Here is a 115,343-nt window from a genome sequence, read left to right on the forward strand (position 1 = left end):
GGGTGTGGGGGGGGGGGGGGGCAGAACAAGAAGATGTCATGTGTGCGATGGCCGCAGTGGAACGAGTCAGCCGGTTGCCAACTGGCGCTTAACTTTGAGCAAGCCCAAACCAAGCCAATGCCAGCGCTGTTGATCGTTTGGAGGGGCGTAGCCATGTCGCCGATCAGTTACGTATTTGCCAAATAGAAAAACGAAGCCCCGGAGGTTCGCAGCTCCAGGGCTTCTATTTTCGCCCCATCCCTTAATGTTGGCGAACGTGGACAGTACGATACCAGCAGCTGTTGGATTTATCTCTACGACCATCGATAAAAGCGTTCGATTAGCGAAGCGCCATGCGAGTAGTTGAAACTCCTACGCCTTTTCGACCTTCTGATTTTTATCCCGTCGTTTTCATTATCTGCGAGGGGTGACGCTCAAAGTGGTAATTTACAAAACAAGAGCTTGTCGCCGGGTTGTAAGGCCAGGACAGGACACGGGCACCTGCGCCGACTCAGGCAGCAACGCCTCCACCTGACCTGCCAGCAATCGCTGCCCGGCCAGACGTGACATGACCCGTTCTACAATCTCCATTCGTGCCACGGCAGCGTCACGTAAGCCTTGTATTGACTGTAGAGCCTCATCGGACTGCGCTAGACCGTTTCGCGCCGATACGCTCAGGTGATCGATCCCACCACGGGCGTCATCGGCCGTACGCTCCAAACTTTGGGCAATCTGGTGTATCTGTGCGCTGGAATCAGCGACACGCTTGGAGAGGTTACGCACTTCATCCGCCACCACGGCAAAGCCGCGACCATGCTCACCCGCACGAGCTGCTTCGATTGCGGCATTGAGGGCCAGCAAGTTGGTTTGCCGGGCGATGTCTTGGATGCTGCCGACCAACCCTCTGATTTGCACCGACTGCCCACCCAGTTCACCGAATGCTTGAGCCAGTTTCTCCATGGACTGATCAAGCTCGCAGAAGATAGTGGCTGAGGCCTGGATGCTCTGCGTACTGGCATTAACCTTACCACCTGCTTCACGGGCCAACTGGTTGGCAAAATTCATGTCTTTCTCAGTCTCTCCGATTGCCAGGCTCAACTCGGCCACGTTACTACGCAAGAGCGGATCAACCGTCGATGGCTCAGGCGGAGGTTTGCCGTCAAATTCGATTGGGGTCTCTATTGGTTGAAGTCTGGTTTCTACCGGCACTTCGACCCGTACCTCGACCCTGTGCACTGTTTCGAAGTGATACAGCCAGCCCGCCGTGACAAGAGCCAGCACGATGATCGGCAGATAGAAGTTAGAGCGCTCGGGATACAAACCTATGGTAAGACAGCCCATTACTGCGCCGCATTGCACCATAGCGGCCACGCGAGTGCGCTTCGTAAGTCTCAGCATCATGATTCCCCGCCGGCATGCCTGTAGGGCCTGTCGGCTCGTTCCATTATTGTTATAGGTACGACCCGCGACAGTCATTCAAGGCAAGCCGCGCAGGCGTAGATAATTGCACCCTGGATCTGTAAAAGGTCGCAGGGGCTATTCATGCTAGCGGGAGCTTTAAAACCGGGACTATCTGATTTGTGCAGACCTTTATCCGTTTTGTTCAAGCCAGATGATTCTTTATGCCTCTATACAGCTTTAGAGAGACATAAGGGCGTCGCGGATGATTTCCATCTCCGGCCACAAACGGAAGGCATCATCGCGCTCATACACGAAGATAAGCCCATAGCGTTTTGTCTTTTTCTCCATCCATGGATAGGCCCCAAAAAGACCAATACTCGAGTTCCGGTTGCACACACCATTGGCATCCCAAGTCTCACACCAACTGCCAAGGCTGTAGTGGGCATGGGGTATTGAGTATCGGATTCGATTGGCCCGAATCTAATGTGCATCAGCTCGCGATTGCCTTTACCAGCGATAACAGTGAAGCCGCCTGCTCCCTTCTTGGCCATCTTCTGAGCTGCCTCCATCGCCAATCTTGGAAGCGCACTGCCGACATCGATAAGGTAGGAGAGTTCCGGAGCTGGATTTGTCTCATTCACAGTGCTTTTCTCGCTCATACATTGGCCTGACTGCCTGAACCACTCTCAGGAAAAAAAACCTTAGCCTCCAATGCGTACCGGGTGAAAGCGTGCGCGCAGATTCAATATTTTACCTGATACCCATCGATGCAGACGTGAAAATCACGTCCGATAAATCGGCCATGGTAACAACGATTGTGAGCCTAACCGCCTAACCTTAGTTTCAAGCTGGCGTGTTTTCCATTGAATAAAAAAAGGCCCGCGCGTGGGCGGGCCAAAAAATTTCACCAATGGAGTGATGAACTGGAGATAAACCTGCATAAAGGGCGAGAGCCGCACCTCATGCATTCATCACCGCCACCTTACTCGCAATTTCGATCTATAGACTATTGATTTCATTGATAATGTGAATCAAAAATAGGACTTATATGCGAGGTGCTTTCAATAGTATTTATCGTCCCGCTGCAACGGGTGGGACTCCTAAACACATAATCGCCCCCGCCAATAACCCAATTTGATTTGTGGTTATCACGACATTTGCAGCCTCCTGCCATCACGAAAGTCAAGAACACTGCTATTGGGAGTAACCGATGCTCAACCCTAAACAAGTCGCGATCGCGTGCGCGCTTATCTCGACAAGCGCACCCTATGCGTTCGCCAGCGACCAGTCAGAAGCTAAAGGATTCGTTGAAGACAGTGACCTGAAATTGTTATTGCGTAATGCGTACTTCAATCGCGATTACAAAAACCACACCAATGATGCCAAGGTGTGGGGCCAAGGTTTCATTGGTACGTTTCAGTCTGGATTCACCCAAGGAACCGTCGGTGTCGGTGTCGACGTTTATGGCTTGTTGGGTGTCAAACTCGACAGCGGTCGCGGTCGCAACTACACGGCATTTTTCGATGCTGACAGCGATGGACATCCGGTCGATGACCTTTCGGAGGCCGGGGCCGCACTTAAACTGCGTGTCTCCAATACCGTATTGCGCTACGGCAACCAGTTCCCGTCAATGCCGGTGCTGGCGTATGACGACTCGCGACTATTGCCTCAAGCCTTTACCGGCACGCTGGTCACCAGTAAGGAAATTGAAGGTCTGGAATTGAACGTCGGACGGTTTACCGCAGATAGTCCGATGGGCGATCCGGCACGTGATCCGAATCATCTGAAGAGTATCGATGTGATTGGAGGTACCTACAGCGCGACCGACGCCCTGAGCGTCGCGGCGTACCACTCCGATGTGAAGGACACCTACAAGAAGTACTACGGCAACGTGAATTATACGGTGCCATTTTCCGACTCTCAGGCGCTGAACCTCGACTTCAACATCTACCGTACCGACTACGCCAATAGCTCTCAGGCGACATTGGATTTTGGTGGCGATGGCGTCAACGACACGAACACCATCTGGAGCCTGGCGGCGAAATACAGCGTCGGTTCGCATGCTTTTATCGTCGCCCATCAGCGTAACAGTGGCGATGCCGGTTATGCCTACGACTATGGGGACGGTGGTAGTGCCATTTACGTCGCTAACTCCTACTACTCCGACTTCAATCTGAAAGACGAAGAGTCGTGGCAACTGAGCTACGAACTGGATTTTGCAGGGTTCGGTATGCCCGGGCTCACGTACAAAACCGCCTATGTGCGTGGCAGCAATATCGATGCGGGAGGTGAGCAGGATGGTACAGAGCGTGAATTCTTCAACCAGGTCAAATACATGGTTCAGGAAGGCACACTCAAGGATCTGTCATTCAAACTGCGTAACTCGATTTACCGGGCAGATCGCGATGTCGGCCCTAATTTGAACGAAGTCAGGGCGTTCATCGAATACCCACTAGACCTTCTTTGAAGCAGTGCGCCGCGTGTAGCGGCGCATCTTAGTATTAATTGTGGCCTTAGTTTGAAATAGAAATTAAATTGGTATAAGTGGTGGTGTGCTATCGGATGCTTAATTTAGCGCCGTTAGCAATTGGTTTCACTGAAATTTATTTGCGGGGAAGACTCAGTGCTCAGCAAAAAAAATCAACTGAAAGCCCTCTTTCAAGCGGCTGAGTCTGCTACCTGCAACGATTTTTCAATTAGTTCGCCGACAGGAGATATGAAAGGGCCAGTGAAAAGTTTAACCATCTGCATTACATCTGCACCCACATTACTTAAAACGCCTGCCCATTCTTCAGTAAGTGATTTCAGCGCAAGCTCATATGCTTCAAGACCTTCATCCGTTAACTGGAGCACTATCAATCGTCTGTCTGGTCGATCACGCCGACGCTGCACATACCCGCACCTTTCGAGCTTTTCCATTATTAAAGAAGCCTTAGTTGGCATGATATTCAAATAACGACTGCATCGACTCGCAGAATTAATAGCTCCATTTGCCATGCCATCTAGAGCTCGAAACTCCAGAGCGGTCAGACTGTGTCCTGCTACAGCTTTTTCTATCCAGTCCGCCATAGCCTTGTTTACGCCATCAAGGACATTGAATGCGGCGATGAGATGCGTTCCCACACAATCCTCCCAATAATTTTCTATAAGCATGACCGAATGGTGAGCTCGGGACTATTACAGATATAAATTCGGTGCTTGATGCCTTCACCGGCATCAGGCATGGGAACTGTAACAGCCTCCTTGGGAATCGATCATATCTAGATGCAATACACTCTATTCACAATTTGAATGGTAGATATGGCTACAAATTGTTGACCGAGGATTACGTTTAGCCTATAAATACTGACAGTTTCTATAGCCGAACTGAAAACCTCAGTATTCCGTCCGAGCATCTATGATCACCAAGACTGACCAGCCAAAACCTGTCAAATCGCGCAGCCGATCTTCAATTGGTGCAGTACGCAGCCCTCAGAGTACAGAGGCCATTCTCGAGGCTGCTGCAGCGATCCTTGAGGAGCGCGGCTACCAAGCATTCACGATGGATGCGCTGGTGGAACGAGCAGGATCAAGCAAGCCGACGATCTACCGCTGGTGGAAGAGTAAGAGTGCGCTGCTTAGAGATGTGTATGAGCGTACCGCGCTGACCTTTGTGACACAGCCAAACACTGGTGATTTGGAGAAGGATCTGATCGTCCACCTCCGTTCGCTATGGAACTGGTGGCGTACATCAAGCGCAGGCGAAACATTGCGCAGTTTGATTACCGAAATCCAGCATGAGTCAACAGCGCTTGAGGAGTTCAGGAAAGAATTTCTTCCACGTCGCGAGCGTACGTTACGAAAGATTTTTGCTCGAGCGGTGGAGTCGGGAGAGATCCCCGAAGGCGTTGCCGTAGACACCGCAGTCTCGATGCTTACCGGCATGTCCTGGCTTCACCTTGTCACGGCAGATCTCGAAAATCTCGACGACATCAACAGCGCTGTTGGCATCATCGTGAATGGCTTAAGGCCAAGATAAAATGACTTAAAGCCGCTTCGGCGGCTTTTTTAACGAGCTTAACGACACTGACAGTGTTTATTAGCATCCTTACCCGAAATCCTCTCCCTGACTTATTTTCATCACACGCTTCAGAGAAAATTTTAATGAGAAGTTCACCGATTCAGGGCGTAAAAAACAGACAGCCCATCACAACGCTGATGAGGAGCGCCTCGGTAGCAGTGGCGCTAGTGATGCTATCTGGATGCTCGTTCAGTGACCTGAAACCTCAGTCGGAAATGTTACAGCCTTCCGAGATCAACGAGACGTTGGCTAACAGCGGAATTAAGCTCTCCGAGGCTGCTTGGCCGACCGACAACTGGTGGAGCAGTTTCAAAGATCCACAACTTGACGAGTTGGTAAACGAAGCCCTGAGCAACAGTCCCACACTCCGAGCAGCCGCAGCGCGTGTCCACCAAGCTAGCGCGCTGGAAGCAATACAAGGCGCTCAGTTGCTCCCTGACGTCAGTGCTGCCATGAGTGTCACTCGCGAACGGTTCAGCTCCAATGGTACGACCCCTGCGCCGGCCAAAGGTACATGGCAAAACGTGCACCAAGGGACGTTGAATGTCGGCTACGAGTTGGACTTTTGGGGTAAGAACCGGTCTTCAGTAGAGGCAGCAGTAGGCAGGCGGCGGGCATTGGAAGTCGATGAGCGCGCAGCGTCACTCATCCTCTCCTCTTCCATCGTACAAACGTATATCGCCTTGCAAAATGTCTATGAGCAAATCGACGTCGCGCAAGCTCTGCTGAATCAGCAAGAGCAGATTGAGGATCTCACCAAAAAGCGTTTCGCCGCTGAGCTCGGCACAGAGATAGACATCAAGCAGTCACAGGCGTCGTTGCCTGCTAGTAGAGCGAATATCGCAGCACTCAAAGAATCCATTGAACTCAACCAAAACAAACTCGCCTCATTGTTAGGTAAAGGCCCTGACCGCGGGCGCACGATCACCCGACCGCAACTTCAAGCAAGTGACATGGTTGTGATGCCGTCGAATATCCCAGCTGAACTGATCGGCCATCGTCCGGATGTTGTGGCCCAACGCTGGCGAGTCGAGGCCTCTGGCCATGAGATCGAAGTTGCGAAGGCACGCTTCTATCCGAATGTGAACCTGACTGCGTTCATTGGATTGCAGAGCCTGGCTTTCGACACCTTCAACGATCACAGCAGCCGTATTTTAGGAATCGCTCCAGCGATAAGCCTGCCTATTTTCGAAGGAGGCCGCTTGCGAGGCAACCTGGATGCACAAGATGCGGCATACGACCTGGCTGTTGAAAACTACAACCAGACGGTTGTCGATGCACTACGAGATATAGCCGACCAATTGTCGTCACTTCGCTGGTTGAAGGAGCGGTTGGCTCAGCAGAACGAGGCAGTGGCAACTGCCGTTGCCGCAGCAGATCTCGTTAATCAGCGCTACGCCGCTGGCCTTGCTACCTATCTACAAGTACTGGCTACGCAGAATGCGACGCTTGTTGAAAAACGCCAATTGGTCGACTTGCAGTCCAGAGCGATTTCTTTACAAGCCAACCTGAGCAGGGCTTTGGGTGGAGGGTACCGCCCTGAAATGTCCGTAACTGCCAATACCAACTCTACCGTAGCTAATAAATCATGACATCTAACACGCCCTCTACCCCTAATACCGCACCACAAACAGCTCGCAACTTACCGCGACTCCTTTTGATTCTCGCCATAGCACTCATAGTCGCTGTGCTGGGAGGCTGGTACGTGGTTAGGCTTGGAACGGAAACCACCGATGATGCTTATGTCGACGGCAATATCGTTCAGGTAACCTCACAGGTCAGCGGTACGGTGACCGTCATCAGTGTCGACAATACGGATCACGTTGACGCTAATTCACTTCTTGTCACACTGAATGCGGTGGACGCGGAGATTCAGTATGAGCGGGCAAAGTCCAACCTTGCGCGGGCTGTTCGCCAGGCACGTACCCAGTATTATCAGGTGCAGCAGTTGGAGGCTGAGGTAAACCAACGTCAAAACGATGTGCGCAAGGCACAAGACGACGTTCGCCGCCGCAATCAACTTGCCTCCAGTGGTGCAGTCTCTCGTGAAGAGATCAGCCATGCTGAAGAGGTTCTCAAGAATGCTGTCGTGGGCCTGGATGGCACTCGGCATGCCTTGGCCGTTCGCCTTGCCATGGTGGACAACACAACGCTTCGAACCCACCCTGACGTTCTCGTTGCAGCAAGTAATTTGCGTGATGCCTACATCTCTTTGCACCGTACCCAGATCTACTCCCCTACCTCAGGGTTGGTAACCAAACGCAACGTTCAAGTTGGGCAGCGGATCAGTCCAGGCGTCGCACTAATGTCGGTCGTACCCGTAGATCAAGTTTGGGTGAACGCCAACTTCAAGGAGTCGCAACTCGAACATTTACGTATAGGACAATCTGTCCACTTAAGCGCCGATGCTTACAGTCGGAATGTAGATTTCCACGGAACGATCATCGGGCTGGATGCTGGCACGGGAAGCGCGTTCTCTCTGATGCCCGCGCAAAATGCTACCGGCAACTGGATCAAAGTTACCCAGCGCGTGCCTGTACGAATTGCACTGAGGCCTGAAGAGGTAGCAAAGAACCCATTACGCCTCGGCCTGTCCATGCGAGTCTCAGTGGACACCAGTGATACCAGTGGCCCTATTCTCAACACTCAAACACCAATACATCCTGCGTATAGCACTGATATTTTTGATAACGAACTTAGAGATGCCAACGACATCGTTGAGAGCGTGATCAGTGCTAACGCTGATCGTCTTAGCTCCAAAGATCTGAATCTGTAACGGGGCAGACCATGTATAGAAAGAACGCCGCCTTGTTACTAACAGTGGGACTGCTTTGCGCTTTGGAGTACTTGCAGGCAGGCATGATTGCATTTGCCTCGGCGCCGATCCGTGGGGAAATCGACGCGAGTCCAGAAGAGTTCACGCTTGTCGCCGCGCTGTACGCCTGCATAGCCGTTGTGGTCATTTCCAAGCAACGCTGGCTAGTCGAGCGATTAGGCTGGCGCAACTTCATGCTGGGTTCTATCAGCATTTACGTATTGGGTGCATTCGTGTGTGGTGTGGGGAGTGACCTAAGTACTTTCACTGTCGGTCGTGTGATCATGGCATTGGGCGGCGCATCGTTCATGACATCCGCGCGTTTGATGGTAAATCTGCTTCCGGCCGGCCCGGGGCGTTTTGTCGGGGTCAAGGTGTTTGCCACCGGGCTCGCTGGCGGGACAGCTTCAGCCCCATTCATCTCATCACTGGTGGTGGTTGAAGATACGTGGCACGCCATTTTCTGGGTATTGATCGTGGGAGCTGTGATCGCGGCTTTTCTGTGTACCCGTTTTCTACCCAATGCCCTCGCTCCGGAAGATGAAAGAACGCCCTCCAGCCCGGCAAATATTCTGTTGTTGTCCGTTAGCAGTTTTTTCCTTCTTTACATCCTGCAACGCTCCTACTACGACTTTTACAATGAAACATTCATTCTCATCGCATTTGCACTGCTGGCTGCGCTGGGTGTCTACACCTTCTTTCACACCGAACACGGCAAAAGGGAGCCCTTTCTCAAGGTTAAAGACCTGATGCAACATCGCTACATGCTAGGGGTGGCCCTCTTCTGCTTCACGTACATACTGCTTGGTAGCAACAACTACATCCTGCCGTATTTTCTGCAGACTGGGCTGGGCTACTCGTGGGACACAATCGGTACGTTTCAGGCTTTCGGGCTGGCGGGGGCGCTGATCACATGGGGCATTATGTCCGTTGTCATTCCAAAATTCCCCGCTCCGAAGAAGTTCTTTGTAGCCGGGTTTGCAGCGCTGATCGGCTTCGGCTGGTTATTCTCATCCCTCACGCCCAGCGCCAATATGTGGTCAAACATCCTTCCTGCACTTGTGCTCAACGGTTGCTTTGTGATGCTGGTGCTTGCAACCGCCGCCATGCAGACATTCCGTGATGTAACCCATAACGACACACTGTTCGCGCACGCCTACCAAATTAAAAGCATGATGGGACAGATTGCGATGGCAATGGGTACGACTATCGCCACCTTGTTTCTGCAATGGCGCACTACCACCCAGTACAACAACCTGAATGGGCATTTCAGTTCAGCTGATCCCGTTTATATGGAGCACACACAGCATCTGATTGATGCGTTGGCACCGCAGGTAGGTGAAAGCCACGCTGGCCAAATAGCTATTTCGATGCTCGCCCAGAACCTGCATCAGCAATCGACTCTGGTCGCCAGCGCGGAGTATTTCTGGGCGGTGATTGCTGTCGCAGGCGTGGCGCTGATCGTTTCGATAACACAAAAGGCGTTCAAATAGAATCGTGTGTGGATGATCGAACAACATCTCCTGACCAAAAAACTCGAGGCGATAGGCATAGTGAGGTTGGATAAACCTCCCCATGCCTACCTGGTTCTTCAGACCTTCTCATTCTCTCAGCGCTAAAAATCACACCTCGAAAATACATTCCTCAGTGCGAAAAAAACAATGTAAGCGGCCTGACATGAGAGCTGCGAGGTGCCTATCTGAATCAGAGAGGGGTCGTAAATTTAATCCAAAAGGCCTCCCCTTCTGGGCGATTGCGGACATCGCTTTCCTTCTGCCACTTGGCAGTCACAAACCAACCGGCTTGGTTAGAGTATTTTACTGACGGGCCAATTGCGACGGCGCGCCCTTTTCTGCCTTCCAACTCCTGCCCGTCCTGATTGTCATTTGTGGTTTGGTGATATACGTAGCCACCGACTCCTACCACCCAACCATTCCCCAACCCCCACCCAAAAGAGTAGTCAGCATGTAATTCCTGACCTGAACGATAATCCGTGGCTGGGTTACGAGCGTTGAAGTCATACATCACTTTAAGGTCACCGTTGAGACCCGATGGATCAACGTATGTAAACGCCGCTATCGGCTCGATCGCCCAATAGTTACGACCAAGATTCGCCAGATCGTCGCGATCGTACTTCCCAGTAGGGGCGAAAACATCAAACGCATATATGGCGTGGAATTTATCGCTGTAGTGATAGCCCAGCGCCGGGCCAAAAATAATATCTCCCAACCCCGTCTTTCGCTGGTGCTCATCAGCGACGTATACCCTGAGGTCAATCAGTGGAACGTTCATGTGAAAAGCTAACGCCCCGCTGAGAAGTTTCTGTTCGGTAACCCAGATCAACCTGGGAGCGATCACATCCGCACTCAAATGAAAGTCATCAATCGCTCGCTTTCCTCGATTGTCTAGGAGCCGGTCAGCGCGATAACTCTCTGCAAAAATCTGCCCGTAGAAGCCGGGCGGGGGCATGGCGCCTGTCATGTAGTTCTCCGCCCCCATGGGGTACGACGAACCGCCACCCTCAGTGGCCTGTACGACAGGTAAAACAACTGTCAGTGCAGCCCCGACGATCACGCGTTGGACATTCTTATAAAAATTAACTGATGTATCGGTTTTTTTATTATTCATTTTCGCGACCATGAGTGAATTGACTACGCGCCAAACTCGACTTGGCTGAGTTAGAGCGAAGCGCGCGATCTTTTAAGGGGGGCTTGAAGTCGGATACAGAAGTAACAGGTTACGTTCGAAACAGTCCTGAACAGGACGGGTGATTTGCGCGCATGGTTCGGCTCTTTTGTATTTGTTATAGAGCCGGGGTTACCGCGCTGCGGTACCCCGGTGGTAGCAAGCTATAAACAGTCTTTCGAGAAAACTGCCACGGGAGGATCAATCGAAAGTTTACATTTGAATCATTAGGATTGATCGATCACCAGGCTTGATCTCAGAACGGATAAGGCTGGTCGGATGGCTCTACAGTGACCCATTTGACCTCGGTGAACTCATCGATTACAGCGCTGCCATCGAACCGACCGTAACCACTGTTTTTCATGCCACCATATGGAGCTTGAGGCTCATTCTGAACAGTCGCTCCGTTGATGTGGACGCAGCCGGCATCCAGTCGACTGGCGAGTTCCAGTGCGCGACTGACATCACGACTGAAAATCGAGGAAGACAGACCGTAGGCGGTATCGTTAGCGACCTCCAGAGCCTGTTCTGCTCCCCTTACCCGAACGACTGTTGTTACCGGCCCAAAGGTCTCTTCATGGTAGATTTCCATCGAAGAGGTCACCTTATCGACAAGCGTGGCACTCATAAGCGCGCTGGTACCCAAGCCACCAGCCACAATTTGTGCTCCTTTGCCGACAGCGTCGTCCAACATCTGGTTGATGCGCTGAAGCGATCCTTGAGAGATCATCGGCCCGATGACGCATGAAGGCGAAGTAGAGGGTTCGCCTGCTTCCAGACCACGTACTCGTTCAGCAAACTTCGCAACGAACGCATCAGCCACTGCTTCGTCGACAACGAATCGTTCGGTCGACATGCATATCTGCCCTTGGTAAAGGAAAGCGCCGAAGACTGCAGCATTTACAGCTCCATCCAGATCCGCATCATCTAGCACTACAAAAGGCGCCTTGCCGCCTAGTTCCAGCAAGCAACGCTTGAGATGTTTGGCGCTGGTTTGCCCGATCATCCGACCAACTTTGGTTGAACCGGTAAAATTGACTCGGCGAACCGTATCGTGGGCGATGAGTGCCTCGGTGACGTCTGCCGCATCCTCTGGCGCCGAAATGATGAAGTTGAGCACCCCAGGTGGAAAACCTGCCTCATAGAACGCTTCAGCGAGAAGCTGATGAGTGCGAGGACTGTTTTCCGAACCTTTGAAGATAACTGTGTTGCCGCAAGCCAATGGATAAGCGATTGCCCGAGTGCCAAGGATGACTGGCCCGTTCCAAGGCACGATACTCAACACCGTGCCAATCGGCTGCCTCAGTGTCATCGACAATGTATTGGGCTTATCCGTCGGGATAGTTTCACCCTTGATCTGGGTGGTGAGCGCGGCAGCTTCTCGCAGGAGGTTGGCAGATGCACCAACGTTAAACTGAGACCATAGTTGCGAGGCGCCAATTTCTTCTGCCATGACACTACAGAATTGTTCCATCTTACTCATCAGAACATCCGCAGCGGCCAACAGAAGACGCCGACGTTCCGTTGGGCCGACCTTCGACCATGATTTGAAAGCCTGCTGAGATGACGCCGCAGCACGAATAGCATCCTCGACGGTACAAGCAGCGCCCACTGTAATGACTCGGGAGCTGATTGGATCGACCCGGTTGTAAGTCTTACCGCCGACAGCATCCTGTTTGACGTTGTCGATAACCAGTTGAACATTCATCTGTCGTACCTTGATTTGATCGAAAGAATTGTCAGGCATGATCCGCGGAAGACGGCATACGCAAGATTGGTTTGATCGTCACGCCCCGCTCGCTGTCCGCCATGGCTTCGTTGACTTGGTCGAAGGAGTAGAAACGGCAAAGCTTGTCGAATGGGAACCGCCCTTGCATATACAGATCGACGAGAATCGGGATGAATGCATTGGCGACGACATCTCCTTGGACGATCCCCATGATCCGCTTACCCGGAATCATCACGTCGTTGATGTTGAACGCGACCTCTGTCCCGACCTTGGTCGCACCAACGATGCCGCATGTGCCAAGAGTGGTCACTGCATCAATGGCTTGCCGAAGAACCTCAGCACGGCCAGAACATTCGAGGCTGTAATTGACACCGCCTCCGGTGATTGCCTGAATACGTTTGACCGGATCCTCTTCGCGGCTGTTAATCACATGCGTTGCACCCAACTCAAGAGCCAACTCCAAACGACTAGGCGTGATATCCACCGCGATGATGGTCGTAGCGCCGGCAATCTTCGCTGCCATGACCGCGGCTAGCCCAACTGCTCCAGCCCCAAAAGCAGCGAAGCTGGAACCTGCTTCAACCTTCAGGGCTTTGAGTACAGAGCCCGCACCCGTCTGTATGCCGCAACCCAATGGCCCGAGCAGTTCAAGCGGCGCATCTTTTGGAACCTTAACCACATTGCGCTCGTTAGCGATGACGTATGTTGAAAACGATGATTGTCCGAAAAAGTGGTCATGAATCGGGGTGTCATCGACGCAACTGCAGGTTGAGGTACTGCCATCAATACGTCCTCCACCGAAGTTCAGCGGATGCATGTGTGAACAATGCGCCGGATGACCGGTTTCGCAAGTCAAACAGAGTCCGCAAGACATATACGTCATTACTACGTGATCACCTGGAGCCACTGTTGTGACTGCATAGCCCACCGACTCAACAACCCCTGATCCCTCATGGCCGAGGATGATGGGAAGCGGTGTTGGAAAAAGCTGATCACGTACTACCATGTCGGTATGGCAGACACCGGACGCCACAACCCTTACACGAACTTCGGTGGGTCTTGGAGCGCCTAATTGGGCGCTCTCGATTTTCAGTTCGGCGCCTGGCGCGCGCAAAACAGCTACTTTCACATCGATGGCTTTAACGTCGCTTTGGGACATTTGTGTCTCCTCGTAAACCGTTTTTAGATACTCGATCTAGGTTCAAAGCTTGTATCAAGCCCCTTGGAGGGCACGTGGCCGTTTGCTGCGTCGCTCTGATTCCGGACTGGCTGCGGGACGCAATTGGAAGTCGAACTCCATCTCTGCGTAGCGCCCCAGCACACCACGCTCTTTGGACTGATGCGCGTCATCAATGAAACGAACTTCACCTATCAACCCCTCTCTGGTTGCGTAGGCAAAGTCATCCCAAAGGTAGGCATCGTTTGAGAGGTTGATCTGGGTGGTCAGATGATCGTGACCAGGTGCGGAAATGAAAAAATGGATATGGGCGGGACGTTGACCGTGACGACCAAGTTGGTCGAGACACTCCTGTGTCGGGCCTGAAGGGTCGCAACCGTAACCAGAGGGCACGATGCTTTGTGCTCTATATCGTCCGTCCGAATCAGTCACAACGCGGCGGCGGAGGTTGTATTTAGATTGAGTCGTATCGAAGTGAGAGTAATTGCCTTTGGTGTCAGCCTGCCAGAGATCGACGAGTGCTCCGGCGATTGGTTTGCCGTCCAAGTCAATTACGCGTCCACCCAGAAACAACGGTGTCGCCAGACCGTCCTCGGAGCCATCATCCATGCGAGCGAAACCTTCGCTGAGAGGGGCCTCGGCGACATACAAAGGCCCTTCAATGGTGCGGGGAGTTCCACCAACTTTGCCGATGCTCTTTTCCTTTGCATCACGTAACAGGTCAAGGAAGTGTTCCACCCCAAGTCCTGCAACCAGGAGCCCAGCTTCGTTCTTCGCTCCTAGGCGATTGAGATACTCAACACCCGCCCAGAACTCGTCGTCGCTGATTTCCAGCTCCTCGATGAGCTTGACGCTTTCCTGCAGGATGCGAAGCACAATGTTTTTATGACGATCACTGCCTCGAGCGTTTCCAAAACCGGCCGCATCGCGCAGGAGGTTTTGAATATCACTGGTATGGGAAATAGTTACGGTCATGATTTAGCCTTTTCTTATTGGTGAGAAAGTCATTCGTCCCGGACGCACCGGATCAACTGACCTTTCTTTGTGCTGCCTCTGTCCAGCCTAGTTGGGCGCGCGACGCCTCCAAATCGGCATGCATGTCGTGATTCCAAAGCCAGTCGAAACGACTGGCTAACGTGCTGGAAAGAACGTCTTCGTTTGCACCGACTTTAGGGTCGCGCAGTTCGTATAGTTCGCCCGCTTCCCAAGAGGTGCGCTGAACTCGGCAGGCGCGAGGTCTACGAACAGCGTCATAGGCCTTGAGAATAGTGCTAGCGTCGGCTTCACAAGCACGAGGGTCGCCCAATAGGCGTGCAAGCAACCATGCATCTTCCAAGCCCTGACCTGCACCTGCGCCTTGGTGAGGAAGCATGGCGTGAGCGGCATCCCCAATCAGCGCGACTCGACCATGGACATAACCAGGTAACTCAGCAAGATCGTGTAGTGCCCACAAAGTCGGAGCCGGGATGCACTCGAGAAGAATCCGCGCGGCGTCACCCCAATCCGAGAATGCATCGAGCATCTCTGCCTGTGTCGTAGGTTTCACCCATGGTGCGTCTGCGGGCCAGGTAGGATTGGGTTTGCTGCGATCAGAAACGAATGCCACCACGTTGATCAGTCTTCCCTGCTTAACGGGGAAAGTCAGAATATGGGTATCTAGTCCCAAGTACATTTGAGGTACGTTGACCAGATGCTCATCCACACCTTGAGCACGGTAGGCAGCACGCAGTTTTTCGCTATCAATCATGCCCCGGTAAGCGCTGGTGCCACTGAAGCGAGGGGCTACTAGCGGCGCACCAAGCCCCTTCAGAACGTGGTCACGAATGGATGACTTAATACCGTCGGCAGCGATGAGCACGTCACACTCGTGGTGCGTTCCGTCCGTAAACGTTACTTTCGTGCGCCGTCCCAGTTGTTCGACGCTGACAGCACGTTTATTAAACTGGGCGATGCCGGCGGGGAGTTGTTGAGCAAGGACATCCAGAAAGTCAGCTCGATGTACCGACGACTGTCCTACACCTTCGGCAATGCTCGATCCAAGATAGCCAGCGTCTTTCCCGCGTCGCCATTCGAACCAGATATCTTGCCAAGGCTCTTGCGTGCGGTCGGCAATTTGATGATATGCAGACCCGATTCCCAACCCTTCAATAGCGCGGACAGCATTAGCTCCAAAGGAAACGCCGGCACCTACCTCTCCAAAGGCAGGAGCAGACTCAAATAGTTGCACGCTGAGGTGGGTGTGACGACACAAATCCAAAGCCAAAGCCACACCGGCAATTCCTCCACCGACGATAGCGATTTGCAAAGCAGAATTCAGACTGTTCATGGGGCAAAACCTAATGTTGTTTTTGTATGCCCCGATAATGACTACACCTTGCACTATTGATAAATAGTCTGAATAACATAGACTGTATCACCAATCTGAATATCCTCCACGTCACGCACCTTTGCGAGAGAACAGCCATGCACTTACGTGAGATCGATCTGAATCTGCTGGTGATATTTCACCAACTCCTAATCGACCGAAGCGTTTCAGTGGCTGCTGAGAGTCTTGGGCTTACCCAGCCTGCAGTGAGTAATGCACTAAAACGTCTGCGTACCACCCTGAATGACGAGCTGTTCGTGCGAACGAATCAAGGCATGGAGCCAACGCCCCATGCAGCTCAACTGGCAGAACCGGTTTATCAAGCGATTGGCATCTTGCATGGCGCGTTAAATCGTCACGACGACTTCGATCCAGCAACGAGTCAAAAACGATTTGTCGTCGCGATGACCGACATTGGAGAGATTTACTTCATGCCTCGGTTAATCGACAACCTGCTCAAGCTCGCTCCAGGCGTTTCGGTCAGCACACTGCGCAGCTATGCAGGACTGTCCGATGGCTTAGCCAGCGGAGAAGTGGACTTGGCAGTCGGCCTCTTGCCAGACCTGCAAGCGGGCTTTTACCAAAGACGTCTCTTTCACCATCGCTACGTTTGCTTGTGCCGTAAAGATCATCCAATCACCCAGCACCCCATGACACGGGAGCGCTTTTGCGAGTACGGGCATATCAGGATTGTTGCCGCGAGCACTGGGCATGGCGAGATAGACACGCACATGCATCGAGCAGGCTTGCACCGAAAAATCCGACTAGAAGTCCCACACTTCGTCGCCGTGGGCCATATCCTGCAGAACACAGACCTTATCGCAACAGTACCGGAACGTTTCGCCAGCAGTTGCACAGGCCCATTTGGATTGACAACAATGCCATTACCCCTGCCCCTCCCCGAGATAGCCATAAATCTGTTCTGGCATGCGAAGTTCAACCGTGATCCGGCAAACAAGTGGTTTCGGCAGCTAATGTTTGATCTCTTCAGTGATTAAATCTTGGAGGTCTAACTGTGCCACCAAAGCGCAGCATCACTGCCAATGCCCGTAGTCGGGAACCTTCAAAAACGTAGGTTTCTCTTGGAGAAACGCCAGCTTACGCAGCACCTTTGCGGCCAAAGCGACGTGGATGAGAACCGCCTGTACGCCACCTATTCGCTGCCGTTTTTCTAGGCCGTGTAATGTCAAACGCCGAGGTACTGCGTACGTCGGCGTAGCACTCCAATCCCAAAACTAACCATCCTCCGAGCTTGAAATGGGACTCACTGGGACATTTCCAATCCGAAGTGAGTGCCCCCCCTGCGCTGGTTGATCATATCCAAGCCACCATGATTTTGTGGGGCGCAACAGGCTGAGATAGCGAGAGGAATACGTCAGAGCTGACAGAATATGAGCATGAATACCTCTGCTTCAATTGAGCCGCCCTGCTTCACCCAACTCAATCAGCGTATCAATCAGACACCGAACCTTGGGCCGCAAATGCGCTGTCTTTGGCCATAACGCATAAACGTTTAACGGCTCTGGCTCGAACGCTTCAAGCACACTGACCAGCGCACCCGTCTCAAGGTGCTTGCGAACCACACACAGCGGCATTTGGCATAGTCCTAGCCCGGCCAAGGCCACATCGATCATAGCCTGACCATCTCCAATCTGATGGGTTGCGGGCGGGACAACACGCTGCCCATGACCGTCCACCATAACTCGCCAACCCAGTGGTTGGCCCCGCCGATAGGTAACGATGGAGGCATGATTGTCTACATCCGCCAACGTCTGCGGCGTGCCTCTTGATTTCAAGTAAGCCGGGGCTGCACAAATGATTAGGCGTTGGGACGACAGCGGACGCGCAATAAGACCCTGCTGGTTGCCCGGATCGCCGAAACGAATTACCAGGTCAACGCCTTCTTCCACCGGATCAATCAGGTGGTCATTAAACGTCAGCGTGAACGACAGTCCTGGAAAGCGCTGACCTATCTCCATCATCACTGGCAGGATCAACTGCCGACCCAGCGCTACAGGCATGTCGACCCGCAATTGCCCTGAAGGCTCGTGAGCCTTGGACATCAGGCAATTCTCCACGTCGCGGATTTCGTCTAGCGCCCCACTGCAGGCCGCTAGATAGGCCTCGCCATCAGCAGTCAGCGAAAGTCTGCGCGTGGTGCGGTGAAAGAGCATCACCCCCAAGCGTTGCTCCAAGCGGGCGATGGCCTTCCCCACTGCCGACTTGGAAACCTCGAGCCGTTCGGCCGCCTCCGTAAAACTGACGGCGCGGGCGGTGGTCACGAACGTGTGAATGCCAGAGAAGGTATCAGCTGATGACATGGACAAAACTCATTAAGGACTGAAAGGCGACAGTTTTGCGATCTAAAGCCTGTTTATCGCACATGAACTCTACTTTAGCATTGCCGGCTATTCGTACTCCCCTTTTTTCTAATATGCAGAACCCATGAAACTCATCAAAAATCGCCCAATCGCCCTCGCGGCTACGCTGACTGCCGTCGCCATCGGTTATCACCTTCAAAGTCTCCATGGTGAAAACGTCGCCATGGCAAACGAAGCCATCACTGAGTCGCGGCCGGAGGTGGACATTGCTTCCCCTATGTCAGAGCAGATCAACGAATTCCAGATCTATTCGGGAAAACTCGAGGCAATTGATGCCGTCGATGTGCGCCCTCTAGTGTCTGGCAGCATCACCGGCGTTCATTTTAAGGATGGAGCCCAGGTCAAACGCGGTGATCCACTATTTACCATTGACACCCGCTTGTACCAGGCAGCCGTAGACCAAGCGCAGGCCGACGTAGCTGGGGCCAGAGCACGGAATGCCTATTCCAAAACCGATGCGTCACGCGCCAAACGCTTGTTAGGTCAGAACGCCATTGCTCAGCGGGATCTGGACGTGGCTCTGCAACTGGAGCAGACCACTTCAGCTGAGCTTAAGGGGGCCGTGGCCCGCTTGGAGACCGCACAAGTGAACCTGGACTACTGCCATGTCGTCGCGCCTGTGAGTGGCAGGGTTTCCCGTGCTGAATTAACCCTCGGAAACGTCGTGGCGGCAGGTGCAGACGCGCCCGTGCTGACCCGAATCGTCTCCATCTCACCGATCTACGCGGCCTTTGAAGTCGACGAGCAAACCTATGTTCGCTTCCTTGGACAGCGTCACGAACAGCCGGTGAAGGTAGCGCTGGGCCTCGCCCGCGAAACCGATTTCGGACGTCACGGTGTGGTGGACTCGATAGACAACCAGCTCAACGTTAAATCCGGCACGATCCGGGTACGTGCGCGCTTCGATAATTCCCAAGGATTGCTTGTACCAGGCATGTATGCCCACGTGAAGGTTAGTGCAGGTCAACGCCGTCAGGCTCTTCTGATCAACGAGGCGGCGATCGGTACTGATCAAGATCGCAAGTATGTGATGGTCGTCGACACTAGCGGCCGCGTGCATTACCGCGAAGTCAAACTGGGCGACCTGTATGACGGACTGCGCATCGTCGATAGCGGACTCAGCGCCCAAGATCGAATCATCGTCAATGGCATGCAGCGTGTACATGCGGACGATGAAGTGAGCCCACACGAAGTTGCCATGGATACCCGGCCCGGTGCCTTGGCTGTGCAACGCTAACAACCGCTCACTCTAACCCGGCTTCGCCCATACCCGATGCGCAACTCCAGCGCATCGCCGCTCCCCTATTGCCGAAGAAAACCTAGCGATGAAGTTCTCCCGTTTTTTCATTGATCGCCCCATTTTCGCGGCCGTACTATCGGTCGTCATACTACTGATGGGTACGATTGCTGCGTTCAAGTTACCCATTGCCGAGTACCCGGAAGTGGTTCCTCCGCAAGTGCTCGTTCATGCCGAGTTCCCCGGCGCCAACCCCAAGGTAATTGCCGAAACAGTCGCCGCGCCGATTGAAGAAAAAATCAATGGCGTGGAAAAGATGTTGTACATGCAGTCTCAATCCAACAGCGATGGCCAGATGACGACTACTGTCACCTTCCAGCTGGGCATGGATCCCAACCTCGCTCAGCAGTTGGTGCAGAACCGAGTCTCCCAAGCTTTGACACGGCTGCCCGAAGCCGTGCAGAAACTTGGCGTTACCACGATCAAGGCATCCAGCACCATGACCTTGGCAGTAACCCTGTATTCCCCCAACGACCAATACGATGTGGATTACCTACATAACTACGGGCTCATCCATGTCCGTGATCGCCTGGCCCGGATCCAGGGTGTAGGCGATGTGCAGCTTAAAGGCGGCGGCGACTATTCAATGCGTATCTGGCTCGACCCACGCAAATTGGCCGAGCAGCAAATGTCGGCAACTGATGTGGTCGGCGCTATCCAGGCACAGAACGCCCAAGTGTCCGCCGGGATGGTGGGCGCCACGCCTAGTGCTCCCAACGTCGAGATGCAGCTAGACATCAACGTGAAGGGTCGACTGCAGACGCCAGAAGAGTTCGAAGCCATCGTGGTCAAGACCAACGCCGACGGCGGCGTGACCTACCTGCGCGACGTGGCGCGGGTCGCGCTAGGCGCGGCAGACTATACCCAGAGTACGCACCTTGATACCAAGGTCTCGATGACGATCTGGGTATTCCAGCAGCCTGGCGCGAACGCGTTACAGATTGCCGATGACGTGCGTCGTGAGATGCTGGATATCGGCAAAGATATGCCGAAGGGCGTCAGCTACGGCTTCAACTATGATCCGACACGGTTTGTGTCCGCCAGTATTGAGGCGGTCGTTCATACCTTGCTTGAAGCAATTGCCTTGGTCGTACTGGTTGTCATCCTGTTCCTGCAAAACTGGCGCGCTTCGCTAATCCCTTTGCTAGCCGTGCCGGTGGCTATTGTCGGCACGTTTTCACTGATGTTGGCATTTGGGTTCTCGATCAATGCCTTGTCCTTGTTCGGCATGGTGCTGGCTATTGGTATCGTCGTAGACGACGCCATCGTGGTCGTAGAGAACGTGGAGCGCAACCTGGAGCACGGTTTGAGCCCCAAGGAAGCGACCTATAAAGCAATGGACGAGGTCAGCGGCCCTATCGTTGCCATTGGACTAACGCTGGTTGCAGTATTTGTACCGCTGGCGTTCATGTCGGGACTGACGGGCCAGTTTTACCAACAGTTCGCCATGACGATCGCGATCTCGACCATCATTTCTGCGTTCAACTCCCTGACACTATCACCTGCCCTGGCCGCTTTACTGCTTCGCAGTCCACACGCCCCCAAAGACCGCCTGACACGTGGAATGGATCTGGTGCTAGGCAGGTTTTTTAACGCATTCAACCGTTTGTTCAATCGGGGATCGGAAGCTTATGGACACGGTGTAGGTCGTACCCTCAGGCACAAGGGCGCGATGATGATCTGCTACGCATTGCTTCTAGGACTGGCTGCGCTGATGGGCAATCTCGTACCCGGTGGGTTCGTGCCTGCACAGGACAAGCAATACCTGATCGCAGTGGCTCAATTGCCCAATGGCGCCACCTTGGCGCGCTCCGACGAAGTATCACAAGAAATGGGGCGCATGGCCCTGAAGGAGCCTGGGATAGGCTTTACCGTTGCTCATGCTGGATTGTCGATCAACGGATTTACCTCGTCATCCAGCTCCGTGGTGATGTTCCTGCCCCTCACCTCTTTCGATGAGCGTTATGGCCACGGTGCCGACCTTAGCGCTGACGCTATTGCGCAGTCGTTGAACAAAAAGTTCACCCAGATCAAAGAAGCTAAGATTTCCGTGTTTTCACCGCCCCCTGTTCTCGGTCTTGGCACCCTGGGTGGCTTCAAGCTTCAGCTTGAAGACCGAGGATCACTAGGATACCAAGCCTTGCATGACGCCACCGAAGCCTTCATAGCAGCAGCAGCGAAGGCGCCTGAGTTGGGGCCTCTGTTCAGTAGTTACGACATCAACATTCCGCAACTCGACGTGGAAGTTGACAGGGTCAAAGCTCAACAGCTCGGCGTACCAGTCGATGAAGTATTTAGCACCCTGCAGATTTACCTGGGCTCACTGTACGTCAACGACTTCAACCGGTTTGGACGCGTCTATCAGGTACGGGTTCAGGCAGATGCTCAATATCGCGCGTTCGCCCAGGACATCGGACAGTTGAAAGTCCGAAGCCGCACTGGGGAGATGGTGCCGCTCGACACTCTTCTCCATGTCAAAACCACGTATGGCCCGGAGATGGTGGTTCGCTACAACGGCTTTACGGCTGCCGACCTCAACGGTGGGCCTGCGCCAGGTTACTCAAACAACCAAGCTCAGGCGGCCATTGAACGCATCGCCGAGGAAACCCTGCCACCCGGCATCAAGTTTGAATGGACTGACCTTGCGTATCAGCAGCAGTTGGCTGGCAACGCTGCGATGATGGTGTTCCCGATTTGCGTGCTACTGGTGTTTCTGGTGCTTGCCGCTCAGTACGAAAGCCTGACCTTGCCACTGGCGGTGATCATGATCGTCCCTATGAGCTTGCTGTCAGCGCTGCTGGGCGTATGGCTGACCGATGGCGACAACAACATTTTCACTCAGATAGGCCTGGTCGTACTGGTTGGCCTATCGGCCAAAAACGCCATTCTGATTGTCGAATTCGCTCGCGAGCTCGAAATGCAAGGTCGCAGCATTGCCAAAGCCGCCATCGAGGCCAGCCGTTTGCGACTGCGGCCAATCCTGATGACTTCGATGGCCTTCATCATGGGCGTAATACCTATGGTCGTCGCGACAGGCCCCGGATCCGAGATGCGCCACGCCATTGGTGTCAGCGTGTTCTTCGGCATGCTTGGCGTAACGTTTTTCGCATTGCTGCTTACCCCGCTTTTCTACGTATTGTTGCGCAAGCTATCGGGCGGGAAATCGCTGCGTGCTGAGCATCATCGCACCGCAGATATCGAGGCCTGACCCCATATGAACTTCTCTGAAACTAAGCTCTGGGCCAGCCTGCCTCTGGCCACTTCGACTCTAGTCTTGCTGTCGGCTTGCCATTCAATGGCACCCGAATACGCTGTTCCTGTCGACTCATCACCGACGCATTTCAAAGAGCAGAACCTGACGCCTAAGGCCGGCTGGAAAACTGCACAGCCGGCCGACCACTATCCCCGTGGTGAGTGGTGGCAAGTCTTTGGCGACCCGCTTCTCAATGACTTTGAAACCCGCGCCCTGAGTGCAAACCTAGGCTTGAAGCAGGCGTTGGCTAGGGTTCAGGAGGCACGCGCTTACCATCAAGGTATTGAAGCTCGCAGGCTACCAAGCGTAGACACTGGCTTCGGCCCCTCCCGCGAGCGCAACTCACAATCTTCGAGTGATAATGCACAACCGGCAACGACCTACTGGCGGGCTCAGCTAAACGTCGCATACGAGGCTGACTTGTTCGGTCGTGTCAGTGACGCTATCAAAGCCTCCGGTGCTGAGGCGGAGCAAAGCGCCGCACTTTACCAATCTGTAATGCTGGCGCTGCAAGCTGACGTGGCAGTCAACTACTACCAGCTCAGGAGCCTAGATGCGCAGCTCAAGGTCTACGACGACACACTGAAGCTACGCCAGGATGCGCTCAGCTTCGCTCGGAGTCGTGCAGAAATCGGACAGGACAATCAACTAGATTTGATGCGGGCACAAACCGAGCTGTCCAGCACACAAGCTGATTCGCTAGCGCTGAAACGCGCTCGCGCGGCGAGTGAACATAGTCTGGCAGTGTTGCTAGGGCAGGCTCCGGCAACGTTCGATTTTCCGGCGAAACCGATTGAAGCGTTTACTCTGGAAATCCCAGAGGGTCTGCCCTCCGCCTTGCTTGAGCGCCGCCCCGACATTGCCGCGGCGGAACGAGCAATGGCCGCAGCCAACTCGCGGATCGGGGTAGCCAAATCGGCCTACTTCCCCTCACTGACACTGACGGGTACCGCAGGATTTGAGGGCAACACCGTAGGTGAACTGTTTCAAGGTTCAAGCAAAGCTTTTTTGCTAGGGCCACTCACAGGCACCATGCTCCATCTGCCGCTATTTGATGGTGGTAAGCGCAAGGCTGACCTTAAAAACGCACGAGCTGTCTATGAGGAACAGGTCGCTCACTACCGCCAGACCGTGCTCGATGCGTTACGTGAAGTCGAAGACAATCTGGCCAACATACGCCTGTTGCAGCAGCAAGCGCAGGCACAAACGCTAGCGGTTAACGCCTCCAAAGGCGCTAGTCGTATTACTCAGGCGCAGTACCATGAAGGTGCAAGAGATTACTTAAGTGTACTGGATGCCGATCGAAGCACATTGCAAGCGGAGCAAAGTTTAGCCGGTTTGTATGGCGAACAGTCCGTATCTACGGTGCGTCTCATCCGCGCTCTCGGCGGCGGCTGGGATCATCCTGCAACAGTCGTCCCAATCACCCCTTAACCCGGTTATTGGTTTCGCTCCGCCACGCGATGCTCTCGCTGGCGGAACGAACTCTCACTCAGAACGTAAAAAACGGCATCAGTTATTTGAACGGCAACTCCCGTCCGCTATGTTCATCAAGGCCTTATTGCCAACGCTCAAATACCCTTACCAGTTCATCAACTACGTATCGCACCTTGGGACGTAGCTGCGAGACCTTGGGCCACACGGCATGAACTTCAACGGGCTCAGGTTCATAATCCAGCAGCACCTCAACCAACCTTCCTTCCTCAATGTCCTCTGCAAAAAGACAGCGGGGCATCTGACACAGGCCAACTCCCGCAACAGCACCGAGAATCATCGCCTCCCCGTCACCAATTTGATGAGTTACAGGGGGGGCGAAACGCACAGTCTCGCCCTGCTGTCGTACACGCCAAGACAACGGCTGGCCACGTCGGTGCCCCACAATGCAGTGATGGCGGGCAAGATCCTCCAGGACTTGCGGCGTTCCGAATCGTTCGAGGTACCCTGGCGCAGCACAGATAGCCCAACGTTGCCGGGCTAGCCGACGCGCTACCAGGCCACCGGTATCCTTGAGCTCGCCGAACCGCACCAGAAGATCGACCCCCTCCTCAATAGGATCAATTAGGTGATCCGAGAATGTCATGTTGAGATGCAAGGCCGGATATTTACTCGCGATCTCAAAGAGCAATGGCGCGACCACTCGCCGACCGAAAGCGACGGGCATGTCCACCCGGAGCCTACCCGATGGCTCACGGTCTCCAGTACCCATCCCACTCTCCGCCGCACCGATCTCATCCAGAGCAGCAGTACAAGCTGTTAAGTAGGCCTCGCCATCGGCGGTCAGCGAAAGTCGTCGCGTCGTCCTATGAAATAACTGTGTATCAAGACGTGCCTCGAGCCGAGCGATGGCTTTGCCGACTGCGGATTTTGAGAGGCCCAATTGATCCGCAGCCTCGGTAAAGCTATGGCATCGGGCAGCCACCACGAAGGTAATGACACCTTGAAAAGAATCGACCGGGATCATAAACACGCGCCAATAGTAGAGCCAAATTCTACATACCTTATACCCTAAGCCCATTTATCCGCGATATTTTCTACTCTACTATTGCTGCAGTTAGCTTTACCCACCCTTTTGAGGCTCACATCATGCCCGTAGTACGTGTTAGCTGGTTCGAAGGCAAAGAACACGCCCAAAAAGCGACCGTTGCCGCAGAGATTACCGAAAGCATCGTCAAAAATACCGGTACCCCAGCCGAGTACATCTACGTCATCTTCGAAGACGTAGCGCCCTCCGATTGGGCAGGCTCCGGCAAATTGTTTGGGGAAGCAACCGACAAGGCCTAAGCAGGTCACAGGAACAAAGCATCGGCTAGGCCAGCGATGCATCCCCTCACAGGGCAGCCACCATGCCCAGGACGGAAGACATATCCATGCACCCATATATTTCTTGCCTCTTCAGCCTTGCAGTCAAACCTGAAGAACTCCCAGAGTTCAAAGCGCTGATTTCCAAGATCGTTGCCGCTACCCAACAAGAGCCAGGCACCCTCATCTACGAGTACAGCGTCAACGAAGACAACAGCACCGTCCATATCCTTGAGCGCTACAACGTTGATTCAGTGGTCAGCCACGTGGACATCACCTTCGCGCCCTTTGGCGAACGCTTCCTAGAACTCTGCACTGTTACTGGCCTGGTTGTATACGGCACTCCAGATGCTGAAATCCGCAAACGTCTTGATCCCTTTGGCGCTGTATACATGACGCCCTTCGACGGTTTCAGCCGATAATCCCTTTTTCACCGCTGCTTAGAGATCACCATGCCCACGATTGCTGAAGTTATCAAATCGCGAATTTCCGCCAACAGTTACGACACTGCACGCACTTTGAGCGACCAAGAGATCTCGGATCTGATCGATCTGGCCACCCATGCCCCATCGGCCTTCAACCTTCAGAACTGGCGCTTTTTGGCGGTGCGTAGCCCAGAGGCAAAAGCACGCTTACTGCCATTGGCTTACGGCCAGCAGAAAGTGATCGATGCGGCAGTGACATTCATTGTCTGTGGCACCCTGAATCCGCATCAGTCCCTGCCCTCTTCGCTGAAGCCAACGCTGGATGCTGGAATTATTGACCAGACCATCTACGACATGTGGGTCGGCGCCGCTCAGGGTATGTACCAGGATAATCCCCAACTTCAGCGTGACGAAGCCGTTCGCTCTGGGTCGCTCGCAGCCATGACATTGATGCTTGCTGCCAAGGGCCAAGGCTTGGTGTCCACACCAATGATCGGGTTCGATGCGGTTGCCGTTTCAGAGGCATTTAATCTTGCCTCTACTGAAGTCCCGGTCATGCTCGTAACCGTAGGTTACCCAGGGGTGACCAACTGGCCACAAAAGCCCCGCAAAGCTGTCCAGGATGTTTTGGCGTTTGTTTGAACACCACTACCCGAGAGCAAGCCTATTAATGGACTGATATAGCTGCTCCACCGGGCCGAAACCGAGAATGCTCTGTTCTTCTCAGTCCACTTCTACGTACTGGATAATCATGACGAATAACGATCTCCCCGCCCTCTTCGAATCGTTGCAGCGCCGGCTCCAACTCCTCGAAGATAAAGAAGCGATCACGACCCTCCTAAATCACTACTGCCGCGCATGCGATACCCACGACTTTGAAGGCTTCGGCAACAAGTTTACCGAGGATGGCGTGTTGAACTATGAGGAGTGGGGTGAGATCAAAGGGCGAGAGGAAATTGCAAAGGCCGCGAGCGTCGAGGGCGCGATACAAGGCCTTCAGCATTCCATCACCAACCTGCAAATCGACATCACCGGTGCCGATACTGCCTCCGCGACCGCCTCTCTCATATTTTTCGCCGCACCTGACACCTCAAAGCCATTTGAATGCTACTCATGTGGCGGGCCATACGAGTTCAAATTTCGTAGAACAGCCGAAGGCTGGAAAATCACTCGACATAAGTTGAGCAGAAGCTGGGCGATGGGACACGACCCATCAGGGACATTCACTAACAAAGAGTAAACAAAACGCTCACCACGCTTTGTAGCCCCACCTCAGAGGGTTCTAATCCAGCGCCCTCAACTCAAAATCCACTCCGGCACTTGGAGCGGCTCCTATGGCAAAGATTCCCCTCTCACTTTGGCCGATACAGATTGCAGCCTGCTTAGGCTTCCTGGTCGTCCAACTCGACGTTAGCGTTGTAAACGTTGGTCTCGGATCTCTCAAAAGCGCATTCGATACCAACCTTACCGGCCTGCAGTGGGTCATCAACAGTTACGCTTTGGCCTTTTCCGCACTGCTGATCCTGGGAGGCGCCTGGGGTGACAAATGGGGAGCGAAGTCGGTCTTCGCAGCAGGCTTTGCGATCTTCACGCTGGCCTCCATTGGCTGTGGTTTGGCGAGCAGCATGCCGATGCTGATAGGAATGCGGATCGTCCAAGGTATAGGGGCTGCATTGCTGGTACCTACCTCGCTTACCTTGATCCGGTTGTCATTCCATGACCCCGATACTCGCCAATCCGCTGTGGCCATGTGGGGTGCCTGTGGCGGTATTGCCTTGGCCGCAGGGCCTGTCATCGGTGGTCTGATGATTCAGTATTTCGGCTGGAGAAGCGTATTCCTGCTCAATGTTCCTATCGGTATGGCGGCCATCGGTTTGATTCTCCGATTTGCCCCCGCCTCGCCTCGAGTAGATAAGAAAGTGGACGTTCCCGGACAGGTAAGCATTGCTATCGGTCTTGCAGCTCTGACCTACGCCCTGACTGAGTTCAGCGCAAAGGGCTGGGTGACGGAGACCCTGAGCGCTATGGTGATTGCGGTGCTCGCTGTGACTGCATTTGTCTTGATCGAGCGACGCGTTGAAAGCCCCATGCTGCCCAATCGCTTGGCAACCAATAAGGTGCTGGGAAGCATGGCGCTAGCCGGCGCAGCGATCAATCTGACCTTTTATGGAACGGTCTTCGTCTTCAGCATCTACTTCCAAACGTTTCTGCACTACGACGCGTTCAAAACGGGGTTATCCTTCATTCCCCTTACTGCGGTGCTCACCCTATCCACGATGCTTTCGTCCCGCATCGCCAGAAAAGTCAGCGCTACACAGATCATCACTACAGGCTTCAGCGTGCAGATCATTGGCTTCCTGGCGCTATCGCAGATAACCGTAGAAAGCCCCTTCTGGTTGCTCAATGGCGCCCTTATGCTGGTTGGAATCGGAAGCGCGATGTCCGTCCCGTCGATCACAAATTCGATGCTGTCGTCGGTGACTAAGCATGACGCTGGAATTGCCTCGGGCCTGATGGCATCAGCCAGGCAATTGGGGGGAGTCATCGGCGTGGCAGTCTTCGGCACGATGATAGCCAGTTCTGATGTGGCAGCGTTTTCCCATGGGATGTCCAAATCAATGATGCTTTCGGCAGTCGTTCTTCTCTGCTGCGTTGGCGTGAATCTTTACGTCGCTCGCCAATCACTGAAGCCGGTGAATACCTAACTCCTACGCACTCAAGAAAAACGGCCGTTATCCCCCACAGTAATGCACTGTGATTGGATAAAGACTGCGTCTTCTTTCTGACGTATCGATACAAGCCCGTACCGTTAGACCCGCTATTTAGGGGTCACCTGTAGCCCTCGGAAATGAGCAATAGTCCCCGACTCTATCCAGATTCCAACACCACCGTGCAGCTCCTCAAATTTGAGGTCATTAACCACGAATGAGGGCTTTTCCTTGTGATCCAAGTACAAGGTAGCCTTTGAGCCTTCGACCACAATTTTCATGTGTATCCACCGCCCCAGGGCTACATCCGCGTATGTCTCATATTTCTCAGGAAAGTCTTTTCGTAGCTGATCAAACCGAAAGTCGGGATAACCGGCGTATTGCACTGTATGGTTTCGGCGCACCTGGTCATCAGCCTGACTGTTGGTCGGGCGCAGGTAGATGCTTTCAAAACGAGACGTCTCGTCGATGCGGAAGGCAACCCCCACAAACCCTCGAGCGTAAGCAGGCGCATCTGTCGCCAAGTCACTGGCAACATCCACGTCTATTGTTCCGTTCTTAAAATCCAATGGCAGCCACGCCATAAAATCCCGGTCGAGCAACCTATCCTTGCTTTGATCCTGATAGGAAGAGGATGGCATTCTCACTTCCAATGCGGCTTGTTTTTTATAGTGCGTTTCAACCAAGGACACGCCAGAGAGCCTGAACTCACTAACCTATGAGTATTGGGACTCTTTAGCATCGACGTATGCGGTGACCGTCGAAATTACCGCCAAGGCGAGCAGTGAATATCGATTCATAGGTGAGGTTCTGGGCCAGAGGGTGATGATACGTGGAGAAACCGGTAGTAAATTGCCTACTACCGGTTCTAATGGCCCGGCCGTCCAAGCGTCAGTTGTTAAATCAGAGAGCCTTGGCGTTAAGGTCAGACGATGTCGTCTACAACGCCACCGTCCACCCTAAGTGCTGCGCCTGTAGTCGCAGACGCTTGAGGCGAGCACACGTAGACGACCATGCTAGCTACCTCCTCGACCGTAGCTGCACGCTGAATGATCGAGCTTGGTCGATGCTGCACAACGAATTCCGCCGCTACAGACTCGAGAGTTTTCCCGGTGCGTTCAACCTCGCCTTTCATCATGTCCGCGACGCCATCGGACAGCGTTGGGCCGGGCAACACGCTATTGACTGTCACACCGCTTCCAGCGACCCGCTTGGCTAAGCCCCGTGCCAAGGCTAGCTGGGCAGTCTTCGAGACACCGTAATGGATCATGTCCGCGGGGATGTTGCGAGCCGATTCAGAAGAAACGAAAACAACACGCCCCCACCCTTTTTCGACCATTGCCGGCAGCAAAGCACGACTTAAGCGAACACCTGACATGACATTCGTCTGCCAATAGTTTTCCCAAACCTCGTCGCCAGTCTCATAGAAGTCTTGCACGCCGTAGATGCCGGCATTGTTCACCAGAATATCAATGGCACCAGCACTACGTACAAGCTCGGCAACCCCGTCAGGTGTACTCAGATCAGCTGCCACGCCCTGGAGCGTAGCTCCAGGTACGACAGCAGAGAGCCTGGATACAGCATCCGCCACCGATGCAGTGCTACGGCCATTAAAAACGACCTCTGCTCCTGCTTCAGCTAGCCCTTTGGCAATCGCGAACCCTATTCCCCCGGTTGACGCTGTAACCAGCGCACGTCTACCGTTGAATTGAATCTTCATCATTACTCCATTAGAGCGGAGGGACGTTGTCCAACCTGTTGGTGAGCTACTGATTATGTTTAAACCATAGCCACACACTCTAATGACTCTATTCTCAATGATAAACGTCAGTTTTATATATACATTCCCAACACCACGTTTCAAAACACTTCTAATTGAACTGAATCCACGCCAAATTTTTCAGTCGCGAAATCCAAGAAGCTACGTAGCTTGGGGGTTAGTTGACGGTCAGGCGCGTACAAGATATGCAACGGGCGGCTAGGGACAGGGTAGTCACGCAGCAATGGAATCAGATCACCACGACGTAACGACGAGTAAACAAGCTCAATGGGCTGCAGCAGAATGCCTAGACCAGCGAGACCAGCGCAAAGAAGAGACTCCCCATGGTCAGCCATGAGTCGGCTGCCGACAGGCACAACGATCTTCCCCTGTGGCCCATCGAACGTCCAATGAGTTCGGAGCTCTGTATGTGAGAAGCTCAGACACTCATGCTCCTGTAGATCCCAGGGAGTGTTTATCGAAGGCTTCCCTTCCAAGTAAAGAGGCGACGCGCAGAGGATGAGCCTATAAGGTGCCAGCGGGCGCGCAATCAATCCGCTGTCAGATAGCTGGCCGACCCTGAACACCACGTCAAACCCCTCATCAATCAGATCCACTGCGCGATTAGACAATGTCAGTTCAACACTGACCAACGGGTTCGCCTTCATAAATTCGGGCAGTCGGGGGGACAGCGCTTGCATGCCAAAACTGACAGGCGCATTTATTCGGAGTCGACCACTGGGAGACGCTTGTGTTTGCGCAGCCATGTTTTCAGCGGTCTCTACCTCCGCGAGAATGATCTTTGATCGTTCAAAAAATGAGCGACCAAAATCCGTCAGGCTCTGTCGCCGAGTAGTGCGGTTCAACAGGCGCACCCCGAGGCGCTGCTCTAGATGATTGACGTGCTTGCCAACCAACTGGGCAGACATCTGCAAGGCGTCGCCAGCAGCACTGAATGACCCCATTTCTACAGCCTTTACAAAAGCCGCCATGCTGGTGAGACGATCCATTAGCGATGATCCGTTTGGAATATCCACCCATTCTGTATATTTATCCCAATGCGGTTCAAGTCTTATCGTAGTGACCATCAAAGGGCGGACAGTTCAGACTTGAATCGCGACACCTGATGCAGGCAAGCGACAATGGGCGAACCGTCATTCCAATTTCACCTGCCAGGATTTCATCGTGAATTTCCCACTCAAAAACCAAACACTTCAATCAATACTGAGCGAAGACTTTATCTTCCCACATGAAATCATTGGCCAACCCTTCCGGGCGTCCGATTTCAAAGCTCTGAAGGTAAACAGCTTTTCCACCAGTGACGAAGTCAACCTCTGCTACTGGGAAGCGGGGACTGGTCGACCGCTGATCTTCATTCCAGGGTGGTCGGCGAATGGTGCAATGTACTTTCACCTCATGCACATCCTGAGCGAGCACTATCACGTGTACGTATTGGATGTTCGCAACCAAGGACTTTCGGAGAAGGTGTCTTACGGCACTCGGATTTCCCGTTACGCCATGGATGTAAAAGAGTTCGCAGACCATTTGGGATTGGCAGAAGCCGACTATTGCGGCTGGTCGATGGGAGCCTCCGTTATGTGGGCATTCATTGACCTCTTTGGTACCCAAGGCATCAAAACCCTGAGCATCATTGATCAGGCACCGTCGATCTATTGCCACGCCGACTGGTCTGAACAAGAGCGCCTTGAGGCTGGAGCATTCACCACATCGCCGGAGCGCATGATCGCGTCGTACACCAGTATGGCTCCAACCAATATGCTCACTTCTGCCAGCAACGTGTTTGAGCGCGCTATGGCTATCGACTCGCCGTACTATCACAACGCCATAAGCCTCGTACAGGCTGTAGTTGAAGACAACATGGCTTTCACGGGGCGCGTTCTTTTCGATCACACCACCAATGACTGGCGTGACGTCATCAAATTCAAGATCGATGTTCCCACTGCCATTTTCACCGGCGAATACAGCGACTGGCTTGAAAGCCAGCGCTGGATGAATTCGGTGATTGATGACTCGGTGCTTCATGTTTATACGAAGGCCGAACAGGGCGATCATTTCCTGGCGTTCAAAAATCCGCAGAAATTCTCTGAAGACCTGCGGAGTTTTCTGGAGAGATCCTGAGGTCAGGGTCTCCTCCCCTTCCAAATGACATCAAGACGTCGTAAGCCAAGCGGACGTTCTAAATCAACACCGTCAAGCAATACGGAGCGTCCGCCTTTAGACGTGAGTCGGAGCGGCACCATAGCAATTTACATATTTGTTGACATGATTTACCAGCGAATGCAGCGTCAGGCGCAACCAGTTCGCTTTCCTGCCCCTCCTACAACAAGAGCGAAAGTGGACTGTGTCGAGCTAGAGAGCTAACTACAGAATGGAGCTGCGCTTATATGTCTAATGTGAGCAGAAGAATTTTTGTTACCTCCACCATCTCGCTTCCTATTAGTTTATCACTAACAGGCACTTCTTTCGTACAGGCCAATGACGAAAATGATGAGTTTTGGTATGTAAGCTCTGAGTTTCGTGAAACGTTATACTCGGGATCAATGGAAGACACTTACGCAGGATTAAAATGGCTCCGCCCTCACGCAGACGAACTCGGAGTTAACCCAAAAAATCTGGCTGTCTTGGGAGTACTTATTCACCCCGAACAACTTGAGACGCTAGCTTTCAAATACGATCATCTCAAGAAGACCTTAGGTATCAATCAAACCCAGAAGTCTTCAAATATATAGATAATTGCTGCGCCTCTTTATCCCAAGGAGTTCGATATGTCCGATATAACTGAAATCATTAAGTCCCGTTTCTCAGCCAACAGCTATAACACCCAGCGCAAGCTGTCGGATCAAGAAATTTCAGATCTGATAGAATTGGCTACCCACGCCCCGTCAGCATTCAACCTCCAAAACTGGAAGTTCGTGGCGGTGCGCAGCGAGGAAGCCAAGGAGCGGCTGCTGCCACTGGCCTACGGCCAACAGAAGGTAGTGGATTCGGCGGTAACGTTCATTGTCTGCGGCACCCTGAAACCGCATGAAACGCTACCTGCTGCTCTCAAGCCCACCCTCGACGTTGGCATTATTAATGACGCTATTTATACCGGCTGGTTGAATGCTGCGCAGAACATGTACGAGAACAACCCCGCGTTCCAGCGTGATGAAGCAATTCGCTCTGGGTCATTGGCAGCGATGACCTTGATGCTTGCAGCCAAAGGCAGAGGCCTGGTTTCTGCGCCGATGATTGGCTTCGACCAATCGGCAGTAGCGGAAGCGTTCAACCTGGCGCCTACCGACGTTCCAGTGATGCTCGTGACTGTTGGTTATCCAGGTACGGAAAACTGGCCGAAAAAACCGCGTAAACCAGTCAAAGACGTACTTGAATTCGTCTAAGTCAGGACGCTGCCAGCGGAACAGCAGTGTAAGCCTCTGGTATCGCTGGCAGTCACTTGGAGTTACAGGGTCACTACCCGCCTTTTGGTAGAACCACGTGAATTCGTTTAGAGGTTATCACCTGCCTACCTTTCCCACTCTGGTTGCGAAAATCTCTCCACCAAAAAGTTTATGAGCACTCGAACCTTCGAAGGTAGGTGCTTGCGAGAGGGGTACACAACATAAATCCCTAGCTCGACGGACTTGTACTCTGGAAGAATTTCTACCAAGTCTCCAGCTCTTAGATCCTGGGCGACCATAAAGCTGGGCTGCAGCGAAATGCCTCCACCTGCCAGCGCAATGCTGCGACAGGTATCACCATTGTTGCAGCGGATGATCGAGCGCGTGCGCACACTTTCACTACCGTCTGGGCCCTCGAACAGCCACTCACTTCCGCTAGCAAAGTTGGTATAGGCAATCACACCGTGTTCAGTTAGGTCAGCCAATTTACGCACAGGCGAATGGCTTGCCAGATAGTCAGGGGAGGCGCACAAACACATCCGCGTACCGGCCAGACGTCGTCCTACCAGAGAAGAATTCTCCATACGCGCAATGCGAACAGCTGCGTCGAACCCCTCCTCCACCAAATCTACCAGTCGGTCATTCAAGCTGATGTCCAGTTCGACGTTGGGGTAGGCCCTCATGAAATCAGCCCATACCGGCGCCAGGTGCAATACACCAAAACTGACCGGTGCGTTCACCCTGAGTACACCGCTGGGCTCCGGTGCCGTCGACGAAACAGCCGCCTCCGCCTGACCCATCAACGCTAGTACCTCCCGCGCCTGGTGGTAGAACTGCCTTCCCTCCTCCGTCAGAGAAAGTCGACGTGTTGTTCGGTGTAACAACCGCGCCCCTAATCGTTCCTCCAGGCCGCTGACATAACGCGAAATAGCGGCCTTGGACATATCTAAGGGTTCGGCAGCCCCTACAAAGCTGCCCTTCTCGACGACCATGCAGAAGACTTGCATCTCCAGTGCTCGATCCATAATTGTCTCACCTAGTGGAACTATATATCGCATTCAGCCTAATTTATCTCAAATTTTCAACCTATAAACTAACCCCAACGAAACGCAAATCAACGCAACTGTCAGAGGTAGCTATGAAAATTACAGTAATTGGTACCGGCAACATGGGCTCGGGCTTTGCCAAGCAGCTTTCCAGCGCTGGCCACATCGTTCGAATCACCGGTCGCGATATTGATAAGGCCAAGGCCTTGGCTGATCAGTTTCCAAATGTCACCGCATACGCTTCGGCCGAGGCGCTGGGCGACAGCGAGGTAGTTATCGTTGCGACTGCTTACACCGATGCAGTTTCCGCGCTGCAAGGCCTGGGTGATTTGACTGGAAAAGTGGTCATCGACATCACCAACCCGCTTAGCGCGGATTACATGTCCCTGACCATCGGTCACGTCACCAGCGCTTCGGAAGAAATCGCTAAGGCAGTACCGCAGGCTCACGTAGTTAAAGCGTTCAACACACTGTTCGCCCAAGTGCTTGCCGATGGCCCTAAGTTCGCCGACAACCAACGCGGCAGCGTATTCGTCGCTGGTGACAACGATCGGGCCAAACAGACCGCCATCTCGCTGGCACAGAGCATTGGCTGGAATACCGTAGACGCTGGTGGGCTCGTCAACGCCCGCTACCTTGAACCGCTCGCGGGTTTGAACATTTACCTCGGCTACGGCGCTGGCTTAGGCACTTCCATCGCTCCGGCTTGGCTCAACAAGTAATTCACCATTGAGGATCCACCATGAACACGTCGTTCCCCCTGTTGTTTGTGTCTCATGGTGCTCCGATGTTCGCTATCGAGCCTGGTCTGGCTGGTAAACAGCTGACTGAGCTCGGTCGCGAACTGCCGCAACCTGATGCAATCGTGGTCATCTCGCCTCACTGGATGACCCGAGGCGAGGTCAGCGTCACCGCGAGCACCAGTCCAAAAACCATCCACGATTTTGGTGGCTTTCCAGATGAGCTTTACGAGCTGAACTATCCCGCGCCAGGTGCTCCGGCGTTGGCGAATCACATCGTTGAGCTACTCGCCTCGGCAGGTTGGAAAGCACGCCTGGACGCTAATCGCGGCCTCGATCACGGTGCATGGGTGCCCCTACTGTACTTGGCTCCTTCAGCAACAGTGCCAGTAGTACAGGTCTCGATGCCCATGCCTATGGATACCCGCGGCGCCTTGAAACTGGGTGAAGCACTCAAGCCACTTCGCGAAATGAATGTGCTGATCGTGGCCTCTGGAAGCTTGACGCATAACCTATATGAGTTCAGGGGATCGACGCCTCATGGTGCGGATTACGTCAAGGAATTCGCTGCCTGGACGGCGCTGACGCTACAGAGCGGTGACACTGAGCAAATATTGGACTACCGACGCTTTGCACCCTCTGCCGAGCGTGCTCACCCGACAGATGAACACTTCCTGCCTCTGCTGATTGCTCTCGGCGCTGCGGGGGAAACGTATCAAACACGCGTCCTGGAAGGAGGCGTTACCTATGGGGTGCTGGCGATGGATAGCTACCTTTTCGACTCAGCCCAATCAACACAAGGCGTTCCTCACCATGATGCATGAATACAATTTTTCTGAAGCGGCAAGAGAGCCTGCGTCTGGCATCTTCTTTCGCAAGAGCTGTAACTCCGACAACCCCAAAGCTCGTTTGCTTTTGCTGCACGGCGTAGGGTCGAACGAAACTAATTTGGTGAGCCTGGCTGCATCACTACCAGAGGATCTGGAGATTCTGTTGCTGCGGGGGCCTCTGCAGGCGGGGCCTCAAGGTTTTGCTTGGTACCAGGTCAACTTCACCAGTAACGGCCCATCCTTCAGCTACGAGCAGGCTGAGTCCAGCCGGCAATTGTTGAAGCAATTCATCGAAGCGCTTCCACCGTTACCGACAGTGGTAGCTGGCTTCAGCCAAGGCGGAATCATGAGTGCAAGCCTTGGCGTAACCGAACCGGAGTTGGTAGCTGGGTTCGGGGTCTTGAGCGGAAGAATGTTACGAGAGATCGATCCACAAATCGCCTCTGATGATCGGCTTAAGTCGGTTTCAGCGTTTATTGCCCACGGCTACCGGGATGGTGTTTTACCCATCGACTGGGCAAGGGAAGCTGACACCTTGTTAACCAAAATTGGCGTAAAGCACGAGACACATTTTTACGACATGGCCCACGAAATCATCGCTCCAGAACTGGTCGATTTTTCCCAATGGCTAAGTCATACGCTGCAACTCACTCAATAAAAGGAAGTACATCATGATTGATACACGCACCGCTTCTTACGCTGCATTCGTAATGCGCTTGGCACTTGGCATCATGTTCCTCGCGCATGGTCTGACCAAAGTATTCGTATTCACTCCTGCGGGCACAGCCGGCTTTTTCGAATCCATCGGATTCCCAGGTTTCCTGGCGTACCCGGTCATGGCATTCGAAGTTATTGGCGGTCTGATGCTGGTGCTGGGCGTTTACGCTCGCTGGATTGCCGCGCTCGCAGTTGTCCAATTGTTCGTAGCGGCGACCGTTCACTTCGGTAATGGCTGGAGCTTCACCAACGCGAATGGCGGTTGGGAGTACCCAATCTACCTGTGCATGACCGCTCTGGTTGTAGCGTTGCTGGGTGATGGTCGTTTCGCCCTAAAGCCTTCATCCGAAGCGTAACTTCGTCTCGCAGTAAATATCGCCGGGAGTTGTCTGTTCGACTTCCGGCGAAACTACTGAAAGCTCCTTTTACCCGGCTGAACGCGTTACTCCCATTTCCTCAGCCGGGGCTTTTTCCCCTTCATCGTACCGTTCCCAATTTCGATGCAAGCGGTGCTCTGAGCTCACATCGATATCTCACGCTGTTCGCCCCGATACGCTCATCAGCCCCTCTTGAATCACGGCCTTAGTGGCAAATTCAAGAAAGTCGCGCCGCCATAAACTCAACGAATACCTTTATTTTGGGTAATGGTTGTCGGCTGGAAGGCCAAAGAATACTAAAGGTACGGTGATCACGAACATAGCGTTCCAAGACTGGCACCAACCGTCCTTGGGCGACAATATCCTCTACAAAAAAATCCGGTATGCAAGCAATGCCTAGGCCAGATTCGGCCATGGCAAGCAGTGGTTCAATTGCATTTGCTGTCGCCGAAGCCGGCACATCAACAACCCCTCCACCGGCCTTTACTACAAATGGCCAAGGATCCAACTTGCCGCTGGTAGGGTATCGATAGCGCAGGCAAGAGTGTTTCGAGAGATCTGATGGGCGAATCGGAACTCCTCGTTCGGAAAGGTATGAAGGGGATGCCACCAGCCGATGACTGTAGCCATTGAGCTTGCGCATAGTCAGGCGGGAATCCTCAACTTCACCTATGCGCATAACTGCGTCAAATCCCTCTTCAATCACATTTACCAAGCGATCACTGAACTCCAACTCCAGCTCTACTTCTGGGTACTTTTGCTGAAAGGCTATCAAATGAGGCATGAGCTTCATGCCTAACTGCGGTAGACCCACACGCAGTTTTCCCTGCGGCTTACCTGCTGCCAGCGTCAGCTCGTGTTTAGCCACTTCAAACTCAGCAAAGATTCGGTTGCAGCGCTCCAGAAAAAGGCTGCCTTCGGCAGTCAGGGTCATAGCGCGCGTCGACCTATGAAAAAGCCTGACACCAAGCTCTTCTTCCAGCCGTGCAATAGCTTTCCCAACGGCAGATGAGGAGAGCCCAACTCGTCGTCCTGTCTCAGTGAAACTGAGTGTCTCGGCTGCTCGCACAAAGGTGCTAAGCGCGCTGAAGTGATCCATGCCGACCTCGGTTGTATTAGAGCGAAAAATTCCGAAATGATCGGAATTCTATCCTGTTTTTCTGCACGGAGATGCGCTCTATAGTCGCCATCACAGTAAATTTATGTCGCTAGGCCTGGATGCGTAAAGACGACTATCAATACGAGGTTTGATTGCATGACATCAGCACAAGCATCTTATGGGTCGACGCAAGACCTCAAACAACATTCTGGGTATACCCGGGTTTTTCAGCCCGGGCATCTAACGTTCGGATTCATCACCCCTCTGGAAAGCTACCCCGACAGTCCAGGCCCAACGTTGCAAGATCACCTAGAGATGGCGCGCAAGGTCGATGAGGCGGGATTCTCGGCCATCTGGTTGCGAGATGTCCCTTTCTATGACCCTAACTTTGGTGACGTTGGCCAGATCCTTGATCCAATGGTTTACGCCGGCTACCTCGCAGCAGTGACAAAAAACGTAACCATCGGCACTGCAGGGATCGTTCTCCCTTTACGTGACCCGCTGATCGTTGCCAAGCAAGCAGCGAGTGTCGATCAGTTGCTGGGAGGACGCTTTATTCTAGGTCTGGCCACAGGGGATCGTCCGGTGGAATACCCAGCTTTCGGGCTCGACTTTGATAATCGGGCCGAACGTTTTCGCGATGCGCTATCGCTGATTCGCGCCGCTACAGAACAGCATTGGGCAAAACACACATCTAAGTTCTATGGGCAACTGGATGGGTCAATCGATCTGGTACCCAAACCTGCTGCTCACCGATTACCGACCATCGTTATTGGCCAATCAGGGCAATCGCTAGAGTGGATTGGCGAGAACACCGACGGAACTCTCTCCTACACGTCAAACCCAGCATTACTTCCGGAGGTAATCGAGCGGTGGCGTCTTGCGACCGGGACGAACCGATTCAAGCCCTACGGCTACGGCACGCTTTTCGACCTGGATCGAGACCCGAACGCACCTCATCAACCTGGTCGAGTGTTACGCGCTGGGCGAAACGTGCTGATTGAGCTTTGGAAGCGGCAGCAGGATCAAGGTGTCAATCATGTAGCCCTGCATTTTAAACCCCAGCGCCGGCACGCCTCTGAAGTAATAGATGAGCTAGGGGAATATCTGTTGCCGCTATTTCCAAGCTTGGCCTTACCACTACCGCAACCAGCAGCGGAGCAGCACGCATGAAACACTCTCTTCACCATATGGACTTTATCTTCCAGACCCGTCTTGGCACATACCCCTTGGCCGCGCAGTGCGAGATGCTCGCCGAACTCGGCTACCAAGGTATGACGATGTCAGCATGGAGCAAAGACCTGAAGTCTATTCCTCTCATCAAGTCGCAATGGGGCTTAGATATCGGTGCTGTTTATCTGATCTACAGGGAAGGTCTCGAGTCGTTCGTCACTAACATTTTCGAATCCATCGAAGGATGCTCAACCATCGAGCTGGCTCTTCATTCTGGTGACGAGGTCACTGACCTAGACCGAAGAATGCTCGAACATCTGCTGCCCATTTGCGAGCGCAGAGGTCTGCAGATCGCACTCTACCCTCACGCTCGCTATGGCATGCAAACAACATCAGAAGCCGTAGCCCTTTGTGAAGAGTTTAACCATCCACGGCTAGGTATCGTTTTCAACGGTTACCACTGGTACGCCAACCAGGAAAAAGCATTGGAGCAACGCCTAGACGCAGTATGGCCATGGCTGATGCAGGTCAACATTGCCGGCGCGAGGATGTCTCCACTTGGATGGGGGGGGCTGGCGACTATCGAACCTCTTGATGAGGGTGAGTTGGATAATTTCGCGCTGATGGGAGCACTGAAACGACGTGGTTTTGAAGGTCGTGTGGGCGTGCTGGGGTGGGAAAGCATGGGTGGCGATGTGTACGGCAATCTACGACGGTCGATGACTGCATTCCGCTCCTTGGAGCATCGCTTGGCTGCACACCCTGAATGGGCAGTGTTGCAAAAATTGCCCTACTAATTGGGAGAGGAAATTATGGCTCATCCTATCCATGCGCTGGATTCCTTCTTCTACTCGTCGATGGGTGTCTATGCATTCCAAACACAATGCGAAATGTTGGCAGAGCTCGGCTATGACGGTATTACCGTCGCTGGCTGGGGCGGAACACCTCTGACGGATTTGACATTGCTACCCAAGGTCAGCGAACAGCACGGCCTCAAGGTCGAAGGCCTGTACCTTGTTTTGCACGAAGGCCGCAACGATGCACTGATACGACGTCTCGTCGAGACCGTCGAGGGAGTCGAACTCATCGAGTTAGCGGTTCAAACGTCCATCAATGGTACTCCCGCGATCTTGCGATTCATCGAGTCGCTGCTGCCGGTCATCGAGCGCAGAGGATTACGCATTGCTCTTTATCCCCACTTGCATCACGTAACGCAGACCACAACTCAAGTGGTGCAAATCTGCGAGCAGTTCAATCATGCGAGCTTGGGAGCATCCTTTAATGCTTACCACTGGTACGCGAGTGAGGAAGGCAAACTCGAGCAACGCCTGCAGGCAATGAAGCCATGGCTGATGCAAGTCGTGACATCGGGAAGTGCCTTGTCGCAATTGGGCTGGGGTGGAGTAGCCACAATGGAACCTGTTGATCGGGGCGAGATGGATAACTTCGCCTTGGTCGCTGCGCTCAATCGCATAGGGTACTCCGGCAGCATCGGCGTACTTGGATGGGATTACGGGGGTGACATTTACCTGAAGCTGGAGCGATGCCTAACAACCCTAAGGGACATCGATCGCCGGCTAGAAGCGCATCCAACATGGACAGACTTCCGTTGAACAGGCGCGCCATCGCATTTCATCAACTTGAAAACCTGGATCTCAAATGACCTCTCTTTCTGTACTTGACCTGATGATGATCGGTGAAGAAAAGAGCTTCGCCCAGACCCTCGACGACGCCGTCATGTTAGCGCGACACGTTGAAGCTCATGGATACAAACGGTATTGGATTGCTGAGCACCATGACTTACCTGGAATCGCGTCCTCAGCCACCACATTGCTCATCCAACATTTGGCTGCATCAACAAGCACGCTACGCGTAGGTTCAGGCGGCATCATGATGCCAAACCACTCACCGCTGGTCGTAGCAGAACACTTTGGCACTTTGGATACGCTGTTTCCTGGACGTATCGATTTAGGTATTGGACGAGCTCCAGGCTCGGCTGGGCCCGCGATACGAGCCCTGCGGGGTGATGCTTCTGAACGCGATTTCACACGCGATATCAAGCAACTAACCGATTACCTCGCCGATAACGGCCGACAACCTGTTCGCGCTATTCCGGGGAGTCATAGCGTACCAATCTGGTTGCTGGGCTCCAGCTTGAACAGTGCAGACCTAGCGGCAAAACAAGGGCTTCCCTATGCCTTTGCCTCTCACTTCGCACCTCGTTTTCTAATGGATTCCATTGCCCATTATCGAGCGAATTTCCGCCCGTCAGAGGTATTGCAGCAACCCTATGTCATAGCTGGTGCGAACGTTTTTGCCGCACCCACCCGCTCTGAAGCCGAATATATCGCGAGCTCACATCGCCAGTGGGTAGGCAATCTTTATGCTGGAAGGCCCGGCCCTCTGCCCGCTCCAGAGGAGGGCTATATGGAAAAAATTTCGCAACGTGACCAGTACAGCTTGGCAGAAGCCATGGCATGCACCGCAGTAGGAGATCAAGACGATGTAGGCAGTTGGCTGCGTGAGTTCATCGCAACGACGCAAGCTGATGAGATCATTATCGATGCACGAATCTATGATCCAGTAGCCCGCTGCCGCTCCTATCAGATAGCGGCGGAATCCATTGCGGACATGCTTGATTGATGCCTCTTTAGTAAATGTATGTGGGCACAGAAAGGCCGCCTCTTCTGGGGGCCTTGCTCACATTGATTAACAAACCGAGCTTCCACCGATGTCAAAACCTACGAAGCATGCCGCGGAAGACCCGGCATCAATCCAAATCGCTTTCAACACCTCCTTTCAAGCGATAGCGCACCCGCTCAGAAGAAAAATTCTTGAGTGGCTGAAAGATCCGCGGCTCTATTTTCCCAACCAAGAATACGGCCATGATTTGGGAGTTTGCGCTGGCCAAATTACCCAGCGATGCGGCCTGCCTCAATCGACCGTATCGAGCCATTTGGCGGTGCTCAAAAAGGCCCATTTCTTGGATCTTCAAATAGTTGGCCCCGCTCATTTCTTGAGAAGGAATGAAGAGGAAATCGAGCGGTTCAAGGCCTGTATCGCGAACCAATTGTTGCCTTGATTCAATACGGAGAATCACTGTAGTCAAAGGAGATCCCTCGAACGTCGATTGCATTCAATTACGCAGATGAGTCGAGGACTGCCCGATAGATGTGGCCGTGCCCGTGGAGACGAAATATTCGTATCTTCTTAGATCTTATTGCTTGAGAGAATAGTGCCAACTTCAAAAACCAACTCTACGAGCGTGTTATTAAACTCAGCAACATCAGCCTGCTTTTCGCCTTATCACCACTCTTCAGTGCTCTTGTATTTGCCGACTCGCCGATGACCAAACCAATGATTACGCTCACAGCAGCGAAGGCAGCCGTGTCGACTGCCGCAGAGCGGGCTTTAAAGGGCAACGCGCCCTAGTGGTCAGCCTCGTAGACGATGGAGGAAATCTGATCTATCTGGAGCGATCTGACAACGTAGCGAGTGGAATGGTTGAAGCCTCAATCAGGATAGCCCGCACATCAGCAATTTATGGGTTTACGATAAAGGCTTTGAACAACAGATCGTGCAAGGTCATCCAGGCTTCCAGAATCTTCCGAACATTCTGCCCATGAAACGTGGCGTTCCCGTGGTGATCAACGGACAGCTGCCAGGAGCTGTCGGGTTTGCTGGAGGCTTGTCGCCCGATGACGGTACGGTTGCCTAAAAGATCGCTGACAGACTCGCGAACTTCGCATCCCGACAGTGAGCTCATCGTTCGCAGAGTGCTAGGGTGGGCGTTCAAGTCACCTGAGGAATGGAGGCCATTGCTAGCATTTCGGGCGGCTAGCTTGATCCATTAGCCACCCCATACCCTCGATAAACATTTTCAACATATGTCACAGCGTTCGAAGGCCAAGCAGCATTGCATTTCTAAAAAATCTAGCTGAATTCGTCGGTCGCTTTGTAAATCAAGGCCCGACGAGCGAAGCAAGATTCCAGTTAGCACATGCATTAGGCGATTTGAAACAAATCAGCGCCAGTCTCGAAACGCAGTGAGGCTAGTCATACACCATGCCTGATGTTTACTAAGACGACTGGATGCTTTGCGCCAGCGGGCAGCCGGTGCGGGTGTGCTCCCCAGGCCCACGCGGAGCGTGCAATTTGTAAACAACCCAAGACATATGGAGAGCGCCCTTTTGCTAAATCAACCTCGCGGTGAGCTCATCTCTAAAGGAATGCAGGGACTGATTTTCGGCGACAAAGGGGTAGCGCGACTGTTCGCCACACCCACGACCATATACTCCCTAGCAGTATAAAAACATACTCCCCACCAGTACCCATGTAAACTCCTCTTCAGACTGCTATAGGATTAATTAGATGCCACATTCACCTGAAGAGAAAAAACGCGTTTTGGCCAGGGTTCGCCGTGTCCGAGGCCAACTGGATGCGCTGGAATCAGCTTTAGAAGCCGGTGCCGACTGCGCGCCTGTCCTGCAGCAGATTGCAGCGATGAGGGGAGCCGTAAACGGACTGATGGCCGGGGTACTGGAAAGCCATCTAAGAGAAGAATTCACGACGTTAGTAGATACAACTGAGGCCCAGCGGTCTTCAATTGATGAGGTAATTTCTTTGGTGCGTACGTACCTGAAATAGCCATCAATGGCCCACCGCGACAATAGCCCCAGACTCAATGAGCACCATCCTTTGGAGAAAATCATATGAAATCTCGTGCTGCAGTAGCTTTCCAAGCCGGCAAACCGCTTCAAATCGTAGAGATCGACGTCGAGCCGCCTCGCGCAGGCGAAGTGCTGATCAAAATCACCGACACAGGCGTTTGCCACACAGACGCCTTCACCTTGTCCGGTGACGATCCAGAAGGCCTGTTTCCGGTAGTTCTGGGTCACGAAGGTGCCGGCGTCGTCGTTGAAGTAGGCGAAGGCGTGACCAGCCTAAAACCAGGCGACCACGTGATCCCCTTGTACACTGCCGAATGCGGTGAGTGCCTGTTCTGTAAATCTGGCAAAACCAATTTGTGCACTGCAGTACGTGCGACCCAGGGTAAGGGCGTCATGCCAGACGGTACCTCCCGCTTCTCTTACAATGGCCAGCCGCTGTTTCACTACATGGGTTGCTCGACTTTCAGCGAATACACTGTGGTCGCCGAGGTTTCGGTAGCAAAGATCCACCCAGACGCTAACCCCGAACACGTGTGCCTGCTGGGCTGTGGCGTGACCACCGGCATTGGCGCAGTTCATAACACCGCTAAAGTTCAGCCGGGCGACACCGTGGCCGTATTCGGCCTGGGCGGCATCGGACTGGCAGCGATCCAGGGCGCCCGTCAGGCCAAGGCCGGACGCATCATCGCCATCGACACCAACCCGGCCAAGTTCGACCTGGCTCGCCAATTCGGCGCCACTGACTGCGTCAATCCAAGGGATCACGAGCAGCCGATTCAGCAAGTGATTATCGAGATGACCGGCTGGGGCGTCGATCACTCCTTCGAGTGCATTGGTAACGTCCATGTGATGCGCGCGGCGCTCGAATGCGCCCACCGTGGCTGGGGACAATCCATCGTCATCGGCGTTGCCGGTGCTGGTCAGGAAATCTCCACCCGACCATTCCAGCTTGTTACCGGCCGCACCTGGAAAGGCTCGGCGTTCGGCGGCGTAAAAGGTCGCAGCCAACTGCCGAAGATGGTCGAAGACTCGATGAAAGGCGAAATCGAACTCGCTCCATTCGTGACCCACACCATGCCATTGGAGCGCATCAACGAAGCGTTCGACCTTATGCATGAAGGCAAGTCAATTCGTACTGTCATCAAATACTGACAGGTTGCCCGGGGCGTAAGCCCCCGGGAGAGCTTTTCGTATCACCCCCTGATAACTTTGGAGATACAAAGTGAGCAATGTAAAACTGCATCCTTCCCTGGATAACGGCATCAAGCCAGCCATTGATGGTTTTGCCGGCGGCACTCTGCAATGCCTGTGCGCGACCAACAAAGTTGAAGTGAAAATCGGCGCTCAGACTCTGCACAACCATGCCTGTGGTTGCAGCAAGTGCTGGAAGCCAGCCGGCGCCAAGTTCGCTGTGATCGCTGTTGTGCCCCGTGACAACGTCAGCGTCACCGCCAATGCTGAAAAACTGGCCATTGTTGATGCAAGCGCCACCATCCAGCGTCACGCTTGCAAAGACTGCGGTGCGCATCTTTTCGGTCGTATCGAGAACACCGGTCACGCGTTCCATGGCCTGGACTTCGTTCACACGGAACTGTCGCCTCAAACTGGTTGGGCCGCGCCTGGTTTCGCCGCGTTCGTGTCGTCGGTCATTGAAACCGGCACCCCTCCAGCAGAAATGGATGGCATCCGTGCCCGCTTTAGCGAAATCGGCCTGCCTACCTATGATTGCCTGTCTCCAGCATTGATGGACGCTCTGGCAACTCACACCGCAAAGCAGAACGGCGTGCTCTGAGCCGCATGCAACATCGCTAATCTATAAGCAACAACTCCGATGACACTCAGTGTTATCGAACGTACTCGCTCGCCCGCAAAAAGGCTAGCGAGCGAGTACGCCCTTTTATTTTCAGTACCACTTTCAAACTTTATCTAAAGCACTTTCATGAAACACAAAATCGTTATTGTCGGCGGTGGTGCCGGCGGACTGGAGCTCGCCACTAAACTGGGCAAACGCTTCGGCAAGTCCGACAAAGCCTCTATCACACTGGTAGACGCCAGCCTCACTCACATCTGGAAGCCGCTGTTGCATGAAGTGGCGGCGGACGCACTCAGCTCGGCCACCGAGGAGCTTAATTATCATGCTCAGGCCAAATGGAATCACTTCTCTTTTGAGCTTGGCACAATGGAAGGGCTCGACCGGAATACACAGACGCTACGTCTGGTTGCTGTCATAGATGAGAATGATCAACAGCTCATTCCAGCACGCATGCTCAGTTACGACACGCTGGTCATGGCTGTTGGCAGCACCTCCAACGATTTCGGCATCGCTGGTGCTAAAGAACACACCGTGTTTCTGGACACACGCAAACAGGCTGACTTACTCCATCGCAAACTGCTGAATGCGTACCTAGCCTCCGCCGGCAATCCCGACATCATAGGTTCCGTCTCCATTGCGATTGTAGGCGCTGGCGCGACAGGTGTAGAGCTCGCCGCCGAGCTGCGCCATGCAGCCGAAGAGCTGTCCAGCTACGGTCTGGGGCAGATCAGCCCTGAGAATCTGAAGATTACCTTGATAGAAGCCGGCCCACGGATACTGCTAGCACTGCCAGAGCGCATTGGCAACGCTCTACTGAAAACCCTGGAACGTCTGGGAGTTAACGACATGGTGAATGCTGGGGTTTCCAGCATCGACCCCACTGGCCAGACGACGCACGAAGGCCAACGCATCGAATCCACGCTCAAGGTTTGGGAGCGTCCCTCTTCCTCAAGGATCTGGATGGCCTCGAAACCAATAACATCAATCAACTGGTGGTGGGCTCTACGTTGCAGACCACTCGCGATGATTCGATCTTCGCCTTTGGCGATTGTGCGGCTTGTTTCGATTCGAATACGGTTAGAAACGTGCCACCTCGCGCCCAGGCGGCCCACCAACAAGCCTCGACACTGGTCAAGTCGATCGAAGCGAGAATCAAGAATAGATCCTTGCCGACGTTCAAATACAAGGATTACGGTTGGTTGGTATCTCTGTCGAGATTTTCGGCAGTTGGCAACTTGATGGGCAACATGAAACGCGAAGGACATCTGGCCCGATATTTCTATATGTCGCTGTATCAGATGCACCAGGTCGCGCTGTATGGCGTTACGAGAACTGCCCTGTCCGTGATCGGAGGCTTTTTAGGCAATGGAATCAAGCCGGCACTGAAGCTGCATTGACACCCAGATCCGACCAGGCAGCTCTTCTCAATCACTTGTGCCCTGCCTTTCCAGGTAGGGCACGGTAGGCAGACACGCGTTTGCCTGGAATATCTGAGGCACTTATGGTGAAAAAACTTCTCTTTTGGTTAGCGCTAGTAGCCTTTGCAGTCCAATGGCCGCTACAACGAGACGCTACACAACTCAGCCATGGCGCTCATGGATCGCGCCGGCATTGATGTGCAGCAGACCTACATCGACGGCGGTAACGACATCGCTGATGATGTGCAGAAATGGGTGTGGGCTGACGCCGTCGTCTGGCAGATGCATGGCTGGTGGATGGGGGCGCCTTGGACTGCAAAGAAGTATATCGATGAGGTGTTTACCGCAGGACATGGCAGTCTGTACGCTAATGATGGACGCACGCGCTCCGACTCTTCGCAAAAGTACGGCAGCGGTGGGCTGCTACATGGCAAGCGGTACATGATCTCTGCTACCTGGAACGCACCGCAGCAGGCATTCGACGATCCTAGCGATTTTTTGAAGCACAAGGTGTGGACGCGGTTTACTTTCCATTCCACAAGGCAAACCAATTCCTAGGAATGACCATGTTACCAACATTCCTGGCAGTGGATGTAATGAAGGTTCCAAACATCGAGCTGGATACCAGACGCTATGAGGCGCACTTGGCGAGGGTGTTTGGGATTTGATCGCCACCGATCATGTCCATCAGAGAATTTCATAGGCAGACCTGGGTCGAGTCGCAATTCCGCCCCGACCTTATGCACCGTATCTCTGAGTACGCCATTGCTCCGGAAAGCATCGAAACGTCAGGCTGATTCGTGGGCCTACGGATTGCTTTGTCTTCATAACTGAATGTAGCCAGTGACGCTGGGTCTCGCCGCGCATCACGATAACCTGGCCGTGCTCCAGCGTAAGCTCACGGAGTTCACCCGTCGCTTTATGCTTGAGCGCAAACTTTCGTGCGGCCCCCAGGCTGAGAGACGCGATGACGTCATTTGACTCTATGGCTTCAACGTCAGCGTGCCATCCTATTCCTTGGGAGCCGTCATGGTAGAGGTTGAGCAAACAAGAATTGTAACGCTGGACGGTCAGCTCCTCTATTTTACGTTTCAACTGCAGCAAACTGCCTCCTTGCCACTGAAGAGCTTGGCGTTCAACCCCTGAATGAATGTATCGGAACGGACTATCGGCGTACCAAACAACCTCTCGAGCAGTCTTGATCAAGCGACCATTCAAAAGTGCCGAGTCAGGCTGCCAGGCAACATCTCCCCTCAGCTCGGTGAAATAGTTGTCGCCCTCCTCGGTAGCCATTACACGACCGTAATCATTAAGCACCCCATCCTTTGGGAGCAGATTCAAAAGATGAGCCTGCTCGCTGAACAGGTCAGTATTAGGTGAGATCCACATAGGTTATTCCCGGTAAACGAAAGCAGTGCTATGCAATCTGTTGCCTATTACTTCCGAAAAACTACTCATTTTTGACTCCGTGGCAGCATCCCCGCCAACACTTCATCTTTGTCGAACAAATGATGTTTGAGCGCGATCAGCAGATGCCCGCTTACCAATGCCCCACAAGCCCAAGCTGTCCAAGTATGAACATACTTCACGATATTGTAGAGATCGGGATTGGGGTCAGCCAGCGGAGGCAACACAAACAGCCCAGCTACGAGAATCGGCTTGGAGGCGGATAAGGATCGACACATAGAAGAGATAAACCTGTTTCGGATCGATTCAGGCCGCAATAGCCCATGACCGATTAATCTGTACTGGCACTGGGCATCATGATGAGAGCCGCAATCGGCGAAGAAGCGCCTCAATGATATAGGTGACAAAGTCTCGGATAAACAGACGCAATGTCTCAATTGAGCAGAAAAAAACTCTACACGAACTTGAATTTTTGGGCGCTAGACGTGCACGAGGGCTAATATCTTTGGCAGCAACACAAGACGCGGCGGTGCCGCATCGATGCCCAGCGGTTACACCCACACTCTGGCTTTCACACTAACTGTCCAGGCTGAGCGAAACGACGTCAGTGACCTCGCGTCCCTAGATTGGAATGGCGGCAACATCGCATGCGTCTACAAGCGACGGAATGCGTCGGCGACAATACTCCAGGTAGGTGCGGACGACGGTAGAAGGATGCCGATGCGCAGGGTACAAGAGGTTCAATGCATATTCTGGCAGTGGGTAGTCCCGCAGCAGCAGCACAAGTAAGCCTTGCTCAATCGCGTCCTTGACTATGAAGGGTGGGAGCTCGGTTATTACCTCCCCTGCCAGTACACTGTGCAGAAGATGCATGCTGTCATTTGTCGACAACACGGCGTTCGGAGCCACTGCCACATTCGGGAAACGCCAGGTGATGCTGGTGTTTGTGCCAAGGCTCCAGGTTGCACAGGGGAGTCTGCTCAGATCATGCGGGTGTTCGGGCCTTCCATGGCTGGCCAGAAATTGGGGGCTGGCGACCAGCACGTGTCGGTATTTGAGCAGGTGCCTTACGATCAAGGCTTCATGTTCCACCTCGCCCACACGCAGTACCACGTCTATGCCGTCCTCGACAGGGTGAACTCGACGCTCCGTCGAAAGCAGGTTTACGCGAATATCGGGATGATCTTTTTGAAAGTCCGAGATCAGCGGCCACCAGGGCGAGAATGACGGAGGCACGGAAAGGCGCAGCTTGCCTTTGATATGGGCCTGATCGCTTACCACGGCGTCATGCCCCTCGTGCAGGATGTCCAGGCCTCGACTGGCATGCTCGAACAGGCGGGCGCCGGCTTCAGTCAGTTTCACACCCCTGGTGGAGCGTTCCAGCAACTCGACCTTAAGCGCCTGCTCCAGCGCACGAATCCTGCGACTGGCAGTGGGCAGTGGAACCCCCAGCCGCTCGGCGCCCGCTGTCATGCTTCCCGCCTGGACGACCGCTACGAGCATTTGCACCGCATTAAGATCCATACGCCAACCCTCTCATTTATGAAAGGCATGATCTCACTTGCGGGGATTCTCTTTCAATCATGCAGCACATAGAGTGGCGCTTCAATTCTACAGCATAGGGCTCCACCCGCCCGGCGCTCCGACCGCCCGGCCGCGTCGTCTACTTTTTCAGGATTCAAACTATATGCAGCTCTACGTTTACGATCATTGCCCCTTCTGCGTTAAAGCACGCGCTATTTTCGGCCTCAAAGGCATGGCCTTCGATCTCGTCATCTTGTTGAACAACGATGAGGCGACCCCAACCCGCATGATTGGCAAGAAGATGGCCCCCATCCTGGAGGACGCCGGCAACTACCTGGCCGAAAGCATGGATATCGTCGCGCATATCGATGGAATGGATGGCCGCCCGCTCTTGACCGGCCCTCGCAACGAGGCGCTGGCGCAGTGGAACAGCGACGTATCCGGCCCGCTGTTTTCCCTCGCGCTTCCACGCTGGTCAGCAGCAGACTTCGAGGAGTTCTCCACACCTGAGGCGCGTGCGTATTTCACCCGCAACAAGGAACGCATGATCGGCAGTTTCCAGGAGCGTATGGCAGCCAGCCCCGTCTACATAGCCGAGATAAACTGTCATTTTCTGGCCCTCGAACCCCTGATCAAGTCACCCGACGCGGTGAACGGCGAACTGTCGGAAGATGACATCCACCTGTTCGCAACGTTGCGTAGCATGTCGATCGTGCGTGGCATCGAATACCCGCCCGCCGTCGAAGCTTATCGCATGCGCATGGCGGAGCGTGTAGGCATCGACCTGCACGATCAAATAGCGATTTAGCTGTTCTTGCATAAAGTGGTCATTACCGGCAAATCCCCTCAACGCCTGGACACAAGGAATAAGGACATATGACACCTTCCGACACAATGCAGCACAAGCTTCAGCGCTTTGAAGACAAAGAGGCCATTCAAACGCTGCTGAACGAACACTGCTGAGCTTGCTAAGCGACACTGCGTCGGCGCCTGGCACAGGAGAATGCACGCTTCGAGGATTTGTTTGTTGACGTGAAGATGCACCATGGATTGATGCTTGTTCAGGCAGCTGACTGGAGCATCATAAGAGTCGCGGAAGCTAGTGATTATCGATCACGCGCGCGCTTCGCGGAGAGGTTTAGGCATAGGTTCAGGCACTTACCGCCATCGGTTAGATGATCGCGGGTTGCTCAACAATGGGCCACTCTGAATTCATAGATAGCTTGTTTGACTACGCACGATTCGCTTTTCATATAGAAAAATTCTACCGACAGGTTCCCCTACCTCCAAGAATAGACAAACATCGTATTCTCGGATCCACGGTGCTGGGTTAGACATCGGCACTCGTTTTTAACATTCAAGAATGTCTGCCAACTTTAAACATAAATGCCAACTAACTAAATTAAACCCACCATTAGATACACCCTCTTAATTAGGCCATTTTACGCATTTAGCCCCAACAAAATACCCTCGACAGTCCTTGGCACCTCTGGTAACCACCAAGAATGATAAAAACTCATGCACACGAAATTCCGGCTTTCGAACACCCACTAAAAATGTATAATCATTCCTTGACTGCGGGTTAGCCCAATCGTTCCTGAGAGAAGCCCTAGGCGATCAAACAATGAAAGACGACAACGCAAACAAGAACTCAGAATCTGAAAGCAAAGCCTACGCAGCTCCCGCTCTTGAAAAGGGTCTGGATATCCTGGAGATGCTCTGCGAGACAGAGCAACCTTTATCCCAGCGCGAAATTGCACAAAGATTAGGTAGAAGTGTTGGTGAAGTCTACCGAATGATTAACTGCCTGGTTGGCAGAAATTATGTCGCACTGGTGGACGACACCTACATCATTACCAATAAGATTTTTGAATTGGCGCACAAGAACCCGCCAACTCACCGGCTTCTAAATGAAGCCAGACCAATAATGCACAAGCTCTCCAGTGAGCTTGATCAGTCCTGCCACCTGACCCTCTATGGTCAAGGCAAGCAAATGGTTATAGCTAAAGTAGATGTGCCCAGCGGGATGGGATTCAGTGTACGTGTCGGCGCCGAACTCGACGTTATTGTTTCTGCCTCAGGGCGAGTGCTTTTAGCATTCCAAGATAAAGGTGTTCGGGCGTTGCGTATTGAGGAGTCCTTGTCACGCAACCCAGAGCATGCCGATCCTCAGCTAGACCATATCCTTGATCGCATTGCTACGAATGGTTATGAATCAGCACATAGTATCCAGGTTCGCGGGCTATACGCAGTAAGCTTCCCGATCCTCGACTCGCAGAACCATGCTATTGCTGCCTTGACTGTCCCCTATGCAGAACGAATCGATCAGTCAAAACGAAAATCCATAGCAGAGGTTCAAAGTGCGTTGGAAGCTGCCGCTCTACTTCTATCGAATAGGGCAGGTGGAGTTCACTAAGATCTACCACGACTCTGCTGCGTCGGATAACGAAACCGACGCAGCATGTCAGGCTGCTACTTAAAGGCGTAAGTGTAGTTCACGTACAAACGGGTCTGATCATAATCGATGCCGCCCTGAGTATTCGGCACTTCAGTTCGGAAGTTACCTCGACGCAGAGAAAAAGCAAGATTCTTGAGCGGGCCGCTTTGTAAAACATAGTCTAAGCGCATGTCTCTCTCCCACTCGCTATACTCCTTGCCACTCCCCTTTGCATCCTTGATGTCATCTCCCCTGAGGTACACCAAAGACGCCTTTAGTCCCGGCACTCCAGCGCCAGCAAAATCATATGAATACTGGCCAAATGTTGTGTTTTCCCCTGCCCGCACAAACGCATTGATTAATGAGTCAGTGAACAGGTAGACACTGGCACCTCCTTCTCCCTCCAAGCTGCCGTTCCCACCCCGGACATTTCCGCTACTAATATAAACCATTGCCCCATCATCACTTACCCTCTGATGACCTAACATCAAAGCGTGGGAGCCTAGAGAATATGTGAACATTGCCGACCATGTCTTGTTGTCGACTTTACCTGGAGTATCGGCGTATCCCCCAGCGTTATTGAACAAATACCCGCCCGAGCCATTTTTTCCATCCGAGTCACTCTTAAAATATCTTAGATCTGACTTTAGAGATTGATTCTCGGCAATATTGAAAACGTGCACCAGACCAAAGAAATCTTGCGAGTAATAGTTTTCCAAATTGGAGTGATAATACTGCAGAAGCAGATCCGCTCTCGGCTTCCAATCGCCTCCCACGAAAGTAAAGTCATTCGAACCTTTACTGCCGCCACTGACAGCAAGCCCCGAATAGTTACTGGAAGCTCGACTGGCACCTTGCGTAAGCTTACCCCCAGTCAATGTCAATCCATCCCATTCCTTGGACGTTAGCATTCCACCCTCGAAATTTTGAGGCATAACTCTGGAATCGTTGGCGACCAGGATCGGTAGATTCGGAGCGATTGCCGTCCCTACTGCAAGCTCAGACTTAGAGTATTTGGCTTTGACATTCCCGCCGGCGCGCGTCCAACTAGACACAGGCGAACCGTCCGAATCCACGGGAGTTACCGTGTTGACGGTCGCCGGAGACTGGTGATCTATACCACCGCCAAGACTTAAGCCCAAGAGCCCTTGGACATCCAACCCAAAGCCTACTGTGCCTTGCGTAAACCCCGACACGAAATCAACTCTCGCTCCTTGGGCAGTTTGCCGCTGATCGGCGCCTCCAGTTTCTCTATTATCATTTTCGAAATACAAAGTCCGCAACCCGACTGAAGACTTTGAATCCTCAAGAAACCCCGCCGCCAAACAATTCAAGCTCAGCAGAGAGATGGATGCAGCCACAACGACCTGATTACTTTTCATTCGTGAAGCCCCTTGACCATTATTTTTGTTTTCAGGCGACTCTAGTTTGACTATTGCGCGCACAGGTATACGCCATCGCAATAGCCAAACTATTGAATTAACAATTAAAAGATAGCGTTATTAAACTATGTGAACAGCCTATTAGTGGATGTGACTACCACCATTGACATCTAATGTTGTCCCCGTGATATAGGAGGAAAAGTCAGAAGCGAGGAATAGGCAGGCGCCGGCGATATCCTCAGCATGCCCTGCACGCTGCAAGGGAATGGCCGAGACTATCTCCTTATATTTTTCCGGGCTCATGCCATCAATCATCCCTGTTTCGGTCATTGATGGGCACACGATATTCGCCCTAATACCGTCAACTCCAAACTCCCTCGCAATCGTTTTGGTAAGACTGATGACTCCCCCCTTAGAGGCCGCGTAGTGAGCGCCACCCACCAGGCCACCGCCACGCTGAGCGGCAACAGAGGCGACATTCACTATCGAGCCGAAGCCTTGAGGTTTCATAACTCGCAATGTCTCTTTAGCAAGATTGAAAGCGCCCTTCAGATTCACACTGATCATCCGGTCAAAGTCGGATTCGTTTATGGACAGCACTGAAAGCGATTGCACGATCCCCGCACAGTTAACCAAAGCATCAACTTTACCAAACTGACTAGCTACACTGTCCAAAAGATCAGCACACTCAGCCGAACTAGAGATATCGCACTTACGCCCAATCAAAACACTGTCAATCCCATACTTTTCATCAATGGAATGCTTGATGGTAGATGCGACATCGTCATTCATCGCCAAATCGACTGCCACAACGATTGCGCCCTGACTTGCGAAAAGGCCGGCAGCCGCGTAGCCAATCCCTCGTAAAGACGCGGCTCCGACGATTACACATACCTTATCTTTAAGGATCATGATTGAAGCTCCACTAAGTAAATTATTGTTAAACAGAACTATCGGGACATTTCAAGATGGCGAGTTTCCGGGCTGCAGATAATCGCAACGAGTGCCAGACAGATGATCACCCCGCAGAAAATAGTCACGGGTAACGTCGACCCACCACCGTTTTGTAGCAACCAGGCTACAAGGAAAGGTGTCGGGCCGCCGGCTACTAAATTTGCGCCTGTATAGGCAGCTGCAGATCCAGAGTAACGAACCTTTGTAGGAAACGGTTCGGCGAAGAAAGCAGGTTGCACGCCCGACTGGATTTGCAGGAAACCTACAAACATTGCCATAGCGGCAAAAATCACGTACCAGTTCTTCGTATCCAGCATTGAGAAATAGAACATAGAAACGATCAACATCAGGACTGACGAGATCAACATGATGGGCTTACGACCGAACTTATCGCTCAATGCTCCCCCAGAAATCACCATAACAACGGCTAACAGGTTTGCACCAGCCAAGCACAAAAAGGCGCTCTGACTGTCCATGCCTAAATTTTTAGTCAAGTAGCTGAGTGAGAAAACGGTAATAACATAGAAGCATGCAGTTGGTGCACACCAGATAATCAAAAGTCGCAGGATGGTTTTTGGATATTGTTTGAAAACATCGAATGCAGAAACCTTTTCAGTAACACCCTGACTCTGAGCTTTCTGAAAGGCTGGTGTTTCCGTAACACGCATACGAATGTAGACGCCGACGATAACCAGGAGAAAACTCATCCAAAACGGGATACGCCAGCCCCAAGACTCAAATTCGACAATACCCATTACAGCGATAAGAGCGAACATCATCCCGTTGGCGCAGGCTGAGCTGAATGATGATCCTATATTAATGAACGACCCATAGAGGCCCCGCTTCGACTTCGGAGCATGTTCCATCGTCATCAACTGCGCCCCGGTGGCCTCACCTCCCAAAGCAAAGCCTTGGAAGAAACGTAAAGCCACCAGAAAAATTGGAGCAGCTATTCCTATCGTTTGATAAGTAGGAAGACATCCTATTAAGAATGAAGCACCACCCATCAGGCACAATGTATAGAGCAAAATATTCTTGCGGCCGATTTTATCTCCGAGCATTCCAAAGAAAATCCCGCCCAAAGGTCGAGCGAAGAAGCCAATACCAAATGTAATGAAGGCTGCTAGGATCCCCATATTAGGATCCATTGCAGAGAAGAACAGCTTAGGAAAAATTGTCGCAGCAACAGCACCATATGCTGCAAAGTCAATCCACTCCAACGCCGCACCGACTGAACTGGCTATCGTAGCCCTTACAGCCATAGAACTTTCCGGCCTGGTTTCAACTTGATCCAACGTAGCCTCTTTCATAAAAACCTCTTGTAATTATTTTTCGTTTTTACAGTATTTCGCTTATAACTTTGCACGAAAGCCAGGCTGTACAGAGCCTGTGAAATTCACACTCCTCCAGCTCCATTAATTCCCTTTAAAACACCTTCACATTTGCAACGGTTCAAATAACTCTTTCAGCATGCCTCAGCGGAATGTTCAACATTGCTCGTCTAGCAAGCCAGGGAGATGGTCGATAACGGGGATCGCCAAGCCCTTGCTGGATATTGCTCAAAATCTCCAGAATGACCTTTGGCCCGAAATGATCTCCAAGCTCGAATGGGCCCATCGGATAGCCGAGCCCAAGCTCTACAGCGAGGTCAATGTCCGAGGGAGAGGCAATATCCTGCTGAGCAATGTCGCACCCGACATTCACAATCAGCGCTACGATGCGTTGAGCCACAAATCCTGTTGAATCATTGATCACTGTGACCGGTGACTCATCATGAGCAAAAAGCGCATGAGCCTCGTTCCTCGCTGACCGATGAGTCGCCGGCGTGGTCATCAGAGTTCGCCGTCGTCCTTGCTTAAAAGGAAACAAAGCGTCCACGGCGATAACACGACTCGCGTCCAATGCCTCCGCTACGGCAGAGGTGGTGGCATCAGAACCAAACGGTGTAACGACGATGAGTGAACCAGGCCCAGGCCGCTGTCCGTCATCGCTCTCTATTCCTGCGCTCTCAACAAGGGCGCGTACTTGAGCCGCAGCCTCAGGATATCGATTACTGACCCATACAGTGCGTGGCAACACCGAGGGGGCCGGCTGATCATCAGAAACTACCTGCCTACCCTCTTCATAGCTGTAGAAGCCTCTACCACTTTTACGTCCGAGCAGTCCTCCAGCGAGCCTGACCCGGGCAATGGGCGATGGACGGAAACGAGGTTCCTCGTAAAACTGGTGGTAGATCGATTCCATCACCGGCTGAGAGACATCGAGCGCTGTGAGGTCAAGTAACTCAAACGGCCCCAGCTTGAACCCAGCTTGTTGGCGCATGATCGCATCAACCTGCTCACAGGTAGCCACGCCCTCGCCCAATATCTTCAGCCCTTCCGTATTCATCGCTCTCCCGGCATGGTTCACGATGAATCCAGGCATGTCCTTTGCTCGCACCGGCGTGTGGCCGAGACGTCGAGCAAAAGCGATGAGATCGCTGGATACAGCTGGATCGGTATGCACTCCATCGATGATCTCAACTACCTTCATCAACGGCACGGGGTTGAAAAAGTGAAACCCCACGACCCTAGCTGGATAGGCGCAAGCACTGGCTATCTCGGTGATGGACAGAGATGAGGTGTTTGTAGCCAAAATGCAGGCTTCAGACACAACCTTTTCCAGGTTCTGAAAAATCTCCTGCTTTACATTGATGCGTTCCACCACAGCTTCGACGACAAGGTCACAGTCAGCCAACTCAGCAATCGAAGTCGATTGGCACAAGCATGACTTGGCAATCACCGCGTGTTCCGCATCCAACTTGCCCTTGTTAGTGAGCTTGTCGAGCATCAAGCACACCTGGTCGTAGGCTGCCTGCACCGTCTCAGAATTGGTATCGAACATCAGTACCTTGACGCCTGCCAGCACCCCAATCTGGGCAATGCCTCGCCCCATTGCGCCGGCACCGACAATACCCATTGTTCTGATGTTTTCTGCCCGTGATTCGTTCATTGCTTCACCTTCACGTCTTGTTGTTTTCGGTACCCGCTAAACCCTTTGAGCTACCAAGGCCGCCCGGGTCGAGACCAGATCGTCGATAGCCTCAGAATCGAAGCCCAACTCCTCAAGCAGCTTTCTGGTCTCCCAACCCTTCGGCTGGCTTGGGGCACCGGCATCCAAGTAACTACCGTTGAAGCTGATCGTGGAACGTATGCAAGCAACCTTTCCTTCCGTGGGGTGGGTCTCATAGTCGATAAGTCCCACGGCCTGGAGATGAGGATCGTTAGGGAGCGTCTCGAGCGTGTGACAGGGTTTTGCTGCTAGGTCTGCAGTCCGAAAGTCGGCCAGCCATTGCGCTGTCGTCTTATCAAGCAGAGGCGCCCCTCGGATCTCAAACCACTCCTTCACGTTTTCTGCACGCCCAGCGACCGAGGAGAACCGCGGATCACCAATAAGATCTGGTTTTCCAACCGTCTCTAAAAAGGCGATGACCTGAGCGTCGGTATTGACCGTAAATGAAATCCACCCATCGGCAGTCTGTACTGGCTTGTTGTGGGGGTTTAGGAGCCTCTGATCACCAGCGGGCCCAATAGGTGGATCAAAACTCTGTTGCGCCAAGTGCTCTTGCAGCACGAACGCGGACATGGTTTCGAACATAGGGATCTCCAGGCTAGCGCCCAGACCGGTTTCGCGGCGGTGATAGAGTGCGGAGAGGATCGAACCTGCCGCTATCTCGCCTACGACATGGTCGCAGATCAGCATCGGGACATACCGTGGCACCCCATCACGTGCAAGCGAGAGACCAGTCATGCCTGTAGCCGCCTGGATAACACTGTCGTATGTCGGCTCACCTGCATAAGGGCCGTCGGTGCCGTACCCAGTAATCAGGCAGTAAATCTTTTCAGGGTACTGGCGCAGAATACTCTCTGAATCGATTCCGAGTTTGACCAGTGCCTGAGGCCGCATATTGGCAATGATCACATCAGCTGTTTCAACCAGCCTATCCATCACTTCACGTGCGCCGGCCTGTTTCAGGTTGAGACAAATATTGCGTTTACCGCGATTAAGATGAAGGTAGGTGCCTGAGTGTTGGCCGGTAGGTGAGGCACCACCCAACCCCCTCATCAGGTCGCCCTCTGGGCTCTCCACCTTAATGATCTCTGCCCCGTACTGCGCGAGCCGAGCAGAGCACGCCGGGCCGACGACAACACTGGTGAGATCCAGCACACGGATACCTTTAAGAGGCTTAATATTCATAAGCTTCTACCTCCATTTCCGCTGCCATTTTTCCGTAGCTGTTGAACACCTTGATGTTCAGCACATCGCCTTGGCTGTCATCCGCGATGGTCAAGGAGCGGCCACTGAACAACGGCGCCGTGTACTTAATTTTCAGCTGCTTGGGCGTGACCTTAAGTTCGGTTCGCAAATACTCAGTCAGTAATAAGGTTGTCAGGCCCCCATTCACAACGAGATCTGGAAACCCTTCGACCTCCCGTGCATAGGCCCTGTCGAGGTGGATTTTGTGCGAGTTGAACCCTAAGGCCGAGTATTGGAATAACAGCGTGTCGTCTGGGGTGATGGACTTCTGTCGGCTCAGCGTGATGGGCTCTGGCTCAGCTTCATACGAGGGCCGTTCGGAGCTCGCAGGCAACAAAAAGAACGTTTGGGTTTCGTTGATAGCTGGCTCTATCTCACCGACAACGACCAATCGATGGTCAACGACGACGATAGCGATTTCGCCCGACCGAGTTGGTTTCCTTTCGAGGCTGGCTATCGAGCTATGTCGAGTGATATTGGCGCCAATGGGGATAACGCCATCAAAGGTCACAGTCCGTCCCGCCTGTAGCAAGCGAGGAAGCCCCAATTCTGGAAGCGGAATCCCGAGCCCTGGAAAGCCATCTCCACGCAACTGAGACCTAAGGGTATCCGCTCCTAGCAATGTGAAATGCCAACCACGAGGCAGAGCCGCACCTTCTACAAGTCCCTCAGAAGGCAGATCCAGCATTGCAGCCACACGCCGTGCGTTGCTAATGGAGCAGGTTTCGAGTCGACCTGGTGCCGAGTTGAATTGTTCACGCATGGAGTTTTCCTCCTCTACCTAGCGATCGCAAATAACGATGCGCTGGTGAAATTGTTGTTGTGTATGCGCATCCTATCACGCGAAATGCGGAGGATGTAAAACACATTCGACAACAAAATTTCATTGCTGCATCTATTATTTCATATCTGAATCTGTTTAATATGAGCCCGTCGGCAGCCACTGGCCCACCTCTCAAGGAGGTATCAAGGCTGTCAGCAGAGCCATAGCCCTCCCGCAGATGCCCTACTGGCGCGGGATGTACCAAGGCATGAGCCCCTTACTTCCAAATACAATTCGAAGGATCAGCCATGAAATTTCATTTCCATCACATGAACCTCTGCTCGGAAAACGTCGGTCGCCTTTCGTCGTTTTACCGTTCCATTTTCGACCTCGATCGCATCGAGGATGAAGAGCACGTGCGTTGCAACACCGATACGGCCCATGGCTACAGTGCGGAAGTCGATTTCGTGACTGACGGGGCTGTTGAGTTCCACCTGGCGACCAAGGACATCGACCTCAGCTTCCGCATGAACCAGGCAATCAACCCTCTGCACAGCGGCCATTTCTGTTTCCGAACGGACGATATCGAAGGCTTCAAAAAACGCCTGGAAGAGCTGAAGATTCCGTATGCGGACTATGGTGTTTGGGCCATGGCGAACTGGTACCAGATCTTCTTGCAAGACCCGGATGGCAACATCATTGAGGTTCATCAGCCCATCCAGAAATGAGCCGTTGAACTGCATATTGATTTTGAAGTAGCTCTTTGCGCCCTGGTTTCGAACGGGCGCTTAGAGCGCAACGGCAGTCTTATCTCCTATTTAATCGCCTTAGGCGTGTCTCGCCTTCGCCGAGCCCTCTCAGCAGTTCAATTTCGCTAGAACCCCGGCCGCTTCGGGGCATAGATCGGCGCCCGCCCTTACCTCCAAAAAGATCCTTGCCCACATGAAGTTGAACCATGTCGGTGTTGAGGAGCTTTCGTAAAACAGCGTGAACACCCCAGAGACCATCAAATTGATCGGATCGACTTCTAATTTGATTGGATCAGATAACATCCCACACGCCACCTTCCCCTAATATCTCCCGCCTCACCATCAACGCATGTCGTGGAGCAATCAAATGCAGATATCCAGTCAAAGCTTCCTTAACGGCGGGTACATTCCAGGGGAGTTCTCATTCGCGATTCCAAACGCCACTTCACGTATCGAGCTATCAACGAACAAAAATCCTCACCTCGCGTGGAGTGATGTTCCAGAAGGGACAAACTCTTTTGTGGTGATCTGTCATGACACCGACGTACCGAGCCAAGGGGACGACGTGAATCAAGAGGGGCGAGAGATTGCGGCTACCTTGCCTCGTATCGACTTCTTCCACTGGCTTCTGTTAGACATTCCGGTTGGCGTCTCACAAATTCCTGCCGGCTCCCAAGCAAGTGGCGTCCAACCACGAGGCAAAACCGGGCCATCCGCACCCGGAGGATGGCGTCATGGGATCAATGACTACACCGGCTGGTTCGCTAATGATGAGCAAATGAGCGGCACTTACTTTGGTTACGATGGGCCTTGCCCGCCATGGAATGACAGCATCGTTCACCGCTATGTGTTCACCGTTTACGCACTTGCATCGCAGACACTGAGCGTAGAAGGAGAGCTTTCGGGAGCGAATGTTCAACTGGCGCTGAATAAGGCAGTGATCCTTGGCCGGGCGAGCCTGACTGGCCTCTACACGTTAAACCCCACCCACCTGCGCGACTGAGCGAGTAACCACTCAGAAATGCCGAATAACGTCACGCAACAACACCGAGTGACCTCCCTCCTTTCCGAACCATCGGAGGGGATGGCTCATCGGCACTTACTATCTGCCAACGAGCCTATACAAAAACGCCACTTGTGCAGCCTGGCTCAGCCTTCGTTGAACCGTCCACGACACACACCCAACTTCTTTTTCCAAAAGGGCAGCTTGCTCCTGATTGCTTCAGGGACTTTGGATCTAACTTGCAAGGACACTGCCCTATCAATCAGTAGCAGTGACTCGCTGCTTTTTGTAGATGCGGGAACATGCGCCAATCTACTGAAAACCCCGGGAGGTCGAGAGCAACGGTTTCGGTCTATTTTCTTGAGTTTTTCGCCTGAGCTTCTTGAGCTCTTTCACCGGAATAGGCCTTCGCCCCTACCGAGAAACGGTAGTTCATGCTTCCAGCAGGTGTCGCTGGACGATGAGCTTGAGTCAACCTTGCGATTCGTATACTCAAGCATTGAGGCTCCAGGCCTTAGTGAGGAGCGGCTTCGATACCGCTTGCTTGATTTGCTTGCAGGGTTGGCAGAGCGTGGCTATTACTTCCAGCGAAACCAGACGCCAGGTATTGCTGGACGAATTCGGTCGTTAATTGCTGAAACACCCGATCATAGATGGACTGCCAGCGCTGCTGGACGTTCACTTGCTATGAGTGAGGCGACCTTGCGTCGACGCTTGGCGACGGAACAGGCTCGATTTGAGGATTTGCTGGTGGACGTGAGGATGCACCATGCACTTATGCTCATTCAAACAACGGGATGGAGCATCTCACGGATATCCGAGGCCTGCGGATACAAATCCCGAGCTCGTTTTGCTGAGCGTTTTCGACAACGTTTTGGCTATCTACCATCGAAAATTGGATAACTCATCCGTCTGCGAGACGCGAAGGCTTCGCTGATTGAGTCAGTGATGACTCGTCAAAAAACAATGTTACAAAACCAGAACGTTCACTTCTGAACCGTATCATCGACGAATAACAGCTTCAGAACGAAAGGGCCTACGAAAGCCCCTTGTTTATACTCAGTCCCAAGTTACCTGGTCAGCTAGGACTCGACGGTGTCGGAGCCAAATTTCGCTTTCCATTCTTTGTATCAGGGGACTCAGCTTTACAAGATTGAAGCCCGCCTCCTTAGCATCCAAGACACCATGGCAATAGACAATACCTTGTGCATCTTGAGAAGGGTTTGTCTCGATACCCACCTGGGAGCATACCTTTCAGTACAACGAAGTGGTGTTTGAACGCTATCAATAGATGCCTACCGACCAGCACTCCACAATAGATAGGTAGCGATTCAACCAACGTGCCGGTAGCGAGTGAGCCTGGCACAAGCTCTAACAGAGTCATTCATATGACCCCTTTCCAGGCATCTTGATACCGTATTGATTCACTCGGCGGTACAGGGTCGCACGAGAGATTCTCAGCTCCTGCGCTGCCAGCACAGGCTTCCATCGATTACGTACCAAGGCATCGAACAAGAGCTGTCGTTCAGGGGTACCACTTGAGGTCTCATGGGCAAGGGAAGGCGCCGCTACTCCTAGTAATTCGGGTAGATCAGCGACCCCTATGAGCGTCTCATTGGCGATGGCGCAGGCATATCTCAAAACATGATGGAGCTGGCGTACATTCCCGGGCCATGCGTAATTGAGCAGCATTTCTAGCGCTGCATCACTAAGACTGTAGTTAACCCCTGCACGCTCCGATTCTTCGTCAAGCAATTTGGTAATGATGGACAGCTTATCGCTCCGTTCGCGCAATGGTGGAAGGTCGAACCTCGCTCCATTCAAACGGAAATAAAGGTCTTCGCGGAACGTGCCGGCCGCCACCAGCCTTGAAAGATCGCGGTGGCTTGCACAGATGATCTGAATGTCGACAGACTCCCTTCGCGCCGAGCCTAGTGGCGCGACTTCACCTTCACTCAGCACTCTGAGCAGTCGAGTTTGCAGTGAAAGCGGCATGTCCCCGATCTCATCAAGGAAGACTGTCCCACCGTCAGCCTGCTGCAGCAAACCACGCATGCCCTTGTTGGACGCTCCAGTGAACGCACCCGCGCTGTAGCCGAAGAGTTCACTCTCGATCAACCCCTCAGGTATTGCGGCGCAATTGATGGCCACGAAAGGTTTGTCTCTTCGTGCACCCGCATCGTGCAACTGGCGAGCAAAGTAATCTTTACCGACCCCAGTTTCACCGTGGATGAGCACCGGCAGACCACGATCCTTAACTCGAACTGCAAGGCTCAACGCCTGGGCTAAACGCGGATCGATTTCCTGGCGGTTTGGCACACTCACAGTCATTGGACGGCGTGGCGCTTTTAACCGGACGTACAGGTCGAGTAATGGGAGGTGGTGCAAGCTATCATCGGTCGATGAAGGGAGCCGTGCCGATGAGAAGGCTTCACATACAGTTTGTGGAAGCCTTCCATGCAGCCGAATGAGAAAGCGTTTAGCCGCGGGGTTGAGTGCTCGAAGAACACCATCATTGTCCCAGGCAAATAGAAATTCGGGCTGGCTATCGACATACCCGGCAAGGGCATGCCCCCTCAGCACCCAAAGATCCTGGGTGCTGTACATGAAAAATGCATTTTCAATATCTCTGGCACTTTGTATCACGATCTGACGGATCAGATGCTGACTACGACGGTCATCCGGCGCCCCCATGGCTGAAACATCAATGACTGCAATCAGCTCGCCGGAGGGTGAAAAAATGGGCGCTGCTGAGCAGGTGATGCCAATGAAGGCTGCGCGGAAGTGCTCATTCTTGTGAACGGTCACTGGTTCCTGATTTATTAGTACCGAGCACACTCCAGTGGTGCCCTCCTCACTCTCCGACCAACAGGTTCCGAGATCCATGCCCGAGCGCCGGTATTCCCCCCGAATGCTGGACTCTATCCGCATGTCGATGGTGCACCCCTGTGTGTCGGTCAACATGACGCAATAGTCTGCATCACTGACCCGGCCGTGGAGCCTCGACATTTCATCGCCGGCAATTCGCAGAAACTCGTCCACGCGCTGGCGCTGTTGCGTTAGCTGAAATGACTCAAGAATGCGCGGCCCCTGCAAAGAACCGGGATCAAGATGATAGTTCTGCATCGATCGTCGCCACGAGTCGACGATGATGAAAGGTACGGGCAAGGTAGGTGCCCGATCAGCAGTACGCAAAATTCGACTCACATGATCAACATGAGCCTTTGAGTAGCTAGAGGGCATGAAGGCCTCCGCGGTTACATTCTAATTTTTGTGTCTCTCATTAAAAGCTGATAGCCGTGGCGCGACAAGCCTTATCCATCCGAGCCACAGTGCTGAGACATAACATCTCAATTTTCGCAGAGTCGCTCAGGCTCCTAGAAACATGATGTCTCAACACGCTGGTTATAAAAAATCATGAAATCAATAAATATATATATAAATCATATAGTTACTCTATAAACAAGAACTTGGCATCCGACTTGCTCTCTTCTTATCAGCGTCCCGCTTACGGTGAACGCATCTCAAACAACAAGAAGAGGCAGGACATGAGCCATAAGACTTCTCTCGATTTTTCCTTGGCCGGCAAAATCGCTTTGGTGACCGGTGCCGGTCGTGGCATCGGCCAAGGTATTGCATTGAGCCTGGCCAACGCTGGCGCTGATGTGGCGGTCGCTGATTATGACCTCGGCATTGCAGAAGAAGCCGCGGCCAAAATTCAAGCCCTCGGCCGCCGCGCGATCTCGTTGCAGGTCGATGTGAGTAATCCTGAAAGCGTGACCGCGATGATGTCCCAGGTTAAGGCCCAATTGGGGCGACTGGACGTGGCGGTGAACAATGCTGGGGTAGTTAGTATCGGCAGCGTTGCCGAGCTACCAGTACACGACTGGGATCGCATCATGAACATCAACGCCCGGGGTGTGTTCCTTTGCTGCCAGGCGGAGGTTCGCCTAATGCTCGAGCAACAGGCCGGTCGCATCATTAACATCGCCTCAATCGCGGGCAAAGTCGGCTTCCCTGATCTCGCCCACTACAGCGCCTCAAAGTTCGCCGTCATCGGCTTTACCAATGCGTTTGCCAAAGAGGTCGCACGCAACGGTATCACTGTCAATGCTCTCTGCCCCGGTGTGGTCGGCACCGGCATGTGGCGGGGTGAGCAAGGCCTGTCTGCACGATGGAGCAACCCTGGTGAGACTGAAGAGCAATCTTGGGAGCGCCACCAGTCAACCCTACTTCCACAGGGAGAGGCTCAAACGGTCGAAGACATGGGTCAGCTGGCGGTTTACCTCGCTTGTGCGCCTCACGTAACCGGCCAGGCCATCGCTGTAGATGGCGGTTTCTCTCTGTAAAGCAACCTGGCCAGTCCAGCGTGCAGATGATGGTTGCAAACATCATTTGCTAGAGCGCTGAAACCCCTCATTCGTAAACGCATTTTTTCTCGTCGCTCAATCGAGAGAAAGGGCATTTGCTTGCCTGAATTTCCTGCCAACTCATTTAAAGCAGCAGGAATCGAGGCAGCCTATCAGGAGACAATAATGACAACTTCCGTTCTCGCAAAACGCTCCCTTAGAAGCGATACCATCCACTACGATGCGATCATCATCGGCGCAGGCTTCGGCGGGATTTATATGCTGAAAAAGCTGCGCGATGAATTGGGCCTCAAAGTGAGAGCTTTCGATAAAGCCGCCGGCGTGGGAGGCACCTGGTACTGGAATCGTTACCCAGGGGCGCTCTCGGATAGCGAGTCGTTTGTCTACTGCTTCTCATGGGATCGCGAGTTATGTCAGGAGTGGAACATCACAACCCGTTACCTGACCCAGCCGCAGATTCTCTCCTACATGAATCATGTCGTCGACCGACACGACCTGGGCAAAGACATCCAGCTCGAGACTGCTATTTCCTCAGCAGAGTTTGATGAGGAAAACAGCTGCTGGCTGGTAAACACCGACGACGGTCATCACTACAGCGCCAAGTACCTCGTAACTGCGCTTGGCCTGCTCTCGGCTACCAACATCCCTAATATCAAAGGCCTCGACCAGTTCCAAGGGCAGAAGTATCACACCGCAAACTGGCCAGAAGATGCAGCTCTTGAAGGCAAGCGTGTTGGGGTCATCGGCACTGGCTCTACAGGCTGCCAAGTGATCACCGCAATCGCACCCGTAGTCGGGCACCTGACTGTTTTCCAGCGATCAGCACAGTACACCGTGCCTGTTGGAAATGGCCCGCTGAGCCGTGAGACGATCGATGACGTCAAACGTAACTACGATGCTATCTGGAAGCAGGTCAGAGACTCGCGCTTGGCCATGGGCTTCGAAGAAAGCGTCGTACCAACCATGAGCGTCTCTGCCGAGGAGCGTCAGAATATCTTCCAGAGCGCTTGGGACATCGGTGGCGGGTTCCGCTTCATGTTTGAGACATTCGGCGATATTGCTGTCGACGAACAAGCCAACATTGCAGCTCAAGACTTCGTTCGCTCCAAAATCGCGGAGATCGTCAAGGATCCCGAAACAGCGCGCAAGCTCCAGCCAAGCGAGCTTTATGCCAAGCGTCCGCTGTGTGACAGCGGTTACTACGCAACCTTCAATCGTGAAAACGTCTCGCTGGTGGATGTCAAAGCCAACCCTATTGATGAGATCACCAGCAAGGGCATTCGTACCGCCGATGGTGTTGAGCATGAGCTGGACGTTCTGATCTTCGCCACGGGCTTCGATGCAGTCGACGGTAACTACAAGCGCATCGATATTCGCGGCCGAAATGGCCAGAGCATCAAGGATCATTGGAAGGATGGCCCATCCAGCTACTTGGCAGTGTCTACTACCAAATTCCCCAACATGTTCATGATTCTCGGCCCAAATGGCCCTTTCACCAATCTTCCTCCAACCATCGAAACGGAAGTGGAGTGGGTTTCAGACCTAATCGGGTTCATGGAAGAAAACGAGCTGGCGTGTGTGGAACCAGTCGACGGCAAGGAACAGGAATGGAGCGAGACCTGCTGCGAAATTGCCAACCAGACGCTGTTCGCCAAGACCGACTCCTGGATCTTCGGAGCGAACATCCCGGGTAAACCCAACTCCGTTTACTTCTACATGGGTGGGCTCGGGGCCTTCAGGGAAATCCTTGACTCCGTGAAGCGTGAAGACTATCGCGGCTTCAAATTCAAACCCGTTAAAACATCTAACCAATACGCACAGCAAGGCCGTCACTAACCATCAAAGATCATCAGGGTACTGGCCTGCATGGTCAGTACGCCCGATCCGATAGGTTTTTTGTGCCTGTAGAAAATTGGAGATTAAGTAGTGGAACTCAAAAATCCGGAACTGTTTCGGGAGCACGCCTACATCGATGGTGAATGGTGTCATGCAGACAGTGGCAACACGATCACTGTCGTTAACCCATCGACCAGCGCCACCATCGGACATGTTCCCAAAATGGGCCGCCATGAAACGCGTCGCGCTGTTGAGGCGGCTGAACGCGCGCTGCCCGCATGGCGTGAACTTTCGGCAAAGGAGCGCTCTGCAAAGCTGCGTCGGTGGTATGAACTGATCATCGAAAACCAGATCGATTTAGCTCGCATCATGACGCTTGAACAAGGAAAACCTCTGTCTGAAGCTCAGGGCGAGATTGTTTTCGGTGCGTCGTATATCGAGTGGTATGCCGAAGAAGCCAAGCGTATCTACGGCGACGTCATTCCGGGGCAGACCGATCGCCGACTCATGGTTCTCAAGCAACCGATTGGCGTTTGCGCAGCAATCACTCCGTGGAATTTCCCTTCCGCGATGATCACACGCAAAGCCGGCCCGGCGCTGGCTGCTGGCTGCACTATGGTCATCAAGCCTGCTTCTCAAACACCCTTCTCGGCGCTTGCGCTAGTGGCACTCGCTGAGCGCGCAGGCATTCCTCGTGGCGTCTTGTCCGTCGTCACCGGGGCTGCCGCTGAAATCGCGGAAGAACTGACAAGTAATTCTACTGTGCGCAAGATTTCGTTCACCGGCTCGACGGAAATTGGTCGTGAGCTCATGGCCAAGTGCGCGTACGACATCAAGAAGGTGTCACTTGAACTAGGCGGCAATGCCCCCTTCATCGTGTTTGAAGATGCCGACCTGGATGCCGCGGTACAGGGTGCTATCGCTTCCAAGTTCCGCAACGCAGGCCAAACGTGCGTTTGTACCAATCGACTGTATGTCCACGACTCGGTTTACGAGGCTTTCGTTGGAAAACTCGCTGCCGCAGTGAATGACTTGAAAATCGGTGATGGTTTCGGCGACGGCGTTGTTCTTGGCCCGATGATCGACGGCAACGCGGTCGCGAAGGTGCAGGAACACATCGACGATGCGCTAGAAAAAGGTGCTCGCGTCTTAGCAGGAGGAGGCCCGCATCAGCTGGGCGGAAACTTCTTCAAACCTACTGTTTTGGTAGATGTCCCGGACAGCGCACGAGTTTCGAAAGAAGAAACATTCGGCCCTCTGGCGCCGGTGTTCCGCTTCTTCGAAGACGCTGATGTTATCCGTCGAGCAAATGATACGGAATTCGGCCTCGCTGCCTACTTCTATTCATCGAGTCTAAGTCGCGCCTTCCGTGTGAGTGAGAACTTGGAATACGGAATAGTTGGCGTCAACACCGGAATCATCAGCTCCGAAGCAGCGCCCTTTGGAGGTATCAAAGCGTCCGGTATCGGCCGCGAGGGCTCCAAATACGGCATCGAGGACTATCTGGAGATCAAGTATCTCTGCCTGGCGGGCATTTAGACGTCCGAACCGCTAGAGCGCATGCCTCATCTGGCTACACGGCCAGATGAAACAACTGCCTCAGATACAAAATTCAAATGACCTCTCCAAATGCAACCGAGCTGCAGTGTGGCAGCTGTCCGGACGGAGAGCGCTGTGTCGTGAAAATCATAAAAATAAGGACTCACCGACATGAACATGAAATGGCAACTGCCTTTCGGCATGGGAATTTTTGCATGCATCATCAACTCGGCTACTGCATCCCCATGGGCAACGGGGGACTGGGGTGGTACGAGAAGTCAGCTCCTCGACAAAGGGTACGACTTCACTCTTGATTACACCGGTGAGGGTGCAACCAATCTGCATGGTGGCTACAACCACGACAGTACGGCACGTTACACCGCCCAATGGGCGTTGGGCACGCACCTGGATTTGCAGAAGATCTTCGGCTGGAATGCTGCTGACTTCAAACTGACCATTACCGAGCGAAACGGTAACAACTTGTCTAATGATCGCGTTAGTGATCCCCGCACTGGTCAGCTCAGTTCGGTGCAGGAGGTTTGGGGGCGTGGTCAAACTTGGCGGCTCACTCAGATGTGGTATCGCCAGAAGTTTTTTGATAGCGCCCTGGATGTGAAAATTGGACGCATGGGGATCCAGGAAGACTTCAACAGCTTTCCTTGTGACTTCCAGAGCCTTTCATTCTGTAGTTCGCCAATTGGTAACGTTGTTGGAGATATCTGGTACAGCTGGCCGGTGAGTCAGTGGGGCCTGCGACTTAAATACAACATGCAAAATGATCTGGCGCTTCAGGTTGGTGCCTTCGAGCAAAACCCCTCTTACCTGGAGACCGGAAACGGCTTCAAGCTAAGCGGTAGTGGATCTCAAGGGATGCTACTGCCAGTAGAGGCAGTATGGAGTCCAAACCTTGGTAGCGAGAAGCTCGCTGGTGAGTATCGTCTGGGGTATTACTACAGCTCTGCGAGTGCGAATGATGTGTACGAGGATACGAATGGAAACCCTCAGGGGCTGACCGGACAAGCCTTCAAATCACGCGGCAGCAAGCATGGCTGGTGGGTAATAGCTCAACAACAACTGACCCATCACAACGGCGATCCCACCCGTGGCCTCTCCATCTTTGCCAGCCTGACCTTCCCTGATAAAGCGACCAGTCCCATCGACAGTTATCAGCAGATAGGTGTCGTATATAAAGGCCCTTTCAATGTCCGGCCTGAGGACGACATCGGGCTCGGTTTTGCGAGGATCCATGTAAACGATGATGTTTCCAAACGACAGAATCAACTCAACACGGTAAGCGGCATCGCCGGTTACGATGACCCCAATTTCGTGCCCATCCAACGTACTGAGTACAACATGGAGTTGTACTACGGTGTTCACCTTACCGACTGGGTGACCATTCGCCCAAACCTCCAATATGTCCGTCACCCAGGCGGCGTATATGAGGTCGATAACGCCTTGGTCGCAGGTTTGAAGATTCAGGCCTCATTCTGACGTGACCGCTAAATAACTCCTATCTCTCGAATGAATGCCCCTCAGGCTAGCGATCCCGCATGCCTGAGGATTACCAAGGAAAAAGGACTGTTATGAACAATTCTGAAGCCCCACCATCTTGGCTTACGTGGCGCTATTTGGCGCTCGCGATCTTTACCGTGCTTCTCGGGTTAAGCGGTCTTGCACTCGCTTTAGGAGGCATTCGCCTGATCAGCCTTGGGGGATCCTGGTACTACTTGCTGGCTGGGGTTGGCATGTGTACATCAGCCGCTCTGTACCTGCGTCGCAGCTCATCGGCCTCGTACCTTCTTGCCTTCGTATTCCTGGCGACAGTCATTTGGTCGTTGTGGGAAACAGGCTTGCAGTTTTGGCCACTGGTGCCTCGACTGGCGCCCTTCATGGTTATCGGTTTGCTGGCGGCGCTGGCGCATCCTTTGGTTAGCCATGGCAGACAGATCGTAACCAGTCGAATCTTGGCTGGTGTCTTCGCTCTCGGCCTCACCTGGGGCGGCTACAGTCTGTTCACTCCCCACGGAACCGTTGAGGCCACCGACACCTCGGATGATCCAGTGGCAACTTCGGCTGAGCCCAAACCGGGGGAGCCATGGCAATACTATGGCCGTACGCCACGAGGCACGCGCTTTGCCCCAGCCACCCAGATCAACCGTGAAAACGTAGACGAACTGAAAGTAGCTTGGACATTTCAAACTGGCGATCCTGCCAACAAGTTTTCGGAGAACCAGAACACGCCTATCCAGGTCGGCGATACTTTATTTCTATGCACTCCAATGAACAAAGTCTTCGCATTGGATGCGGACACGGGTAAAGAAAAATGGAGTTTCGATCCAAAGCCTGCAGATACTCAGACCTGGAACCGGTGCCGCGGTGTCGCGTACTACGATGCTGCGGCAGTGGCCAACCCCTTCACCGCACCCTCCCCTTCGGCAGTTTCCAACTCCAAGGCTCCCAGCAACGTCACAGCGCGCGCAGATGCACGCTGTACGCGCAGAGTCGTGCTGACCACTATTGATGCTCGTCTCATGCAGGTCGACGCCGATACTGGAAAGCCATGTGAAGACTTTGGAGCGGGTGGAACAGTAGATCTCAAGATCGGCATGGGTGAGATCAAGAAGGCTTACTACTTCCCCACCTCGACGCCTACAGTTGTCCAGGATCTAATCATTGTGGGTGGCTGGGTGTTTGATGGTCGTGCTGTAGACGAACCTTCTGGGGTACTTCGTGCCTTTAACGCCAACAATGGGCAATTGGTATGGGCATGGGACTTGGGTAATCCTGAGATCACCAAGCTTCCACCTGAGGGCGAGACCTACACACGCGGTACTCCGAATGTCTGGTCGACCCCTTCGTTTGACGAAACGCTTGGGCTGATTTACGTGCCCACCGGTAACCAGGAACCAGACTTTTGGGGTGCTCATCGCACGCCAGCCGCTGAAGAGTTTTCGTCGGCTGTAGTGGCCCTAGAACTGGCGACCGGGCGTGTCCGCTGGAAGTTCCAAACTGCTCATCATGATCTTTGGGACTATGACGTCCCGTCGCAGCCAGCCTTATACGACCTACCTGATGGCGCCGGCGGGAAGACCCCTGCGTTGGTACAGCTGACAAAGCGGGGACAAATCTTCGTATTGGATCGTCGAAACGGCAAGCCACTGACCCAAGTCCAGGAGCTGCCTGTCCCCCAGGAGCACCAACAGGGTGACTGGGTGAGCAAGACCCAGCCCTACTCCACTGGAATGCCGTCAATTGGTAACCAATCGTTGAGTGAAGAGCGCATGTGGGGCGCTACCTTCTTCGATCAACTGGCCTGTCGAATAGCATTCCGTAAATTGCGTTACGAAGGTGAGTTCACAGCGCCGACAACAAGCGCAAGCTTGTTGTACCCAGGCTACTACGGCGGCATGAACTGGGGCAGTGCTTCCATCAATGAAGAGAAAGGCTATCTTTTCGTCAACGACATCCGTATGCCACAGATCGTGAAATTGATCAGTCGCGAACAGGTAGACCCATCCCACCTGGAACCCGGGCATGGTGTTGGCAGCATCTATCCAATGGAGGGAACGCCCTATGTTGTCGACCATTCTGCGCTGAATTCTCCGCTGGGAATTCCTTGCAACGAGCCGCCATGGGGAACCTTCTCCATGGTTGACCTGAAGACCCAAAAACTGGTGTGGCAACGCCCGGCCGGCACGATTGCAGATACTGTGGTCAACGACGTCAAGGCCCACCTCCCCATCCCTTTGGGAATGCCCACATTGGGAGGAGCTGTGAATACGGCTTCCGGCCTGGTCTTCTATGCTGCGACCCAAGATTACTTCTTGAGAGCCATGGACATCAAAACGGGTAAGGAACTCTGGAAGGGGCGTCTTCCAGTTGGCGCACAGGCGACCCCGATGACCTACGTTTCACCCAAGTCCAATCGACAGTTTGTGGTGATCTCCGCGGGTGGTTCACGTAACTCTCCCGATCGAGGAGACTATGTCATCGCCTACGCACTTCCTGCGGATGATTGAAGGCACTCTTGAATGGTGCTCGCTTTGCCTTTTCGCAAGGCGGCACCTTAGGTAACCAGGCGCTCAAACCAAAGCACGTAAATTCCCTAGCCAGGGTCTTTACGTGCCGAAGCACTGCAAAACATCCCCGTGAGATGTAGCGATCGCTCCTTGCGAAATTGCACCCCACTTGACCACCCGCTTGCATTCAATTTGACCAGTAGGCTTTGTAACAATGACCGGCAGAGAACGGCCACAAGCGGTCAGTTACGAGATACGGTTATGCTGCGTCCTCAGAGAAGCGGAATGCTGTAGCTTACAAATACCCGGTTCTGATCTTGATCACATGAGGTGAATAATCAGTAAGATGTGAGAGAGAAAAATAGTCTAATTTGGGTGAGTGATTAATTCAGAAAGCTCAATCCCCCCCCCCCGAGTTTCTAAATCCGTTAAGCTCACAGTGTTAGATCGATTTCTGCCTGTCGTGACGGGCAGTATCGATCCAATCTGGTCTACCGCAAAAATGCTGCTAGCACGTCGTTCTTTTGGGAGTAATCGCTTCCCGCTTAGAGACATGGGTTGAACGGAGTGTTTAACTATAAGAAAGCTCCCGTTAGGCAGGATCAGGCGAGTTTTGTTTTTTATCTCCTCCCTCCTTCATCAGGTTGCTCATGATGTTAGGAACTAGCATTTCAGCAAACCCAGCTACCATGGCGATCATGTAGAATCCTGAGTTATTCGGAGCCTTGGCCACAAAAGAAAAAGCCACATCTGTCTGAATCGCAAAATAAGAGAAAATTGAAGCGGCAATTGCAATCAGTATTCGGGAGCAGCCAATCAAGCAGTTGACTTTTCCGCTGGCGTCTAAGTCGATCTCTAGAGAAGAAAAGCCTAGAGCGATCGAGAGTACGCCGCCGAGACTTCCGAGCAAGACAATATTGAATAATATTGGGGCAGTGGTTAGTCCATTGCATAAAGAGATCAAAAATACGAACAACACCAGGGTCAGTGCACTCAGTGTGTATTGAAGGCGCCCTTGGATCGTTTTCAATTTCACCAGGCGATCTTCGGCTTGGGCAAGTATTTGTTTTGCATCATCAGGGAGACCGGCTGCGTTGGCAGTTATGGCGCGAGCCACAAGTCTATTAATCGACTCTGTGCTTGAGAGGTCTTCAGGAAGTAACGAATAGATGCGAGCCAAATTGATGCTAAGGCGATAGTGCCGATTGCCAATTTCGAGTGCATCCTTATGCTCGTCATCAATATCAATTCGTATAGCACGGTCTGTTCTATAGACTACGGAACTTAAAGATTTCGAATAGATTTTTTCGATTTGTTCATGCGCATTGTCATTTGTGCCGGGCTTAAAGTCATACGGTTTAATATGCGTGCTAGATTGACTGCTCTCGTTGTTGATTGGGTTGTTTTTAGACTTCACTGAATCAACCTGACCTATCTCCTTAGGCTTTATTGGAACTAACTTTTCATTACCGTCCAGTGTTTTATTATTTTCTTCTAAGATATCCATGTTTTTCCGTAATCTATGTCTTAATTATTTTTTCAGATAAGCATAATCCGGGACGAAAACCAGGTTGATGCAGTATCAAAATAATATCACTTAGCGCAGATACTTTATAGATGTGGTGGTGCATGGATGATTGGAAAAAAGCTCAATTTCCTCGCCGAGTAAGGTTTGGCCACCCAAAAAGCGAACAAAGGAGAATGGAGTCAGATCGCAGCCGGTGTGTTTTCCCAGCAAGCTTTTTTGCAGCATATCTTTAGGGGCTACCTCGACCTCGTACTTGGTTAGTGAAGACGTGGGTGGAGCATTCTAGCCGGTACAACAGGAGCTATCACTGGCTGCTTTCCGATCGCTGGGCAGATAAACGTCCGGTTTTTGCCATGTACTGCCTGTGCTGACCGGCAGTTATGGGTCGACTGCTCCCCCTAACCAGAGGCAGAAATCAGCCAGCTTCTGCCGGTGCTGGCCGGCTGGATTAGGTCGTTCTCTGACAGTTATGGCCGCGACGTGTGCTGGTCATATCGGATGCAAATGACTGCTCAAGTCGAATGCAGATTCATACATCCCGGGTGCTCCTATCTCCCTTAGAGTGTCGGTGTCCCGATTCAACAAATGAGACCAGATACGAGTCTTCAGCCAATCCGTCCAGAAACGAAAAAGGGGACTCTACGTTTCTAACGTAGCGTCCCCTATAAACACTTCATAGTGATGCTGTGTCGCGCCTGAAATTTGGCAAACGCGGCACATTTTCAGATTACGCTTGAAATTCCTTAATCATGTTTCGTGCGATGACGACCTGTTGAATTTGGGTAGTACCCTCATAGATCCGGAACAAGCGAACATCTCGGTAGAATCGCTCAATCGAGTACTCGCTGACGTAGCCCGCTCCTCCATGGATTTGTACGCAACGATCAGCGACGCGGCCACACATTTCCGTAGCGAACATCTTTGAGCACGACGCTTCTGTACTGACGTTTTGACCCTCATCGCGTCTACGGGCTGCATCCAGAACCATGCATCGGGCCGCATAGATTTCAGCTTTGCTGTCCGCGAGCATCGCCTGGATCAATTGGAATTCAGCAATCGGCTTGCCAAACTGCTTACGTTCGGTGGCGTAGCGCAATGTGTCATTAAGCATGCGATCAGCTGCACCTACACTCAACGCTGCAATGTGGAGGCGCCCCTTGTCTAGAACCTTCATAGCCGTCTTGAAGCCTACACCTTCTACCCCACCGATCAGCTGAGTAGCGGGTACCCGCACGTTGTCAAAAATTACGTCGCAGGTATGAGCCCCCTTTTGCCCCATCTTGTGATCGGGTTTCCCGAGCGTCAAACCAGGAGTACCACGCTCAACTACGAATGCACTGATTCCGCCCGCACCTTTGATCTCTGGGTTGGTGCGAGCCATGACGGTGAAAATGCCAGCTTCGGGAGCGTTGGTAATGAAGCGCTTGGTACCGTTCAGGATATAGCTGTCACCATCACGAACGGCTGTGGTCTTCAGGGACGCCGCATCAGATCCAGCATCCGGCTCGGTCAGGCAGAAGGAGCTGAGCAGTTCACCGCTGGCCAGCTTGGGCAAGAAATGTGCTTTTTGCTCAGCGGTGCCATCAATGAGGATACCGATGGAGCCGATACCATTATTGGTACCGATGTAGGAGCGAAATGCAGGTGACGTGCGGCCAAGCTCGAAGGCGATATTGACCTCCTCCTCCATGGTAACGCCGAGACCACCGTATTCCTCAGGGATGGTTAAACCAAACAGCCCCATATCTCTCATTTGCTGGACGATGTCTTCTGGAATGGCATCTGTTTCCGCCACCTCGTTTTCACGGGGGATCAACTCCTGATCGACAAACTGGCGGATCGAGTCCAACAAAAGGGTGAGCGTTTCTGGGTCGCGGATCATATGCACTCCTCATTGCCCAATTCGGGCTGACCAGGCGCACTGCCGCGACACGCATCACTACGGAGCGGCGGCGCCGATATTGTTAACCATGTTGATCAGGCGAGGCCCGATATCATCCTCAAGCTTTTCTCGAGACAGCTGGAAGCTAGGCCCGCCGCAGTTGAATGCCAGCAATCCGAACTGCGGATGCACTAAAGGCACAGCGACTGAGTTAACGTCTCGATGCCACTCGCCAATGGACAAGCAATACCCGTAGTCGGCGTAATCTCTGAAGGCTCGCTCCAATCCCTTACGCAAACTTGCCCAATTCTCCCCCTCCCGCTGGCGGATGTGATCAAGCAAAAACTCCCTTTCATTTTCGGGCATCGCGGCTAAGCAAGCTCGTCCAACGGAGCTCTGTGCCAACGGCAGATAGCTACCAATCTGGCGACGCATCGTCATGTTTCCTTGCCCCTGAACAACGTCCAGGTAAACCATCTGCAGCCTGTCTCTCGCGGCCATAGCCACTGCGGCTTTGGCGTGGTTGGCCAACTGCTCCATCAAAGGGTGTGCAGCTGCCCGAATCGATAAATTTGAGAGCAAGCCGTACCCAAAACCCAGTACACCCACGTCCAACTGATACTTTCCTGAATGCACCTCGCGTCTGAGGTAGCCCAGGCGCATCAATGTATTGGTCAAGCGCGTGACCGTTGGTTTAGGCAAACCTGTCTTTTTAGCCAGCTCCTGGTTGCCCAGTACATTTTCCTTCGGTGTGAAGCACCGTAGTAACTCCAGGCCCCGTGCCAAGGCAGTTACAAACTGCCCCCCGCCCTCCTCCTCCGTTCCAGAAAAACCAGGAGCGAGACCACCCTTCTCCAAAATGTCCAAATCACTTTGGTGGACATCAATTCCGCCTTCATCACCTTCCGTCACCTTGGGGTGCATGTTAGGTTTCCTTTTTTGAAAAAATCAAGAAAATAAAATCGTATTTCGCCTGACGAAACTATATCAGATTGCATCGCCAAATAACAACGCTCACGAAAAACCGCATAAAACCCTTGTATTTGCTGGTCTAAGTCTCGTCTTAAAAAATGACTGTTTACACGAGCCACACGGCAGCTCTATGATTTTAACAAATTACGAAATCATATTTCGCCTGACGAAATTGATTAACAGGAGGTCGCATGACTACCCACGCCACCGATGAAGTCCACGTTCAAATTCTGGACAACGGCGTCGCGACAGTGCGGATCAGCCGCCCAGACGCACGAAATGCTCTGAACACATCTGTACGGCAGTTGCTTGCGCAGCACTTCCGAGCACTTGCGGAAGACTCCCGGGTGCGTGCGATCGTTCTCACCGGGGGGGAGCAATGCTTTGTTGCCGGGGCAGACATTCGAGAGTTTGCACAAGCGCGCCCCATCGAGATGTACTTGCGGCACACCGAGTTGCTCTGGGGTGCCATCACCTGTTGTCCCAAGCCAATCATCGCAGCCGTTAACGGGTTTGCCTTAGGCGGCGGATGCGAGCTCGCAATGCATTGCGATCTGATTATTGCCGGCGAATCCGCGCGATTCGGTCAGCCAGAGGTCAAGTTGGGCCTCATGCCTGGAGCAGGCGGTACGCAACGCCTAATCAGAGCGGTGGGCAAATTCCAAGCAATGCGTATCGCATTGACGGGTTGCTTGGTCACGGCACCGGAAGCCCTGAAAATCGGCTTAGTCAGCGAGGTCGTCAGTGACGACCAGACGCTTCTTCGTGCCCATGAAATTGCTGCAGAAATTGCTTCTCTCCCTCCCCTCGCTGTCGCGCAAATCAAAGAAGTAATTCTCGCTGGCGCAGATCTTCCACTCGAAGCTGCGCTCGTGATTGAACGTAAGGCCTTTCAGCTTTTGTTCGACTCACAAGATCAGAAGGAAGGCGCAGCGGCCTTCCTTGAAAAACGCGCAGCATCATTTAAAGGGGAGTAAAAGTGATGACTCATGGTATTGAGAGGATAGGTATTGTCGGTGCAGGCGTCATGGGCGCAGGCATAGCCCAAATAGCGATCCAGGCCGGTATTGAGGTGCACCTGTTCGATGCTCGCGAAGGTGCAGCGGAAGCGGCTAAAAATGGCTTGGCACACACCCTAAGAACGCTTTCTGAAAAAGGTAAGATTTCAGAGCTCGACGTACGCGTAGCTCTTGATCACCTCCACATTGCAGACTCCCTGAATGCTCTACACCGCAGTGATTTGATTGTAGAGGCGATTATCGAGCGCCTGGACGCCAAACAGGCGTTGCTCTCGGAGCTCGAGGGAGTGGTCAGCGAAAGTTGCATTCTGGCTACCAACACCTCTTCGTTGTCTGTCACCAGCATCGCCCGTGGACTCAAGCATCCAGAGCGCGTCGCCGGCTTTCATTTCTTCAACCCAGTGCCTTTGATGAAGGTAGTGGAAGTGATCGATGGGCTAGCCACCGATCCAAACACTGGTGATCGACTGCAGTCACTCGCCGCTCACATGGGGCATCTGGGCATTCGTGCAAAGGACACCCCTGGCTTCATCATCAACCATGCAGGCCGCGCCTACAGTACCGAGGCGCTGCAGATGATGAAGGAAGAGATAGCTAAGCCGGAAGATATCGACCGAATTCTCCGTGAGGGAATGGGCTTCAGAATGGGCCCAATGGAATTGTTCGACCTGACCGCGCTGGACGTTTCACATCCGGTTATCGAATCGATCTATAACCAGTTTTATCAAGACCCCCGCTATCGCCCTTCGCATCTGACCCGTCAGATGCTGGAAGCCGGCTTCGTAGGACGCAAGGTAGGGCGTGGATTTTATACGTACCAGGCTGGCAAGAGGGTTAATCCGCCCGAAGCCCAACCAGTTCCATCTGCAACATCGATTCCATCGGTATGGGTAGGCGCAGAGAATGAAGTCGATCGAGTGGAGCTCACTCGTCTGCTGGTAAAGCTGGGGGCTCACGTAGAGCAAACACCGTCACCATCCCCAGAAGCACTATGCCTACTTGCCCCATACGGCCTCGATGCTACCGCTGCATCCATTCAGTTCAACACCAATCCCGCTCGGACAGTTTGCATCGACTTGCTCATAGATCCTCAACGCCATCGCTGCCTTATCCAGACACCCGCGACATCGAAGGAGATACGCGAGGCAGCTCATGCTCTGCTAGCCAGCGACGGAACGGGCGTCACGCTGATCAATGACAGCGTCGGATTCGTCGCTCAGCGCGTAATGGCCCTAGTGGTAAACGTCGCCAGCGATATTGTTCAGCAACGAATCTCATCGGCTGATGATCTCGATGAGGGTGTTCGTCGGGGCCTGGGCTATCCGCAAGGCCCTCTTGTCTGGGGAGATGCACTGGGGCCTAAGCGCATCCTCACGATACTCGAACGCATCACCCAACTCACAGGAGACCCACGGTACCGCCCGAGCGCTTGGTTGCGTCGCCGTGCTGATCTCGGCCTTTCCCTTCGACATACCGAACCTGCTTCGGTGTGATGTTCTTAACCATAAATCCAGGTTGGAAATGACCCATGCTTAACGCGTATTTGTATGGCGGCGTCCGCACTCCTTTCGGCCGACACGGCGGTTCGCTGGCTAAAGTTCGTCCCGACGATTTGGCCGCCCACGTTATTCGTGAATTGCTGAATCGACTCGATGTACCTGGTGATGCTATCGAGGATGTGATCCTAGGCAACACCAACCAAGCCGGCGAGGACAGCCGAAATATCGCGCGGCACTCAGCGCTACTGGCTGGTTTGCCTGTCACCGTTCCCGGCCAAACTGTAAATCGTCTCTGTGCCAGCGGGTTGGCGGCAGTTATTGATGCTGCTCGTGCGGTGAGCTGCGACGAGGGTGATCTGATTATCGCGGGTGGCGTGGAGAGCATGTCACGAGCCCCGTTCGTAATGGCGAAGGCAGAGGCCGCATACAGCCGTGACTTCTCAGTGTTTGACAGCACTATCGGAGCACGCTTCCCCAATCCAAAAATTGTTGAGGCCTTTGGCAACGATACGATGCCGCAGACCGGCGACAACGTCGCTGCTGACTATGGAATTACTCGGGAGGACGCCGACAGTTTTGCTGCCGCATCTCAAGCGCGGTATGAAGCAGCTCGCCTGGCTGGCTTCTTTGATGATGAGATTGTGCCCGTGTCGGTGCCCACTGGCCGCAAGACTCCTCCTCAAATCGTTGACCGCGACGAGCATCCCCGTCCGAGCTCCGACCTAGCCGCGTTGACCAAACTCAATCCGCTTTCTCCAAATGGAGTGGTGACTGCCGGTAATGCGTCTGGAGTAAATGATGGTGCAGTTGCGCTGCTGATCGGCTCGGCCGAAGCCGGACAACGCCACGGACTAAAACCCATCGCTCGCCTCCTTTCTGCGGCCGCGGTTGGTGTCGCTCCACGCATCATGGGTGTAGGGCCCGTTGAAGCGATCAAGAAAGCAGTACAACGCGCCGGCCTTACCTTGGACGAAATGGACATCATCGAGATCAATGAGGCGTTCGCCTCTCAAGTCTTGGGCTGCCTGAAGGGACTGGACGTTGCCTTTGACGATCCACGTGTAAACCCTAACGGAGGTGCGATCGCAGTCGGCCATCCACTGGGTGCCTCGGGTGCTCGATTGACACTCACTGTAGCTAGAGAGCTGCAGCGCTCCAAAAAACGCTACGCAGTTATTAGCCTTTGCATTGGTGTTGGCCAAGGCTTGGCGTTGGTTATTGAGTGTCTGTAATTAAAGCTGGAGGGTTCACGAAATGGGTGCATTGAAAGGTTACCGTGTACTTGATCTGAGTCGCGTACTGGCTGGCCCTTGGTGCGGGCAGATACTTGCAGACCTTGGCGCAGAGGTCATCAAAATCGAGCGTCCAAGTGTGGGAGATGATACCCGCGCTTGGGGGCCTCCATTTATGAAGAAAGAGGACGGATCAGACAGTTCGGAAGCTTCGTATTATCAATCAACGAACCGCAACAAGCTGTCCGTGGCGGTCAACATCGCGACTGAAGAAGGCCAGGAAATTGTTCGTGCCCTGGCGACGGAATGCGATGTGCTCATCGAAAACTACAAGGCAGGCTCCCTGGAAAAATACGGCCTGGACTACAAGAGTCTTTCGGAAATCAATCCGCAGCTCGTGTATTGCTCTATCACGGGCTTCGGCCACACAGGCCCCCGCGCCGAGGAGCCAGGTTATGACTTCATCATCCAAGGTATGGGCGGGCTGATGAGTATCACCGGCGAGAAGGACGGAGTTCCTGGCGCAGGCCCTCAAAAGGTTGGTGTCGCCGTCGCCGATGTCATGACTGGGCTCTATTCAACAATTGCGATCCAGGCGGCGCTGATATCTCGTCAAAGCACTGGCCGCGGCCAGCATTGCGACATGGCGCTCCTGGACGTTCAGGTGGCTGCATTGGGGAACCAGAGCCAAAACTACCTAAGCACCTCTGAGTCGCCGGGCCGCCAGGGCAATGCTCATGTGAACATCGTGCCGTATCAGGTATTCACCGCCAACGACATGGACTTCATCATTGCCTGCGGCAACGACTCTCAGTTTGTCGCACTCTGCAATGCCATCGGCAAACCTGAGTTACCCAGCGACCCCAAGTTCACCAAGAATGCTGACCGTGTACGCAACAGAGAAGCGATCGTCCAAATCTTGGCAAATCACTTTCTCACAGACACAGCCGACAACTGGGTTTCACGTATTCACGCCGTGAAGGTGCCTGTTGGAGTCATCAACGATATCGGCCGGGCTCTTAACGAACCACAAGTGCTGGCTCGTAACATGCTGATCAACTTGCCACACAAGCAGAACCCAGGATTCCAGATGGTAGGAAGCCCTATCAAACTTTCTCACACCCCCGTACAGCACCTTAGCCCAGCTCCGCGTCTCGGTGAGCATACCAACAGGGTGCTTAAAGCTGCGCTGGGAATGAATGAAGCGCGCCTGGCCGAGCTGACCGCTCAGGGTGTGATTGAACAATTTGTTGATGGTTAATCAAGAGCGCTGGGATGGTGAACCCAGCCAACAGGGAAACTCTATGAAGACTCTAGTTTGCGTAAAGCGCGTGGTCGATTACAACGTCAAGGTTCGCGTCAAAGCGGACAGCTCCGGCGTCGATCTCGCCAACGTCAAGATGTCCATGAACCCCTTCTGCGAAATCGCCGTGGAAGAAGCCGTACGCCTGAAGGAAAACGGCGTTGCCACTGAAATCGTCGTCGTCACCATCGGCCCGAGCACTGCCCAGGAACAACTGCGCACTGCCCTGGCACTGGGCGCCGACCGCGCCATCCTCGTCGAGTCCGCCGAAGACCTGACTTCCCTGGCCGTAGCCAAGCTGCTCAAAGCAGTTGTCGACAAGGAGCAACCTCATCTGGTGATTCTTGGCAAACAAGCCATCGACAGCGACAACAACCAGACCGGCCAGATGCTCGCTGCCTTGAGCGGTTATGCTCAGGGCACCTTCGCCTCCAAGGTTGAAGTGGTTGGCGACAAGGTTAATGTCACCCGCGAAATCGACGGCGGTCTGCAGACCGTCTCGTTGAACCTACCAGCCATCGTCACCACCGACCTGCGTTTGAACGAGCCGCGCTACGCGTCCCTGCCAAACATCATGAAAGCCAAGAAGAAGCCTCTCGAAGTGCTGACTCCGGACGCTTTGGGCGTTTCCACCGCCTCCACCAACACAACCTTGAAAGTCGAAGCACCTGCTGCACGCAGCGCGGGTATCAAGGTCAAGTCGGTGGCTGAACTGGTCGAGAAACTGAAAAACGAAGCGAAGGTGCTTTGAGTTAAGGAGCCTTAAATGACTATCTTGGTTATAGCGGAACACGACAACAAAGTGCTGGCCCCGGCCACGCTGAACACCGTTGCTGCCGCCGCCAAAATCGGTGGCGACATCCACGTTCTGGTTGCAGGTCAGGGCGCTGGCGCCGTGGCTGAAGCCGCTGCGAAAGTCGCTGGCGTGGCTAAAGTGCTGGTGGCTGATAACGCCGCCTACGCTCACCAGTTGCCGGAAAACGTTGCTCCTCTGGTTGCAGAGCTGGGCAAGGGCTACAGCCACATCCTGGCTGCCGCCACTTCCAACGGCAAAAACATCCTGCCGCGCGTTGCCGCGGCACTGGACGTTGACCAGATCTCCGAGATCATCTCGGTAGAAAGCGCTGACACCTTCAAGCGTCCGATATACGCCGGTAACGTCATCGCTACCGTTCAGTCGAACGGTGCAGTCAAAGTGATCACCGTGCGTGCCACCGGTTTCGACCCGGTTGCAGCTGAAGGTGGTTCGGCTGCCGTTGAAGCCGTTGGTGCTGCTCACGACGCTAGTATCTCCAGCTTCGTTGGCGAAGAACTGGCCAAATCCGATCGTCCGGAACTGACCGCTGCCAAGATCGTCGTTTCCGGTGGCCGCGGCATGCAGAACGGCGACAACTTCAAACACCTGTACGCCCTGGCCGACAAGCTGGGCGCTGCCGTAGGCGCTGCCGTAGGCGCTTCCCGCGCCGCGGTCGACGCAGGTTTCGTACCGAACGACATGCAGGTCGGTCAGACCGGCAAGATCGTTGCTCCACAGCTGTACATCGCCGTTGGTATCTCCGGTGCGATCCAGCACCTGGCCGGCATGAAAGACTCCAAAGTGATCGTGGCGATCAACAAGGACGAAGAAGCGCCGATCTTCCAGGTGGCCGATTACGGCTTAGTCGCCGATTTATTTGACGCAGTGCCAGAGTTAAGTGTCGCGCTTTGAATTTACACTCAGTACGCCCGAAAAACGCGACAAGCTTCTAGTGCCAAAAGCCATATGTAACGGGGTTATACACATCAGCCAACAACCCTAGAACAATCAAGCAGGTGGTTCAATGCACAAACATCAATCACCTGCAAACCTTGACAAAAAACCAGCCGCCAACCGCCTTACACTTTAAAGATAGAGCTTGAACCGACGCATACAGCTTAATTTAAGGCACCAAAACTAAAATCAAGCGAACCTCATGCAAAATAAAAAATAGCAACTCACCACCTAACACAACCAGCAAGAACACTCTATTTTGATCATGTAAAATTCTTTACGCCATCGCCCCCTTAGCCAAGCCACACTGAGCGGCATATTTCTCTATGAACTTTACTAACGAAGAACAAGCCAACATAAAACTGAACGCATTGAAAACAGCTGCAGCCGACCTTTTTTCGTCTATTGGCTATCACGCAGTAAGCTTGAGAGACCTTGCAAAAAAGATAAAACTTAGCCCAGGCGCAATCTACAACTATATAGACAGCAAACAAGAACTGCTATTCACACTTACGGAAGAAAGCCTTGAGCAAAGGATCCATTTAATAAAAAAAGAGATTTCCTGCTCAATGCAAAACGGGTCATCACTGCTGGACGCAGTTACCCAAGGTTTTATCATCCACTCCTCGAATGGCAAGCTCGGCATCGCGCTAGCCATTCGGGAATCATCAAACTTAAACAAGTCGCAAAGAACCGAAATCCAAAGACTCCTAGACATACAAAATAGCATTATCGTAAAAAGCCTGACAAGCGAGTTCGACATTAAATACTTAGCTGCCCCCCTCTTAAATGATATAGCAAGCACTTTAACGGAGCTGCTGGATGGGTATTTTTTTGCAGCCAAACTAAATCTTAATAAGAACCCTACGTTTCTCCTTGCAACGACCCGAGCAAGCGCAGCATCGCTACTGACTCCCTTCTTGAATCCAGAAGAGCTCGCATGCCCAGACGCCTGCCACAAAGCGTCAATGTAAAAGGACAACAGTAGTCCAGAAAGGCAAACTACCGATTTGCGTCAAGTTATACCCTAAATAAATAGGCTTTCTTGAGCCTTCAGCCATCCACTCTGAATCCGTAGAGTGACATCAGCTATAGGTGTCTCGCCATGTGAAGGCTTCATCCCTAGGCTCTCTGGGATTTGTGGCTACAAGCGCCACCACTTCATGCCAAACCAAGCCCGTAGTCATTGAGTCGATCGGCAATGCCTCGTTGAGCCTCGCCTACCACTGTCAGTGCCCATTCTTCAGCGTAGCGAGCATCGCCTTGGCCGCCTGTGAGTGAACTGTTCGGGTTGGATGCCATTCATCCCAGTAGTAATGGGCATCCGGGTTTTCGCACACGGGTTTAACATCCGGATAAGTGACCTGACACGGCGCATCCAAATCCCTCACCCCAACAGCATCCGCGCCCGCGCGCAGCTTGTTGCTGAACGCCAAGTGATCAAAGTAACTGATAGTGACCTGGTGTGATTTAGCCAGGCCTGCCAACACGACAGGCAGTTGCTTCTCGAGTACCTGCTGGAACTCAGTAGCATTCTTGACTTGATTGCCCTGCACCACAGCGGGTACGTGGCTAAGATCTGTCGTCCCCACAACCATCAGGTGCTTAGCACCCGCAGCGATCAACGTTTCCGTTGCCCTTTGGATGTTTTTCACGCTGGAGTGCCCAAGCACGACAACCGACTCAGGGTGAGAGAAATCAGCCCATTCGAAAAAGTCGTTTGCCGATATGAAGATAAAATAGAGCGCATTCGGATCGGCTTTATGGTTAGTCGAGGCTTTAAGGTGATCTGCGATCTGACCAAGCGCACCCGTATCGCGAGACGGTTCCATCCAGGCGTAATAATTGCCATTACCACTCTTGGCGCCGCCAATGGCGTAATCCGTCAACGGCACCTTCATAGCCCGGGCTAATTCCTCAACGGCTGTCGGGCCATTACTCCAGCGCCCCTTCCAATACAACGAACCAGGCAGCTGCTGTGCATCCTTGACCTTCTTTGTCGCTAGCTCACCAGTGAACACTTCCCCTGCCCCATTATCTGAGTAGCTGTCTCCAAAGGCGTAGAGATGGTCGAAGGCTGGGGAAGCAAAGGCTGTTGAAATCGAGAGTGTAAGTAGAGCAGTCATACAGGCGCGACGGATCATAGAGGTTCTCCTTGGTCATCCTGAAGACTAAAGGCCTCAGCTCATTGGACGAGCGACAAATGCGACTCATGGTTACCCTGGCGCGCAAAGTCAGTTTCGTTTGCGACAGCGCATTTGAATTTGCTTCCAAAAGACAAACTGCCTCGCCCATCTGCCTGTAACGCAAGCACGAGTGCCCATCCGCGACGACAGATTCCTTCTATAACTCAGCATGAATATTCAATACCTAGGCTCAGGCGCATCCGATGATCAAACCTCAAAACAAGAACAAAAATACGAGGAGATAGGCGATGAATCACTCAGACATCCGTAACCTAGTGGTTTCAGATAGCCCGACGGCAGCGCTGTTCCAGCCCGGACGCATCGGCAACATGCAATTGCGCAATCGCTTCGTGCAGGCACCGATTTTCACCCAGTTCGCTAGTACCTTTGGCGAGGTTGATGACAAGCTCATCGAATACCATCGAGCACGTGCTCGTGGCGGGGTCGGCCTCATCATTACCGAAAACACCTCCATCGATTGGGAGGTGGGGCGCACGGTCGGGCACCCGATTCGGATTGACCACGACAGGTTCATTGGCGGCTTGAGCAACCTGGTCGATGCCGTCCACGGCGAGGGCGCGAAGATTGCCGTGCAGCTGCACCATACCGGCCGCCAGAATTCTCAAGGCAATACTGAACGCAACGAACCTCCCCTCGCCCCGACAGCGGGAATCACGAGCGCCTTCGGTACTCCGCCACGGGCGATTGAGGAGCACGAAATCCCCGGGCTGATCGACAAGTACGTCCAGGGAGCCCGGCGTGCTGTCGCCGCCGGCTTTGATGCAATCGAACTGCACGGCGCACACGGCTACCTGCTTGGCCAATTTCTCTCACCGTACACAAACAAGCGCACCGACCGTTGGGGTGGGTCGCTGGAGAACCGGGCCCGTTTCGCGCTTGAGGTGGTGCGAGGTATACGCGAGCAAGTCGGTAGCGAGTTCCCACTGATGTACCGCCTCAGTGTTACTGAGCCTTACGAGGGAGGTCTTTCGTTGGAGGATGGCCTGGCCTTTTGCGAGATGCTTGAGCCTTACGTCGATGCGCTGGATGTGAGTGCAGGGAACTATGACACGGCCATGGTTTTGCTGCCCATGGTCGCACCCGGGTCGTTGGTAAATTACGCCAAAGCCGTCAAATCGCGTGTTTCGATCCCGGTCATAGGCGTAGGCCGCCTTACCTGGCTCTTCGACGAAATGGCGCAAGCTGTATCCAATGGTGAGCTCGATTTTGTGGCCTTGGGACGAGCCGGGCTTGCCGACCCCGACACTGTTGCGAAAACCCGTCGCGGAGCACCGCAGAGCGTCCGCCGCTGTCTCGCAGTCAACGAGTGCATCTCGCGCTGGATGTTCAACGGCAAGGGCACTCAGTGCGTGATAAATCCTGCCCTTGGTCAAGAACGCCGTGCGGAGCAAGCTCGCCGCGCCGCGTCCAAGAAGCATCGTGTCCTGGTGGTCGGTGGCGGGCCTTCTGGATGTGAAGCCGCGATTCTGGCCGCGGAACGAGGACACAGTGTGCTATTGATCGAGCGTCACGACCGCATCGGCGGCCAACTCCATGCTTGGGCAGCCGCGAGCCCTCTTCGTATGGAGGTCAATAACATGATCCGCTTCTATGAGAGTGAACTTGAGCGTGTTGGAGTCTCAATTCAGCTTAATACCGATGCAGATGATGTAGACCTGTCCCCTTGGGACACCGTTCTACTCGCCACCGGCACTGTGGCGCCGGAACAAGACCAAGATGTTGTCGACATGCTAGCTAACGGACAGCTGCCCGTGGCGGACGAGGTCACCGTCTTTGGTGAAACTGAGACCGCAATGTTCGCTGCTCTTTGGCTTGCCGAGCATGGGAAGAAAGTCAGCCTCGTCTCTCCGGCCGAGGAAGTAGGTATCGACACGAATGATATGCAGCGCGGACATCTGACGGGACTGCTCAAGGAGCAAGGCGTGTCGGTGAGAACATCAGGCGCCCCACCCGCTGATGGAACCGTCGTGATGGCTACGGCGCGTGTAGCTTCAACTGCCAAAGCTGAGCTTTTCGATGACAATCGAGTCCAAAGCATTGGCACAAGAGCCCGTGGTGGGCGGATGTATGAAGCTACTCAATCCGGTTTCTGGGCCGCATCCAAGATTGGAGAAGTGCTATGAATGTCCGCGCGATCGAGCACGTTGGAATCACCGTTCCAGACATGGAAGAAGCTACCCGTTTTTTCGTCGATGCCTTCGGTGCTGAGAAGCTCTATGACATGCTGGATGAGCCCCTAGGTGGCCCTGAGGTCGAAGCGGGCCTTGGCGTTCCACCTGGCGCTTTGATTACCGTGATCCGTATGCTTCGTCTCGGCAACGGCCCCAACCTAGAGCTTTTCTCTTATTCTGGTGTACAGCAGGCGCAGCCCGTAGTCCCTAGCGACTTCGGTATCCAGCATATCTGCATCTACGTTGACGACATCGACGTCGCAGCCAGTCGCCTGGAGAAAGCTGGTGGCATTCTGCTTAGCCGACCAGGTGTCCTGCCGGGTGGTGATGCCGGAAGCGGGAACAGGTATGTGTACACCCGGACGCCTTGGGGGAGCACTATTGAACTTGTGACTTACCCTTCGGCACAAGCCTACGAGCGCCATACTCACTTACGCCGCTGGCGCCCTCTTCCGACAGGGCCTAATGACTACGAAAACCAGGCTGAATAAGGGCACAAGCATTCGTAGAGCGGCTTGTCAGCCGAACGGTAGGAACACCTCCGATCGATGGCAAGCCGCTTTTGCATGCGCGCCTAAGGGATGTGCTAATTTTGGAGCTCGAGATAAAGATGCTCCATCAACACCAAATGCTTCTTAAGTGCTAAAAAACTCCACTACAAATACAGATAATAAGGGAGTTGTGATGAGCGCCATCCTCTTAACGCCAGAAAAAATGCTCGACGTAATCCCAGGAGAAGTGACGATAAAAGGCACCGTAGGAACGGCGCCCGATGGCAGCATGTCGCTCCGAGGGTATCGCTTTGACAAAACTGAAGTCAGCATCCCTTGCATGCGAGATTATGAGTTGGTGAGATGGAAAACAGGAACATCCAACCTTGGCTTTCATGATGGCGAAAAATGGCAGAAATGGTCGGTTGGAAATGATGACGTAACCATTTTGACACGAGGGGAGTCCTCCAAGTGGTACTGGATGAACGACATCGAGGTCAGTCACATCTACATTTCACAGGCAATGATGGGAAAGGTTGCTAATGAAGTTTTTCAAAAGGATATTGATGGCGTTTTTGTAGACCATTACCCAATTGTCAACGACCCCAAGCTCTCGAAGCTCATGGCGGCCTATGAAATGGAATGCTTGAGTGATGAGCCAGGCAGCAGCATCTTTGCCCAGACGCTTGAAATACAGATATGCATTCACTTGATTCGGCAGTATGTGCGGTGTGATCTTAAAGATGGAGATCAGGTGTCTCGCTTGTCGAGCATGAAACGAAATCAACTTCAGGACTATATTGATTCACACCTGTCCTGCCCTATTTCAGTGAAAGACATGGCCATGATTGTCGACCTTAGTCCGTCATATTTTGTTCGTGTATTCGGCACTGTGTATGGGGTTTCTCCACACCAGTATGTCCAAGCACGCCGCTTAAAAAAAGCTGAACTTCTCTTGTCGACATTGCGTGATGTTCCGTTGAAGGCTGTCGCAATGGACTGCGGATTCTCGGATCAAAGCCACATGACAAGGTTGTTTCAAGAAAAATTGTCCATGACGCCCAAGCAGTACCGGGAGAAAAATACGCCTAAGCTATTTTGCTGCTCGACTTTGCAGTGACGTAGAACACGGCGGAAGGCCGTCAGTTACCATCTCATCGCATACAACAAAAAGGGTCGATGAGCCCTTTGCTTGCGCTCCCGACTTTTTCTATCTCTCGAAGGAGGTTACCGACGCCGAACGGGATACCAGTGCTCCGGTAATCCTGGGCACGGATCCGCCGTCCGAGTGGCTCAAGATCATCTGACACGCCCGCCAAATCTGCGAATGCCTCATCGATGCCATAAACCCAACAGCTAGCACGAGGGATTCGATCACGCTCATCACGCGCTCGCTCATGTCGCCGTAAAGGCTGTAATTCGACGAGAACGCGACGATGCCGTGACGCTTGAGTTTGTGTTTGATCCGAAAGTGCGGCTCACCCATTTTTACGAAGGGCTTGGCGTCGTAGCTGCGAGCAATTATGCATCCGTCAAGCTAGTGGAAAATGGCGTTGGTGTAGCGCTGGTGCCGCACCAGCAACCCATCAGGAATGGCCAACAGACGTACGAGCGCTCGACCTCGGATAGCACACCTTCCACCCTGATATTGGGCTCGTACATCGGGCTCGGCAAAGCTTTACCGAACCAGTGCGGATACTGGCCTGACTTATTAGTGACCAGGCAAAGACCGGCCCTGAATAAAACCCGAACGGCAAAAAGGGCCCTCGAAGGGCCCTTTGTTGTACTCAAACCAAACTCACTTGGTCAGCCAAGACTCAACGGTGTCGGAACCGTATTTCGCTTTCCACTCTTTCAGAGTTTTGTGGTTGCCGCCTTTGGTTTCGACGACTTCGCCAGTGTGAGGGTTTTTATAGACCTTCACTTGGCGAGGCTTACGAGTGCCAGCTTTGGATTCGACTGCTGGAGCACGACGACCGGCCTGTGGATCAAGCAGCTTGATTACGTCTTTTAGGCTGTAGCTGTACTCACCTAGCAGAGTACGCAGCTTGCTCTCAAATTCCATCTCTTTTTTTAGGCCAGAATCGCTTTTCATCGACTCAAGCTCTGCAAGTTGTGCGGCCAATTGCTGTTCGAGTTGACGGAATTCTGCAAGCTTCGACATATAGCACCTCTATGTGTGATCTAGATAAGCATGGGAAAGAGCTAAACCAACTGCATCTTTCATCGCTCAAATGTTCAAACAGTATCTTATAAAACCCCAGTATCAGCTACTTATCGATACCGGGGTCGCTGCGATTTATTAGTTATCTCGAACCAAAAGGGCTGTTTTCTCGAGCCTCAACCGACTGGATGCTGTCAGCTTCTGAAGTCCCAGCTCTCTGGCCATGGTGTGCAGTAATGCCTCCCCTGCTTTGCCTTTGGCACAAAGCTCCCGAGCGAGTGATGCCAACTCATCGCAACAGATCTCATCAACCGGTCGGATACTCGCCTCATCTTCTGGACGCCGACAGACAACTGCAGATGCATCAGTTATATGGCTCGGCCAGTAGAACTCCCCGACATCATCAATCGTCATACGATGTGTGCTCTGCGCCATCGCCGACACTCTTTCTCGAATCTTCGAACCCGTACGCACCCAACCATGAGCCCTGGCAATTCGCCGAGCAAGAATTACATCGAGAATAGGCCCTTCTTCGCTAATCACATGCTCGATGAGTGCGCTTAAAACACCTGAGTAACTCGCCTCAAAAAACGCATCCGGATCCACCCCTTGGACACTGGAAGCAGGATCGGACTCTCTGTAGTAAACAACCTCCACCGGAGAGTAATGCGATTGGGAGCTGCTCGCCGGCTGAGGTGCCAAGGCGACTGCTGCGTATTGCTGGTTCCGAGGAGCATCCGCTTCGTCATTGGCACTCTCGATTGTCATCGCTTCACTGACTGAACCCGCGACCTCTTCAATCGCCTGAATGACCTCCACTACTGCAGTTTCGGCTAACAAGCGGGCAGCTTCTTCCCGGGCCCCATGCTCGGCGCGTTGAGTTCTGCTCAACACGAGCAAAGCGGTCAGACGTTCATGGATAAGATCAGCAGTGCCAACGGCGTTGATCCACCAATCCGTTGACCATATACGCAGAATCTCCCATCCAAGTCCCCGCAGCACGTTTTCACGCAGCTTGTCTCTGTCGCGTGCCGTGGCACTGCGATGATAGGTTGCCCCGTCACACTCCACACCTGCCAGATAACGGCCAGGCGCATCAGGATCGACCACACCCAAATCGATTCTGAATGCGGAAACACCGACTTGAGTATGCACCTGCCATCCTCTGCTGGTGAGTGCCGCGGCAACCGCCTCTTCGAAGGGACTGTCAAAGCCACCGACACTACCGGTGACTGCTTCAGCCAGCGCTCGAGGCCCTCGCTGTGCAAATTCGAGGAAGTGCTTCAGGTCACGTACACCAATCGATTGGGTTCGCGTGAGATCTATTTGTTCAGGTTGCAAGCTGGCGAAGACGCATAGCTCGTGTCGGGCCCTGGTAATTGCGACGTTTAATCGACGCTCGCCACCAGGGCGGTTAATAGGGCCGAAATTCATTGCCAAGGCGCCTGTTGCATCACGGCCATAGGTGGTCGAGAAGTAGATGATGTCTCGCTCATCTCCCTGAACGCTCTCAAGGTTCTTCACGAACAGAGGCTCAAGCTCGGTGTCCGCAAAATAAGCTTCAAGCGAAGGCTCGTTACGACGGGCTTCGTCCAACAAATCCTCAATGAGCTTCTGCTGCTCACCGTTGAATGTCACCACCCCAATGGTCAGCTTGCTCTCCCGGAAACCTGGTGAGCGCAGACGCGCAACCACATCAGCGACGACTGCGCGCGCTTCGATCAGATTGGTTCTTGAACCACCTTTAGAATAGACACCCGCGATCGCATGCAGTTTGACGGCACGGTCATTCGTCACGGGGGATGGGAACGTCACGAGCTTGGACTCGTAGTAACGCTGGTTCGAGAAAGCAATCAAGCTTTCATGACGGCTGCGGTAGTGCCAGTTGAGGTGACGAGTCGGAAGGTTTGCACTGATACATTCATCCAGAATGCTTTCAAGATCAGCTTCAACGTCTTCATCATCAGCCGTCGATTCTGCGCGATCAAAGAATGACGTTGGAGGCAACTGTTTAGGGTCACCAACCATCACAACTTGTCGACCACGTGCCATCGCCCCAACTGCATCCCACACCGGAATTTGCGAGGCTTCGTCGAAAATGACGAGGTCAAATGCACTCGCGCCAGGTGTGAGGTATTGGGCAATGGACAGCGGACTCATCAGCATGCAGGGCGTCAGTTTCGTCAACGCATCTGGAATCTTGGACATCAACTCTCGAAGCGGCAAATGACGAGTCTTCTTACCCATTTCGTACCTGAGTACGCCCCACTCCGAAGAGCGAGTGACAGTCTCCGGATTAGGTAGATCTGCACAGAGGCGCGCTCGCAGCCAGTCACGGGTCAATGCAGTGAAACGATCATCCAGGGCTCTGAAATCCCGAATTCGTTGTTCATGCTCAACGCTGACAAAACCGCGAATGACTGGTTCGTTATCGACGACCGCATTCAGCCACCACCGCGCGTAGTTGGTTTCGAATGAATGGCGGACTTCGCCGGCTTTAACAAGGTTACCCTCCATAGCCTGAACAAGGCTCGAGAGCCCCGCGCCGACCGCCTCTTCACGCACCTTACGCCATGCACACCAAGCACGAACACCGGGCTCAGATCGAACCATGGACTCGCAATGCTGCAATAACGCATCCAGCGTAAGCAGCTGGATGTCTGCTTGTCCTGATTCTGAGAAGCGGCCTGCTGTCGCCAGCACATCCACGCGTTGACGGAGTGACTCAAAGCACTGACGCAATTCAGTACCCGATTGGCAAACCACACCCTCCGGTTCAAGCAGTGCATTGGCGTCGCCGAGCAACACCTGTATCGCACCGCGATAAGCAGATACTAGCTCAGGCGTTGTCCCGAGTTGCGCAAGTGCGGACGCCAGATTGCCCTGGAACGCGACCGCGTCCGAGACCTTGTCTACCTTGGTTTTAAGACCCGCCCAAAGCCCCGAGGTAATGGCACTCAGATCATCAAATTCTGACAGCGCTTTTTCAACGAGATGTCGTTGCTGGAGCACCGCCAAGTCTGCCTGCATGGTCTTGCCGCATTGGCCGGCGGCCACTGAGTCATGATGCCCCTCAATGCCTCCGTGCTCGATCACTGGGCGACGCTCCGTTTGAAAAGCGATAGCAGCGAACAACAGTTCCGAGTCAGTGTTAAGCCCAGCCCACAATCCTGCTGTGAGGTCGCCCAGGTGAAGAGGTGCAAGCTCCTGGTCAAGCAAGACGATGGAGCGCATATGGGAAAGGTCTGATTTCAACTGCTCACCGCAATGCCCTTCAGCGACCACATCAAACCCGGTATCTGTCCAAGGCTCGTCCGACGCCAAACACAACATTGCCTGACGTAACTGAATAGCCGCCTTAAGATGCTGCGCGATCGATAGTGCTCCGTTCCAGATTTGGGCGCAGTAATCCCCCACCTCCAACGCGTCGAGTTTATCGCGCAGGTCACGGATCTGAATCCAGGCGTGCAGGTCATTGGCCACATCAGGCTCTGCATCACCAGAGACGGCTGTTGAGAGAGTCTTTGTGACTTTGCGTGTCCCCAACAGGGACTTGGGCCAGAACGACTGCTCTGCGCTTTGCCAATCCCCGAGTAACTCATGCACATCAAGTGTTTCGATGAAATCGGTGTAGGTCACAGAGAGCTCCTGCGTGACCTCAGCTATACGCTCAAGCATTTCTATTGCTTGGCTCAATGTCTCAAACGTCTGCACTGGCCATGCGGGACTGAGCTGCGACATCAAAGCCCTGCGCCTAGCCAAAAGACCGAGGCCTTTTTCAGCAGCATTAACCGTCGTGAAAGGCCATACCGGTGAAAGTTGCTGGCATAGCAAGCGATGCTTTTCTACTAGCTCACTACCTTCAGACAGTCGTTGCGAGATCATGCGACCGTCTGGCCGCAACACAAATTGCCAATCATGGCCCGCCGCAAGCGGCAGCGCTGACGACAAAAGTGAAAGACCGTTGCAAACAGAAGGCACAAGAGCGGCTATCGGCAAGCTCGTGGCGGCGCTGAATTTTTCCGCGGCCCGGATAGCGGCTTGCGCGGCAGGAAGCATCTCTCGCGCAGCTTGAATCAGTTGTTGCTGCCAGGAAGGCGACCACTCTCCCTGACCAACCAGACCAAGTGGGTGATTTGACAACACTCCATATCCGATGGCCTGGGCGTTCACTTCCAGACGATCTGACAACTCCCGCAGTGCTGCCATACCTTCCCGTGTATGAACATGTGGCGATGACCACGACATAATCATTGGAGTGATGGCTGCACCGCCACAGACAACTCCAATCGCGTGGTAGATGCTGTACCCGTTCGTATAACGCTGGTGCAGTCGCTCTACGTAGGTGTTCAATCCGTCGCGTAACGCCTGAAGACGATCAGCTTCGGCATGCCATGTTGCAGAATCCACTACCCCCTTCGCATCCCAGGCTGACTGTAGCTGAGCCAGGACGTCAGTTTTGCGTGCCTTGCTGGAATGGACTTCCAGGCAGAACTCACCCAAGCCGACTTCGCGTAAACGTCGATAAACGACATCCAGCGCTGCGATCTTTTCAGAGACGAAAAGCACTCGTCGGCCCTGAGCCACCGATTGCGCAATGAGGTTGGCAATGGTCTGGCTTTTCCCGGTTCCGGGCGGGCCAATCAGGACGAAGTCTTTTCCTTTCGAGGCCGCCATCACAGCGGATAGCTGCGAGGAGTCAGATGGCAACGGGCAGAACACTTCTCTCGGGTTGAAGTCGATATCCAGGCGTCGATCTTCCGGGAACGTAATGTCTGACGGGAAAGCGTCTCGCGGAGTATCCAAAAGATGCCGAACGACCGGGCTCTCGCGAAGCGCTTCGGCATTCTCAGATAGGTCTTTCCACATCAAATATTTCGCGAAAGAGAACATGGACAGAACGACATCTTCCACGACTTCCCAACCCGCGATGTCTTTGACGGCGCGACCCACCGCCTTCCAGATGGCATCGATATCCAGGCCCGCGTCATCTCGAGGAAGCTCCGTCTCAAGTGACCCAAGATTCAGTTCAAAATCCTGGCGAAGCATCTCGATGAGCGTTGGGTTGAACCTAGGCTCGTCGTCATGCAGCACCATCGAAAAGCCGGAGCGCGCACTCTTGCGTTCGAGCGTCACAGGGATCAAGACAAGTGGAGCCCGGTACTTCTGCCCACCCTTGTCTGCACGCTCCCAGCTGAGAAAGCCCAGGGCAAGGTAAAGGGTGTTGGAGCCCCCCTCTTGCAAGGCGGTACGTGCGCCACGATAGAGCTCAATCAGCCTCGCTTCCATTTCAGTACTTGAAAGGCCGACAAATACCTCACGCCGCTTCAAGGCATCCAATGCATGGAGTCGACGAACATCCTCCCGTTCACGCAACTCGTACAGCGCCTGGTCACGTGGATCAGCACCATCCATCAAGTCGGGACGCGTCAGCAATTTCAGCTTCTGACCGCTCGCAAGGATATCTTCCAGCGCGGCAGGATCAGGTGACTCAAGCTTCAGCGACTTTTTCCCAGCCTTAAAGTTGAGCAAGTTATTTCGAAGCGACAAGTCCAGAAGTTTGCGCTGCCAGCGTCCAAGTCGATCTTTCGGATCTAATATCCGCTCGTCAATGTCGACGGTAACCGCCTCATCAGGTAGCGCCGGCGCAATACCGACTAACAGCTCCGAACCACCGGCGAGGTCATCGTCCGTCGGCAACTTAGAAACCTGTGCGTCACCGCTGGCTAAAGGCTTGATCCGTTGCAGACGTGCTCTGCGAACGTCCAACAGCAGGTGGAAATTCTCATCCTGCCCTTCAGCAATCAGCTGCTCGCCACGATCGGTGGCATAAGTAAAAGGCGGCACCGGATGCTGAGCCGCAAACGTCGTCTCAAACAGCATCAGCTCTTTGAGCTTTATGCGTTTACGAATGGCCGTGATGTCGTCGATCACGGTCGTAGAAAACTCTTCAGCTTTGAGCCACACGCCGGCAAAAGCGTGTCCTTTAGTGAACACCAGGACAGGGTTGAGACCTGCCTGTTCTATCGCCGCACAGAAGAACAAAGCGAGATCGAAACACGTCGCTAAACCATGTTCCGTAACGTGACTGGGGCTACGTACTTTTTGTCCTGTTTGCTCGAAGCTGGCAGGAGGAAGCGCGTAATCCAGCTTCATACGTGCAACGGCGGCCCAAATGGCTGATGTCAGCTCCCAAGCTCGCTTCGCACCGCCGGCATACCCATCAAGCGCAGGGTTCTTATCGCTCTGGCGCAACACATCTGCCGCCTGCTTCAGCAAGCGCTCAACAGCGAGGTCATTCGGCTGAACAAATGCGGCTGTCATATCAGGAAGGTGAGATAGCCCGCCCCAGTGATTGCGTGGCAACAACTCCAATGCCAAATCCAACCGAGCTATTTCCGCTCGACCAGATTCAGCAGACTCGTCTGCCGCGGTCAACGTGTATGTGAGTGTGGCGTTTTCCGCTTCGGTTAGGCGCCCCAGCAAGGCACCATCCAACGCTAGGTCGTGACCCGGGATAGGCATGAACGCGTTTGGAATCAGCGCGTCAATGCGCCAAGTTTTAGGCTTGAAAACTTCGGGATAGGCCGTCAGCGTCAGCACTAGATCGTTGTACTTGATCGCTGTCTCATTGATTACACGCAGCTCCCGAATGACAGGAACAGCGTTTTGATAATCCGCGAGATTTAGCTTAGCGACGACTGTACTGTGAATACTTACAACTTTGACTGGATCTAATTCAGCGTCAACCGTGATCACTGCTGCCTCGTCCATGTGCTTCCCCTATCCTGCTAATGGAGGCGCACATGAGCGCGGAGCGTGGATAGTGGGCTCAACGCGGCAATTAGACGCCAAAGATGACCACCATCTTATAACGGGATCCAAAGGCGAGTCCGCTGTATTTGCCTGTGCACAAGCGGTTCACCAATACCGTCTATCTGTTAGGCGTTCGTTGCGAACTGTCCAGCATCTAGCGCTTTAACAGGTTGAAAACCGGTTGTCTTTTTAAAGGACGTGTTGTGCACGAAATTTTTCATCGAATCGGAAGGGTCAATCGAGTCCATGTTCAATGATTCCAACGTGCGCCGGGACACCGCAACACTCAGAATGGGTAACTCTTCTATATGTCCGGTCGCCGAATTAAGGACGTCGTCAACCGCCGTCACAATCACCAGGTCATCAGGGAGCATCGACAAAAGCTCGCGCCCTACCCTCAAAACACAGCTGCACACATAGTCCTGCAAAAGCTCATTGTACTTTCCGGCCGGCATCTTCTTCGTTGAAAGCTTTCCGCTCTGCAGCAAGGACTTGATCTCAGCTGGAATTACGCGAACACCATGAACGCCAAGACTGGCCTCCACTAGACCCGTTTCCCCTATTGAGAACTTGATCGATGTGCCGAGATGAGAAATGTCCGTGAATGGATCGATCAACTTGATCGCTTCCAGCTTTGCCTTCCCTGTACCGGTCAGGACACCTTGCGCGATATCGTATTCCTGCTGCCAAGCATCGTGCTCGACTCGCCACTTCGCGACAGCGGCCTCATGCTGTTTAGCATCATGTAGCCGCCCCGTCTCAATGGCGGCAGCCAAGTTTTTACGTTGGCGCCTTTCGAGCTTGAGCAGTCGTGCGAAAAAACCAGGCTTGTAGGTTTGCTCGAGAGATTTCGCATGCGCTTCACGCGTATCTGCGAATGCGGGCTTTACGGGTTCAGCCCTATCAACGAATGATTGCCAATCTATTTCCTCCCCACATTCTTTATGCACGGAGAGCAGGACATCGATCTGATTTTCGTACACTTCAACTTCGTAAGCAGCCTGCTCCAGCGCTTCCATCTTGGCGTATTCTTTCTGGCGAGACTGAAGCTCACGCTGCCTGCGCTGGGCGTTACGATCAGCTTTGCGTGAAGCAGCCTGCATCGAACGCAACGTTCCTTTCCAGCCCATATCTCATTCCTTCGAAGTATTGGCTGAGCGGTTTCAAACCACGAACAGCCGCGGATGATGATGGCAGCTTAGCACCAAGACTTGATTTGGAAAGGAGATGAACCCGGCGAATATGGTGCAAGCTCGACTTGGCCGTACAAGCTAGCGGCGGGCAAGTTCATCCGTTCTGCGGCGGGTCAACCAACAGACGTCTATCCTGGAGGGCCACGGTTGCGAGCCTTGCCTAGCGCCCAGGAACAACAGAATTTTTTACGTCTCCCGCTACCTCACGGGTGCACGCTTTTGCTCGACCTGTTGTTTTTTTAGGTCAGCGTCGTTTTTCTTCTTACTTACGTCCTGCTTTTTCTGCTCCCGAGCTACCGCCTGGTCAAGCTTACTTTGAGCCGCGGAGAGCTTTTTTTGCTCATCGGCAATCTTGCGATCAACCTTGGCCATATCAACCAAAGCCTTGCTCTGGTCAGATTCATGACGCACTGCCTCACGCTCCTTCATGTTGATGGTCGAAACGTTTGTTGACCGATGCGCCGCTGCTAATGCGGACTGTTTTCTCTTAAACGCCGCTACCGCTTTAAGAGAGAACCTTCCCTTCTCAGCTTGCAGACTGGCAAGATTTTGCTGACAGGTTTTGACCTTTCTTCGATAGGTTTCAATGGTCATGGTCATTCACCACTCCCTGACTGAAGCTTGATCATAGCAATCACTGTAGAGTGGTCAGCTCGCAATTACTCGACATTATGGACTCTCTACGGATACACACTTGCATGGACGAGACAATCAGTTACCTATGGCGATGAGTATCAGATTAAGCGATGGTGTCAGGAAGGTGTGTCGCCCGGACGGTCACCTGCTAACTGCCCCGTGAAGGTTCAGCCAGCGCGACAAGACCAAGATCGCGACCTATCTAACTCATGAGGCAAAGGTCGATCCGAATCAGTCGCTCGATGCGTGGGATGATGAGACGCGGCATGGGACGCTGAAAAAGGCTGAGATGAAAAGTACGCTACCAAACGCCTACGCGGTAAGCGTGTTGCGGTGAAGCCACTACCAAGTCGGCGCTTACTCATCGGCCTTACCCCGATCCACCTGCCTCCAGGATCCTGCTTGGATCTCGATCGTCATTGGATAGTTGAGCACTTTGGACACAACAGCGTGCTGCTGATCGAGAGCTGGGAAAACTTCGAGTTCGCCCACGCGACGCCCCTGCTCGAGCTGCTTCCGGGCAATTCCCTGGTGGTATTTCGAGGTGTGCCAGGCAGCTACAAAACGGACAGCTGCAAGGAGTTACTGGCAGAGTTGTAGCTGCCGGTAAGCGCCAAGCCTTGCTGCGGCCTCCAACCATTCGACATTCAATGTGGCCAGGTTTACCTGCCGATCTAAAAGCCTGCGTTCGTTAATGGATCATGTTGATCTCGGGCACAGCGCCATTTTCATACCACCAGTGGCAGATCACATACCGACTACCGTTGTATGTCTCGCAAAGTTGATGCCCCATAAGCTCAAACACCCTTTCTAGCCTGGAACTACGGATTGTTTTCCCATCCGCAAACCGCCCGCGAGCTTCAGAAAAAACGACTCCAACCACACAGGGATGCTGAAATTCAGCGCAGCACAGGTAGCCTGTTACCTGGACACCGAAATCAATTTTCTTTGCGTTTAAAACGCATTTGGGGAGAGCCATTCTTTCGTTCCTAAGCCTCTGATATCGACCATGAGCAACCCACAATCCACCTCAGTGAACTCGGTCGAATCGGTCTAAAGCACCGTTCTCAAAAAGCCAGTGGGCTACGACGTATACGCCCCCATCGACTGCAATGATGACTTCATAGCCAGCACGCTTGTGTCGATTAGCGATGGGTTGCGTATGGATTGGCAACCCTTCCGGGAAGCCCCTAGCGTGATCACAAAACAGAAGCCCAGTCATCCGCGGAGGACGCTCCAATGCGCATAGCAAATAGCCAACGACGTCTGGATCAGCGATAGCTGCACGTGCTCGCTCTATGATCTTCGGTAGCTTGAAAAACCTTAAGTCGGACAGCTCAGTCCCGTAAGTTTTGATCCAGTGCAACTGGTCTCCCCCCTCTTTAACGATCAGATTTCGATGGACAAATCGGGAGTAAATCCCGTCTCTTCCCTTGAAGGCGGCACGAAATCAGAAAACTCAAGGTGTAGATCTGAGAGCACATAAACCTTCATCGATGGCTCCTCAAGCTCATTCTCCAGGTAGACCAGGGAAAATATGAGCCCGCGACAAGCAAGCAAGATGCACCATGACGATTGAATCGCTCCTTCGCGTAAGCGCCTAGCTCCACCGTGTCCTCTACAGACAGCGACCAATTGGCTGGGCTAATCAGTGCTTCGTAGGTTCACCAGCACCCCATGTCGGTGGGTTTTCAACAATGTCGATGGTCATCGTCAGCTCAAATTGCATACGAGCGAAAACCGTATCTAGGTTCGGATGAGATCCCGATTCACGTAGCGCTGTTACTAGCTGAAGCAGCTCTTTGCCACTAGCCAGGGACATTTGAACATTGCAATACACCGTATCGTCGTCTTCTCGAGCCATACCGACTTCAGATTCCCATGCTGCATTGGCCCGTCCTGAGCTCACTCAACAGTTGGTGACACAGGAGACTCATTCATACCCGCCATGAAGGCTCGGAAGCTTGGCCGTCCATCCAAGCGCTTGAATGACGCGATCACGTATCTGGCATCCATCGTTGTGAGCACCCAGAACCGCCCTTCCTTCTTAGCAAGCCGTATAGAGGAGGTACGCAAAAAATGCCCGTCATCAAATCGCCCGAATTGACCGACTTCCTTGTGACCGTACACGACTCCGACCGCGGTGTTACCGGATACGAAAACGTCGCTCAAGTAAGCCGTGATGGGAACATCGTAATGGTGCTTGCTCGCACGTAGGATTCTGCCCAAATGAAAATCCGTGAGGCGCCTGGAGTGAAGTTCGAGCGTTGTATTGCTTGGCATTGCCCCAGCCCCGATTTAGTAGATTTTTTTGACTTCGACTAAAGAGTCGATGCAAAACTGAGGATCGTGAACGTCTGCATACACTGCTCCGCTAGCCACCTCCAAGAGACACACTGGGATCCCAATTTTATCGTAACCAAGCGATAGCCCAGTCAACTTTTCCATGCTCCATGCATCAGTTTTGTTCATCCACTTTGGGATCACTGCCTGCACTTGTGTCAGTTCGAGATCAGGCCCGCGCTTTTTGAGGATCTCCTTAAACGCAGTTTCATCACCAGCCATTAGCACTAGAGGAGTCATCCGATCTTCATTACGGACTTTTACATCCACGTGATACCAATGCGTCGGGAGCAATCTGGAGATTTTGTACCAATGTGCATGTCCTTCACCAAACATGCTCACGCGTCCCACCCTATCTTCTAAATCTGTGCCGAACATCTAAACCATCCGCTTCCATTGGTGAGCCGATTACACACTAGAAAAAAGAAAAAACCGTCTTGAGACTTGCTGACTTTTCGTGACCCGGCCCCCTCAACACGTAGATCGTGTTCCTCGTTTCGAAGAGAAATCCTTCTTCAAACGAAACTGCAAAAGTGCTCCGCATCCAATCGCCGACGTCGAAGCGCCGCTCGCTGTCAAAGCGAACATTGTGAGCAAACAGAATCATCGGGAGCTGCCCTGCAGCGTGGATCTTTTGTCGCTCGTCTTCGGTGACGTCCAATCGGAAAATTGTCCAGGCTTCCACGAGGCAGTACGGCTTTCGTGGGAAGCGGGATTTGACTAGCTCGATCAGAGCGTCTTCGTTTTCTTCAGATCCAATCCGTGGCTCACCCGCACTGTACAGAAGCTCAGCAGCTTCTTTGATTTCGTCTGTGCTCACTCTCAAAATCCCCGTCAATGCATCTGATGTGTATGCCGTACTGCCCCCTGCGACAAGCGTCATCTAACCCTCCAAGGCATCAATTAGGTCGCTTTCGATGGCCTCCTATACATCACATTAAAGCGTTGCAGGGCCGACCGCGGCATAACCGCGAGGTTCGCTTCTTTTTCTTGGAAACAGCGCAAGATGCAATAATCCAAAGAGCCGTTTAAACATCCTAACTCGGCTGTATCGATAGAGCCGTGACATAATTTAAGCAAAGTTGGTTAGCACGCATTCACACTTCCTAATCAACAGTATTTTCTTCTGGATCGATACTCATGCCGCTATGGGCTGTGACTCTAATAATTTTGAGCGCATTGACGACTAAGAGAAGCCTTCAATCCCACCTTCTAACTTGTTATAGTCATCCGCATAGCAATTAGAATTGATCATATCGTAAATTTCACATCGACCATGCAACCTGCCATATTCGTCAAATATCTAGAAGCCTTTGAATTCGAACGACTGATCAAATCCTTCGAAGCCGCTATCTAATGTTGAAATATCATCACTATTGAATACAAAGCCTTCGTACGCAGCGACTTCATAATCAGAAAACCTTGAAGTAACCTTAACAAAATCATAAGTCTTGTCGTCATCATTAGCAATGATTTCGATATCGCTCTCGTGAGCCCAGCCAGTGCTTGTAACCAGCTTCTTGAATTGCTCAAGATCTAGTTTTGCATACCGCACCTGCCTTGATGTCCGGCATGCCAAAAGTATTGCAAAAGAAAATATCTCCTGGCAATAACTTTTTTTGTGTACGCCTGCAGACCGATTACTGTCCAACCCAAAACAGCCCTGTAAGCCGCGAAAACACAAATGGGTATGCAACTAGGATACTTGCTAAAAAACTTGAGATTCCTGGCAGGAAAGTGGAATGCAGAATGCAAAAAATAGCGCGGGTGAGTAAGGAGGTCGCAAAATCTGTGCTGGCCGGCACCTGTCTGGTCGGGTCAGTCTCGGCAGCAAACCTCTACAAGGAAGGGAGAACGCCCTATCGTATGCTCAAGGTAGTTGAACCCGTCCCGGGTACTGTGACACCGGTATTCATCATAGGTGATCAACCCCTTCGTTTTTGACGCATATGGACATCGAAGCGGTAAGATCTTCCGGCGCAAAGGAAGAGACCACGCGTTACTATCTAACCAACCTAAAGCTAGAGTCGAAGAAAGGTGGTTGATACGCCGCTCCCAGCAATAGCGGGGATGACAGTTTCTATCATAGCTGACAAAGGCAGTGGCGCGACAATCTACAGTGGGGAGGTTGCTGACAGAGAAAGATAGCGAGGAACTACATCGCATTGCGTTTAGATCCTGCTGCAAGGGATTTTCTGTATGTAGTTCTAAGGAGCACTACGTGCTAGGTGAATAGTTTGTAAACGATGGATCTGCATACATTCTGTTCGTTTTGGTCGGAATCACTTGAACACATGTAATTTCATTGAGCAATCAGAACCGGCTTACAGCACTCTCCGATTGGCTGGCTGGAAACCCAACATAGGGCAACTGGTTCGACTGTGTTTTTCTGTCAAAAAATTTAGCAGAAGCAGTTGAGTGCCCAGTTCACCCTTCGGACAGCAGCAACACTAAGTACGCTAGTAACATACGCTTTTCTACCGGAAAATTTTAAAACCTTCACCCCTGTTTTTGACTAGAAGTCGGCTGCGGCTTCAAGAGAGTATTAGCTCAAATTAAGCACAAGCTAGGCACCAACGATTTCAAGGCCAAATACAAAACCGGTGACTTGCACTTAAATACAATCTAATTTGATAACAAAAATAAGCGCAACTGCAACAGTTATAACGTTTACATATTATAATTAGCTGTGTTTTTAGGATTACCTCCTTTTTCCCTGAATGCGCGGCTCCTGCCAGGGCCTCGACAGGCTCTCACCCTCTCCTGCCGGGACTTATTCTTGACTATTTAACGGTATGCTATTGACATACCTTTATAAACATGAAACCTGCGCCTTGACGGCGATTTTCCAAACATTTAACGTAAATTGACAGATCGGGGGTGAGCCCAGACTGATGACCAAATCGTTGATTTTTTTTGATAAATGGAAGCTGCATGAACGAATACTTGAACCCTGGCCAGACCGCCGAAATCTTGGGCGTTTCCGTTGACACCCTGCGTTTTTGGAGGTATTCCGGCAAGCACACGAAGCAAATTCCAGCTCACAAACACATCAGTCGCCGGGTGTTCTACAAGCGTTCGGACGTTGAGCGCTTTGCCGAGACGATGTATTGCCCTGCGTGATAGCCCTGCCCCATCAAAAGACTGATTAGCAACACCAACGAGCACGACGCTCGAGAGAGGCCCTGGCACGACGCCATAGGCCCGCTAAGAACCCAGACCAGCGACTGGGTTTTTTATTGCCTGAAGAAAGCCAGAATGGCCGCTTGGGAGCCGAGAAGCGGTTGTGAAAATATTTTGGGGAAAGTGAAAATAAATTCGGCGAGAGCTTAGATGTGGTGCTGGAAGCTGCCGGGAGAGGGCGCGTTTTTGAGCTCGGGCTCCCAAATAGCTCCCAAGGAAGAAAATTAGGGTTGCTTGGATGGTCAGAGTTTTGTACTGGAAAGCTGCCGAGGGCCGGCGTTTACGGGGTGCTCAGAGGAGGATGCGAAATGAAGAAGGATAGCGAGGGGTGTTGACAGTTAGATGCTTTTAAGTCCCATGCGTCTACCAGTTTCGCCATTCGGGCGGTAGCGCGGTAAAGCAGTCTGAAGACTGGCCAATAACGATCTGGCAGTTCTGACGCTTGTGCAACAGAGGGGGAAATATATACATCCCGCTCCGGTGAAGCAAGTTCGCAAATCCCCTTTTCAAGACTAAATCTTGCAGGACTGCGAAAATAAAAAAGCTCCGTAGATCATGGATCTACGGAGCTCGTTTAAAGTGGAGGCCGAAGTCGGAATCGAACCGGCGTAGGTGGATTTGCAATCCACTGCATAACCATTTTGCTATTCGGCCTCAAACATCTGATGTCAGTAGCACAACACCAAACGTGTAAACTCGTATCTGGAAACAAGATTCTAATCTAGTATCCAACCCTTTGAAATCTAAGGGGTTTTCGTGTTCCCTAAGCAGGAATGGACGCAATTCTGGACTGGTTCGAAAGGCATGTCAAGAACTGGAGAAAAATAATTCGAGATGCGCGATCGCCAATACCCGGTCGCTTTGGAGCCTAACACTTCAGCGCCACAAAAAACGCTACCTTTCACAAGATGAGTATCGGCTTTTGTGCCTAGCCCATAGGCGCGTAGTCGCTGCCGAAGGCTGCGATCTTTTGATCTTGCTTATATGTCCCTCTTCAATGACTGACCGCCACCACCCGTTGCAACCGCTGCCGATACTGGCTGGGTGTCTCCTGCATTTCATGTCGGAAGTGCCGATTGAAATTCGACAAGTTGGCGTAACCCACTTCAAAGCAGATATCTGCAACGCTGAAGCTGCTTTGCGCCAGCAAACGGCAGGCACGCTGGACGCGCAGTTTGCGCGTCAGGTCGACGAAGGTATGGCCGGTGGCGCGCTTGAAAAATTTGGAAAAGGCCGGTTCGTTCATGTCCAGGCGTTGGGCGATGACCGACATCCGCAACTCATCCGCAAGGTCGTTGAGGATGTAGTCGAAGACGATACTCATGCGCTGGGCCGTCAATGCGTCGAGCATCGGCGCATATTGCAGGCTGGCAAGTGTCTGTTTCTCGTTGTCGGGGGCCGACGCCAGCAATTGCAGCAATGACAGGAACAGGCACAGTCGCTGCAATCCGTGGCACTGGCCGATGTCTTCCAGCAGGCGGGCGGCTTTCTTGCGGGTATTGCCATGAAATTCGATGCCCTGTGCCGCCTGGCGAAACAGGATTTGCAACTCGCTGAGTTCAGGGACCTTGTCGCGCAGCTGCATCAGCATCTGACCGTCGAACTGCAACACCACGTCGCGCCCCTCAATCACCTCGCCTTTGCCCAGGTCGCTGATCCAGTCGTGAGGCAGGCCAGGGCCGATCAGGGCGACATGGCCGGCTTCGAACACGCCGATATAGTCACCGGCCAACAGCCGTCCGCTGCCTTCGCGGATCAGGTGAATCTCGAACTCTGGATGATGGTTCCAGCGAGCAAGGTCGAAGGGATAGTCGTGTTCATACCAACGAAAGCTGTGCTGCGGCTCGTTCAGAATGACTTCAAGCGCCGGCGGCTTGTCTGCGGTTACGTGATGGTTCATCACTCTGGCGATCCCGTTTTTGTTGGTTTTATCAAGGCTACCGCGAAGCCCGGGACGAGTCGAAGCTGATTCGAAACGCCAAGGCGCGGTTATCAGATTCGCACTAAGCAGGCAGCAAGCCTAGCGCGCTACAGGGCGGCCACTGATACTTTTTTTCCACGAGTGCCACGGTTAAAAAAGTATCAGTGCCGCGTATGCCGTTCATTTGTTCACCGCTTGGGTTGCTGTAATCCTGTGGTCATCCCGTTGCGGTGACGAATCGCACCGTGGACTACAACAACAATAAGAGCCTCTGCCGCCCAAGGCGCAGAGCGGAGAACACGATGAAGATTATTCCAACAGCGCTTTTTCTGTCCGCCGGATTGTCCTCCGCCCTGCTCTGCCAGGCGGCCGAAACGGTGACCATCGCCACGGTGAACAACAGCGACATGATCCGCATGCAGCGGTTGTCCAAAACGTTCGAACAGCTGCACCCGGACGTGAAGCTCAACTGGGTGGTGCTCGAAGAGAACGTGTTGCGTCAGCGCCTGACCACCGACATTGCCACTCAGGGCGGTCAGTTCGACGTGCTTACCATCGGCACCTACGAGACGCCGCTGTGGGGCGCCAAGCATTGGCTGGAGCCGATGAAGGACCTGCCCGCCAGCTATGACCTCGCGGATATTTTTCCCTCGGTTCGCCAGGGGTTATCGGTCAATGACACGCTCTATGCCCTGCCGTTCTATGGCGAAAGCACCCTCACCTATTATCGAACCGACCTGTTCAAGGACGCCGGCCTGAGCATGCCCGAGCACCCGACCTGGACGCAGCTCGGTGAGTTCGCCGGCAAGCTGCACCAGCCGGATAAAGAGCAGTATGGGATGTGCCTGCGCGGCAAGGCTGGTTGGGGTGAAAACATGGCGCTGTTGACCACCATGTCCAACGCCTTCGGTGCACGCTGGTTCAACGAGCAGTGGCAGCCGCAACTCACCGGACCGGAATGGACCGCCGCCGCGAACTTCTACGTCAACACCCTCAAGCAGTACGGCCCGCCGGGTGTTTCGAGTAATGGTTTCAACGAGACGCTGGCGCTGTTCAACAGCGGAAAATGCGCGATCTGGGTCGATGCCAGCGTCGCCGGCTCCTTCATTACCGACACAACTCAAAGCAAGGTCGCCGATAAGGTCGGCTTCGTCGCGGCCCCCACGCAAGTCACCGACAAGGGTTCGTCCTGGCTCTATGCCTGGTCGCTGGCCATTCCTGCGACGTCCAAACACAAGGAAGCCGCCAAAGCCTTTGTGACGTGGGCGACCTCCAAGGAGTACATCCAACTGGTCGCAGAGAAGGATGGCATCACCAACGTACCGCCGGGCACTCGCATGTCCACCTACAGCGACGCTTATTTGCAGGCTGCACCCTTCGCCGGTGTCACGCTGAAAATGATGCAGCACGCCGACCCTGCGCACCCGTCAATCCAACCCGTGCCCTACGTCGGTATCCAGTACGTGACCATTCCCGAGTTCCAGGCCATCGGCACCTCGGTCGGCAAGCTGCTGTCTGCGGCGCTCACCGGGCAGATGCCGGTTGAGCAGGCCCTGGCCTCGGCTCAGCAAACCACCGAACGCGAGATGAAACGCGCTGGTTATCCAAAATAGCAACATACCGATAAATCAAGACGCAGAACCTGTGGGAGCACCTGTAGGAGCGAGGCTTGCCCGCGAAGAATGCGCCGCGGTTTCTCAGGTATTACGCGTCATCGTTCTTCGCGGGCAAGCCTCGCTCCTACAGGGGGTCTTGGCAGATTGACGACCGCTTTTAATGCCCTCGATGGGGGCGTCTCTATAGTTCTTACGATTGGATGGAAAAAATGAAACGTCTGGAAGGAAAAAGCGCCCTTATCACCGGTTCTGCCAGAGGCATCGGGAGAACGTTCGCGCAAGCCTATATCCGCGAAGGCGCCACGGTCGCGATCGCAGACATCAACCTGGAACGTGCGCAAGCCACCGCTGCCGAGCTGGGGCCGAATGCCTATGCGGTCGAGATGGACGTGACCGATCAGCAATCCATCGACGGAGCCATCGCTGCGGTCATCGCGACCACAGGCAAGCTCGATATCCTGATCAACAACGCGGCACTGTTTGATCTCGCGCCGATTACCGAGATTTCTCGCGACAGCTACGAACGGCTGTTCTCGATCAATGTGTCCGGCACCCTGTTCACGCTACAGGCCGCGGCCAAACAGATGATCCGTCAGGGCCATGGTGGCAAGATCATCAACATGGCCAGTCAGGCCGGTCGACGGGGTGAAGCGCTTGTCGCGGTGTATTGCGCGACCAAAGCCGCGGTGATCAGCCTCACGCAATCGGCCGGCCTCAATCTCATCCCCCATAACATCAACGTGAACGCCATCGCGCCGGGCGTGGTGGACGGTGAGCATTGGGATGGTGTCGATGCGCTGTTCGCCAAATATGAAAACCGGCCGCTCGGGGAAAAGAAAAGGCTGGCGGGTCAGGAAGTACCGTACGGACGCATGGGCACGGCAGATGATCTGGTCGGTATGGCGATCTTCTTGGCATCGGCCGAGAGCGATTACATCGTGGCGCAGACCTATAACGTCGATGGCGGCAACTGGATGAGCTGACTGGCCCCAGGAACAGGGCCAGCCAATGCCTCAAAGACGAAAACGATCCACCGATTGCGAGAGCTGGCCTGCCAATGTAGACAGCTCATCGGTGGTCGAGGCGGTCTGGTTGATGACCTTGCTGTTGCCTTCGGACATGCCGGCAATCATTTCCACCTGATGGGCGATTTCGTTACTGGCCAGGCTCTGTTCACCGATTGTGCGGCTGATGTCATTGACCAGTTCAGTGGTGCTGAGCGTGGCCTGGAGGATTTCGCGGATGGCGCGCTCGACGTCGGCGGTCACCGCCATGCCTTTGTCGACCTGTGCGACGCCCGCCTCCATGCTGGTGACCGCCTCCCGGGTGCTTTGCTGAATGCGCGCGACCATGGTGGCGATTTCCTGGGTGGAGGCGCTGGTGCGGCCCGCCAGGCTGCGCACCTCATCGGCCACCACGGCAAAGCCACGGCCCTGCTCACCGGCGCGAGCGGCCTCGATGGCGGCGTTAAGTGCCAACAGGTTGGTTTGATCGGCGATGCCCTTGATCACCTGAATGATGCTGAAAATCCCTTCGGACTCCTTATCCAGCGTGCGAATCACCTGGGCCGACTGCTGCGCCGAACGCGCAATACCGTCCATGTCGCTGACCACCTGATGAATCACGCGACCGCCATCCTTGGCCAGTTCCTCGGCCTGGTTGGCCATGTTCAGTGCACGCTCGGCATGCCGGGTGATTTCCTCGATGCTCGCGGTCATTTCGCTGGCCGCCGCGGCCATGGTGCTGGCGGCGACGCTTTGCTGCTGGCTGCTGCCCGCGACCTTATGGCAGCCGCTGCTCAACTGCTGGCTCATGCCATTTACGCCATGGGCGTTGCTGCGAACCACCTCGATCATCCCGCGCAGATCGCGCTGCATGGTCGCCAGGCTGCGAATCAAGGTGCTGGCTTCGTCCGTGCGGGTGGGTTCGACAATAGGTTCACTCAAGTTGCCATGGGCGATGCTCTCGGCAATGCGACTGGCGATCTGCAACGGTCCCATGATGCTCAGGATCACCCAGCGCCCTTGGGCGAGCAGCAGTAACAGGCTGGCGATCAGTACGGCGCCGAGGGTGAAGTTGGCGCTACTGATGGCTTGCCGGGTGCCCTCGCTGGTCTGTTGGGTGTTGGTTTCGATCAGTTCGCTGAGAGCGCCCATCTGGTCTTCCAGTTGGCTGAACGCGTTATTGAACGAGCCAAGCTGCTGTTGTGCGGTATCCGGATTTTCCAGCGCCAGCCCGACAATGCGTTCGGCGGTACTGATGTACGTATCGAGGCTGGGCTTGATCTTGTCCAGCGCTGCCTTGAGGGTATCGTTGACCGGCAGCTTGAGGTTGTCACCGAGCATCTCGCGAAAATGTGCAGCATGTTCTTCGAGGGAGCTGCGCACCTCAGCCTTGCTGCTGGTGCTTTTGCCCAACCCGACCAGCATCGCCGACAGCACATCGGCACGTAGCGCATCGTGCATCATGTCGGCTTCGAGGTGGTTGCGCAGCGCGGTCATGCTGACCTCGTTGTCACTCACCGCTTCAGCCATCCGGGTATTTCCCAGATAGCTGACCAGGCTCACAATCAGGGCGGTGAGCAAACTGGTGCCGATCAGCAAAATCAAACGTAATTTTATGGACACTCGATGATCCCCTGGCGGCGTGTGCGTGGTCGGCTGAGTTGCCGTGCTTCTCGGGTTATCGACTGTTCCAACCGGTTACTTAGGCTTATTTCCATTTGAGCCGGTTTTTTTCGACCTGCGGTATGCCTTGTCGCGTTTGATCTTGTGATCAGTCCATGCTGCGTCCTCAATGCCCGCGAATGTAGTGCTCCAGTTGCCGAATCAAATCGGCCTGCTCGACGATGGCTTCCTTGACCAGATCGCCAATCGACAACAGCCCGATCAGTTCGCCACTCTCCAGCACGGGCAGATGGCGTAAATGACTGTCGGTCATGACCGCCATGCAGCGCTCGATGCTCTGCTGACTGTCGGCGGTCACCACCGGTGCGCTCATGATCTCGCGCACCGGCGTGCCGACCGAAGATCGTCCCTGTAGCACCACCTTGCGCGCATAGTCGCGCTCGCTGATGACGCCGACCACCTGCCCGTCTTCGATGACGGGCAACGCGCCGACGTTCTTCTCGGCCATCATTTTCAGGGCGTCGAGCACCATCCGGTCCGGCGCGATGCTGTGCACCTGCTGGTTTTGCACGACTTTCAGTTTGAGCAACTGTGCGGCTGTCTTCATCAACGTTCTCCGATACGGTTCAGAGCGGCGATCAAGCCGCCGCGACTTCCACGACGCCGGCGTTCAGGCGCACCGGCCATACCCGCAGGCGCTGCTCCGGGTACTCCAGGCAACTGCCGTCTTCAAGACGGAAATGCTGCTTGTAGATCGGCGACGCCACCACCAGATCACCCTTGAGGCTGCCGATCAGTCCGCGGCCGATGACGTTCGCGCCGGATTGCGGATCATGGTTGTCGATGGCGTAAAGGGTGCGACCTTCGGCCTGCGGCAGGTAGAACAGCGCCACCTGCGCGCCGTCGAGCCAAACGACGACGCCGGAGTTGCTGACCAGATCCTGCTGACTGCACACCGCCTGCCACGCCTGAGCATTGGCCGCGGTTGCAGGGGCTTCGACACGCTGGGTAGTGGACTGGCTCATCAGGCATTCTCCTCGGTGACAGGGATAAGGTTGAGTTCGGCGGCCATGATCGGCCGGCGCTGACCGCGTTCCTGAACAAAATGGATGTCCGGGTCCGGGCGTTGATCGTTGACGAAGGTGCGGAAGCGCTTGAGTTTTTCCGGGTCTTTGAGGGCGTTGGCCCATTCGCACTCGTAGCGGTTGACCACCAGTTGCATCTGCGCTTCGAGTTCCGCGCCGAGGCCCAGGCTGTCGTTGATGACCACGTCCTTGAGGTAATCCAGGCCGCCCTCCAGGCTTTCGCGCCAGACCGAGGTGCGCTGCAATTTGTCGGCGGTGCGGATGTAGAACATCAGGAAGCGGTCGATGTAACGGATCAGGGTTTCATCGTCGAGGTCGGTGGCGAACAGCTCGGCATGACGCGGACGCATACCGCCGTTACCGGCCACGTAGAGGTTCCAGCCGTTCTCGGTGGCGATCACGCCCACGTCTTTGCTCTGCGCCTCGGCACATTCACGGGTGCAGCCGGAGACCGCGAACTTGAGTTTGTGCGGCGAGCGCAGGCCTTTGTAGCGATCCTCGAGGGTCAGGGCCATTTTCACGCTGTCCTGCACGCCGTAACGGCACCAGGTGCTACCCACGCAAGACTTCACCGTGCGGGTCGATTTGCCGTAGGCATGCCCGGTTTCGAAACCAGCCTCAATCAGCTCGGACCAGATGTCCGGCAACTGATGCAACTGCGCGCCGAACAGATCGATCCGCTGGCCGCCGGTGATTTTGGTGTAGAGGTCGTATTTCTTCGCCACCACGCCAATCGCGATCAGCTTGTCGGCTGTGATCTCGCCCCCGGCGATGCGCGGCACCACCGAATAAGTGCCGTTTTTCTGCATGTTGGCCATGAAGGTGTCGTTGGTGTCCTGCAACGGCACCAGCGAAGCGTCCATGATCGGCTGGTTCCAGCACGAAGCGAGGATCGAGCCCACCGCCGGTTTGCACACATCGCAACCGGTGTGGCCACGGCCGTGTTTGGCCAGCAGTTCTTCGAAAGTGATCACCCCTTCTACCCGCACCAGCGCATAAAGCTCCTGACGGGTATAGGCGAAGTGTTCGCACAGGCTCTTGTCGACACTGACGCCACGGGCAATCAACTCATGCTCGAACACTTGCTTGAGCAGCCCTGCGCAACCACCGCAACCGGTGCAAGCCTTGGTCTGCGACTTGAGCAGGCCGAGGTCGGTGCAGCCACCGTCAATGGCCGAGCAGATCGAGCCTTTGGTGACGTTATGGCACGAGCAAACGGTCGCCGACTCGGGCAGCGCGCCCGGGCCCAGGGTTGGCGCGCCGGTGGACGATGGCAGAATCAGGCTGGCGGGCTCCGACGGCAAGGCAA

The 115,343-nt window shown here is 53.5% G+C and carries 94 protein-coding genes, 1 tRNA gene and 5 pseudogenes (1 of these 100 running past the window's edge); 57 read left to right on the forward strand and 43 right to left on the reverse strand.

Annotation, left to right across the window (positions count from 1 at the left end; genetic code table 11):
* Positions 1 to 426 precede the first annotated feature (426 nt).
* Positions 427 to 1,455 (reverse strand): methyl-accepting chemotaxis protein, encoded by a 1,029-nt coding sequence (locus PMI30_RS31935; protein ID WP_443216315.1) that lies wholly within the window; start codon positions 1,453 to 1,455, stop codon positions 427 to 429.
* Positions 1,456 to 2,590: 1,135 nt separating this feature from the next.
* Between PMI30_RS31935 and PMI30_RS05605 the strand changes: the two genes are divergently transcribed.
* Complete coding sequence (locus tag PMI30_RS05605; protein WP_008013298.1) at positions 2,591 to 3,847, forward strand: OprD family porin; 1,257 nt, start codon at positions 2,591 to 2,593, stop codon at positions 3,845 to 3,847.
* A gap of 191 nt (positions 3,848 to 4,038) precedes the next feature.
* Here PMI30_RS05605 and PMI30_RS0129890 read toward each other — a convergent pair whose 3' ends face one another.
* Positions 4,039 to 4,503 (reverse strand): winged helix DNA-binding protein, encoded by a 465-nt coding sequence (locus tag PMI30_RS0129890; protein ID WP_032836092.1) that lies wholly within the window; start codon positions 4,501 to 4,503, stop codon positions 4,039 to 4,041.
* 274 nt (positions 4,504 to 4,777) lie between these two features.
* Here PMI30_RS0129890 and PMI30_RS05600 point away from each other — a divergent pair, with 274 nt between their 5' ends.
* The 4 genes from PMI30_RS05600 (at position 4,778) to PMI30_RS05585 (ending at position 9,748) form a co-directional block, all read left to right on the forward strand.
* Positions 4,778 to 5,398 (forward strand): TetR/AcrR family transcriptional regulator, encoded by a 621-nt coding sequence (locus PMI30_RS05600; RefSeq protein ID WP_008013301.1) that lies wholly within the window; start codon positions 4,778 to 4,780, stop codon positions 5,396 to 5,398.
* A 125-nt stretch (positions 5,399 to 5,523) separates the two neighbouring features.
* Positions 5,524 to 7,032 (forward strand): efflux transporter outer membrane subunit, encoded by a 1,509-nt coding sequence (locus PMI30_RS05595; RefSeq protein ID WP_008013303.1) that lies wholly within the window; start codon positions 5,524 to 5,526, stop codon positions 7,030 to 7,032.
* The gene (locus PMI30_RS05590) at positions 7,029 to 8,216 is read left to right on the forward strand and encodes an efflux RND transporter periplasmic adaptor subunit (protein ID WP_008013305.1); all 1,188 of its coding nucleotides are present in this window, start codon (positions 7,029 to 7,031) and stop codon (positions 8,214 to 8,216) included. The genes PMI30_RS05595 and PMI30_RS05590 overlap by 4 nt, the downstream gene beginning before the upstream one ends.
* An 11-nt stretch (positions 8,217 to 8,227) precedes the next feature.
* Positions 8,228 to 9,748, forward strand: a complete 1,521-nt coding sequence (locus PMI30_RS05585; protein ID WP_008013306.1) for an MFS transporter — start codon at positions 8,228 to 8,230, stop codon at positions 9,746 to 9,748.
* 211 nt (positions 9,749 to 9,959) lie between these two features.
* Here PMI30_RS05585 and PMI30_RS05580 read toward each other — a convergent pair whose 3' ends face one another.
* The 5 genes from PMI30_RS05580 to salA all read right to left on the reverse strand — a co-directional run bounded on the left by PMI30_RS05580 (position 9,960) and on the right by salA (position 16,172).
* Entirely contained in the window at positions 9,960 to 10,883 is a 924-nt protein-coding gene (locus PMI30_RS05580; protein WP_081501304.1) for a SphA family protein, read from the reverse strand.
* Positions 10,884 to 11,196: 313 nt separating this feature from the next.
* Positions 11,197 to 12,648, reverse strand: a complete 1,452-nt coding sequence (locus PMI30_RS05575) for an aldehyde dehydrogenase (protein WP_008013310.1) — start codon at positions 12,646 to 12,648, stop codon at positions 11,197 to 11,199.
* A 31-nt stretch (positions 12,649 to 12,679) separates the two neighbouring features.
* Complete coding sequence (locus tag PMI30_RS05570) at positions 12,680 to 13,828, reverse strand: NAD(P)-dependent alcohol dehydrogenase (RefSeq protein WP_008013313.1); 1,149 nt, start codon at positions 13,826 to 13,828, stop codon at positions 12,680 to 12,682.
* Positions 13,829 to 13,882: 54 nt separating this feature from the next.
* The gene (gene catA / locus PMI30_RS05565; RefSeq protein WP_008013316.1) at positions 13,883 to 14,821 is read right to left on the reverse strand and encodes a catechol 1,2-dioxygenase; all 939 of its coding nucleotides are present in this window, start codon (positions 14,819 to 14,821) and stop codon (positions 13,883 to 13,885) included.
* 52 nt (positions 14,822 to 14,873) lie between these two features.
* Positions 14,874 to 16,172, reverse strand: a complete 1,299-nt coding sequence (salA, locus tag PMI30_RS05560; RefSeq protein WP_008013318.1) for a salicylate 1-monooxygenase — start codon at positions 16,170 to 16,172, stop codon at positions 14,874 to 14,876.
* A 137-nt stretch (positions 16,173 to 16,309) separates the two neighbouring features.
* Between salA and PMI30_RS05555 the strand changes: the two genes are divergently transcribed.
* Positions 16,310 to 17,209 carry a LysR family transcriptional regulator gene (locus tag PMI30_RS05555; RefSeq protein WP_008013320.1) on the forward strand — a complete coding sequence of 300 codons (900 nt, stop codon included), beginning with the start codon at positions 16,310 to 16,312 and terminating at the stop codon, positions 17,207 to 17,209.
* Between the two features lie 414 nt (positions 17,210 to 17,623).
* Here PMI30_RS05555 and PMI30_RS05550 read toward each other — a convergent pair whose 3' ends face one another.
* The gene (locus tag PMI30_RS05550) at positions 17,624 to 18,532 is read right to left on the reverse strand and encodes a LysR substrate-binding domain-containing protein (protein ID WP_008013323.1); all 909 of its coding nucleotides are present in this window, start codon (positions 18,530 to 18,532) and stop codon (positions 17,624 to 17,626) included.
* Between the two features lie 124 nt (positions 18,533 to 18,656).
* Between PMI30_RS05550 and PMI30_RS05545 the strand changes: the two genes are divergently transcribed.
* The 3 genes from PMI30_RS05545 (at position 18,657) to PMI30_RS05535 (ending at position 24,576) form a co-directional block, all read left to right on the forward strand.
* Positions 18,657 to 19,829 (forward strand): efflux RND transporter periplasmic adaptor subunit, encoded by a 1,173-nt coding sequence (locus tag PMI30_RS05545; RefSeq protein WP_008013326.1) that lies wholly within the window; start codon positions 18,657 to 18,659, stop codon positions 19,827 to 19,829.
* 88 nt (positions 19,830 to 19,917) lie between these two features.
* Complete coding sequence (locus PMI30_RS05540) at positions 19,918 to 23,097, forward strand: efflux RND transporter permease subunit (RefSeq protein WP_008013328.1); 3,180 nt, start codon at positions 19,918 to 19,920, stop codon at positions 23,095 to 23,097.
* A gap of 6 nt (positions 23,098 to 23,103) precedes the next feature.
* Entirely contained in the window at positions 23,104 to 24,576 is a 1,473-nt protein-coding gene (locus tag PMI30_RS05535; RefSeq protein WP_008013329.1) for an efflux transporter outer membrane subunit, read from the forward strand.
* Positions 24,577 to 24,700: 124 nt separating this feature from the next.
* Here PMI30_RS05535 and PMI30_RS05530 read toward each other — a convergent pair whose 3' ends face one another.
* Complete coding sequence (locus PMI30_RS05530; protein WP_032836042.1) at positions 24,701 to 25,603, reverse strand: LysR family transcriptional regulator; 903 nt, start codon at positions 25,601 to 25,603, stop codon at positions 24,701 to 24,703.
* A gap of 122 nt (positions 25,604 to 25,725) precedes the next feature.
* On the opposite strand from PMI30_RS05530, the gene PMI30_RS05525 reads away from it, so the two are divergent.
* The 5 genes from PMI30_RS05525 (at position 25,726) to PMI30_RS05510 (ending at position 29,071) form a co-directional block, all read left to right on the forward strand.
* A complete protein-coding gene (locus tag PMI30_RS05525; protein WP_008013332.1) occupies positions 25,726 to 25,923 on the forward strand; it encodes a tautomerase family protein in 198 nt (65 codons plus the stop codon).
* 86 nt (positions 25,924 to 26,009) lie between these two features.
* Complete coding sequence (locus tag PMI30_RS05520; protein WP_032836044.1) at positions 26,010 to 26,363, forward strand: putative quinol monooxygenase; 354 nt, start codon at positions 26,010 to 26,012, stop codon at positions 26,361 to 26,363.
* Between the two features lie 30 nt (positions 26,364 to 26,393).
* Complete coding sequence (locus PMI30_RS05515; protein WP_008013336.1) at positions 26,394 to 27,008, forward strand: nitroreductase family protein; 615 nt, start codon at positions 26,394 to 26,396, stop codon at positions 27,006 to 27,008.
* A 109-nt stretch (positions 27,009 to 27,117) separates the two neighbouring features.
* Positions 27,118 to 27,606 carry a nuclear transport factor 2 family protein gene (locus PMI30_RS30135; RefSeq protein ID WP_008013338.1) on the forward strand — a complete coding sequence of 163 codons (489 nt, stop codon included), beginning with the start codon at positions 27,118 to 27,120 and terminating at the stop codon, positions 27,604 to 27,606.
* Positions 27,607 to 27,700: 94 nt separating this feature from the next.
* Entirely contained in the window at positions 27,701 to 29,071 is a 1,371-nt protein-coding gene (locus tag PMI30_RS05510; protein WP_008013340.1) for an MFS transporter, read from the forward strand.
* A gap of 113 nt (positions 29,072 to 29,184) precedes the next feature.
* Here PMI30_RS05510 and PMI30_RS0129900 read toward each other — a convergent pair whose 3' ends face one another.
* From PMI30_RS0129900 to PMI30_RS05500, 3 genes are all read right to left on the reverse strand, one after another.
* Positions 29,185 to 29,766, reverse strand: a complete 582-nt coding sequence (locus PMI30_RS0129900; protein ID WP_050562569.1) for a hypothetical protein — start codon at positions 29,764 to 29,766, stop codon at positions 29,185 to 29,187.
* A gap of 233 nt (positions 29,767 to 29,999) precedes the next feature.
* Complete coding sequence (locus PMI30_RS05505; protein WP_008013342.1) at positions 30,000 to 30,794, reverse strand: SDR family NAD(P)-dependent oxidoreductase; 795 nt, start codon at positions 30,792 to 30,794, stop codon at positions 30,000 to 30,002.
* A 140-nt stretch (positions 30,795 to 30,934) separates the two neighbouring features.
* A complete protein-coding gene (locus tag PMI30_RS05500; RefSeq protein WP_008013343.1) occupies positions 30,935 to 31,843 on the reverse strand; it encodes a LysR family transcriptional regulator in 909 nt (302 codons plus the stop codon).
* 175 nt (positions 31,844 to 32,018) lie between these two features.
* On the opposite strand from PMI30_RS05500, the gene PMI30_RS05495 reads away from it, so the two are divergent.
* The 3 genes from PMI30_RS05495 (at position 32,019) to PMI30_RS05490 (ending at position 34,234) form a co-directional block, all read left to right on the forward strand.
* Positions 32,019 to 32,972: an alpha/beta fold hydrolase gene (locus PMI30_RS05495; RefSeq protein ID WP_008013344.1), complete on the forward strand. Its 954-nt coding sequence runs from the start codon at positions 32,019 to 32,021 to the stop codon at positions 32,970 to 32,972.
* A 266-nt stretch (positions 32,973 to 33,238) separates the two neighbouring features.
* The gene (locus PMI30_RS31385) at positions 33,239 to 33,583 is read left to right on the forward strand and encodes a hypothetical protein (protein ID WP_008013345.1); all 345 of its coding nucleotides are present in this window, start codon (positions 33,239 to 33,241) and stop codon (positions 33,581 to 33,583) included.
* Positions 33,584 to 33,619: 36 nt separating this feature from the next.
* Positions 33,620 to 34,234 carry a nitroreductase family protein gene (locus PMI30_RS05490; protein WP_008013346.1) on the forward strand — a complete coding sequence of 205 codons (615 nt, stop codon included), beginning with the start codon at positions 33,620 to 33,622 and terminating at the stop codon, positions 34,232 to 34,234.
* Positions 34,235 to 34,359: 125 nt separating this feature from the next.
* Here the strand turns inward: PMI30_RS05490 and PMI30_RS05485 are convergent, their stop codons facing one another.
* Positions 34,360 to 35,259, reverse strand: a complete 900-nt coding sequence (locus PMI30_RS05485; RefSeq protein ID WP_008013347.1) for a LysR family transcriptional regulator — start codon at positions 35,257 to 35,259, stop codon at positions 34,360 to 34,362.
* 113 nt (positions 35,260 to 35,372) lie between these two features.
* Here PMI30_RS05485 and PMI30_RS05480 point away from each other — a divergent pair, with 113 nt between their 5' ends.
* Genes PMI30_RS05480 through PMI30_RS05465 form a run of 4 tightly spaced genes read left to right on the forward strand, consistent with a single transcriptional unit; the run spans position 35,373 to position 37,923 of the window.
* Positions 35,373 to 36,002 (forward strand): NADPH-dependent F420 reductase, encoded by a 630-nt coding sequence (locus PMI30_RS05480; RefSeq protein ID WP_008013348.1) that lies wholly within the window; start codon positions 35,373 to 35,375, stop codon positions 36,000 to 36,002.
* A 20-nt stretch (positions 36,003 to 36,022) separates the two neighbouring features.
* Complete coding sequence (locus tag PMI30_RS05475) at positions 36,023 to 36,844, forward strand: DODA-type extradiol aromatic ring-opening family dioxygenase (protein WP_008013349.1); 822 nt, start codon at positions 36,023 to 36,025, stop codon at positions 36,842 to 36,844.
* Positions 36,837 to 37,508: an alpha/beta hydrolase gene (locus PMI30_RS05470; RefSeq protein WP_032836106.1), complete on the forward strand. Its 672-nt coding sequence runs from the start codon at positions 36,837 to 36,839 to the stop codon at positions 37,506 to 37,508. Before PMI30_RS05475 ends, PMI30_RS05470 begins: the two co-directional genes overlap by 8 nt.
* Before the next feature lie 13 nt (positions 37,509 to 37,521).
* The gene (locus PMI30_RS05465; RefSeq protein WP_008013351.1) at positions 37,522 to 37,923 is read left to right on the forward strand and encodes a DoxX family protein; all 402 of its coding nucleotides are present in this window, start codon (positions 37,522 to 37,524) and stop codon (positions 37,921 to 37,923) included.
* A 238-nt stretch (positions 37,924 to 38,161) separates the two neighbouring features.
* Here the strand turns inward: PMI30_RS05465 and PMI30_RS05460 are convergent, their stop codons facing one another.
* The gene (locus tag PMI30_RS05460) at positions 38,162 to 39,043 is read right to left on the reverse strand and encodes a LysR family transcriptional regulator (RefSeq protein ID WP_008013352.1); all 882 of its coding nucleotides are present in this window, start codon (positions 39,041 to 39,043) and stop codon (positions 38,162 to 38,164) included.
* Between the two features lie 156 nt (positions 39,044 to 39,199).
* Between PMI30_RS05460 and PMI30_RS05455 the strand changes: the two genes are divergently transcribed.
* The 10 genes and pseudogenes from PMI30_RS05455 (at position 39,200) to PMI30_RS0129915 (ending at position 48,785) form a co-directional block, all read left to right on the forward strand.
* Positions 39,200 to 40,216, forward strand: a complete 1,017-nt coding sequence (locus PMI30_RS05455) for an LLM class oxidoreductase (protein ID WP_008013353.1) — start codon at positions 39,200 to 39,202, stop codon at positions 40,214 to 40,216.
* Complete coding sequence (locus tag PMI30_RS05450; protein ID WP_008013354.1) at positions 40,213 to 41,013, forward strand: TIM barrel protein; 801 nt, start codon at positions 40,213 to 40,215, stop codon at positions 41,011 to 41,013. Before PMI30_RS05455 ends, PMI30_RS05450 begins: the two co-directional genes overlap by 4 nt.
* A gap of 15 nt (positions 41,014 to 41,028) precedes the next feature.
* The gene (locus tag PMI30_RS05445; RefSeq protein ID WP_008013355.1) at positions 41,029 to 41,829 is read left to right on the forward strand and encodes a sugar phosphate isomerase/epimerase family protein; all 801 of its coding nucleotides are present in this window, start codon (positions 41,029 to 41,031) and stop codon (positions 41,827 to 41,829) included.
* Between the two features lie 46 nt (positions 41,830 to 41,875).
* Positions 41,876 to 42,859, forward strand: coding sequence for an LLM class flavin-dependent oxidoreductase (locus tag PMI30_RS05440; RefSeq protein WP_008013356.1), 984 nt, complete (start codon positions 41,876 to 41,878; stop codon positions 42,857 to 42,859).
* Between the two features lie 130 nt (positions 42,860 to 42,989).
* Complete coding sequence (locus PMI30_RS30875) at positions 42,990 to 43,298, forward strand: ArsR/SmtB family transcription factor (RefSeq protein ID WP_238542027.1); 309 nt, start codon at positions 42,990 to 42,992, stop codon at positions 43,296 to 43,298.
* Between the two features lie 1,289 nt (positions 43,299 to 44,587).
* Entirely contained in the window at positions 44,588 to 44,863 is a 276-nt protein-coding gene (frmR, locus tag PMI30_RS05435) for a formaldehyde-responsive transcriptional repressor FrmR (RefSeq protein WP_008013358.1), read from the forward strand.
* Between the two features lie 65 nt (positions 44,864 to 44,928).
* A complete protein-coding gene (locus PMI30_RS05430) occupies positions 44,929 to 46,038 on the forward strand; it encodes an S-(hydroxymethyl)glutathione dehydrogenase/class III alcohol dehydrogenase (protein WP_008013359.1) in 1,110 nt (369 codons plus the stop codon).
* 70 nt (positions 46,039 to 46,108) lie between these two features.
* Complete coding sequence (gfa, locus tag PMI30_RS05425) at positions 46,109 to 46,678, forward strand: S-(hydroxymethyl)glutathione synthase (RefSeq protein ID WP_008013360.1); 570 nt, start codon at positions 46,109 to 46,111, stop codon at positions 46,676 to 46,678.
* A gap of 147 nt (positions 46,679 to 46,825) precedes the next feature.
* A pseudogene (locus tag PMI30_RS05420) lies at positions 46,826 to 48,096 on the forward strand (NAD(P)/FAD-dependent oxidoreductase).
* A gap of 144 nt (positions 48,097 to 48,240) precedes the next feature.
* A pseudogene (locus tag PMI30_RS0129915) lies at positions 48,241 to 48,785 on the forward strand (NAD(P)H-dependent oxidoreductase).
* Between the two features lie 70 nt (positions 48,786 to 48,855).
* Here PMI30_RS0129915 and PMI30_RS05415 read toward each other — a convergent pair.
* The 3 genes from PMI30_RS05415 to PMI30_RS05410 all read right to left on the reverse strand — a co-directional run bounded on the left by PMI30_RS05415 (position 48,856) and on the right by PMI30_RS05410 (position 51,048).
* Positions 48,856 to 49,506 carry an alpha-ketoglutarate-dependent dioxygenase AlkB family protein gene (locus tag PMI30_RS05415; RefSeq protein WP_008013367.1) on the reverse strand — a complete coding sequence of 217 codons (651 nt, stop codon included), beginning with the start codon at positions 49,504 to 49,506 and terminating at the stop codon, positions 48,856 to 48,858.
* A 65-nt stretch (positions 49,507 to 49,571) separates the two neighbouring features.
* Complete coding sequence (locus PMI30_RS30880; RefSeq protein WP_008013368.1) at positions 49,572 to 49,802, reverse strand: cytochrome b; 231 nt, start codon at positions 49,800 to 49,802, stop codon at positions 49,572 to 49,574.
* Positions 49,803 to 50,145: 343 nt separating this feature from the next.
* Entirely contained in the window at positions 50,146 to 51,048 is a 903-nt protein-coding gene (locus tag PMI30_RS05410; protein WP_008013370.1) for a LysR family transcriptional regulator, read from the reverse strand.
* Between the two features lie 163 nt (positions 51,049 to 51,211).
* Here PMI30_RS05410 and grxB point away from each other — a divergent pair, with 163 nt between their 5' ends.
* Together grxB and PMI30_RS05400 are read left to right on the forward strand one after the other, a co-directional pair.
* Positions 51,212 to 51,856, forward strand: coding sequence for a glutaredoxin 2 (gene grxB, locus PMI30_RS05405; protein WP_008013371.1), 645 nt, complete (start codon positions 51,212 to 51,214; stop codon positions 51,854 to 51,856).
* Between the two features lie 816 nt (positions 51,857 to 52,672).
* Positions 52,673 to 53,464: an IclR family transcriptional regulator gene (locus PMI30_RS05400; RefSeq protein WP_008013373.1), complete on the forward strand. Its 792-nt coding sequence runs from the start codon at positions 52,673 to 52,675 to the stop codon at positions 53,462 to 53,464.
* A gap of 56 nt (positions 53,465 to 53,520) precedes the next feature.
* Here the strand turns inward: PMI30_RS05400 and PMI30_RS0129920 are convergent, their stop codons facing one another.
* From PMI30_RS0129920 to PMI30_RS05375, 6 genes are all read right to left on the reverse strand, one after another.
* Positions 53,521 to 54,867 carry an OprD family outer membrane porin gene (locus PMI30_RS0129920; RefSeq protein ID WP_032836061.1) on the reverse strand — a complete coding sequence of 449 codons (1,347 nt, stop codon included), beginning with the start codon at positions 54,865 to 54,867 and terminating at the stop codon, positions 53,521 to 53,523.
* Between the two features lie 141 nt (positions 54,868 to 55,008).
* Positions 55,009 to 55,779, reverse strand: coding sequence for an SDR family NAD(P)-dependent oxidoreductase (locus PMI30_RS05395; protein ID WP_008013376.1), 771 nt, complete (start codon positions 55,777 to 55,779; stop codon positions 55,009 to 55,011).
* Between the two features lie 38 nt (positions 55,780 to 55,817).
* A complete protein-coding gene (locus PMI30_RS05390; RefSeq protein ID WP_008013378.1) occupies positions 55,818 to 57,131 on the reverse strand; it encodes an MFS transporter in 1,314 nt (437 codons plus the stop codon).
* A gap of 142 nt (positions 57,132 to 57,273) precedes the next feature.
* On the reverse strand, positions 57,274 to 58,812 hold the full coding sequence (locus tag PMI30_RS05385; protein WP_008013380.1) for a 3-hydroxyacyl-CoA dehydrogenase: 1,539 nt from the start codon (positions 58,810 to 58,812) through the stop codon (positions 57,274 to 57,276).
* Between the two features lie 36 nt (positions 58,813 to 58,848).
* A complete protein-coding gene (locus tag PMI30_RS05380; RefSeq protein WP_008013382.1) occupies positions 58,849 to 60,057 on the reverse strand; it encodes a CaiB/BaiF CoA transferase family protein in 1,209 nt (402 codons plus the stop codon).
* On the reverse strand, positions 60,047 to 60,880 hold the full coding sequence (locus PMI30_RS05375) for a MaoC family dehydratase N-terminal domain-containing protein (protein ID WP_008013384.1): 834 nt from the start codon (positions 60,878 to 60,880) through the stop codon (positions 60,047 to 60,049). The genes PMI30_RS05380 and PMI30_RS05375 overlap by 11 nt, the downstream gene beginning before the upstream one ends.
* A gap of 308 nt (positions 60,881 to 61,188) precedes the next feature.
* Between PMI30_RS05375 and PMI30_RS05370 the strand changes: the two genes are divergently transcribed.
* The 3 genes from PMI30_RS05370 (at position 61,189) to PMI30_RS32230 (ending at position 63,535) form a co-directional block, all read left to right on the forward strand.
* A complete protein-coding gene (locus tag PMI30_RS05370; RefSeq protein WP_008013387.1) occupies positions 61,189 to 61,608 on the forward strand; it encodes a VOC family protein in 420 nt (139 codons plus the stop codon).
* A 388-nt stretch (positions 61,609 to 61,996) separates the two neighbouring features.
* The gene (locus PMI30_RS05365; protein ID WP_008013388.1) at positions 61,997 to 62,632 is read left to right on the forward strand and encodes a YbhB/YbcL family Raf kinase inhibitor-like protein; all 636 of its coding nucleotides are present in this window, start codon (positions 61,997 to 61,999) and stop codon (positions 62,630 to 62,632) included.
* A gap of 687 nt (positions 62,633 to 63,319) precedes the next feature.
* A complete protein-coding gene (locus PMI30_RS32230) occupies positions 63,320 to 63,535 on the forward strand; it encodes a helix-turn-helix domain-containing protein (RefSeq protein ID WP_443216316.1) in 216 nt (71 codons plus the stop codon).
* A gap of 477 nt (positions 63,536 to 64,012) precedes the next feature.
* Here the strand turns inward: PMI30_RS32230 and PMI30_RS05360 are convergent, their stop codons facing one another.
* A complete protein-coding gene (locus PMI30_RS05360; RefSeq protein ID WP_008013392.1) occupies positions 64,013 to 65,875 on the reverse strand; it encodes a sigma-54-dependent Fis family transcriptional regulator in 1,863 nt (620 codons plus the stop codon).
* Positions 65,876 to 66,180: 305 nt separating this feature from the next.
* Between PMI30_RS05360 and PMI30_RS05355 the strand changes: the two genes are divergently transcribed.
* From PMI30_RS05355 to PMI30_RS05335, 5 genes are all read left to right on the forward strand, one after another.
* Positions 66,181 to 66,981: an SDR family NAD(P)-dependent oxidoreductase gene (locus PMI30_RS05355; protein WP_008013393.1), complete on the forward strand. Its 801-nt coding sequence runs from the start codon at positions 66,181 to 66,183 to the stop codon at positions 66,979 to 66,981.
* A gap of 186 nt (positions 66,982 to 67,167) precedes the next feature.
* On the forward strand, positions 67,168 to 68,838 hold the full coding sequence (locus tag PMI30_RS05350; RefSeq protein WP_008013396.1) for a flavin-containing monooxygenase: 1,671 nt from the start codon (positions 67,168 to 67,170) through the stop codon (positions 68,836 to 68,838).
* Positions 68,839 to 68,928: 90 nt separating this feature from the next.
* Positions 68,929 to 70,377 carry an NADP-dependent succinate-semialdehyde dehydrogenase gene (gene gabD, locus PMI30_RS05345; protein WP_008013399.1) on the forward strand — a complete coding sequence of 483 codons (1,449 nt, stop codon included), beginning with the start codon at positions 68,929 to 68,931 and terminating at the stop codon, positions 70,375 to 70,377.
* A gap of 171 nt (positions 70,378 to 70,548) precedes the next feature.
* Positions 70,549 to 71,868 carry a carbohydrate porin gene (locus PMI30_RS05340; protein ID WP_008013400.1) on the forward strand — a complete coding sequence of 440 codons (1,320 nt, stop codon included), beginning with the start codon at positions 70,549 to 70,551 and terminating at the stop codon, positions 71,866 to 71,868.
* 92 nt (positions 71,869 to 71,960) lie between these two features.
* On the forward strand, positions 71,961 to 74,396 hold the full coding sequence (locus PMI30_RS05335; RefSeq protein WP_008013401.1) for a membrane-bound PQQ-dependent dehydrogenase, glucose/quinate/shikimate family: 2,436 nt from the start codon (positions 71,961 to 71,963) through the stop codon (positions 74,394 to 74,396).
* 592 nt (positions 74,397 to 74,988) lie between these two features.
* Here the strand turns inward: PMI30_RS05335 and PMI30_RS05330 are convergent.
* The 3 genes from PMI30_RS05330 to PMI30_RS05320 all read right to left on the reverse strand — a co-directional run bounded on the left by PMI30_RS05330 (position 74,989) and on the right by PMI30_RS05320 (position 78,730).
* Positions 74,989 to 75,903, reverse strand: a complete 915-nt coding sequence (locus tag PMI30_RS05330; RefSeq protein WP_008013403.1) for a hypothetical protein — start codon at positions 75,901 to 75,903, stop codon at positions 74,989 to 74,991.
* Positions 75,904 to 76,651: 748 nt separating this feature from the next.
* Positions 76,652 to 77,806 carry an acyl-CoA dehydrogenase family protein gene (locus tag PMI30_RS05325; RefSeq protein WP_008013405.1) on the reverse strand — a complete coding sequence of 385 codons (1,155 nt, stop codon included), beginning with the start codon at positions 77,804 to 77,806 and terminating at the stop codon, positions 76,652 to 76,654.
* A 57-nt stretch (positions 77,807 to 77,863) separates the two neighbouring features.
* Positions 77,864 to 78,730 carry an IclR family transcriptional regulator gene (locus PMI30_RS05320; RefSeq protein WP_008013407.1) on the reverse strand — a complete coding sequence of 289 codons (867 nt, stop codon included), beginning with the start codon at positions 78,728 to 78,730 and terminating at the stop codon, positions 77,864 to 77,866.
* Positions 78,731 to 78,969: 239 nt separating this feature from the next.
* On the opposite strand from PMI30_RS05320, the gene PMI30_RS05315 reads away from it, so the two are divergent.
* The 7 genes from PMI30_RS05315 (at position 78,970) to PMI30_RS05285 (ending at position 86,555) form a co-directional block, all read left to right on the forward strand.
* Complete coding sequence (locus tag PMI30_RS05315; protein ID WP_008013409.1) at positions 78,970 to 79,755, forward strand: enoyl-CoA hydratase; 786 nt, start codon at positions 78,970 to 78,972, stop codon at positions 79,753 to 79,755.
* Between the two features lie 5 nt (positions 79,756 to 79,760).
* Entirely contained in the window at positions 79,761 to 81,290 is a 1,530-nt protein-coding gene (locus PMI30_RS05310) for a 3-hydroxyacyl-CoA dehydrogenase (protein WP_008013411.1), read from the forward strand.
* 35 nt (positions 81,291 to 81,325) lie between these two features.
* Positions 81,326 to 82,528: a 3-oxoadipyl-CoA thiolase gene (locus PMI30_RS05305; RefSeq protein WP_008013413.1), complete on the forward strand. Its 1,203-nt coding sequence runs from the start codon at positions 81,326 to 81,328 to the stop codon at positions 82,526 to 82,528.
* Between the two features lie 22 nt (positions 82,529 to 82,550).
* On the forward strand, positions 82,551 to 83,789 hold the full coding sequence (locus tag PMI30_RS05300; RefSeq protein ID WP_008013414.1) for a CaiB/BaiF CoA transferase family protein: 1,239 nt from the start codon (positions 82,551 to 82,553) through the stop codon (positions 83,787 to 83,789).
* Between the two features lie 43 nt (positions 83,790 to 83,832).
* Entirely contained in the window at positions 83,833 to 84,582 is a 750-nt protein-coding gene (locus tag PMI30_RS05295) for an electron transfer flavoprotein subunit beta/FixA family protein (RefSeq protein WP_008013416.1), read from the forward strand.
* 15 nt (positions 84,583 to 84,597) lie between these two features.
* Complete coding sequence (locus PMI30_RS05290) at positions 84,598 to 85,539, forward strand: electron transfer flavoprotein subunit alpha/FixB family protein (protein ID WP_008013419.1); 942 nt, start codon at positions 84,598 to 84,600, stop codon at positions 85,537 to 85,539.
* Positions 85,540 to 85,907: 368 nt separating this feature from the next.
* Positions 85,908 to 86,555 (forward strand): TetR/AcrR family transcriptional regulator, encoded by a 648-nt coding sequence (locus PMI30_RS05285; RefSeq protein WP_008013420.1) that lies wholly within the window; start codon positions 85,908 to 85,910, stop codon positions 86,553 to 86,555.
* A gap of 255 nt (positions 86,556 to 86,810) precedes the next feature.
* On the opposite strand, the gene PMI30_RS05280 is transcribed toward PMI30_RS05285, so the two are convergent.
* Complete coding sequence (locus PMI30_RS05280) at positions 86,811 to 87,725, reverse strand: SGNH/GDSL hydrolase family protein (protein ID WP_008013422.1); 915 nt, start codon at positions 87,723 to 87,725, stop codon at positions 86,811 to 86,813.
* A gap of 290 nt (positions 87,726 to 88,015) precedes the next feature.
* On the opposite strand from PMI30_RS05280, the gene PMI30_RS05275 reads away from it, so the two are divergent.
* The 3 genes from PMI30_RS05275 (at position 88,016) to PMI30_RS05265 (ending at position 91,570) form a co-directional block, all read left to right on the forward strand.
* Positions 88,016 to 89,911, forward strand: coding sequence for an FAD-dependent oxidoreductase (locus PMI30_RS05275; protein ID WP_008013424.1), 1,896 nt, complete (start codon positions 88,016 to 88,018; stop codon positions 89,909 to 89,911).
* Positions 89,908 to 90,450 carry a VOC family protein gene (locus PMI30_RS05270; protein ID WP_008013426.1) on the forward strand — a complete coding sequence of 181 codons (543 nt, stop codon included), beginning with the start codon at positions 89,908 to 89,910 and terminating at the stop codon, positions 90,448 to 90,450. Before PMI30_RS05275 ends, PMI30_RS05270 begins: the two co-directional genes overlap by 4 nt.
* 193 nt (positions 90,451 to 90,643) lie before the next feature.
* Complete coding sequence (locus PMI30_RS05265; protein ID WP_008013427.1) at positions 90,644 to 91,570, forward strand: helix-turn-helix transcriptional regulator; 927 nt, start codon at positions 90,644 to 90,646, stop codon at positions 91,568 to 91,570.
* Between the two features lie 109 nt (positions 91,571 to 91,679).
* Here PMI30_RS05265 and PMI30_RS31815 read toward each other — a convergent pair.
* Positions 91,680 to 91,984 (reverse strand): annotated as a pseudogene (locus PMI30_RS31815) (Y-family DNA polymerase); the annotation flags it as partial.
* Here PMI30_RS31815 and PMI30_RS31570 point away from each other — a divergent pair.
* Positions 91,976 to 92,157: pseudogene (locus tag PMI30_RS31570) on the forward strand (LysR family transcriptional regulator); the annotation flags it as partial. The pseudogenes PMI30_RS31815 and PMI30_RS31570 sit on opposite strands and share 9 nt — an antisense overlap.
* A 91-nt stretch (positions 92,158 to 92,248) precedes the next feature.
* On the opposite strand, the gene PMI30_RS05255 reads toward PMI30_RS31570, so the two are convergent.
* From PMI30_RS05255 to PMI30_RS05240, 4 genes are all read right to left on the reverse strand, one after another.
* The gene (locus PMI30_RS05255) at positions 92,249 to 92,614 is read right to left on the reverse strand and encodes a histone-like nucleoid-structuring protein, MvaT/MvaU family (protein WP_008013431.1); all 366 of its coding nucleotides are present in this window, start codon (positions 92,612 to 92,614) and stop codon (positions 92,249 to 92,251) included.
* Positions 92,615 to 92,752: 138 nt separating this feature from the next.
* Positions 92,753 to 99,388, reverse strand: coding sequence for a DUF3320 domain-containing protein (locus PMI30_RS05250; RefSeq protein WP_008013433.1), 6,636 nt, complete (start codon positions 99,386 to 99,388; stop codon positions 92,753 to 92,755).
* A 167-nt stretch (positions 99,389 to 99,555) separates the two neighbouring features.
* Entirely contained in the window at positions 99,556 to 100,560 is a 1,005-nt protein-coding gene (locus PMI30_RS05245) for a hypothetical protein (protein WP_008013435.1), read from the reverse strand.
* Positions 100,561 to 100,821: 261 nt separating this feature from the next.
* Positions 100,822 to 101,223: a hypothetical protein gene (locus PMI30_RS05240; protein WP_008013437.1), complete on the reverse strand. Its 402-nt coding sequence runs from the start codon at positions 101,221 to 101,223 to the stop codon at positions 100,822 to 100,824.
* Between the two features lie 438 nt (positions 101,224 to 101,661).
* On the opposite strand from PMI30_RS05240, the gene PMI30_RS05235 reads away from it, so the two are divergent.
* Positions 101,662 to 101,859: a hypothetical protein gene (locus tag PMI30_RS05235; RefSeq protein ID WP_008013439.1), complete on the forward strand. Its 198-nt coding sequence runs from the start codon at positions 101,662 to 101,664 to the stop codon at positions 101,857 to 101,859.
* A gap of 1,698 nt (positions 101,860 to 103,557) precedes the next feature.
* On the opposite strand, the gene PMI30_RS05230 is transcribed toward PMI30_RS05235, so the two are convergent.
* From PMI30_RS05230 to PMI30_RS0129950, 3 genes are all read right to left on the reverse strand, one after another.
* On the reverse strand, positions 103,558 to 103,980 hold the full coding sequence (locus PMI30_RS05230) for a hypothetical protein (RefSeq protein WP_008013443.1): 423 nt from the start codon (positions 103,978 to 103,980) through the stop codon (positions 103,558 to 103,560).
* Between the two features lie 37 nt (positions 103,981 to 104,017).
* Positions 104,018 to 104,485, reverse strand: a complete 468-nt coding sequence (locus PMI30_RS0129945) for a DUF6957 family protein (RefSeq protein ID WP_008013444.1) — start codon at positions 104,483 to 104,485, stop codon at positions 104,018 to 104,020.
* A 420-nt stretch (positions 104,486 to 104,905) separates the two neighbouring features.
* The gene (locus tag PMI30_RS0129950) at positions 104,906 to 105,157 is read right to left on the reverse strand and encodes a hypothetical protein (protein ID WP_032836083.1); all 252 of its coding nucleotides are present in this window, start codon (positions 105,155 to 105,157) and stop codon (positions 104,906 to 104,908) included.
* A 17-nt stretch (positions 105,158 to 105,174) separates the two neighbouring features.
* Between PMI30_RS0129950 and PMI30_RS31390 the strand changes: the two genes are divergently transcribed.
* Both PMI30_RS31390 and PMI30_RS05225 read left to right on the forward strand, forming a co-directional pair.
* Positions 105,175 to 105,546 (forward strand): hypothetical protein, encoded by a 372-nt coding sequence (locus PMI30_RS31390; protein ID WP_157173047.1) that lies wholly within the window; start codon positions 105,175 to 105,177, stop codon positions 105,544 to 105,546.
* A 990-nt stretch (positions 105,547 to 106,536) separates the two neighbouring features.
* Complete coding sequence (locus tag PMI30_RS05225) at positions 106,537 to 106,725, forward strand: helix-turn-helix domain-containing protein (protein WP_008013451.1); 189 nt, start codon at positions 106,537 to 106,539, stop codon at positions 106,723 to 106,725.
* A gap of 640 nt (positions 106,726 to 107,365) precedes the next feature.
* Here PMI30_RS05225 and PMI30_RS05220 read toward each other — a convergent pair.
* Both PMI30_RS05220 and PMI30_RS05215 read right to left on the reverse strand, forming a co-directional pair.
* Positions 107,366 to 107,439, reverse strand: a tRNA-Cys gene (locus tag PMI30_RS05220).
* Positions 107,440 to 107,779: 340 nt separating this feature from the next.
* Positions 107,780 to 108,685 carry a helix-turn-helix domain-containing protein gene (locus PMI30_RS05215; RefSeq protein WP_008013453.1) on the reverse strand — a complete coding sequence of 302 codons (906 nt, stop codon included), beginning with the start codon at positions 108,683 to 108,685 and terminating at the stop codon, positions 107,780 to 107,782.
* A gap of 323 nt (positions 108,686 to 109,008) precedes the next feature.
* On the opposite strand from PMI30_RS05215, the gene PMI30_RS05210 reads away from it, so the two are divergent.
* Complete coding sequence (locus PMI30_RS05210; protein WP_008013459.1) at positions 109,009 to 110,319, forward strand: ABC transporter substrate-binding protein; 1,311 nt, start codon at positions 109,009 to 109,011, stop codon at positions 110,317 to 110,319.
* Between the two features lie 212 nt (positions 110,320 to 110,531).
* Positions 110,532 to 111,305, forward strand: coding sequence for an L-iditol 2-dehydrogenase (locus tag PMI30_RS05205; protein ID WP_008013460.1), 774 nt, complete (start codon positions 110,532 to 110,534; stop codon positions 111,303 to 111,305).
* A gap of 30 nt (positions 111,306 to 111,335) precedes the next feature.
* Here PMI30_RS05205 and PMI30_RS32235 read toward each other — a convergent pair whose 3' ends face one another.
* The 5 genes and pseudogenes from PMI30_RS32235 to nirB form a co-directional block, all read right to left on the reverse strand.
* Positions 111,336 to 112,199, reverse strand: coding sequence for a methyl-accepting chemotaxis protein (locus PMI30_RS32235; RefSeq protein WP_443216317.1), 864 nt, complete (start codon positions 112,197 to 112,199; stop codon positions 111,336 to 111,338).
* A pseudogene (locus PMI30_RS32240) lies at positions 112,194 to 112,949 on the reverse strand (MCP four helix bundle domain-containing protein); the annotation flags it as partial. The pseudogene PMI30_RS32240 and the gene PMI30_RS32235, both read right to left, overlap by 6 nt.
* Before the next feature lie 166 nt (positions 112,950 to 113,115).
* Positions 113,116 to 113,556 carry a CBS domain-containing protein gene (locus tag PMI30_RS05195; RefSeq protein ID WP_008013462.1) on the reverse strand — a complete coding sequence of 147 codons (441 nt, stop codon included), beginning with the start codon at positions 113,554 to 113,556 and terminating at the stop codon, positions 113,116 to 113,118.
* Positions 113,557 to 113,587: 31 nt separating this feature from the next.
* The gene (gene nirD / locus PMI30_RS05190; RefSeq protein WP_007901129.1) at positions 113,588 to 113,974 is read right to left on the reverse strand and encodes a nitrite reductase small subunit NirD; all 387 of its coding nucleotides are present in this window, start codon (positions 113,972 to 113,974) and stop codon (positions 113,588 to 113,590) included.
* Positions 113,974 to 115,343: the 3' portion of a nitrite reductase large subunit NirB gene (nirB, locus tag PMI30_RS05185; RefSeq protein ID WP_032836086.1), read on the reverse strand. It continues 1,192 nt past the right edge of the window; the window shows 1,370 of its 2,562 coding nt (coding positions 1,193-2,562); its start codon lies off the right edge, out of view; it ends in the stop codon at positions 113,974 to 113,976. The genes nirD and nirB overlap by 1 nt, the downstream gene beginning before the upstream one ends.

The sequence above is a fragment of the Pseudomonas sp. GM50 genome, from assembly GCF_000282375.1.
Classification (GTDB): Bacteria; Pseudomonadota; Gammaproteobacteria; order Pseudomonadales; family Pseudomonadaceae; genus Aquipseudomonas.

What these genes read in the sequence shown, in the direction of transcription:
- PMI30_RS31935 (WP_443216315.1), bottom strand. Translation starts at nt 1,455, where the DNA reads ATGACTGTCGCGGGTCGTACCTATAACAATAATGGAACGAGCCGACAG.
- PMI30_RS05605 (WP_008013298.1), top strand. Translation starts at nt 2,591, where the DNA reads ATGCTCAACCCTAAACAAGTCGCGATCGCGTGCGCGCTTATCTCGACA.
- PMI30_RS05600 (WP_008013301.1), top strand. Translation starts at nt 4,778, where the DNA reads ATGATCACCAAGACTGACCAGCCAAAACCTGTCAAATCGCGCAGCCGA.
- PMI30_RS05595 (WP_008013303.1), top strand. Translation starts at nt 5,524, where the DNA reads ATGAGAAGTTCACCGATTCAGGGCGTAAAAAACAGACAGCCCATCACA.
- PMI30_RS05590 (WP_008013305.1), top strand. Translation starts at nt 7,029, where the DNA reads ATGACATCTAACACGCCCTCTACCCCTAATACCGCACCACAAACAGCT.
- PMI30_RS05585 (WP_008013306.1), top strand. Translation starts at nt 8,228, where the DNA reads ATGTATAGAAAGAACGCCGCCTTGTTACTAACAGTGGGACTGCTTTGC.
- PMI30_RS05580 (WP_081501304.1), bottom strand. Translation starts at nt 10,883, where the DNA reads ATGAATAATAAAAAAACCGATACATCAGTTAATTTTTATAAGAATGTC.
- PMI30_RS05575 (WP_008013310.1), bottom strand. Translation starts at nt 12,648, where the DNA reads ATGAATGTTCAACTGGTTATCGACAACGTCAAACAGGATGCTGTCGGC.
- PMI30_RS05570 (WP_008013313.1), bottom strand. Translation starts at nt 13,828, where the DNA reads ATGTCCCAAAGCGACGTTAAAGCCATCGATGTGAAAGTAGCTGTTTTG.
- catA (WP_008013316.1), bottom strand. Translation starts at nt 14,821, where the DNA reads ATGACCGTAACTATTTCCCATACCAGTGATATTCAAAACCTCCTGCGC.
- salA (WP_008013318.1), bottom strand. Translation starts at nt 16,172, where the DNA reads ATGAACAGTCTGAATTCTGCTTTGCAAATCGCTATCGTCGGTGGAGGA.
- PMI30_RS05555 (WP_008013320.1), top strand. Translation starts at nt 16,310, where the DNA reads ATGCACTTACGTGAGATCGATCTGAATCTGCTGGTGATATTTCACCAA.
- PMI30_RS05550 (WP_008013323.1), bottom strand. Translation starts at nt 18,532, where the DNA reads ATGTCATCAGCTGATACCTTCTCTGGCATTCACACGTTCGTGACCACC.
- PMI30_RS05545 (WP_008013326.1), top strand. Translation starts at nt 18,657, where the DNA reads ATGAAACTCATCAAAAATCGCCCAATCGCCCTCGCGGCTACGCTGACT.
- PMI30_RS05540 (WP_008013328.1), top strand. Translation starts at nt 19,918, where the DNA reads ATGAAGTTCTCCCGTTTTTTCATTGATCGCCCCATTTTCGCGGCCGTA.
- PMI30_RS05535 (WP_008013329.1), top strand. Translation starts at nt 23,104, where the DNA reads ATGAACTTCTCTGAAACTAAGCTCTGGGCCAGCCTGCCTCTGGCCACT.
- PMI30_RS05530 (WP_032836042.1), bottom strand. Translation starts at nt 25,603, where the DNA reads ATGATCCCGGTCGATTCTTTTCAAGGTGTCATTACCTTCGTGGTGGCT.
- PMI30_RS05525 (WP_008013332.1), top strand. Translation starts at nt 25,726, where the DNA reads ATGCCCGTAGTACGTGTTAGCTGGTTCGAAGGCAAAGAACACGCCCAA.
- PMI30_RS05520 (WP_032836044.1), top strand. Translation starts at nt 26,010, where the DNA reads ATGCACCCATATATTTCTTGCCTCTTCAGCCTTGCAGTCAAACCTGAA.
- PMI30_RS05515 (WP_008013336.1), top strand. Translation starts at nt 26,394, where the DNA reads ATGCCCACGATTGCTGAAGTTATCAAATCGCGAATTTCCGCCAACAGT.
- PMI30_RS30135 (WP_008013338.1), top strand. Translation starts at nt 27,118, where the DNA reads ATGACGAATAACGATCTCCCCGCCCTCTTCGAATCGTTGCAGCGCCGG.
- PMI30_RS05510 (WP_008013340.1), top strand. Translation starts at nt 27,701, where the DNA reads ATGGCAAAGATTCCCCTCTCACTTTGGCCGATACAGATTGCAGCCTGC.
- PMI30_RS05505 (WP_008013342.1), bottom strand. Translation starts at nt 30,794, where the DNA reads ATGAAGATTCAATTCAACGGTAGACGTGCGCTGGTTACAGCGTCAACC.
- PMI30_RS05500 (WP_008013343.1), bottom strand. Translation starts at nt 31,843, where the DNA reads ATGGATCGTCTCACCAGCATGGCGGCTTTTGTAAAGGCTGTAGAAATG.
- PMI30_RS31385 (WP_008013345.1), top strand. Translation starts at nt 33,239, where the DNA reads ATGTCTAATGTGAGCAGAAGAATTTTTGTTACCTCCACCATCTCGCTT.
- PMI30_RS05490 (WP_008013346.1), top strand. Translation starts at nt 33,620, where the DNA reads ATGTCCGATATAACTGAAATCATTAAGTCCCGTTTCTCAGCCAACAGC.
- PMI30_RS05485 (WP_008013347.1), bottom strand. Translation starts at nt 35,259, where the DNA reads ATGGATCGAGCACTGGAGATGCAAGTCTTCTGCATGGTCGTCGAGAAG.
- PMI30_RS05480 (WP_008013348.1), top strand. Translation starts at nt 35,373, where the DNA reads ATGAAAATTACAGTAATTGGTACCGGCAACATGGGCTCGGGCTTTGCC.
- PMI30_RS05475 (WP_008013349.1), top strand. Translation starts at nt 36,023, where the DNA reads ATGAACACGTCGTTCCCCCTGTTGTTTGTGTCTCATGGTGCTCCGATG.
- PMI30_RS05470 (WP_032836106.1), top strand. Translation starts at nt 36,837, where the DNA reads ATGCATGAATACAATTTTTCTGAAGCGGCAAGAGAGCCTGCGTCTGGC.
- PMI30_RS05465 (WP_008013351.1), top strand. Translation starts at nt 37,522, where the DNA reads ATGATTGATACACGCACCGCTTCTTACGCTGCATTCGTAATGCGCTTG.
- PMI30_RS05460 (WP_008013352.1), bottom strand. Translation starts at nt 39,043, where the DNA reads ATGGATCACTTCAGCGCGCTTAGCACCTTTGTGCGAGCAGCCGAGACA.
- PMI30_RS05455 (WP_008013353.1), top strand. Translation starts at nt 39,200, where the DNA reads ATGACATCAGCACAAGCATCTTATGGGTCGACGCAAGACCTCAAACAA.
- PMI30_RS05450 (WP_008013354.1), top strand. Translation starts at nt 40,213, where the DNA reads ATGAAACACTCTCTTCACCATATGGACTTTATCTTCCAGACCCGTCTT.
- PMI30_RS05445 (WP_008013355.1), top strand. Translation starts at nt 41,029, where the DNA reads ATGGCTCATCCTATCCATGCGCTGGATTCCTTCTTCTACTCGTCGATG.
- PMI30_RS05440 (WP_008013356.1), top strand. Translation starts at nt 41,876, where the DNA reads ATGACCTCTCTTTCTGTACTTGACCTGATGATGATCGGTGAAGAAAAG.
- frmR (WP_008013358.1), top strand. Translation starts at nt 44,588, where the DNA reads ATGCCACATTCACCTGAAGAGAAAAAACGCGTTTTGGCCAGGGTTCGC.
- PMI30_RS05430 (WP_008013359.1), top strand. Translation starts at nt 44,929, where the DNA reads ATGAAATCTCGTGCTGCAGTAGCTTTCCAAGCCGGCAAACCGCTTCAA.
- PMI30_RS05415 (WP_008013367.1), bottom strand. Translation starts at nt 49,506, where the DNA reads ATGTGGATCTCACCTAATACTGACCTGTTCAGCGAGCAGGCTCATCTT.
- PMI30_RS30880 (WP_008013368.1), bottom strand. Translation starts at nt 49,802, where the DNA reads ATGTGTCGATCCTTATCCGCCTCCAAGCCGATTCTCGTAGCTGGGCTG.
- PMI30_RS05410 (WP_008013370.1), bottom strand. Translation starts at nt 51,048, where the DNA reads ATGGATCTTAATGCGGTGCAAATGCTCGTAGCGGTCGTCCAGGCGGGA.
- grxB (WP_008013371.1), top strand. Translation starts at nt 51,212, where the DNA reads ATGCAGCTCTACGTTTACGATCATTGCCCCTTCTGCGTTAAAGCACGC.
- PMI30_RS05400 (WP_008013373.1), top strand. Translation starts at nt 52,673, where the DNA reads ATGAAAGACGACAACGCAAACAAGAACTCAGAATCTGAAAGCAAAGCC.
- PMI30_RS0129920 (WP_032836061.1), bottom strand. Translation starts at nt 54,867, where the DNA reads ATGAAAAGTAATCAGGTCGTTGTGGCTGCATCCATCTCTCTGCTGAGC.
- PMI30_RS05395 (WP_008013376.1), bottom strand. Translation starts at nt 55,779, where the DNA reads ATGATCCTTAAAGATAAGGTATGTGTAATCGTCGGAGCCGCGTCTTTA.
- PMI30_RS05390 (WP_008013378.1), bottom strand. Translation starts at nt 57,131, where the DNA reads ATGAAAGAGGCTACGTTGGATCAAGTTGAAACCAGGCCGGAAAGTTCT.
- PMI30_RS05385 (WP_008013380.1), bottom strand. Translation starts at nt 58,812, where the DNA reads ATGAACGAATCACGGGCAGAAAACATCAGAACAATGGGTATTGTCGGT.
- PMI30_RS05380 (WP_008013382.1), bottom strand. Translation starts at nt 60,057, where the DNA reads ATGAATATTAAGCCTCTTAAAGGTATCCGTGTGCTGGATCTCACCAGT.
- PMI30_RS05375 (WP_008013384.1), bottom strand. Translation starts at nt 60,880, where the DNA reads ATGCGTGAACAATTCAACTCGGCACCAGGTCGACTCGAAACCTGCTCC.
- PMI30_RS05370 (WP_008013387.1), top strand. Translation starts at nt 61,189, where the DNA reads ATGAAATTTCATTTCCATCACATGAACCTCTGCTCGGAAAACGTCGGT.
- PMI30_RS05365 (WP_008013388.1), top strand. Translation starts at nt 61,997, where the DNA reads ATGCAGATATCCAGTCAAAGCTTCCTTAACGGCGGGTACATTCCAGGG.
- PMI30_RS32230 (WP_443216316.1), top strand. Translation starts at nt 63,320, where the DNA reads ATGAGTGAGGCGACCTTGCGTCGACGCTTGGCGACGGAACAGGCTCGA.
- PMI30_RS05360 (WP_008013392.1), bottom strand. Translation starts at nt 65,875, where the DNA reads ATGCCCTCTAGCTACTCAAAGGCTCATGTTGATCATGTGAGTCGAATT.
- PMI30_RS05355 (WP_008013393.1), top strand. Translation starts at nt 66,181, where the DNA reads ATGAGCCATAAGACTTCTCTCGATTTTTCCTTGGCCGGCAAAATCGCT.
- PMI30_RS05350 (WP_008013396.1), top strand. Translation starts at nt 67,168, where the DNA reads ATGACAACTTCCGTTCTCGCAAAACGCTCCCTTAGAAGCGATACCATC.
- PMI30_RS05340 (WP_008013400.1), top strand. Translation starts at nt 70,549, where the DNA reads ATGAACATGAAATGGCAACTGCCTTTCGGCATGGGAATTTTTGCATGC.
- PMI30_RS05335 (WP_008013401.1), top strand. Translation starts at nt 71,961, where the DNA reads ATGAACAATTCTGAAGCCCCACCATCTTGGCTTACGTGGCGCTATTTG.
- PMI30_RS05330 (WP_008013403.1), bottom strand. Translation starts at nt 75,903, where the DNA reads ATGGATATCTTAGAAGAAAATAATAAAACACTGGACGGTAATGAAAAG.
- PMI30_RS05325 (WP_008013405.1), bottom strand. Translation starts at nt 77,806, where the DNA reads ATGATCCGCGACCCAGAAACGCTCACCCTTTTGTTGGACTCGATCCGC.
- PMI30_RS05320 (WP_008013407.1), bottom strand. Translation starts at nt 78,730, where the DNA reads ATGCACCCCAAGGTGACGGAAGGTGATGAAGGCGGAATTGATGTCCAC.
- PMI30_RS05315 (WP_008013409.1), top strand. Translation starts at nt 78,970, where the DNA reads ATGACTACCCACGCCACCGATGAAGTCCACGTTCAAATTCTGGACAAC.
- PMI30_RS05310 (WP_008013411.1), top strand. Translation starts at nt 79,761, where the DNA reads ATGACTCATGGTATTGAGAGGATAGGTATTGTCGGTGCAGGCGTCATG.
- PMI30_RS05305 (WP_008013413.1), top strand. Translation starts at nt 81,326, where the DNA reads ATGCTTAACGCGTATTTGTATGGCGGCGTCCGCACTCCTTTCGGCCGA.
- PMI30_RS05300 (WP_008013414.1), top strand. Translation starts at nt 82,551, where the DNA reads ATGGGTGCATTGAAAGGTTACCGTGTACTTGATCTGAGTCGCGTACTG.
- PMI30_RS05295 (WP_008013416.1), top strand. Translation starts at nt 83,833, where the DNA reads ATGAAGACTCTAGTTTGCGTAAAGCGCGTGGTCGATTACAACGTCAAG.
- PMI30_RS05290 (WP_008013419.1), top strand. Translation starts at nt 84,598, where the DNA reads ATGACTATCTTGGTTATAGCGGAACACGACAACAAAGTGCTGGCCCCG.
- PMI30_RS05285 (WP_008013420.1), top strand. Translation starts at nt 85,908, where the DNA reads ATGAACTTTACTAACGAAGAACAAGCCAACATAAAACTGAACGCATTG.
- PMI30_RS05280 (WP_008013422.1), bottom strand. Translation starts at nt 87,725, where the DNA reads ATGATCCGTCGCGCCTGTATGACTGCTCTACTTACACTCTCGATTTCA.
- PMI30_RS05275 (WP_008013424.1), top strand. Translation starts at nt 88,016, where the DNA reads ATGAATCACTCAGACATCCGTAACCTAGTGGTTTCAGATAGCCCGACG.
- PMI30_RS05270 (WP_008013426.1), top strand. Translation starts at nt 89,908, where the DNA reads ATGAATGTCCGCGCGATCGAGCACGTTGGAATCACCGTTCCAGACATG.
- PMI30_RS05265 (WP_008013427.1), top strand. Translation starts at nt 90,644, where the DNA reads ATGAGCGCCATCCTCTTAACGCCAGAAAAAATGCTCGACGTAATCCCA.
- PMI30_RS05255 (WP_008013431.1), bottom strand. Translation starts at nt 92,614, where the DNA reads ATGTCGAAGCTTGCAGAATTCCGTCAACTCGAACAGCAATTGGCCGCA.
- PMI30_RS05250 (WP_008013433.1), bottom strand. Translation starts at nt 99,388, where the DNA reads ATGGACGAGGCAGCAGTGATCACGGTTGACGCTGAATTAGATCCAGTC.
- PMI30_RS05245 (WP_008013435.1), bottom strand. Translation starts at nt 100,560, where the DNA reads ATGGGCTGGAAAGGAACGTTGCGTTCGATGCAGGCTGCTTCACGCAAA.
- PMI30_RS05240 (WP_008013437.1), bottom strand. Translation starts at nt 101,223, where the DNA reads ATGACCATGACCATTGAAACCTATCGAAGAAAGGTCAAAACCTGTCAG.
- PMI30_RS05230 (WP_008013443.1), bottom strand. Translation starts at nt 103,980, where the DNA reads ATGTTCGGCACAGATTTAGAAGATAGGGTGGGACGCGTGAGCATGTTT.
- PMI30_RS0129945 (WP_008013444.1), bottom strand. Translation starts at nt 104,485, where the DNA reads ATGACGCTTGTCGCAGGGGGCAGTACGGCATACACATCAGATGCATTG.
- PMI30_RS31390 (WP_157173047.1), top strand. Translation starts at nt 105,175, where the DNA reads ATGCCAAAAGTATTGCAAAAGAAAATATCTCCTGGCAATAACTTTTTT.
- PMI30_RS05225 (WP_008013451.1), top strand. Translation starts at nt 106,537, where the DNA reads ATGAACGAATACTTGAACCCTGGCCAGACCGCCGAAATCTTGGGCGTT.
- PMI30_RS05215 (WP_008013453.1), bottom strand. Translation starts at nt 108,685, where the DNA reads ATGAACCATCACGTAACCGCAGACAAGCCGCCGGCGCTTGAAGTCATT.
- PMI30_RS05210 (WP_008013459.1), top strand. Translation starts at nt 109,009, where the DNA reads ATGAAGATTATTCCAACAGCGCTTTTTCTGTCCGCCGGATTGTCCTCC.
- PMI30_RS05205 (WP_008013460.1), top strand. Translation starts at nt 110,532, where the DNA reads ATGAAACGTCTGGAAGGAAAAAGCGCCCTTATCACCGGTTCTGCCAGA.
- PMI30_RS32235 (WP_443216317.1), bottom strand. Translation starts at nt 112,199, where the DNA reads ATGCAGCGCGATCTGCGCGGGATGATCGAGGTGGTTCGCAGCAACGCC.
- PMI30_RS05195 (WP_008013462.1), bottom strand. Translation starts at nt 113,556, where the DNA reads ATGAAGACAGCCGCACAGTTGCTCAAACTGAAAGTCGTGCAAAACCAG.
- nirD (WP_007901129.1), bottom strand. Translation starts at nt 113,974, where the DNA reads ATGAGCCAGTCCACTACCCAGCGTGTCGAAGCCCCTGCAACCGCGGCC.